Source organism: Cupriavidus oxalaticus (genome assembly GCF_004768545.1).
GTDB classification, from domain to species: Bacteria; Pseudomonadota; Gammaproteobacteria; order Burkholderiales; family Burkholderiaceae; genus Cupriavidus; species Cupriavidus oxalaticus_A.
In genome coordinates this window covers 2491636-2605595 of record NZ_CP038635.1, presented here as the reverse complement: position 1 = coordinate 2605595, position 113960 = coordinate 2491636, and the positions used below count along the sequence as shown (strand labels likewise).

Sequence of the window (113960 nt, the reverse complement as noted above, 5' to 3'; positions counted from 1 at the left end):
GTGGCAACCGGCGGGCTGTCGATCCCCAAGATCGGCGCCACCGACTTCGGCTACCGCATCGCGCGCCAGTTCGGGCTGGGCATCGTCGAAACCCGGCCGGCGCTGGTGCCGCTGACTTTCGACGGCAAGGACTGGACCCCGTTCGCGCCGCTGGCCGGCGTGTCTCTGGAGGTGGATGTCGCCACCGGCAACGGCAAGACGGCGGGCGCGTTCCGCGAAGACCTGCTGTGGACGCACCGCGGGTTGTCCGGGCCGGCGGTGCTGCAGATCTCGAGCTACTGGAAGCCGGGCACGCCGATTGCCATCGACCTGTTCGACGGAGAAGACGCCGCGGCCTGGCTGCTGGAGCAGAAGGGCGGCAGCCGCAAGCACCTCGGCAACCTGCTGGCGCAGCGGCTGCCGGCGCGGCTGGCCGACGCATGGTGCGCCGCCGCTGGCGTAGATGCCGCCATGCCGCTGCACGATGTCACGGACAAGGGACTGCGCAAGCTTGGCGCATCGCTCAACGGCTGGCGCATTGTGCCGTCGGGCACCGAAGGCTATCGCAAGGCTGAGGTGACGATCGGCGGCGTCGATACGCGCGCGCTGTCCTCGGCCACGATGATGGCGCGCGAGGTGCCGGGGCTCTACTTCATCGGCGAGGTGGTCGATGTGACGGGCTGGCTGGGCGGCTACAACTTCCAATGGGCCTGGGCGTCCGCCGTCGCGGCAGGCAAGGCGGTGGCGGAGGCCAGCCGCAGCGCTGCCGCGGGACAGTCAGTGGCCTGACCGCCGATCCTGTTTGTGCTCAGGGCCCGCTTTTTCCGTGCCCGTTGCGCGCCACTTCCGTGCTCGGGGCTTGGTGCTACAATCCAGAACTTCGTAAAGCCGCTATCCCGAAAATCGAAGCTGTTCTGAACCGGGCCTCGCGCTTGCACCAACCCGCTGTGGCGCCACGCTTCGGCGGGTTTTTGCGTTATGGGCCTTGCAGTGGGCGGCTCTCGCCGCCACCTGTGAGTGTCCGCACACTTTCTGGAAGATCACGATGTCCCTCAAAGCCCGTATCAGCGAAGACATGAAGACCGCCATGCGCGCCCGCGAAACCGAGCGCCTCGGCACCATCCGCCTGCTTCTGGCCGCGATCAAGCAGCGCGAGGTCGACGAGCGCACGGAACTTGACGATACCGCCGTGCTGGCCGTGGTCGAGAAGCTGATCAAGCAGCGCAAGGATTCAATCTCCCAGTTCCAGCAGGCTGGCCGCAACGACCTGGCCGACAAGGAACTTGCCGAAGTCGAGGTGCTGAAGGTCTACATGCCCGCCGCGCTGTCCGAGGCCGAAGTCGCCGCCGAAGTCCAGCAGGCGGTCGCCGCCACCGGGGCTGCCGGCCCGCAGGACATGGGCAAGGTCATGGGCGTACTCAAGGGCAAGCTCGCCGGCCGTGCCGACATGACGGCCGTGTCGGCGCTGGTCAAGGCGGCGCTGGCTCAGAAGTAAGTGCTGATTTAATCAGATATAGGCGTGATGCACGCCGGATCGTCGGGATTCGGCGTAAATGCACGGAGTTGATAAACATTGCGGGCGGCCTGAGCGCGCTGCACTACAATATTCCGATAGCAACCGGGCGCCGCACCGGTCACGCATTCCTAGAAATTGCCTCCCGTCGCGGGACGGCCAAGCCTCAGGACGGTCAGTCGGGTGATTCCGCAATCCTTTATTCAGGACCTGCTCAACCGTGTCGACATTGTCGATGTGGTGGGCAAGTATGTGCAGCTGAAGAAGGGCGGCGCGAATTTCATGGGGCTGTGCCCCTTCCATAACGAGAAATCGCCGTCGTTCACGGTTTCGCCGACCAAGCAGTTCTACCACTGCTTCGGCTGCGGCGCCCATGGCTCGGCCATCGGTTTCCTGATGGAGTACTCCGGCCAGTCCTACCCGGAGGCGGTGCGCGAGCTGGCGCAGTCGGTCGGCATGACCGTGCCGGAAGAGCGCGACCGGCTGCCGCCGGGGCAACGCGCCGAACAGCAGGCCCGCTCGGTGGCGCTGTCCGACGCCATGACCCGCGCGACCGACTTCTACCGCCGCCAGCTGCGCACCGCGCCGCAGGCGATCCAGTACCTGAAGGGGCGCGGGCTGACCGGCGAGATCGCCGCGCAGTTCGGCCTGGGCTATGCGCCGGACGACTGGCAGGGGCTGGAAGCGGTGTTCGGCAGCTATCGCGACGACAATATCGCCGCGCCGCTGGCCGAATCGGGCCTGCTGATCGAAAGCGACAAGCGCGACCCCGACGGCAAGCCGCGGCGCTATGACCGCTTTCGCGACCGGATCATGTTCCCCATCCGCAACACCAAGGGAGCCGTGATCGGCTTCGGCGGCCGCGTAATGGGCCAGGGCGAGCCCAAGTACCTGAACTCGCCGGAAACCCCGCTGTTCAGCAAGGGGACCGAACTATACGGCCTGTTCGAGGCGCGCCATGCCATCCGGGAAACCGGATACGTATTGGTGGTCGAAGGGTATATGGACGTCGTGGCACTGGCCCAGCTCGGTTTTGCCAATGCCGTCGCTACCCTCGGCACGGCGTGCACCCCCGTGCACGTGCAGAAGTTGCTGCGCCAGACCGACGCGGTGGTGTTCTCGTTCGACGGCGATGCCGCCGGCCGCCGTGCGGCGCGAAGGGCACTCGAAGCCTGCCTGCCGCATGTGGCCGACAACAAGACCATCCGCTTCCTGTTCCTGCCGGCCGAGCACGATCCCGACAGCTATGTGCGCGAAGAGGGCACCGAAGCCTTTGCCACGCAGGTGCGCAATGCCATGCCGCTGTCGCGCTTCCTGCTGCAGTCGGTGACCGAGGAGCTTGACCTGCGCCAGCCCGAGGGCCGGGCCCGCGCCCAGTACGAGGCCAAGCCGCTGCTACAGGCGATGCCCGCCGGCGGCCTGCGGCTACAGATTGTGCGCGAACTTGCCGATGCCACTGGTACGACACCTGCCGAGATCGAGGCCATCTGCGGCTTGCGCAGCGATCCGGCCCGCGTGGGCCGTTTCGAGAAGCCGCGCCCGCGGGCAAGGCGGCAGGCGCCGACCGGCCTGGAGCAGCGCGTGATCCAGTTGCTGATGTGCTATCCGGCACTGTCCGCCCGGCTCGACGAAGACGCGCGCGCCTTGCTGCTGGATGGCGAGGGCGGCACAGGCGGAGAGAGCGAAGTGCTGACGCACCTGGTGTCGACATGCGATGGCCTGCAGGGCGAGGTGAATTTTGCGGCATTCAGCGAGCGGCTGGCCCAGTCGCCATATGCCGAACTGTACGCGGCTGCGCGCACCGCCGTGCTGAAGGAAGAGATCGAAGAGGCGCCTGCGACGCAGGAGTTCGATGCCGCCATCACCAAGCTGCTGGCAGAGCCGTTGCGGCGCGAACTCGACATGCTGCAGGCCGAAGTCGTGGCAGGGACCGCCGATGAGGCGGCCAAGCAACGCATGCGCTGGCTGGTGGGCGAGATCCACCGGCGGCGTCAACTTGGCTGAAGCGCGGCGGCGCGACGGCTATCAACCGGGAGGCAGGTTCAGGCGTTGGATGAGGGACTAGGCCGGCACCGCCGAGCTTAAGCCTTGATTTTTCAGGTGAAAACCTCACCTGACAGGAAGCTGGCTATCCGTGGCGTGCTACAATAGCCGGTTTGGATTGCGAAATCTTTCTTCCCAGTTCTGGTGAAAGTGAGCGTGCCAATGGCAAAGGCCAAAGCAACCGAAAAGGTTACAACGAAGGCTCCCCAATCAGGGAGCGGCAAGGCGTCTGCGAAAACGACGGCGGCGAAGACATCGACCGCGCCAGTCAGGACACCAGCCCGGTCTGCGCCATCCAAGTCCGTGCGTAGCGCGCAAGCGCCCGCCGTGACCACTCCTGCCAGGACTCGCACATCCAAGGAAACACAGGCCTCGACTTCGGCACGCGAGAGCGCCAGTACGAGCGGCAAGGTTGCCGTGTCTGCACCAGTGAAAGGCAAGAGTATCACCGTGGCGAAACAGCAGAATACCGAAGTCGAGAGCAAGCGAGCGGCAGCAGCCGGCGCCAAGAGCGGGGCCGCCAAGGCGGACAGCACCGCGACGGCATCCAAGGCGCGCACCGCGACCCCTGCATCCGTTGCATCCGAGCGTCCCGCTGCCCCGGCAATCAAGCCGGAGCCGAAAAAGCGCGGCCGCAAGCCCAAGGCCGAGATGCAGCACGACGACAGCACAACAGACGACGTGACTGAAGAGTTTTACGAGAACGACGTGCGCGCCGCGACGCCCGCAGCCGCGCCGAAGACCGAAAAGCAGAAGGCCAAGGACCGCAAGGCCAAGGAAAAGGCGCTGCTCAAGGAGTTCGCCTCGACCCAGCAGGGGACGGAAGAGGAGCTCGAGCTGCGTCGCCAGAAGCTCAAGGCGCTGATCAAGCTGGGCAAGTCGCGCGGCTACCTGACCTACGCGGAGATCAACGATCACCTGCCGGACGACATGGTCGATTCGGAAACGATCGACACGCTGGTCGCAACGCTGAACGACATCGGCATCGCCGTCTACGAACAGGCGCCGGATGCCGAGACGCTGCTGCTCAATGACAACGCGCCGTCCGCCACCAGCGAGGAAGAAGCCGAGGAAGAGGCCGAGGCGGCCCTGTCCACGGTTGACTCCGAGTTCGGCCGCACCACCGACCCGGTGCGCATGTACATGCGTGAAATGGGCACGGTCGAGCTGCTGACCCGCGAGGGCGAAATCGAAATCGCCAAGCGCATCGAAGCCGGCCTGAAGGACATGGTGATGGCGATCTCGGCATGCCCGGTCACCATCTCCGAGATCCTGGCCCACGCCGAGCGCGTGGCCAACGACGAGATCAAGATCGACGAGTTCGTCGACGGCCTGATCGACCCGAACGCCGATGAAGCCCCGGAAGCCCCCTCGGCCCCGGCGGCGGCGTCCGAAGACGAGGAGGAAGGCGACGAGAACGACGACGAGGAAGGCGACGAGGAAGACGACGACGAAGGCGGCGCCGGCGCCGGTGCCTCCGCGCGCCAGCTGGAAGAGCTGAAGCAGAACGCGCTGGAAAAATTCCGCGTGATCGCCGAGCAGTTCGACAAGATGCGCCGTGCCTTCGAGAAGGAGGGCTACAAGTCCAAGCCTTATGTCAAGGCCCAGGAAGCCATCCAGGCCGAACTGATGGGCATCCGCTTCACCGCCCGCAATGTCGAGCGCCTGTGCGACACGCTGCGCGGCCAGGTGGACGAAGTGCGCAAGCTCGAGCGCTCGATCCTGAATATCGTGGTCGACAAGTGCGGCATGCCGCGCTCGGAATTCGTCGCCCGTTTCCCGGGCAACGAGACCAACCTCGAGTGGATCAACACCGTGGTGGCCGACGGCAAGGGCTACAGCGCCATCGTCGAGCGCAACGTGCCGGCCGTGCATGAGCTGCAGCAGAAGCTGATCGACCTGCAGTCGCGCGTGGTGCTGCCGCTGAAGGAACTGAAGGGCGTCAACCGCAAGATGGCCGAGGGCGAGCGTCGTGCCCGCGAAGCCAAGCGCGAGATGACCGAGGCTAACCTGCGCCTGGTGATCTCGATCGCCAAGAAGTACACCAATCGCGGCCTGCAGTTCCTCGACCTGATCCAGGAAGGCAACATCGGCCTGATGAAGGCGGTGGACAAGTTCGAATACCGCCGCGGCTACAAGTTCTCGACGTATGCCACGTGGTGGATCCGCCAGGCCATCACGCGCTCGATCGCCGACCAGGCGCGCACCATCCGTATTCCGGTGCACATGATCGAGACGATCAACAAGATGAACCGCATCTCGCGCCAGATCCTGCAGGAAACCGGCAATGAACCGGATCCGGCAACGCTGGCCGAGAAGATGGAGATGCCGGAAGACAAGATCCGCAAGATCATGAAGATCGCCAAGGAACCGATCTCCATGGAAACGCCGATCGGTGACGACGACGACTCCCATCTGGGGGACTTCATCGAGGACACCAACACGCTGGCCCCGGCCGAAGCGGCGCTGCACGGCTCCATGCGCGACGTCGTCAAGGACGTGCTGGACTCGCTGACGCCGCGCGAAGCCAAGGTGCTGCGCATGCGCTTCGGCATCGAAATGAGCACCGACCACACGCTGGAAGAGGTCGGCAAGCAGTTCGACGTCACGCGCGAACGGATCCGCCAGATCGAGGCCAAGGCCCTGCGCAAGCTGCGCCACCCGAGCCGCTCCGACAAGCTGAAGAGTTTCCTGGAAGGCAACTAAACGCTTCCAAGGGCCTCTAGCTCATGCCTGGTTAGAGCAGCGGACTCATAATCCGTTGGTGCCGTGTTCGACTCACGGGAGGCCCACCAATGCTGTTAAAGAAGGGGTTACGGTGAATGCGCCGTAACCCCTTTTTTGCTTTGTCGCCAGTGACTTCCAGAAGCCCGCATGTGGCAACGCCGCTTCCAATGGCCAGCACACCACACGTTGGGGTGCAGGGCGCGATCCCTGGAGGAACCTCGGCCCGTGTAGCGATGGACTAAGGTAGTCGGATGCAACCCGTTCGCACCCGTTCAACCCGAAGAGGAGTCAAATCCATGTCCTATATCGACGGATTCTTGCTGGCCGTGCCGCAGGCCAATCGCGAAACCTACCGCCAGGTGGCGCAGAAGGCCGCAGCGGTGTTCAAGGAGCACGGCGCGCTGAAGGTGGTGGAATGCTGGGGCGATGACGTGCCGGAGGGAAAGGTGACGTCCTTCACCATGGCGGTCAAGCGCAAGGACGATGAAGCGGTGGTGTTCTCCTGGATCGTGTGGCCGTCAAAGGAGAAGCGCGACACCGGCATGAAGGCGGCGATGGAAGACCCGCGCCTGAAGGAAGGGATGGACCCGATGCCGTTCGACGGTCAGCGGATGATCTACGGCGGCTTCGAGGTGATTGTCGACGAGTAAGGTCGCAGGGCGCCGTCGTAACGAGCACCGCGCCGACGTGGCAGCGCCGGCGCCAGGCATGCCGGTTCAGATCAGGTGGAAGACCATGCCCAGGGCGATCGCGCCGCCCAGGGTTTCCACTGCTGCGAGGGCGAGAAGGTTCTTCAGTACGAATGCGTCTTCTTTTTTCGTCACCATGGTCTGTCTCCCGGTCATTGGAATCGTCTTGGTGCTCCATTGACTGCGGCGATGTGCCGCCTTGGCTGTGCCATATCAATGTGATACCAGTAGACCCCATGCGCGGCGCGACTGGAAGCTGGCGGAAACCCGCTCGGAGAAAACCCCGATTCCTGGCTGGGCGAGTGCGAGTGATGATTGACAGGCTTTACAGGTGACGCCAGGCGCGCGGCGCCCGGCGCTCTGTTGTCGGCCGTACGACCCGCATTTGGGTGATGTGGGCCTTGGCGCGATCGGACAAGATCACCGCGTGGGTAATCGAAAGGTTGCCCCGCTACCACTTGAGCCCCGCTGCCCTCCCCGGCACCGGGGCTTTTTCCTTGCCAGGCGGCCAGCTGGACCCATGGCAGGCCTCATGTGCGGCGGCTACACGAAGTGGGGCAAGATGATCCAGGACAACGGCATCCGCGGCGACCGAGTCACCTGGACGCCGCGCCGGTGGTGGACGGATCTCCCTGTCAGGCCGCCTGCTGTGCAGGCTGGGCCGGCTGACTCGCCGGCCGCGCCGGCAAGGGCAGGACGGTGGCCAGGCCTAGGAACTGGCTCGAAGTGCGCAGGAACTGCTGGCAGGTCTGGCGGAATTGCTCGAAGTCCATATTGGTCTCGGTGGTCGGAAGGTGGCGTCCGCGCGGCCGGTTCTGGCTCGCCTTGTCAACGGTGCCGCCGGCATCATCCATTGCCGATGTGACAGTTTCTTGAAATCGCCCCGGCGGGGGCCGCGCAGTGTCGCGGCGCGCCTGCACACCCGCCCCATGCTGGTCACTCTAGCGGCAGAAATGCTAGAATTTAAGTCTTTGATTCTCTTGGCCAAAAGCTGCAAGCCCTGTGCAAGCGGCATGGCCGCGCCGGCGCCTCCCCGGTGTCAGCCGAGAGCCAGGGCGAGATGAGTTCCAGACGCGTATCCGTTTGTGCCGGGTTCGCCTCCCGCCAGACACCGATACCCATGACCACTACGACCGCACCAGAACCCACCACCGCCGGGCAGACCGCGGTGCAGACCTTCGAAAGCTTTGGCCTGGACGCGCGCATCCTGCGTGCCTTGTCCGACCAGGGCTACACCACGCCCACGCCGATCCAGGCACAGGCCATTCCCGTCGTGCTGCTCGGCAAGGACGTGATGGGCGCCGCGCAGACCGGCACCGGCAAGACCGCCGGCTTCGCGCTGCCGATCATCCAGCGCCTGTTGCCGCTGGCCAATGCCAGCGCCTCGCCGGCGCGCCATCCGGTGCGCGCGCTGATGCTGACGCCCACGCGCGAACTGGCCGACCAGGTCTACGACAACGTCGCCCGCTACGCCAAGCACACCGACCTGCGCAGCACGGTGGTGTTCGGCGGCGTTGACATGAATCCGCAGACCGACGCCCTGCGCCGCGGCGTCGAGATCCTGGTGGCCACGCCGGGCCGCCTGCTCGACCACGTGCAGCAGAAGTCGGTCAACCTGTCGCAGGTGCAGATGCTGGTGCTGGACGAAGCCGACCGCATGCTCGACATGGGCTTCCTGCCGGACCTGCAGCGCATCATCAACCTGCTGCCGGCACAGCGCCAGACGCTGCTGTTCTCGGCCACGTTCTCGCCGGAAATCAAGCGGCTGGCCGCCAGCTACCTGAAGCAGCCGGTCACCATCGAAGTGGCGCGCAGCAACTCGACCAACGAGAACGTGCGCCAGGCGGTGTACCAGGTCGAGGACGGCCACAAGCAGGCCGCGGTGGTGCACCTGCTCAAGCAGCGCGCCGAGCAGTCGCAGTCGCGCCAGTGCATCGTCTTCGTCAACAGCAAGATCGGCTGCTCGCGGCTGGCGCGGCACCTGGAGCGCGAGGGCATCAACGCCGCCGCGATCCATGGTGACAAGACCCAGACCGAGCGCATGCAGACGCTGGACGGCTTCAAGAGCGGCACCATCGATGCGCTGGTCGCCACCGACGTGGCGGCGCGCGGGCTCGATATCCCCGACATGCCATGCGTGATCAACTTCGACCTGCCGTTCAGCGCCGAGGACTACGTGCACCGTATCGGCCGCACCGGCCGTGCCGGCGCCAGCGGCGATGCGCTGTCGATCTACGTGCCGGGCAACGATGAGCGCCTGTTGTCCGATATCGAGAAGCTGATCAAGCGCAGCATTCCGCGCGGCAAGCTGGAGGGCTTTGACCCGACCGGCGAGAAGTCGCGCCAGGACGAGGCAGAGCGCCGCCGCCAGCGCGGCGACCTGCGCCGTGCGCGCGGCAGCGGCGACGAGGAGCGGCCGCGCCGCCACGAGCACAGCGGCAGCCGCCAGGTGTTCCGCCCTTCCGACGATCCGTTCTTCTCGCGCCCGTACGAGCCCAGCGCAAGCAGCTCGCAGGTCAAGCCGTCGGAGGAAATCGCCGCCGCGCTGAGCCGTGGCCGCCAGGCGCCCAAGCGCCCGGTCGCGGCGCTGCTGGGCGGCGTGCCGCGCAAGTCCTGAATCCTAAGTCCTAAGTCCTAAGTCCTGATTGGGCGACCCGCCCGAGGCGGCCTGCGGGTCAGGCCGCCGCCATTCGCTGGCGCCAGTCCTCCGTGGCGCGCGCCAGCCAGTCCCGCACATTGCCTTCGTGGTTCGCCAGTCCCAGGTTCATGCCAGCCTGGCGCAGCGCCTCCAGAGGAGCGCCGGTGTCGATCGCCTGCGCGCCGCTCTGCTTGCTCAGCTTTTCCCCGATCTCGTTGACCACCACCGGCACGTGCAGGTAGCTCGGCGTGGGCAGGTCCAGCAGGTGCTGCAGGTGGATCTGCCGCGGCGTCGAGTCAAGCAGGTCGGCGCCACGCACGATATGCGTGATGCCCTGCAGGCCATCATCCACCACCACCGCCAGCTGGTAGGCCCACAGCCCGTCGGCACGGCGCAGCACGAAGTCCCCCAGCTCGGTCTCGAGGTCCTGGCACTGGCGCCCCTGCCAGCGGTCGTCAAAGCAGATCGTGGCGGCCGGGCCGTCCGGCACGCGCACGCGCCACGCGCGCGGCAGCTTGCCGTTCAGGCCATGACGGCAAGTGCCGGGGTAGCCCAGCGTCTGGTGCCGCTCGCGCACGTGCACCAGCGAATCGGCGATTTCCTTGCGTGAGCAGCCGCAGGGGTAGAGCTGCCCGGCGGCATCGAGCCGGCGCAGCGCCTCGGCGTAGTGCGCCTCGCGCCGGCTCTGCCACACGGGCGGCTCGTCCGGCGTCATGCCCAGGCGCGCCAGCGTCTGCAGGATGTCCTGGTCGGCGCCGCGCACGCAGCGCGGCATGTCGATGTCCTCGATACGCACCAGCCACTGGCCGCCGTGCGCGCGCGCATCCAGCCAGCTGGCCAGCGCGGTGACCAGCGAGCCCATATGCAGCGGGCCGGTCGGCGAGGGGGCAAAGCGGCCGCGGTAGCCGGCCGCCGAGGCAAACATTGCAGCCGTCACTGCCATGCGGACACCCTCAGCCGGCGAGTTCGGGTTGCAGCAGCAGTGCCTGCGCCAAGCGCGGGTCTTCCAGCTTGCCGGCCCACCACTGCAGCGCCTTGCCGCGGTTGCTGGTGCGCCACGCCACCTTGAAGTTGCCCGGGGCGCGCACCTCGACGGTCTCGCGCGCCTGCAGCACGCCGCTCTCGATATGCGGCTGCGCCATCGGCGCCGGCAGCCAGCCGCAGCCCAGGCCCCGGATCTGCGCTTCCAGCTTGTCGCGCATGGTCGGCACCACCAGCACGTCCTGGCCGGCCAGCACGCCATGGGTGCGCGCGGGCAGGTTGCGCGAGGTATCGCCCACCGCGACGATGCGGTGCCTGGCGATCTGGATGGTGGTGAGCGGGCCTTCCTCGGTGGCCAGCGGATGGTGCGCCGCCACCGCGAACACGAACGGCATCGTACCCAGCGGGCGGATCTGGAAGCCCTGCGTGCTGGGCGCGTCGTAGGCGCCGCCGATCACCAGGTCGGCACGGTTGCTGACCAGCGCGTCCCAGGCGCCGCCCAGCACTTCCTTGGCAAAGCGCAGCCGCGTGGCAGTGTTCTCTGCATAGAAGTCGTGGACCACCGGCAGCAGCGCGCGGAAATTGATCAGGTCGTCCACCACGATGGTCAGCGTGGCTTCCCAGCCGGTGGCCAGCCGCTTGACGCGGCGCGCCAGGTCGTCGGCGGCGTGCAGCAGGTGGCGGCCTTCGTCGAGCAGTGCGCGTCCGGCCGGGGTCAGCTCGGCGCGGTGCCGGCGCCGGTCGAACAGCAGCACGTCTAGGTCTTCTTCCAGCTTGCGCACCACATAGGTCAGCGCGGAGGGCACCTTGCCCATCTCGTGGGCGGCGGCGGCGAAGCTGCCCTTGCGCTCGATGGCGTCCAGGACTTCGAGGGATTCGAGTGAGAGTGGCATATTCAGAAAAACTGAATGAGTGCTTCTAAGGCGGTCCCCGTAAATATACGCGTCGGGGCCTAAACTTCCTAGCATCAACAACGCAATACATGCCATCCAGCGGTCCCAGGCAGTTCGGATGCCGGTGGCGACACGGATACAGGCCAAGGAGGGCCATCAAAATGATTGAAATCAGAAAGTCTGCAGAGCGCGGTTATGCGGATCACGGCTGGCTGAAGTCCTATCATTCGTTCTCGTTTGCCGACTACTACGATCCGCAGCATGTGCAGTTCGGGCCGCTGCGCGTGATCAACGAGGACCGCGTCGCGCCGGGCATGGGCTTCGGCACGCACGGCCACCGCGACATGGAGATCATCAGCTACGTGCTCGAAGGCGAACTGGCGCACAAGGACAGCATGGGCAACGGCAGCGTGATCCGTCCGGGCGACGTGCAGCGCATGAGCGCCGGCACCGGTGTGCGGCACTCGGAGTACAACCACGCCGCGCACGATACGACCCACTTCCTGCAGATCTGGATCATGCCTGCGCAGAATGGCATCGAGCCGGGCTACGAGGAAAAGCACTTCGAGGCGGCCGACAAGCGCGGCAAGCTGCGCCTGGTGGCCAGCCAGGACGGCGCCGACGGCTCGGTGGTGGTGCACCAGGACGTGCGCCTGTACGCCGGGCTGCTCGATGGCGAGGAGGCCGCCACGCTGGCCCTCGCGCCGGGTCGCCGCGCCTATGTCCATGTCGCGCGTGGCCGCGTGCTGGTCAACGGCAAGGCGCTGGAAGCGGGCGATGCGGCCAAGCTGGAGTCGGTCGGCGAGGTCGCGCTGTCTGGTGGCGATGACGCCGAGGTGCTGGTGTTCGACCTGCCCTGACCATCACGCGTAGATTCGCTTGAAAATCCTGCCCGCCAACCGGCGGGCTTTTGCTTTTTGTGTCGCAACGGGTAGGGTCAGGTACCGCTGTGCTATCTTCTCGCTATGCATTGCGCCTGCGCCGGCACATCGGGCGGGGCGCCCCCCTTGGAACACCCGTACCAAGATGACCTTTGTTTCTATTCTCCTGGCGCTGATCGCCGAGCAGTTCCGCGCCCTGGGCCGCAACAACCCGATCCACGAGATCGTGCGCGCGCTGGGCGACCGCGCCGAGCATGCCTTCGATACCGGCCGCCCCCGCGATGCGGCGCTGGCGTGGTTCACCGTGGTGCTGCCGCTGACGCTGGCAGTGGTCGTGGTGCACTACCTGCTCGCATCGATCAGCGTGGCGCTGACGCTCGCCTGGAACGTGCTGGTGCTCTACATGACGCTGGGCTTCCGCCAGTTCAGCCACTACTTCACCGATATCCATGAGGCGCTGAACCGCGACGACGTCCATACCGCGCGCACGCTGCTGCATGAGTGGACCGGCATCGACACAGTCGATATGCCTGTCACCGAGATCGTGCGGCACACGCTGGAAGCGGCGATCATCGCCGTGCACCGGCATGTGTTCGGCGTGTTCTTCTGGTTCCTGGTGCCGATCGGACCCGGCGGCGTGGTGCTGTACCGCGTCGCGGAATACCTCGGCCGCCACTGGAACGAGCCGTCGACCGAACGCAGCCCCGCGCTGGGCCGCTTTGCCGCGCGCGCGTTCTACTTGCTCGACTGGATCCCCTCGCGCCTGACCGCAATCGGCTTTGCCATCGTGGGCAATTTCGAGGATGCGGTGTATGCGTGGCGCAACCATGCGCGCAAGTGGAACGATGCGGTCAACGGCATCCTGCTCGCCAGCGGCGGCGGGGCGCTGGGCGTGCGCCTGGGCACGCCGCTGGCCGAGGACGATTCCACCGTGGTGCTGCGTACCAGCGCGGTCGGCCCGGCGGTGGACTATGCGCCGGGCATGGAAGAGGACAACGGTCCTGAGCCGTCGGCGCCGGAGTTCGGCGCCGAGCCAGGCGTGCGCACGCTGCAGTCGGCTGTCGGGCTGGTATGGCGTGCGGTGGTGCTGTGGATGCTGCTGCTCGCCATGGTGTCGCTGGCGCTGTGGGTGGGCTGATACCGGCGTCGTATATGAAAGGGCCGCCCGGCGCTAGTCGCGCGCCGCGCCGCAGCGCCAGCAGGCGCCAAATTGCGCCTCATGCCATTCGTGGCAGTGGCGGCATTGCCAGCTTGGCCCTGGCACCGGGTTCGCGGCGGCATTGAGGGCTGCCCACGCCTGCGCTTCCATGTCGTCATCGAGCAGCCAGACCTGCGGCGCACTTTCCCGGAATGGGATCTCGCCGGTGGCGCCACCCAGCCAGGTGTTGCGTAGTTCCGCCCGGATGCCGGCGGCCCGCAGCACATTCTGGCAATGGGCGGCGTGAACCAGCGAGGTGGCGTACAGCAGCAGTTTCATGGCGACTCACCGGTTACCCAGGCGCATTCACCTTACCACGGCTTCTGCTGGCTGGACTCGTGCAGCAGCTGCGCGTAGAGCTGGTGGCGGCGCTCGGCGATCGCTCCCGACGCCACTGCCGCCAGCACGCCGCAGCCGGGTTCGTTGGTGTGGTGGCAGTTGTAGAAGCGGCACTCCGTCAGCAGCGGACGGAACTCGGGGAAGGCGCGTTCCAGCATGCCTTCGCTCAGGTGGTACAGGCCGAATTCCTGGAAACCGGGCGAGTCGATCAGCGCACCATGGCGCCCGTCGACCATGCCCCAGTCCGCCGGCAGGTGATACAGCCGCGTGAAGGTGGTGGTGTGCTTGCCGGAATCAAGCTTGGCCGAGATCTCGCGCGTCTGCGCATCCACCCCGGGAATCAGCAGGTTCAGCAGCGACGACTTGCCCATGCCCGACTGGCCGATCAGGATGCTGGACAGCCCCGCCAGCCGCGGTTGCAGCGCCGCCAGCGCCTGTTCCGGGTTGGCGCGCACCGACAGTTCCAGCGTGTCATAGCCCAGCTCGCGGTACAGCGCCAGGCGCCGGCGCGCCTCGTCCAGCCGCTCGGGCAGGTCGGTCTTGTTGAGCACGATCAGGGGCCGGATCTCCAGCGCCTCGGCCGATACCAGCGCACGTCCCAGCAAGTCTTCGGAAAAGCCCGGCTCGGTCGCCAGCACGATGATGACCTGGTCGATATTGGCCGCCAGCAGCTTGGACTTGAACTGGTCGGAACGGTGCAGCAGGTTCTTGCGCGCCTGGACCCTGGTGATCACGCACTGGTCCGCCGCGGCGCGCTCGACGCTGACATGGTCGCCGACGGCGCTGTCGCTCTTCTTGCCGCGCGGGAAGGCATGCATGCGCGTGCCGTCGGCCAGCTCGACGACGTAGTGCCGGCCGTGCGCGGCGATGATCAGTGCGGGCTCGGCGCTTGTGCCTGCATTTGTGCCTGCATTTGCGCGTGCATTCGCGCCGGCATTATTGGCGCCGCCGGCGCCGCGGTGTCGGGAGGTACGGCTCATGCGTGCGCCAGCAACCGGTCGATCCGCTGCGCGGCGGGCGGATGCGAGTAGTAGAAGGCGCTGTAGAGCGGATCGGGCGTGAGGGTCGAAGCGTTGTCCTTGTACAGCTTCACCAGTGCCGACACCAGGTGGCCGGCGTTGGTCTGGTCGGCGGCGAAGGCGTCGGCCTCGAATTCATGGCGGCGCGACGACTGGCTCGACAGCGGCCCCAGCAGGAAGGTGAACACCGGCAGCGTCAGGAAGAACAGCACCAGTGCCAGCGCATGGTTGGATACGCCCAGGTTGGGCGCCACGCCGAGGCCCGTGTAGAACCACGTGCGCGTTGCCAGCCAGCCCAACAGCGCCAGGAATACCAGGCTCAGCGCAAAGGTGACGGCGATGCGCTTGGCCACGTGGCGGCGCTTGAAGTGGCCGAGTTCGTGCGCCAGCACCGCCTCGATCTCGTCGCCCGACAGGCGCGCCAGCAGCGTGTCGAAGAAGACGATGCGCTTGGCCGCGCCGAAGCCGGTGAAGTAGGCGTTGCCGTGCGCGCTGCGCTTGCTGCCGTCCATCACGAACAGGCCCTTGCTGGCAAAGCCGCAGCGCTGCATCAGGCCCTCGATGCGCTGGCGCAGCGATTCGTCGGCCAGCGGCTCGAACTTGTTGAACAGCGGCGCGATAAAGGTCGGGAACACCACCAGCAGGAACAGGTTGAAGCCCATCCATACCAGCCACGTCCACAGCCACCACAGCGAGCCGGCGCGTTCCATCAGCCACAGCACCGCCAGCAGCAGCGGCAGGCCCAGCACGCTGGCGACCGCCAGCATCTTGACCATGTCGGCCAGCCACAGGCCGAAGGTCATCTTGTTGAAGCCAAAGCGCTCCTCGATGCCGAACTGGCCATAGAGCGCGAAGGGCAGGTCGACCAGCCCCCCGATCACCGCCACGCTGGCGACCAGCGCCACGCCATACGCATAGCCCGGGCCGAAGGTCTCCAGCCAGAACTGGTTGAGCCACTGCAGCCCGCCCAGCATGGTGAAGCCGATCAGCACCGCGGCGCCTGCCAGCACTTCAAGCATCGACAGCCGGGTGCGGGCGACGGTGTAGTCGGCCGCCTTCTGGTGCGAGGCGAGCGAGATGGTGTCGGCAAACCGCGCCGGCACCGCGTTGCGGTGCTGTGCCACATGGCGCACCTGGCGCGCGGCCAGCCAGAGCTTGGTCAGCACCATCAGCACCAGCGCGGCGAGGAAGACAAAGGTGAACATCGGCAAGAGCCTTGGAACGGATATGCGAGAATTATAAGTTGTTCGCGTCCGCCTCCGCCGCCGACGCTTCCCCAAATCCCTTTCTCAGCAGTCCCGATGACCACCCACGCCACCGCCAAATCCGTCAAGAGCGAACACAACCTGATCTGGCTCGATATGGAAATGACCGGCTTGCAGCCGGATACCGACCGCATTATCGAAGTGGCGATCGTCATTACCGACTCCGAGCTCAATATCCTGGCCGAAGGCCCGGTGCTGGTGATCCACCAGAGCGACGCCGTGCTCGACGGCATGGACAACTGGAACAAGGGCACCCACGGCCGCTCCGGCCTGATCGACAAGGTCAAGGCGTCCACGCTGACCGAGGAGCAGGCCGAGGCCGAGCTGCTGGCCTTCCTCAAGCGCTGGGTGCCGGCCGGCAAGTCGCCGATGTGCGGCAACTCGATCTGCCAGGACCGCCGCTTCATGGCGCGCTACATGCCCAAGCTGGAGGCGTTCTTCCACTACCGCAACCTGGACGTGTCCACGCTCAAGGAGCTGTGCAAGCGCTGGGAGCCGGTCATCCACAAGGGCTTCGTCAAGCGCCAGCTGCACACGGCGCTGGCCGACATCCTGGAATCGGTGGAAGAGCTGCGCTACTACCGCACGCACTTTATCCGTCACACGCCGCCGGGCGCACCGGCCGCCGCTACTCCGGCCGCCGCTACTCCGGCTGCTGATACTCCGGCTGCCGACACCCCGGCGCAATAAGCCGGCGCTAATAAGCCGGCTTCGCGGCCTCCGACAACAACAACCAACCACCACCCGACGGGGCGCGCGCTGCCCTCCCGGGCACCTCCCGTCGAGCCTGCCATGTTCGAGCGCATCGTATCCATCATCACGCCGGTCATCCTGATCATCCTGGTCGGGTGGCTGTACGGGCGCAAGGCCCACCCGGACATGGCCGGGATCAATCGCGCCACCCTCGATGTGATCGCGCCGCTGCTGGTGGTGTCGGCTTTTGTCAGCAAGGACTTCGTGCTGGCAGACCAGCTGGCGCTGCTGGTCTGCGCGGTGGCGGTGGTGTTCGGTTCGGGCGTGCTGGCGTGGGCGGTGGCGCGGCTGCTCAAGGTCGATCCGCGTACCTTCGTGCCGCCGATGATGTTCAACAACTGCGGCAACATGGGCTTGCCGCTGTCGGTCTTTGCCTTCGGCCACGCCGGGCTGGCTCCGGCGGTGGCGCTGTTCGCGGCGTCGAACCTGATGCACTTCACCCTCGGCCTGAAGATCGTCAACCGGCATGCGTCGATGGCACAGATCGCGCGCAACCCGATGGTGCTGGCCACGGTGGCCGGTGTCGGGCTGTCGCTGGCGCGGCCCTGGTTCACCTTGCCGGACCCGGTCTACCAGTCGGTCAAGCTGCTGGGCGATGCCACTGTGCCGCTGATGCTGTTCGCCCTGGGCGTGCGCATGAAGGACGTGAGCCTGCGCAACTGGGGCATGGGCGTGGTGGGCGCGGTGGCGTGCCCGCTGACCGGCGTCGCGGTGGCGCTGCTGCTGGCGCAGTGGGTGCCGCTGACGGAACTGCAGCGCGGGCTGCTGTTCGTTTTCGCGGCGCTGCCGCCGGCGGTGCTGAACTTCCTGATCGCCGACCATTTCCGGCAGGAGCCCGACCAGGTCGCGTCGATCGTGCTGCTCGGCAATATTGCCGCGGTGGTGTTCGTGCCGCTGGGGTTGTACCTGGGATTGCGCTGAGGCGCGGGATGGCTGCCGCCGGCAGGCGCCGGCGGCGCGGTTGGGGTGTGACTTACGCAGCAGGCTTGGCGCGCACCGCGTTCTTCGGCCGCCAGGCCTTGACCACGGCCTCGTCGGTTTCCATGTAAGGCCCGCCGATCAGGTCGATGCAATACGGCACCGCGGCAAAGATGCCTTGCACCACCGGCTTGCCGTCGGCATCGCGCAGGCCTTCCAGCGTCTCGCGGATGGCGCGCGGCTGGCCGGGCAGGTTGATGATCAGCGCGGCGCGGCTGGCGGTCTCGCGGATCACCGCCACCTGGCGCGACAGGATCGCGGTCGGCACGAAGTGCAGGCTTACTTGCCGCATTTGCTCGCCGAAGCCCGGCATTTCCTTGGTCGCCACGGCCAGCGTGGCCTCCGGCGTGACATCGCGCCGCGCCGGGCCGGTGCCGCCGGTGGTCAGCACCAGGTCGCAGCCGGCCACATCCACCAGCTCGATCAGCGTGCGCGAGATCTGCGCCTGCTCGTCCGGAATCAGCCGCTCCACCGCCTGCCACGGCGAGGTCATCGTGCGGCCGAACCACTCGCGCAGCGCCGGGATGCCTTCATCCTGGTAGGTGCCGGCCGAGGCGCGGTCCGAGACCGAGACAAAGCCGACGACGAGTTCGTCGGGATGGTTGCGGGATACCGGCTGCGTCGACTGCGTGGTCTGGGTCATGCCTCGGGCTCCGGTGAAGGGGCTGCGTCGGTGGAGGCAGCGCCGTCCTTGGCGTCGAGCGCTGCCTTGATGGCCTGGAACAGTTCGCGGAAGTAGCGCGGCGGCTTGGCCTGCTCCTTCTCCTTGCGTGCGTTGCGGATGATGTTGCGCAGCGACTGCACGTCGGCGACCGGGTGCTCGCCGAGGAAGCGCGTCAGCGCCGCGTCGTCGGCCAGCAGCAGCTCGCGCCAGCGCTCGATCAGGTGCATGCGGGCGGTCTCGGCCTTGCTGGTGCCCTTGAAGCCTTCCAGCGCGGCGCGGATCGCATCGACCTCGTCGTCGTCCAGGCCGCGCATGACCTTGCCCACGAACTGCATCTGGCGGCGCTTGCCTTCATGGCTGGTGATGCGGCGGGCCTCGTGGATGGCGTCGGCCAGCGACTCGGGCATGGGCACGCGCGCCAGCCGGTCCTTGGGCAGCGCTTCCAGCTCGGCGCCAAGGTCCTGCAGGGCGGTCATGTCGCGCTTGCGCTGCGACTTGCTTTTCGGTTCGTCGTCTTCGGGCTCCGGCGAAAACGCGCCGGGGAAGCGCGAGCCTTGGGAATTACGGGAATTTCGCGTCATGACCGGCATTTTATCTTGCTATGATTCCCGCTTGGACTTTTGATGACCCCCAGGCACGGATCCCCCATGGACCAGATCGCAGAACAGACCGCGCATTTCACCTACACCCAGGCCCAGCTCAGCGAGATGGCCGCCGATGTGCTGCGTGTGGCACGCGAGCTGGGCGCAACGGACGCCGCCACGGAGATCTCCGAAGGCAGCGGCCTGTCCGTATCGGTGCGCAAGGGGCAGGTGGAAACGATCGAGCAGAACCGCGACAAGGTGGTCGGCGTCACGGTCATGATCGGCAAGCGCCGCGGCAATGCCAGCACCTCGGACTTCTCGCCGGCCGCGCTGCGCGCCACTGCCGAGGCAGCCTACAACATCGCCCGCTTCACCGCGGAAGACGAGTGTGCGGGCCTGGCCGAGGAAGAGCTGCTGGAGCGCTCGCCGCAGGACCTGGACCTGTTCCATCCGTGGACCATCGATGCCGAGGCCGCCATCGACATCGCCACCCGCGCCGAGGCCGCCGCCTTCGCGGTGTCGCCGCGTATCCGCAACAGCGACGGCGCCAGCGTGTCGGCGCAGCATTCGCAGTTCGTGCTGGCGACCACGCGCGGTTTCTCGGGCGGCTATCCGTATTCGCGCCATTTCATCTCGTGCGCGCCGATCGCCGGCAGCGGCAGCGGCATGCAGCGCGATGACTGGTACTCGTCCAAGCGCGCGCCGCTGGCACTGGCCAACCCCGAGGACATCGGCCGCTACGCCGCCGAGCGCGCGCTGGCGCGGCTGCAGGCGCGCAAGCTGTCCACGCGCCGCTGCCCGGTGCTGTTCGAGGCGCCGCTGGCCGCCGGCCTGCTGGGCGCCTTCGTGCAGGCGGTGTCGGGCGGGGCGCTGTACCGCAAGTCCACCTTCCTGTGCGATACGCTGGGCAAGGCCGTGTTCGCGCCGCACGTGCAGATCCACGAGCAGCCGCACACCCCGGGCGCGATGGGCAGCGCCCCGTTCGATGAGGAAGGCGTGCGCACGCGCGAGCGCGACGTGGTGCGCGACGGCGTGGTGCAGGGCTACTTCCTGTCGACCTATTCTGCGCGCAAGCTCGGCATGAAGACCACCGGCAACGCCGGCGGCTCGCACAACCTGACGCTGCACAGCAACCTGACCGAGCCTGGCGACGACTTCCCGGCGATGCTGCGCAAGCTCGGCACCGGCCTGCTGGTGACAGAACTGATGGGGCAGGGCGTCAACTACGTCACCGGCGATTATTCGCGCGGCGCGTCGGGCTACTGGGTCGAGAACGGCGTGATCCAGTACCCGGTGGAAGAAATCACCATTGCCGGCAATATGGCCGAGATGTTCCGGCAGATCGTTGCGATCGGAGCCGATTCGCTGATCCGCGGCACCAAGGAAACCGGCTCGATCCTGATCGAGCAGATGACCATCGCCGGCAACTGATCGGCACTGACCGACTGGCGAGCTGCCTGCGGGCGGCTCGCTTGCGTTTACGCGAGGAACATGCGGTACGCCGGGTTGTCGCTGACTTCCTGCCACGGATAGCCCAGCGTGGCCAGCCGCTCGCGGAAAGCCTGCACCTGGCCGTCGGTCACCTCGTCGGTCACCTGAATGCCGGCCAGCACCGATCCCGTATCGCCGCCCTGGTTGCGGTAGTGGAACAGGCTGATGTTCCAGTCCGGCGCCAGCGCCGACAGGAAGGCCATCAATGCCCCCGGCTTCTCGGGGAATTCAAAGCGGAACAGGCGCTCGCCGCGCGCCAGCGGCGAGCGGCCGCCGATCATATGCCGCACGTGCTCCTTGGCCACCTCGTCGGCGGTCAGGTCGATCGCCGGGAAGCCGTCGGCGTGCAGCGTGTCGAGGATCTCCGTCGCCTCGCCGGCCGTGCGCAGTTGCATGCCGACAAAGACGTGCGCGGTCTGCGCATCGGCAATCCGGTAGGTGAACTCGCTGATCTGCCTGTGGCCCACGCGGGCGCACAGGCGCCGGAACGCGCCGCAGGTTTCGGGCAGCGTCACGCCGAACATGGCTTCGCGCGCATTGCCCAGTTCGGCGCGATCCGCGACGAAACGCATGCGCTCGAAGTTGATATTGGCCCCGGAGGTCACCGCCACCAGCGTCTGGTTGCGCAGGCCCTCGCGCATCGCATACTGCTTGGCCGCTGCCACCGCCAGCGCGCCGGCGGGTTCCAGCACGCTGCGGGTGTCCTCGAACACATCCTTGATCGCCGCGCACAGCGCGTCGGTGTCGACGGTGACGATCTCGTCCAGATAGCGCCGGCACAGCCTGAAGGTCTCTTCGCCGACCAGCTTGACCGCGGTGCCGTCCGAGAACAGTCCCACTTCCTCCAGCTCGACGCGCCGCCCTGCGCGCACCGATTGCGCCATCGCGCACGAGTCGTCCGTCTGCACGCCGATGACCCTGATCTCCGGCCGCACCGCCTTGACGTAGGTGGCCACGCCCGCGGCGAGGCTGCCGCCGCCGATCGGCACGAAGATCGCGTGGATCGGGCCGCGGTGCGCGTTGAGGATTTCCGCCGCGACGGTTCCCTGGCCGGCGATGACATCGGGGTCATCGAATGCCGGGATGAAAGTCAGTCCGTGCTCGGCCTGCAGCTGCATCGCATGACGGTAGGCGTCGGTATAGGAGTCGCCGGCCTGCACCACCTCGACGGTGGGCCCGCCGTGCGCGCGCGCTGCGTCGACCTTGACCTGCGGCGCCGTGGTCGGCACTACGATCAGCGCGCGCACGCCGAGCCGCGCCGCGGACAGCGCCACGCCTTGCGCATGGTTGCCGGCCGAGGCGGTGATGACGCCGCGCCGCAGCGCTTCGGGGCTCAGCTGCGCCATCTTGTTGTAGGCGCCGCGCAGCTTGAACGAGAACACCGGCTGGGTGTCTTCGCGCTTGAGGTAGACCTGGTTGTGCAGCCGCGCGGACAGGTGCCTGGCAAAGTCCAGCTCCGTCTCGCGCGCCACATCGTAGACGCGCGCGGTCAGGATGCGCTTCAGGTAGGCGTGATGGTCGGATGCGGCGGAGGTGGCGACTTCGGTGGCGACTTCGGTGGTCGCTTCGGCAGTGGCTTGCATGGAGTGGCTCCGGGATTCGTTGTCGATTGCCCTGGAGCCGGAAAACAAAACACCCGCCTGCAGGGCGGGTGTTTGCGGAAATCTGGTTCTGGACGCGCGCTAACCCACCATTCGGAGAATGGTGCGAATAATTCGCGCGATGGGGAGGTGACGGCGGTCCATGGGGCAGACTTTGGGCGATGCGGCGGGATTTGTCAATGCCGCCGGCATCGGCTCAGGACTCTTCCGAAGGCGGCCGATCGTAGGTGACGAACGCATAGTCGAAGCCGTTGGCCTCGGAATGATGCGTCTCGCGCGCGGTTTCCAGCCATTGCGTGCGGTCGATCGGCGGGAAGAAGGCGTCGCCTTCCACGTCGGCATCGATTTCGGTCACGACCAGCCGGTCGGCGCTCGGCATCGCCTCGGCATACAGCTGCGCGCCGCCGATCAGGAAGATCTGGTCGACGCCCACGCACAGGCGCTGCGCGTCTTCCAGCGACGTTGCCACCTCGGCGCCTTCGATGCGCAGGTCCGGGTTGCGGCTGACCACGATATTGCGCCGGCCCGGCAGCGGGCGGCCGATCGAGTCCCAGGTCTTGCGGCCCATGATCACGGGCGCGCCCATGGTGGTGCGCTTGAAATGCGCCAGGTCTTCGGGCAGGCGCCACGGCAGCGTGTTGTCGCGGCCGATGGTGCCGTTGCGGGCCTTGGCGACTACCAGCGTCAGGATCGTCATACGGCCACCGGTGCCTTGATGGCGGCATGCGACTGGTAGCCGTCCAGTTCGAAGTCTTCGTAGCGGTAGTCGAAGATGCTGTCGGGCTTGCGCACGATCTTCAGTCGCGGCAGCGGCAGTGGCTCACGCGCCAGCTGAGTCTGCACCTGCTCGAAGTGGTTGTTGTAGATGTGGCAGTCGCCGCCGGTCCAGATAAAGTCGCCCACTTCCAGCCCGGCCTGCTGCGCGATCATGTGCGTCAGCAGCGCATAGCTTGCGATATTGAAGGGCACGCCCAGGAAAATATCGGCGCTGCGCTGGTACAGCTGGCACGACAGCTTGCCGTCGGCCACGTAGAACTGGAAGAACGCGTGGCAGGGCGGCAGCTTCATGCGCGGGATATCGGCCACGTTCCAGGCCGACACGATCAGCCGGCGCGAGTCCGGGTTGGCGCGGATCTGCGCCATCAGGTCGGTGATCTGGTCGATATGGCGGCCATCCGGCGCCGGCCACGAGCGCCACTGCGAGCCGTACACCGGGCCCAGTTCGCCGTTCTCGTCGGCCCATTCGTCCCAGATGCTGACGCCGTTTTCCTGCAGCCAGCGCACGTTGGTCGAGCCCTGCAGGAACCACAGCAGTTCCAGGATGATGGACTTCAGGTGCAGCTTCTTGGTGGTCACCACCGGGAAGCCTTCGCGCAGGTCGAAGCGCATCTGGTAGCCGAACACCGAGCGCGTGCCGGTGCCGGTGCGGTCGGCCTTGTCGGTGCCATGCTCGTACACATGGCGCATGAAGTCGAGATACTGTTTCATCGGCGCGGGGCAGGGGATGTGACGCGGGCGCTGGACCCGCAAAGCAGGCATTTTAAAGCAAGAAGGGCCACCCTTCCGGGCGGCCCTTCCGTCAGCGGGCCGGGGCGGCTGCCCCGGCACGGCGGCAAGCCTTAGTGGCTGCCAGCCGGTTCCTGCTGGTCGCGGCGCTTCTGCACCAGGTAGCCGGCACCCAGCACGCCGCCGATGATCAGCACGTACAGGCCCCAGTTGACTACCGGGTTGGCCTCGAAGAAGGCCTTGACCAGCGGCTCGTGCACGATCATCTTGACCGCCGTGAACGCCAGCACGCCCGCGCCCACGTAGATGATGGCCGGGAAGCGCGACATCAGCTTGAGCACCAGGCTCGAGCCCCACACCACGATGGGGATGCTGATCAGCAGGCCCAGCACCACCAGCAGGAAGCTGCCGTGCGCGGCGCCGGCCACGGCCAGCACGTTGTCCACGCCCATCACCGCATCGGCGATGATGATGGTCTTCATCGCGCCCCACAGGGTCGCGGCGCCCGAGCCGTGCCCTTCTTCACCGCCTTCGTCGGAGAGCAGCTTGTAGGCGATCCACACCAGCGCCAGGCCACCGACCAGCAGCAGCCCGGGGATCTTCAGCAGCCAGACCACGCCGATCGTCATGGCCGAACGCACCACCACGGCACCGATGGTGCCCCAGATGATGGCCTTCTTTTGCAGGTGCGGGGGCAGGTTGCGTGCCGCCAGTGCGATCACGATGGCATTGTCGCCGGCCAGCACCAGGTCAATGACGACAATCGACAGCAGCGCCGTCAGGAACTGCATCGTGAACAGATCGGTAAACCACTCCATGAACTCTCCTCAGGGTACAAAACAGCGCAAACGCGCACGCTTAACGTTGGTTCGCCTGGATTCGCGGAGCACGGGGCATGGGGGCGCCTTTGCAAACCATGAAGTCCAGGTTGCAAAGGTCTTGCTCGACCACAAGCGCGGTATGCGCACCGGTGGTCAGCACAACCGGAGACGAAGTCCCGGAATGACGATTGTGCTAAGGGCATCAGCCCCGGAGCTACTCCCCTTTGAGGGTCGCGGGCCACGGAGGCCGCGCTGGGCGGCATTATAAACGAACTGTTGCCGGTGTGGCGCATTAGGGGAGATACCGACTCAAGTTGCGGTGGGTGCTGCATCGTGCCCCTCCCGGCATGCAACGGTGCGCAATCCGCCGGATGCACCTATCCTTGAAGCTCGGTTCCGCCCGATGCGCGCCGGACAGCACAGGAGCGGGTTGCGGAGACCGGCGCGCACGACATGCACAGCGCGACCTTGGGGAATACGCAGTGAAGCAGTGACCATTCGCGACCACACAAGGAAACGTCATGCCGGCTGTCCCGAACCCGCCGAACGCCCCTTCCCAGCACACCCAGCAGACCACTCCCCGCAACCACCACAACGGCCATGCCGTCTCGCCGGCGCCCGGCGCCCAGCCCGCGCTGGTCGCCCTGGCCGACGGCCACGCCCACCGCCCGCCGCCACAGCCCGAGTTCGTGCAGCAGTATTGCGAGGACAGCGGCGCCCTGCGCCGGCAAGTGCTGGCCGGGCTGTGCGCCGAGCCGGCCGCGATCAGTCCCAAGTTCTTCTACGACGTGCTGGGCTCGCGCCTGTTCGAGGCGATCACCGACCTGCCCGAGTACTATCCGACACGCACCGAGGCAGCGATCTTTGCCAGCGCCGCCCCCGCCATCGCGGCACGCGCCGGCAGCGGCTGCGTGCTGGTGGACCTGGGCGCCGGCAATTGCGAGAAGGCCGCGCGCCTGTTCGGCAGCCTGCGTCCGGCACAGTACGTGGCCCTCGATATCTCGGTCGATTTCCTGCGCACGACGCTGTCGGCGCTGCAGCAGCAACATCCCGGCATCCCGATGCTGGGGCTGGGCGCCGACCTGTGCGCGCCGTTCGACCTGCCCCGCAATGTCAGGCGCGGCAGGCGGCTGTTTTTCTACCCGGGCTCGAGCATCGGCAATTTCTCCCCGATGGAAGCGCTGGCGCTATTGCAGCGGCTGCGCGGCGCGGCAGGGCGCGGCGATGGCGTGCTCATCGGCGTCGACCTGCACAAGGATGAGGCGGCGCTGGTGTCCGCCTACGACGATGCGCTGGGCGTCACCGCTGCCTTTAACCGCAATATGCTGCGCAACGTGAACCGGATCGTCGGCACCGACTTCGAGCTGGCAGACTGGCGCCACGTGGCCAGCTTCGACCGCGAGGCGTCGCGCATCCAGATGCACCTGGCGGCATGCCGCGACGTGCGCGTGCAGTGGGAGGGCGGCGCGCGCGAGTTCGGCGCGGGCGAGCGCATCCATACCGAGGATTCGTACAAGTACAAGCCTGACGATTTCGCGCTGCTGCTCGAAGCGGCCGGGTTTGAGGACCCGGTCTGCTGGACCGATCCGCGCGGCTGGTTCGCGGTGTTCCACGCGCGCGGCTGAGCCTGCCGGCCCTGCCCCGGGTTGCCGCCGGGCTGCTCCGGGCAGGGCCGGCAGGTGGTGTCATAATGGCCGCACCGGCGTGCGCTGCAGGCTGCACGCCGGTGCGGCCATTGCCTTCCCACTCCATCTAACTGCGAACTGCGCGGACCTGTCGATGAGCGGCTTTCCCATGCTTCCCGATCTCTATTTCACCGGCGGCAAGGCGGCCTGGTCCGACCCGCGCCGGCTGCCGCGCGAAGGCTTGGCGCAGGCGCTGGTCGAGACGCGCAACCGCACGCTGGCATGGCTGGCACCGTTCGGCCAGACCCGCCGCGCCTGGGACGTGCCGCGCCAGTATGACGCCGACCCGCCGCTATGGACACTGGGCCATGTTGCCTGGCATGCGGAGTGGTGGTGCCTGCGCGGCGTGCGCCAGATAGACCGCGGCGGCGTGCCGGTGCCGGTGGCGTCCGAGCCCTCGCTGCTCGACGGCGCCGACGAATGGTTCGATCCCGACCGTATCGGCCCGGACGAGCGCTGGGAAGTCACGCTACCCGACGTGGCCGTGGTCAAGCGCTATGCCGCCGATGTGCTCGACGGCTTGCTGCGCCGGGTGGCATTGCTGCCCGACGACAGCGACCTGACCCTGTACCCGTACCGCCGCGCGCTGTTCCATGAGGATGGGCAGGGCGAGGGGCTGGCCGCGCTGCTGCAGGCGCTGGGCATGGCGCCCGCGGAATCGGCGCCCGCCACGGGCCTTGCCCGGCCAGCCGGGCAGGGCGGCACGCTGCAGTTCCCGGGCGGGCGCTTCACGCTGGGCTGGAGCGAGGCGGACGGCTTTGCGTGGCCCGACGAACTGCCGCCGCAACCGACCTATGTGCCGGCCTTCGAGATGGATGTCGCGCCGGTCAGCAACGCGCAGTTCCTGGAATTCATCGAAGACGGCGGCTACGAGCGGCCCGCGTGGTGGTCGGCGTCGGGCCGCCAGTGGCTGATGACGCAGGAGCGCTCGTCCCCGCGCTACTGGTCACGCCATCCGGACTCGCGCCAATGGATGGTGGAGCGCTTCGGCACGCTGCGCACGCTCAATCCCGACGAAGCGGTGCGCCACGTGACGCTGTTCGAAGCACAGGCGTGGTGTGTGTGGGCCGGCCGGCGCCTGCCGGCGGAATCGGAATGGGAGCTGGCAGCCACGCAGAACCGCGGGCTGCAATGGGGCGCGTTGCGCGAGTGGACGGCGACGCCGTACGAGCCTTACGCGGGCTTCAACGCGGCGCCGTCGGACGGCGAGTTTGTCGGCCGCTTCAGCACGCACCAGGCGGTGCGCGGCGTATCGTTCGCCAGCCCGTCGCGGCTGCGCCATGCGCGGGCGCGCTGGGCGCTGCTGCCGGAGGATGACCTGGCGTTCGTCGGCTTCCGGACCTGCGCGCTGTAGCGTCTTTCGCGCGCATGCAAAAAGGGCACCCTCGGGTGCCCTTTTTGCTGCCGGTGGCAAGGTGCGCTCAGCGCACCGGCCCATCAACGCTCGTAGCGCGAGCGGCTGTTGCGGTTGCCGCCATTGCCACCGTTGCCACCATAACCGCCGCCAAAGCCGCGGTTGCCGTCACGGTTGCCGAAGCTGCGGCCTTCGCCGTTGCCGCGGTAGCCGCCGCCGTTGCGGTTGTCGTCGCCGAAGCTGCGGGCGCCATCGCGGTTACCGAAGCCGCCGCGGTTGTCGTCGCCGAAGCTGCGGCCGCCTTCACGGTTGCCGAAGCCGCGAGCGCCGTCGTTGGCGCCACGATAGCCACCATTGCCGGCGGTGCCGCCCTGGCCACGGTAGCCACCCTCACGGTTGCCGAAGCCGCCGCGGTTGTCGTCGCCGAACGGGCGCGCGCCTTCCGTGCGGTTGCCGAAGCCGCGGCTTTCGCCGCCGAACTTGCGGTCGCCAAAGCTGCGCTCGCCGCCGTTGCCGCCGAACTTGCGGTCACCGAAGCTGCGTTCGCCGCCACGGTAGCCGCCGCCATTGCCACGGAAATCACCACGGCCGCCCGGCTTGCCGCCGAAGTTCGAGCGCGGCTTGGGCTGGCGGCGCGGTTCCAGGCCTTCGATCACCGAAGCGTCGACGCGCTGGTTGGTAAAGCGCTCGATGCGGCGCCACTGGAACACGTCGCCGTGGTTGACCAGGTTGATGGCGATGCCCGAGCGGCCCGCGCGGCCGGTGCGGCCGATGCGGTGCACGTAGTCCTCGGCCTGCTTGGGCAGGTCGAAGTTCACCACGTGGGTGATGTCGGGCACGTCGATGCCACGTGCGGCCACGTCGGTGGCCACCAGGATGCGCAGGTTGCCGCGGCGCAGGGCCGTCAGCGTGCGGTTGCGCGCGCCCTGGGTCATGTCGCCGTGCAGCGCGCCGGCGGCAAAGCCGGTGTCGGACAGGCGCTCGGCCAGCGAGTCGGCATCGCGCTTGGTCGCGGTGAAGACGATGGCCTGCTTCAGGCCGACGTCGCGCAGCAGGTGGTCCAGCAGGCGCTCCTTGTGCGACATGTCGTCGGTGTAGTGCAGGCGCTGCTCGATATGGCTCTGGTCGGCGCGGGCCGCGGCGATCTCGATGCGTTGCGGATCCTTCAGCTGGCGCGAGGCGAGCTGGGCGATGCGCGCATCCAGCGTGGCCGAGAACATCAGCGTCTGGCGAGAAGCCGGCGTGGCGTTGACGATGGCGTCGATGTCGTCGGCAAAGCCCATGTCGAGCATGCGGTCGGCCTCGTCGAACACCAGCATCTGCAGTGCCGACAGGTCGATGCGGCCGGCGTCGATATGGTCGAGCAGGCGGCCCGGCGTCGCCACCAGGATGTCAGGCATCTTGGACAGCGCGGCCAGCTGCTTGGGGTAGGGCATGCCGCCCAGGATGCTGGCGCAGACGATGCGGCGCAGGTTGCGGCCGTACTTGGCGGCGGCTTCGGTCACCTGCAGCGCCAGTTCGCGCGTCGGGGTCAGCACCAGCAGTGCGGGCTGGGCCGGCGACGGGCGGGGGCGCTTGCCCTTCATGCGCTTGGCGGGTTCAGTCGAGCGCTGCGGCGCCGGCATTTCACTGATGCGCTGGATCGCGGGCAGCATGAATGCGGCGGTCTTGCCCGAGCCGGTCTGGCTCGACACCAGCAGGTCGCGGCCGGCCAGGAAGGCGGGAATGGCCTGGGCCTGCACCGGAGTCGGCGTGTTGTAGTTCAGTTCGGAAAGCGCGCGCAGGATGGCCGCGTCGAGGCCAAGCCTGGCAAAGCCGCTTTCGGTCGCAGCGGTTTCAGTGGCGGCCTGGGCTTCGGCTGCCGGGCTGCCGTTGAGCATGGCGTCGAGCTTGTCGAGCGGGCTCTCGATAATCTGGGCAGCGTCGGAAGTGATCGAAGCGTCGGTCGCGGAGGCAATAGCTTGCTCCGCACGAATGTCGTGCTGGGTCATGTCGTAATGATCAAATAAATGCATGGCACCCCGAACGCAGAATGGGGTGGGCGCAGTGCAAAGTCTTAAAAAGGCTTCGGCGCCAATCGGTGAGGCCGTTACGACAGACACAGCTGGCAGTACGGCGGCAGGCAGGGCGTTGGCTGGTTCCGCTGGGCGGTCCGGCCATGTCCCTGGCAGGCAAACAGCTCAGGTTTCAGGCTGTTCAACAGGATCGGAGACGAGGCGACGTCAGGTGAGCGGTGCGTTCTGCTGGGCGGCTGGCGCAAACAACAACTAGGCGTCCGGCAGCGAGGAAACAGAGCTTGGGAGGGCAGCGGATTCGCCGCGGCATTGAGGTGAAGCCGGTGCCGGGCGGTTGGCGGATCTCACAGTTGCGAAACTCACGGCGCGGATTATAGCAGAGTGAGAAAATTTTGTTGCACTGCGAAAACGTAACCAGATATGTCAGCCTGGCGTCACCTGCATGCGCCGCTGGCGACACCCTGGCGCGCCGCAGGCGCCGGCCGGGTTGAAAGGCCGCGGCCCCTGCCTATACTGGAGGCGCGAGCACACAGGATGCCCGCACGGGGCGGACGAAAAACGTTCCCGCTTTGACCTCCTCCAGCGGCATTGCGCCACTGCTAGCGGCAAGCATTGCGGTCATTGCCCCAAGCGCCAGTCTTCCTGCGACTCTCCGGGTGGTCCGGATGGGCGTCCGCTTCATGGGCGGAATCATGGGAAGCCTGCCTGGCAAAGAATGACCGAACTGTTGACCGCGTGACCGAGAAGGTCCGGGCCCGTCCGCAACCAAGCCCGCCAGTGACTGGCGGGCTTTTCATTTGATCGACCGCTTCTCTCTACCCGTTGCCGCCCGCGCTTAGCCGCCCGTCCCCTTGTCTGCAGGTTTTCGGGGCAACCGGCCCAGCGGGACTTCCCGCGGCATCACGTGGCGATTGCCGGGCAGGCCGCCCGGGTAATCGACGATGCGCGCCGGTCCGCTGCGCCGCAGCCCATGCCATCCCTGGCCGCCGGCGGTGCGCCCGCCGCCCAGGATGGCGGTCATGGCCTGCCGGTCGAGATCCACGCTGTCGGACAAATCCTTGATGACGATTACTGCCATGGCTGTCTCCGGTAATGCGGCGCCACGGCCATGCGGCCGCGGGACCGCTTCAGTATAGGCGGCGGCCCGCGGTGCACTCGCGGGCCGGCCGCCGCTCCCCGTATTACCCAGGCGCTCAGACCGCGGCGAAGTTGCCGGCCCATTGCGACGGGTTGACATCGACGCTCACAGGGCCTGCGCCGTGGCCGACGAAGCTGTTGTTGAGCGTGTTGACATTGATGCTCTGCAGCTGGGCGATGTTCTGGTTGACGTTGACGGTCACGTTGGCCAGCGGGCCGACGTTGCCGACACCGCGGGTGAGCCAGGAATTGCCGCCGCGCACGGCGCGCAGCGAGGCACGGTCGAGGTCTTTGCTGACGGCGAGGTCGCGAACGATGATGGATGACATGATGGCGCTCCTTCAGGTGATTCGATGAGGGTTCCGGAGCGGCTGGCGCGGGGCTTGCATATGGCCACCGCGCGCCGCGGCCGTGGCTGGATCAGCCGTAGATGTTGTTGGTGGCGTTCTGGTTGGTGTGCACGTTCGACTTGACGTGATCCAGGAAGGCCGAGCCGTTGCCGTTCAGGTTGGTAACGGTCTGCATCTGTGCGATCGACTGCTTGGCGTCGATGCTGCCGTCGAACGCCAGCTTGATCGGCGCGTAGACGGCGGCGAAGGGCAGGTAGGCGAGGCCGCCGCGCACGGCGTGCATGCGCTTGCTGTCGAGGGTTTCGGCGGCGGACAGGTCTTTGATGGTCAGCGTGGTCATGATGGTCTCCGGGTCTCGGTATGTGTGAGTGGGCAGCTATGGCGCGGGGCTCAGCCGTAGATGTTGTTGGTGGCGTTCTGGTTGGTGTGCACGTTCGACTTGACGTGGTCCAGGAACGCGGAGCCGTTGCCGTTCAGGTTGGTGACAGACTGCATTTGCGCGATTTCCTGCGTGGCGGTGATGCTCTTGTCGATCGACAGCTTCAGCGGCATGTACACCGCGGCGAACGGCATGTAGGTCATGCCGCCGCGCACGGCTTGCATGCCCTTGCGGTCCAGGGTTTCGGCGGAGGACAGGTCCTTGATGGTCAGCGTGGTCATGATGGTCTCCAGTGGCGGAAGGTATTGCGTTTGGGTTTGGATTCGAGCATCGGGTTGGTGTCGCGCTCGGTTGGGATATCGCAGGGAGCGTGCCAGCGCCGCAGCCGGCTGCGCGCGCCGCGCGCAAATGCCTGAAAACAAGGGGTTTTTGACGGGCATGTCGGCTTTCCGGCACCGGTCGTGTGCGCCATTGCGGGCCACTGGATGGCGGTGCCCGGCCAACATGTGTGGCGCCGGTGTTGGCCCCGCAGTGACAGTCGGCGCCGATCGCGGCCGACGAATGCCGGCGCCGCACGCGCACGGCGTTGCGTGCCGGCAGCGCAGCGCAAGCGCACGGATTGCGCATGCCATGGGTGCGCACTAGTATCCATCGAAGACAGGGCAATTTCGCACTGCACACAGCGCGGGCAACCCTGCCCGAAAACCATGTCAGGGCGAGCCGTGGCCAGTCTTAAAGACCTGATCCGAAAGTTCCAGAGCGGCGGACTGTCCGACGACGAATTCGTTGCGTCGTTCGAGACTGCGCTGGCCCAGGACCCCACTTCGCCCAGCCAGGCGGCGCGCGTGGTCATCGAGGAAAACACCCGATTCCCGTTCCCGCCCGCGGTCTATGCCGAAGTGATGCGGCGCATCGAGCGCCGCAGTGCGACCCAGTACGAGGGCGTTACCGAAGCCACGCGCATGGCCACCGGGCCGCAGACAGGTTCGCTCTACGCGACCTCACCCGAGGCCGGCACCTTGCCGCCGGCGGCACATGCCAAGGGCGTGGGCGATACGCTGAACGGCCGCTTCGTGCTGGAAGAGTGCCTGGGCGTGGGCGGCATGGGCACGGTGTACAAGGCGCTCGACCTGCGCAAGCTGGAGGCGTCCGACCGCAAGCCCTATATCGCCATCAAGGTGCTGAACCTGCAGTTCAGCGGCCATCCCAAGTCGCTGATCGCGCTGCAGCGCGAGGCGCGCAAGGCGCAGACGCTGGCGCACCGGAATATCGTTACCGTTTACGACTTCGACCGCGACGGGCCGGTGGTCTTCCTGACCATGGAATACCTGTCGGGCAATTCGCTCAACCACGTGCTGAAGGCGCCCGGCTTCAGCGGCATGCCGATGGCGCGCGCCATGCCCATCATCAACGGCATGGGCAATGCACTGGCCTATGCGCACGAGCGCGGCTTCGTGCACTGCGACTTCAAGCCTGCCAACGTGTTCCTGACCGACAGCGGCGAGGTCAAGGTGATCGACTTCGGCATCGCGCGCGGCTTCCTGCCGCCGGCTGACGAGTCCGACCGCACCGTGTTCGATCCCGGCTCGCTGGGCGGCATGACGCCGGCGTATGCGAGCCCGGAGATGTTCGAGCACCGCGAGCCAGACCCGCGCGACGATATCTACGCGCTGGCCTGCGTGACCTACGAACTGATCACAGGCAAGCACCCGTACCAGCGCATGTCGGCCAACCAGGCGCGCGAGGCGGGCGTCAAGCCGCCGCAGCCGCCGCAGCTCAGCCGCACGCAGTGGAAAACGATGCGCGAGGCACTGTCGCTGAATCGCGCCACGCGCACGCCAACCGTCGCGCGTTTCCTGCATGGCATGAGCGCGGTGCCGATGACCACGCCGTCGCAGCGTTCGCCGATGATGATCGGCGGTGTCGCCGCCGTGCTCGCCGGGGTGTCGGCGATCGGCTACTACGCCTGGCATGCGCAGCGGCAGCCCGCCACGGCGCCGGCCGAGACGCGTGCGGAGGCGCCCCCCACGCAGCCTGTCACGCCTCCCGCGCCGCCAGAAGCGCCAGCGCCGGCGCGCCCAGCGGTGTTTTCCATGGCCGAGGTTACCAAGGCGCTCGCCGCCGTGCCGTGTTCGCTGCTCAACGCCAGCGAAAAGGCCCATACGCTGCGCGTGCGCGGCTTCCTGGCCGAAAGCGTGGGGCCGGCGCGCCTGCGCGAGCAGTTGGCGAAGTTGCCCGGCGTGAAGGGCGTGACCGTCGAGACGCAGCCGCTTGCGGATGATAAGTGCGAGGTGGCGAAACTGGTCGCGCCGTACTGGTCAGGCAATCGCGAAGGCGGCACCGCCTCGTCGTTGCGGTTGCGTGGCAAGAGCTCGCAGCTGACCGATGGCTCGCCGCTGGTGCTGGAGCTGCGTACGCCGGCGCAGGAGTCCTATGTCTACGTCGATTACTTCGCGGCCGACGGCAAGGTCGCGCACATGGTGCCCAGCTCGCGGGTGTCCGCCCACCAGGCTCCGGCAGGGCACCAGGCGACGATCGGCGAAGGTGGCGCCTGGGTTGTGTCGGCCCCCTTCGGCACCGAGCTGGTGGTGCTGCTGACGACGCCGGTGCCGCTGTTCGAAGGGCGCCGCACGGAGGTGGAAGGGCAGCAGGATTACCTGCGCGCGCTGGAAAAGCCGCTGGCGCAGATGGCGCGCACTTATGGCAACGACCGCATCAGCGCGGACGTAGTGCAGATCTCGACGCGTGCGCGCTGACGGGCGCACGCGTTGGCTTGCGCTTCACCGACGGGCTTCGTGCGCGCACGCTATTTCATGTCGCGCGCCACGCGGAAGCCGTTCTGCGACTGCCGCACGCTCGGGCTGTACTTGAAGCGCGTGGAAGACACCATGTAGCCGGCCCCTTCGCGCCACGAGCCGCCGCGGATCACGCGCGAGCCGCACGCGTTCTCGTTCCAGGCGCGCCCGTCCGCGGGAGCGCCCTTGTACGAGCTGTGCCAGCAGTCGGCCACCCATTCCCACACGCTGCCGTTGACGTCATGCAGGCCCCACGGGTTGGCGGCGAACGAGCCCACCGGCGCCGGCGCATCGTTGCTCCACGGATCGCCGCAGTCCTTGCAGTTGGCGTTGCCCTTGCGCATCTGGTCGCCCCACCAGAACGCGCTGGCGGTGCCGCCGCGCGCCGCGTATTCCCATTCCGCTTCCGTCGGCAGGCGGTAGGCCTTGCCGGTGGTCTTGCTCAGCCACTCCACGTACTGTTGCGCATCGTCCCAGCTGACATCGCGGACCGGTGAGTTCTTCGCGCTTTCAGCAATGGTCGGCACGCGCTGGCAGCCGCCGGCGTCGACGCAGGCATTCCACTGCTCGACCGTGACTTCGAAGCGGCCGATCGCGAACGGCTGGCCGATGGTGACGTGATGCGGCGGCTTCTCCGCCGGGTCGCTGGCACTGCTGCCCATGGTGAAGCTGCCCGCGGGCAGCGGGATCAGCACCGGGCATGTCGGGCAATCGCGAATTTCGCCGGCGCGGGCTGGCGGTGGCGCAACGCTGATCGAGCCACCGGCCGCGGCGCCGGCCTTGGGTGCTGCCGCTGAGGGCGGAGCAGGGGCCGGCTCGGAACGGGCAGCGGCAGGTGCCGACGCGGCCGGCGCTCGCGAAACCTGCCCGCCCGAGGAAGTGCCGGACCGGGGCGGCGGCGCGGCCTGCTTCTGTGCCTTAGGCGCGGGCGCAGGTGCCGGCGCCGATGCCGAAGCACGCAGCCGCTCGAGCCGTGACTTGGCCAGCACCGCGAAGCGCCCGTTGGGATATTGCTTCAGGTACGCCTCGTAGTCGGCGGCATAGTTGCTGTTCTTGATCGATTCCCAGAAGCTGAGCTCATACTGCTCGTCGGTGTTCTTGGGCAGGATGCCGGCCAGCAGCAGCGTGTCCGTGGACGCAGCGGACGCCGCACCCATGGAAAGTGCGGTGGAGGCGAGAATCCCGGCCATCGCGGCCAGATGCACGACTGGTAGATTGCGCCACATCTTCACACCTCGTCGGACGGCAGCGAACCCGATTGCATGCCGGCACATGCGTTGCGGACGCTTTGTGGTGTTGCCGAGACCTAGACCGGCTTGCTTCAAGATAGCACAGCGCCTGTGTCCCGGGCCAAGCATTGCAAAGCCGCCCCGCTTCGCCGGGGTCGCATTTTCCGGGCTTGCGTCCTAACCTGAATGACGAATCGCCGAGCGCTGGCCAACAAGCAACAAGAATGGGCTGACGGGACAACGTGATCGGGTTTCGGGCAGATCTCCGGGGAGGGCGTATGTCCAGACGATTCCTGTTCCGCCTGGCGGCGGCCGCCGTGTTCGCGGCCGCGCCATCGCTGTCGCTGTCGACAGCCGCGCCACCCAACGCCGAGGCCTACATCATCTGGCCGCACGACGGCACGGTGATCACCGGCGGCAAGTTCTGGGTGCGCATGGGGCTGCGCAACATGGGTGTGTGCCCCAAAGGCATCGAGCTGCCACGCTGCGGCCACCACCACCTGTTGATCGACGTCGAGCTGCCGCCGCTGGATAAGGAGATCCCGAACGACCGGAACCACCTGCACTTCGGCGCGGGCGAGACCGATGCGCGCATCGAACTGCCGCCGGGCAAGCACACTTTGCAACTGCTGATGGGCGACGCCAAGCACATACCGTTCGAGCCGCCGATCTATTCGAAGAAGATCACGATCACCGTGCGCTAGCGTTGCGTGCGGCGTGGCATCGCACGGCCACCACGGGAGAGGGTTATGTCCAGATCCAGACTACTTGCTGCCGCTGCGCTCGCTGCCAGCGTGCTGGTGTCGTTCGCAGCCCAGGGCGGATCCACGCCGGCGCCGCCGAATGCCTATCTCTATATCGGCTGGCCCAATGACGGGCAGGTGATGCCTGCCGGCAAGCCGTTCAAGGTATGGTTTGGATTGCGCAACATGGGGGTGGCGCCAAAGGATGTGAAGTATGCCAACACCGGGCACCACCACTTGCTGATCGACGTCGAGCTGCCGCCAATGGACAAGGAAATCCCGAACGACCGGAACCACCTGCATTTCGGCGCGGGAGAGACTGAAACCATGCTGGAACTGCCGCCCGGCAAGCATACGCTGCAGCTGATCATGGGGGATGACAAGCACATCCCCACAAATCCGCCCGTGTATTCAAAGCGAATCACAATCTACGTAAAGTAAAACGCCCCCCATGTGACCGGCGCGCAGCGCAGCCGAAGGCGTTCCTGCGTTGCCGTCAGCAGCAGGGTACCGGCCCTGCTGTCACAGCACACCCAACACACACCCTCAACGTGTTGGGTCGAACCCACCAGCCAGTGCCCTTCAAAAGCAGCGGCAACCTGAGCCTGAAGGGCAAGGTCGAATAAAAAATCCCTTATTTTCAGGCGTTTACAAAACGCCAACCCCCAGCCGCACCCTCCTGGCACGCTCCCTGCGATATCCCAACCGAGCGCGACACCAACCCGATGCTCGAACCCCAACCCAGGCAACACCATCCTCACCAGGAGCCCATCATGACCACGCTGACCATCAACGACCTGACCACCATCGACACCCTGGACCAGAAGCGCATGCACGCCGTCCGCGGCGGCTTCGCCTATGTCCCGTTCGTCGCCGCCTACATGCCGCTGAAGCTGTCGATCGACAAGAGCATCACCGCCACGCAGGAAATCGCGCAACTGCAGAACGTCACCAACATGAACGGCAACGGTTCGGCGTTCCTGGACCACGTCAAGTCGAACGTGCACACCAACCAGAACGCCACCAACAACATCTACGGCTGAGCCCCGCGCCATAGCTGCCCACGCACCCACGCACACATCGATACCCGGAGAACGATCATGCTGACCATCAAAGACCTGGCCGCCACCGAAACCCTCGACAGCAAGCGCATGCAAGCCGTGCGCGGCGGTCTCGCCTACATGCCCTTCGCGGCGGTCTACGCCCCGATCAAGTTCAAGCTAGACAGCAGCATCACCGCCACGCAGGAAATCGCGCAGATGCAGACCGTCACCAACCTGAATGGCAACGGCTCGGCCTTCCTTGACCATGTCCGTTCGCATGTGGATACCAACCAGAACGCCAGCAACAATATCTATCGTTGAGAAGCTTGTTGAGATGGCGCCGCGCCGCGAGGGTGTCCTCGCGGCGCGCCTCATGTGCCCATCCATGGCCGACTGCATCGGATTTCGCCTGATGCGGATCGGGGTTGGAGCGCGCGCCCGCGCGCACCACAATACAGACAGACCTCCGCGGCCACGGCACGCCAGTGCGTTCCCCGCCGCGCACGCACGCAGGATCGCACCGTGCCCGTATCCCTTACTGCCGCTCCCCGGGTCATGCCGACCCAAGCCTCGCGCCGCCTGGCCTGGCTCGCTTCCGCCGCATGCGCCGCGCTGCTGGCCGGCTGCGCCGATTTCCGGCCGCCGGTGTACCAGCGTCCGGAAACGCCGGCCAAGGCCGAATGGTCGCGCCAGGATTCGATCACGGTGTCGCCAAAGGACGCGGTGCAGCCCAACTGGTGGCACAACTTTAACGACCCGTACCTCGACGGCCTGATCGACCAGGCGCTGGCCGGCAACTACGACATCAAGGTGCTGGCCGCGCGCATCCGCGTGGCGAATGCGCAGATCGGCGAAGCACGTGCCGGCGGGCTGCCGGTGATCGATATCGGCGCCGGTGCGAGCTTCGAGAAAAGCACCGGGCAGAAATCCACCTGGACCTACAACGCGGGCGCGCAGCTGAACTGGGATATCGATATCTGGGGCAAGGTCGAGAAGGGCGTGCAGGCGCAGACCGCCGAGTTCCGCGCCACCGAGGCCGACTGGCGCGCCGGCTACCTGACGCTGGTGTCCAATGTATCGACCACTTACTTCACGATCCTGCAGTTCGACGAGCAGATCGAGCAGCAGACGCGCACCGTCGCCAAGAACGGGCAGATCCTCACCACTTACCAGGCCATGTACCAGAATGGCCTGGCGCCCAAGATCCGCGTCATGCAGCAGCAGGCTGAAATCAACCGGCTCAACAAGGATTTGCTGGAGCTGCGCCGTTCGCGCGATGTGGCGGAAAACGCGCTGGCCACGCTGGTGGGCGTGCCCGCGGGCAACCTCAAGGTACCGGCGGGACGCCTGCAGGACCGCGTGCAGCCGCCCAGCGTGCCGGCCGGCCTGCCGTCGCAGTTGCTGGCGCGCCGGCCCGACATCGTCGCGGCCGAATATCGCGTGCTGGCGGCCTACAACATCGTCGGCCAGGCGCGGCTGGCGCAGCTGCCCAGCATCAGCCTGACCGCGCGCGGCGGCACCGCCAGCTTTGCGCTGAGCGACCTGCTCAAGTCCTTCACCTTCGGCTTTATGCCGAGCATCAACCTGCCCATGCTCGATCCCAGCGTGCGTGCGCGCGTGAAGACCACCGAAGCGCAGGTGGGCGTGGCGGAAAACGAATATGGCCGCGCCGTGATGACGGCGTTCGAAGAGGTGGAGAGTGCACTGGTCAACGTCGATGCGCACAAGAAGCAGCGCGTAGAGCTGCAGCAGCAGGTGGAGCAGCTGCGCGTGGTGTCGGCGCAGATCGAGGCGCAGCTCAGGGAAGGCGTGGTCTCGCAGCTCGAAGTGTTCGAGACCGAGCGCTCGCTGCTGAACGCACAGCTGCAATTGTTGGCGGTCCACCAACAGATTCTGGCCGACACTGTCACGCTGTACAAGGCGCTTGGCGGCGGCTGGCCCGACACCGAAGTGCGCAACACGGCGGCCAGCCAGCCGCAATAGTGCGCTCGCTGCCGCGCGGCGCGGGCCGGTGCCTGCGGTACCTGCCACGACCTTCACGCGCGGCGTGACGCATGCGTACGCAACGCGTTGCGCAATGCCTTGCGCCACGCGTGCAGCCCTTGCCTCTTTCCCTGCCCGACTCAGTGAAAACACGCGCCTGCACGCGTGCCGCAGCCGATTGACTAGCCTAAGCCGTCGCCTACTATGTTCTTAGTCGCTTCACCCCCCTTGGCCGGCCGCCGCGGCAGCCGCGCTGTTGGCTCCCTGGAAACATGGCTCCTGACGAAGCACTGATCATGGAAATGCCGGTGAAAATGGCCCAGGGGATCGCTCGGGAGTCGAGCCAGGAACTGGCAAGGGAATTCGATGTGTTCCTGACGCCGGTCTCGCGGCCGGACCTGGGCGAGATCCGCATCGACGAAGACCTGTTCCCGGTCGGCCGCACCGAGCTGCCATTCGCCGCCTATCCCGAAGACCTCGCGGCGCCGCTGTCGCGGCGCCATGCGCGCATCTTTGCCGAGCAAGGCGCGGTCTATGTTGCCGACCTGGGCAGCAAGAACGGCACGCGCGTGAACGGCGCGGCGGTGGCGCGGCAGCCGGCGCAACTGCGCGATGGCGACGAGCTGGCATTCGGCCCGGCGCTGTCGTTCCGCGTGCGGCTGTCGCCGCGGGCACCGCAGCCGGAGCCGCCGCGGGTCGCGCTGACGCTGCTGCCGGAACGCGACGATGTCGGGCTGCAGCCGATTCATGTCGACGGCTTCCCGTACCTGATCAGCAAGGCCGACGATGCCTTTGCGCGCTATCGCGACAACTATCCGCAGCAGGTCAACTACCTGTCGCGCCGGCACGCGCACGTGTACCTGAAGGGCGGCGTGCCGTTCCTGGAAGACCTGGGCAGCACCAACGGCACCTTCGTCAACGGCAGGCGCCTGGCGGACCACGGCGTGCCGCTGGACAACGGCGACCGCATTGCGTTCGGCGGCAGCCATTTCGTCTACAAGGCCGAGGTCCGCCGCGCCGGCGACGACGATGCCACCGCGACGCGGACCACGCTGGAGCCCGCCGTACCGGCGCAGGTGCCGGCTGAACCGGCCGCACACGACGCCGCACACGACGAAGATGACCGCACCACCTTTGTCGGCGCCGCCGATTCCTTCCTGGACATCTTCTGCGTCGACTACGCCTCGCACCAGGAAGACGAAGTCAACGCCGACGCCGAAGCCCAGGCCGCTGCCGCGACCGCCGCGCCAGACCGCGCGCATCCGCCGCGCAAGCGCGGACGCATTGCGCTGCTGCTGGCGGAGGCGGCGCGCAGCTTCGGCCTCGACGACGGCGCACGCCTGCGGCGCGCCGCGCGCTGGGGCGGCGCGCTGTTGCTGCTGGCCGTGCTGGCCGGCGCGGCGCTTTACTGGCGCGGCGCCGACGAGCGCGCGGTGCAGACCCTGCATGCGGCGGGCGACTACGCCGGCGCGGCGAAGGCGGCCGACCGCTATCTCGCACGCCATCCCGGCGATGCAGAGGTGCAGGCGCTCGGCACCGAAGCGCTGCTGCGCGCCTACGTGCCCGGCTGGGTCGCGAAGCTCAAGGCCGGCGACTTCGGCGGTGCCGATGCCGCGCTCGCGCAGATGCGGCAGCTCGGCGCGAATAACGCCGACGCCCGGCCGCTGGTGGCCGAACTCGAATGGATCGGCCGGCTCGAACGCTATGCCGCGCAGCGGGGTGCCGATGCGCCGATCCGCCTCTACGCCGATGAGGCGCCGATCCGCGAGCTGCTGGCGCACTGGAACCAGGACACCATCGCGCACCAGCGCGCGCTGGGCCGCATTGCCGCCGACGTGCCGGCATTCCGCGACCTCTATGCCGATGCGCTCAGCGACGTGCGCCGGCTGCAGAACGATGCGTCGGTCTACCTGGCGGCGATCGGGCGGCTCGACACCAGCATCGCCACCGAACTCGGCCGCGATCGGCCGGAAGCGCTGCAGCCGGTGATCGCCGACTATCGCGAGAAATACCCGCGGCTGGCGGGCCTGGACCAGGTGCAGGCGGACCTGGACCGCTACACCGCGCTGCTGCAGGCCTTGCGCGCGCGCCGCCCCGGCACGCTGGTGGCGCGGCTGGCGGACAGCCGCTTCGCCACGCCGCCGTTCCAGGCGCAGTTCGCGCAACTGTCGCCGCGGCTGCCGCCGCCGGAGATGGCAACGCAGTACGCCAGTGCGGCCAGCGCGTGGCAGCAGGGCGACAGCAACACCGCGCTAGCGGGATTCAGGCGCATCCAGGGCGGCGCATGGAGCGACGATCTCGCGCGCGACCTCGCGCACAAGCAGAAGGTGGCGGCGCAGTTTGCCGAGCTGCAGGCCGCGCGCGGCAGCAAGGGCTATGAAGACCGCCTGCTCGGCTTCTACGCCATGCTCGACGCCGACGAAGACAAGTTCTTCGCCAGCGCGGTGGAAGCCGATGTCAACGGCGTGCGCGACAGCGCGCTGCGGCGCGCGCGCGAACTGATGGGCAGCGCCGTGGCCGCGTGGAAGCAATACCGCAGCAACGGCGTGATCGGCAGCGAGCAGCGGCTCGAACCCGGCATCTCGCCCAGGTTCCGCGCGCAGGCCCGGCTGCTGTCGCAGGCGCAGGACGATGCGCGCCAGGGCATGCGCATCTTTACGCAGCTGCGCGCCGGCGAAAGTGCGGACCTGGCGCAGCTGGCCAAGGTCGAGGAAGAGATCCGCGCCGAGGCCGACCAGCAGCGCCATGCGCTGCGTGAATTGCGCACCGTGCTCGATCCCGCCGTCCTCAAGACCAAGCTCGAGCTGATCGGCGGCGAGGACAGCGGCAAGGTGCCCGCGGATGCCGCCCCGAGTGACGCGGCCAACGCGGCCAACGCGGCGAACCCCGCGCCGCAGCAGCCAGCGAGGCAGCCATGAAAGACGATTCCCGCCAGGCCGGCCTGAAGCCGCTGTCCGAAGCGCTCGAAGACCACAGCGCCGAGGGTATCGGCCTGCTTACCGCCGAACCGTCGCGGCTGGGCATGCTGACCATCGTCACCACGTTTGCGCTGGTGGTATGCGGGCTGGTGTGGTCCTTCGTCGGCCATGCCGATGTCATCGTCACCGCGCAAGGCACGCTGGCACCCGAATCGGAAGTGCGGCGCTTCTATGCCCCTGTCGACGGCGAGCTGGCCGACCTGTACGTCGCCGAAGGCCAGCCGGTGTCCAAGGATGACGTGCTGGCGCGGCTGAACGCGCGCGGCGCGATCGAGGCCGCCGCCAATGCGCTGGAAGCGCAGCTCAAGCTGGAGGATTCCGAGCGCGAATGGAAGCAGTTCCCGGAGAAAAAGGCGCTGATGGAACGCCGCGCCAACGCGCTCAAGCAGCAGATCGACGTGGCCACGCGCCAGCACGAGAACCGCCTTGCCCAGGGCACCACGCGGCTGGCCGAGGAACAGCGCGCGCAGCTGCAGGAGGCGCGCAGCAACCTGGAAAACGCCCGGCGCGCGCGCGAGTTTGCGCGCCAGGAGCAGGACCGCTATGCGCGCCTGCTGGCGCTGCCCGGCGGCGGCGGCGTGTCGCAGTCGCAGCTCGATGCCAAGCGCGCCGCGGCGCAGGACGCCGAGAACAACCTGCGCGTGGCGCAGTCGCGGCTGAGCGAGCTTGATGCCCGGCTGTCCCGCGAGATGACCCAGGCCAGCGCGCTGCTCGAAAGCAGCGGGCAGGACCTGGCCGGGCTGCGCGTGCAGTACGACGCGGCGCTGCGCGAGATCGCCAGCACCGAAGACAAGCTGCGGCTGCAGGTACAGACCGCGCGGCTGGTGGCGGACGCCGCCGCGCGCATCCGCTTCGAGAATATCGACAAGGACAATTTCCTGCTGATCCTGGCGCCGGTGTCGGGCGTGATCACCGATGTCACCTCCACCCAGCGCGGCGACAAGGTGCAGGCCAACACGCCGCTGGGCGGGATCGCGCCCAAGGATGCGCGCCCGGTGGTCAAGATCGTCATTGCAGAGCGCGACCGCGCCTTCCTGCGCGAGGGGCTGCTGGTCAAGCTCAAATTCAGCGCCTTCCCGTACCAGCGCTACGGGATCATCGAAGGCACGCTGGAATTCATTTCGCCCGCGACCAAGCCGGGCCCCGACAAGCAGCCGGTCTACGAGGGCAGGGTGCGCCTGGCGCGCGACTACTACACCGTGGCCGACAACAAGTATCCGTTGCGCTATGGCATGACCGCCACGGCGGAGATCGTGGTGCGCGAGCGCCGCCTGATCGACCTGGGGCTCGACCCCTTCCGCGAGGTGGCGGGGTAACCGCCGGCAGCACCGGCAGCAGCCGGGGGAATACAGGAACAGCCAATCCGGATGCCCGTGCTAACGCATAGGGCCGTCAAAAGGAGCCTAGACATGACTGGCATTGTCCGTATCGACGACGAGGTGCTCGGCGTCGAGGAATTCGTTCGGCTGCTCAAGCTGACCGGGCAGTTCGAAGGTCTGGTCGAGCAGATGGTGCGCGACAAGCTGACGGTGCACGCCGCGAAGCGTCAGGGCATGGTGGTCACGCCCGAAGAAATCCAGGAGCGCGCCGACCAGTTCCGCCGCGTGCAGGGGCTGCACCGCGCCGCCGACATGAACCACTACCTCGATGCGCTCAATGTCAGCCTCGACGAGTTCGAGGCGTTCATCACCGACAACCTGTACCAGGAGCGGATGATGGAGCAGGTCTGCAGCGACGCCGCGGTGCAGGAGTACTTTGCGCTGAACTCGCCGCGCTTCGACAGCATCGAGGTCAGCCATATCGTGGTCGACAGCGAAGGCAAGGCCAAGGAGCTGATCTCTTACCTGCAGGACGATCCGGACGCGTTCGCCGACATGGCGCGCGAGCATTCGATCGCCGACACGCGCGAGCACGGCGGCGCGATCGGCAAGGTGCTGCGCGGCTCGCTCAAGACCGATATCGAGGCCAAGGTATTCAACGCGGAGCCGGGCGACCTGCTGGGGCCGTTCCCAGCGCCGGACCGCTCTTTCTTCGAAGTCTTCCTGGTGCGCGCCAAGCATCCCGCCACGCTCGACACCGAGGTTGCGGTGGAAGTGCGGCGCCTGCTGCGCGAAGACTGGCTGATGGGCAGGGCGCAGGAACATGTCATCGAAGCCCGCTAGCGAGTCTGGCGAAGGCGCCGCCGCTGCCGCTGCGCCGGCCGCACCGACAGCGCCGACAGCACCGGAACGGCCCGAGGGCGGATCCGCGCTGGCCACGTTCCTGGCCGGCGTCGAAATCCTGTCGGTGCTGACGCCGGAGGAAGTGTCGCGCCTGGCCGAGGCCGCGCAGGTGCTGACCTTCGGCTTTGGCGATACCGTCTGCAATGCCGGCGATGCGGCGCCCGGCCTGTTTATCGTCAAGTCGGGATCCGTGCGCGTGTTCAACGAGGAACACGGCAAGGAAATCAGCATGGGCGTGCGCAAGGTTGGCGAGGTCTTTGCCGATATCGCGCTGCTGCGCGAGTACCGGCACGAGTCGTCGGTGCGCGCCTCGGGAAAGACCGAGCTGCTGATGATCCCGCGCAGCGTGGCCGAGCCGGTGGTCGCCGGCAACCCGGCCGCGCTGGCCTTTGTCACCAGCTATGTCGCGATCAGTTCCGCCGGCGGCTTTGTCGCGCGGCTGTTCGACCTGCGCGGCAAGCTCGACAAGCAGGAACTGGCCGACGCCGTGCGCAGCGTGGGCGTCAAGCGCGTCAGCGCCGGCAAGGAAATCCTGAAGCAGGACGGGCGCGAGGACCGGCGCCTGTACGTGGTGCGCCAGGGCACCGTGCGCGTGGTGCGCAGCGAAGAAGGCAGCGAGTTCCCCCTGGCGACACTTGGGCAGGGCGACATCTTCGGCGAGCGCGCCTGCGTGATGCGGCAGGAGCAGCTGGCAGCGGCCGTCGCCGAGACCGACGTGCGCCTGCTGGTCATTCCCGAGAAGACCGTGCAGCTGATCCTGGAGCGCAACCCGCGCCTGCGCGAGGTGCTGGAGGAGCGCATCCGCGCGCTCGACCGCGAGCTGCATCGGCAGAAGAAGCTGGCCGAGCGGCGCAAGCGTCCCGTGCTGCTGGACCTGCATTCCAGGCCCGAACTGGGCGAGAAGCTGATCCGCCGCTTCGGCCTGGTCGAGCAGGCCGAGGAAATGGACTGCGGCGCGGCCTGCCTGGCAATGATCTGCCGGCACTACGGCATCCCGATGACGCTGGGCAAGCTGCGCGAACTGGCCAACGTGACCACGCAGGGCGCCACGCTCGACAGCCTGGCGCGCGCCGGTGAATCGCTCGGCTTCACCACGCGCGGCGTGCAATGCACGCGCGACTCGCTGATGGGCTTCGAGCTGCCGTTCATCGTGCACTGGGAGGGCTACCACTACGTGGTGGTGTACGGCATCTCGTCGCGCTGGGTGTGGGTGGCCGATCCCGCCATCGGCTTCCGCAAGATGAGCGCGGAGGAGTTCGAGCGCGGCTGGAGCGGCACCTGCCTGCTGTTCTCGCCGGGCGAGAGCATGACGCAGCTGTCGGTGCAGCGCTCGCCGTGGCTGCGCTTCATCGGCTACCTGGCGCCGTACAAGAAGATCCTGGCGCACCTGTTCCTGGCGACCTTCGTGATCCAGATGCTGGGCGTGGTGCCGCCGCTGATCATCCAGAACATCCTCGACGGCGTGGTGGTGCACCAGAACGTGGGGCTGCTGCACCTGCTGATCGTGGGGCTGATCATCTCCAACGTGTTCTCGCAGCTGATGTCGACGATCCGCGCGTACCTGGCCAACTTCATGGTGCGCAACATGGACTTCGCCATGATGTCGCACTTCTTCAAGCACACGCTGTCGCTGCCGCTGTCGTTCTTCGCCAAGCGCAAGACCGGCGACATCTTCGCGCGCTTCCAGGAGAACCAGACCATCCGCGCCTTCCTGACCGAGTCGACGGTGACCACGGCGCTGAACCTGCTGATGGTGTTTATCTACTTCACCATCATGTTCCTCTACAACGTCAAGCTGACGCTGCTGCTGATCGCCTTCGTGATCCCGATCGCGGCGCTGACGGTGGTGGTGACGCCCAGGGTCAAGACCTATGCGCGCGAGGTCTTTGCCGCGTCGACCGATGCCAAGGCCTACCTGATGGAAACGCTGGGCGGCGCGGAGACCGTCAAGGGCATGGGCATCGAACGGCCGGTGCGGCTGCGCTGGGAGCGCAAGTACACCAAGGCGCTGGAAGCGCAATACAAGGCGCAGGCTTTCCATATCCTGGTGGGGCTGGCGAGCCAGCTGCTCAATGCCGCGACCACCATCGCGGTGCTGTGGGTGGGGGCGACGCTGGTGCTCGAGCGCGAGCTGACCATCGGCCAGCTGATCGCCTTCAACGCCTTCATGGGCAGCGTGCTGGCGCCGCTGATGGGACTGGTGGCGCTGTGGGGCCAGCTCAACGATGCCGGCGTGGCGATGGAGCGGCTCGGCGACGTGCTCGACCTGGAGCCGGAGCAGAAGCCGCAGGACGTGCTGTCGCGCGTGATGCTGCCCGACCTGCAGGGCGAGATCGTGATGAAGGATCTGTACTTCCGCTATGGCGGCGAGGACACGCCCTACGTGCTGGAGAACATCAGCTTTACCATCCGGCCGGGCGAGATGGTCGCCATCGTCGGGCGCAGCGGCTCGGGCAAGACCACGCTGGCCAAGCTGCTGGTGGGCTTCTACAAGCCGACCGAGGGCTCGATGTCGGTGGACGGCTACGACCTCAACGTGATCGACGCGGCGTTCTACCGCGCGCAGGTCGGCTATGTGATGCAGTCCAACCTGCTGTTCTCGGGCACCATCGCCGAGAACATCGCCTGCGGCGACGACAGCCCGGACCGGCGCCGCATCGAGGAAGTGGCGCGCATGGCCGATGCCCACGCCTTTATCAGCAAGCTGCCGCTCGGCTACGAGCAGGTGGTGGGCGAGCGCGGCATGGGGTTGTCGGGCGGGCAGATCCAGCGGCTGTGCATCGCGCGCGCGCTGTACCACGACCCGCGGCTGCTGGTGTTCGACGAAGCGACCTCGGCGCTCGACACGCAGTCCGAGAGCAACATCCTGGCGAACATGCAGGAGATCCTGCGCGGGCGCACCGCGGTCATCATCGCGCACCGCCTCAGCACCATCATGCAGGCCGACAAGATCCTGGTGCTGTATGAAGGCGCGATCGTCGAGCAGGGCCGGCATGAAGAGCTGCTGGAACGCAAGGGCATGTATTACCAACTGGTGCAGAAGCAACTGAGCGCAGCATGAAGCTATACAACCAGGGTGCCACCCCCGCCTCGGTCACCTCGCCGGTGTCGTTCGCCGGCCTGATCGAGAAGATCGAGATCCTGCGCTCGACGCTGCGCTGGGCGTCGCGCCTCGACCGGCCCGAGATCGAGAAGCTGCTCAAGCAGGCCACCACGCTGCGCGACGAGGTCATGGGGCTGTCGCACAAGGAACGCTTCGTGCAGGCAGCGTCTTCTGCCGAAACCGGGGCCGACAGCGCGGCCAAGAACGCGCCGCCGCAGCAGGAGGTCGAACGCATGCCGCGCGAGCGGCGCCAGGCGCTGATGGAGCGCAGCTTTATCTTCGGGGGTACCTTCGGCGACAACCCCAAGCTGCTCGAAGCGCTGGAAATCGCCGAGAAAGCCGCGCCGACCGACCTGCCGGTGCTGATCGACGGCGAGAGCGGCACCGGCAAGGAACTGATGGCCAAGGTGATCCACGCCAACGGTTCGCGCACCGACAAGCCGTTCATCTCGGTCAACTGCGGCGCGATCCCCGACAGCCTGCTCGAGTCCGAGCTGTTCGGCCACAAGAAGGGCGCGTTCACCGGCGCCAGCAACGACCGGCGCGGCAAGTTCGAAAGCGCGCATACGGGCACCATCTTCCTCGACGAGATTGGCGAGCTGCCGCTGACGGGGCAGGTCAAGCTGCTGCGCGTGCTGGAAGCGCACGAGATCCAGCGCGTGGGCTCGGACGAGATTATCTCGGTCGATGCGCGCATCGTCGCCGCCACCAACAAGGACCTGCGCAAGATGAGCGAGGCCGGCACCTTCCGCGAAGACCTGTTCTACCGCCTGAGCGTAATCCATGTCAGCCTGCCCGCGCTGCGCGAGCGGCACGACGAGATCCCGCTGCTGGTGTCCTACTTCAGCGACGAGGCCGCCAGCATGCTCAAGCGCGCGCCGGTCAGGCTGACGCCGCGGCTGCGCGACTTCCTGCTGCACTATGACTACCCGGGCAATATCCGCGAGCTGCGCAACCTGATGTACCGGCTTTCCTGCCTGGCTGGCGACACCGCCGACCTGGCGCAGCTGCCGCAGGACATCCGGCCCAGGCCGGCGGCGCTGGCGGTGGTGGGGACGGCAACAGCAGGGGGAGCGGGGGCCGACATCGCCATGCCCACCTCGCTCAGCGAGGCCAAGCGCGCGGCCAGCGACGAAGCCGAGCGCGCCTTCCTGGAGCGCGGGCTGCAGGAAGTCGGCGGCACCGTCGCCGAGCTGGCGCGGCGCTTCGACATGAACCGCTCGCACGTGCAGATGCTGCTGAAGAAGCACGGCATCCATTCCAAGGATTTCCGCGCCAGCCGGCAGGCTGACGGGAGCAAGGGTTAGCAAGGGGTAGTAAGGAGTAGGGGCGCTGCTCAGGTGTCCAGCTCGGGATTGACCAGCGTCTTGTCCGAGCCGTACGGATCGGCAGCGCGGATCACCACCACCGAGATGTTGTCGCGCCCGCCGGCATCGAGCGCCATCTGCAGCAGCGTCTGCGCGGCTTGCGGCGGATCCTGTTGCGCCAGCACCGCGGCGATGTCGGGGTCGTCGACCTCATTGCTCAGGCCGTCGCTGCACAGCAGGAAGACGTCGCCATCGGCAACTTCGGTCAGCAGCTGCTCCGGCGCCAGCGTCGCCGCGGCGCCGACGGCGCGCGTGATGGTGTTCTGCGCGGGATGGTGGCGCGCCTGCTCGGGCGTGATCAGTCCGCGCGCCAGCAGGCGCTCGACCTGGTTGTGGTCGCGCGTCAGCCGCACCAGCTCGCCGCCGCGCAGCCGGTACAGCCGGCTGTCGCCCGCCCACAGGCAGCCGCAGCGCCGGTCGCCGGCCAGCAGCACCACCACCGTGCTGCCGATGCAGCGCACCCCCAGCCGCGCGGCTTCGTCGACCAGCGCCAGGTTAACCCCCTGCATCGCCGCGCGCGTGGCTTCCATCCGGTCTTCCAGCAGCGGCTGCGGCGGCAGCGCGGCCAGCGCCTTGACCACGGCCTGGCTGGCGAAGTCGCCGACGGCGTGACCTCCCATGCCGTCGGCGACCGCCCACAGCTGCTGCGCGGGCAGGTCCAGGCACGCATCCTCGTTGCGTTCGCGTACGCGGCCGACGTCGGTACAGGCCGCCGAGGTCCACTGGAAGTGCGAATCGAAACCCAAATCTAGCCTCCGCTCCGCATCGCGCGCCCCTTTATTGCCCCATTCTTGCCCCGTCGCGCCGGGGCGTGCCACGACGCTCGCTCAGACCAGGCGGCCGTCGTTCCTTGCGCCCTGGTCGCCCTGGACGCTGATATTGGAGTTGGGCGCGTTGTTGCGGATATCGATGTTCTGGAACTGGTTGTTCATCTGATCAGCATAGAAGCTGTAATTGATCTCGTAAAAGTTGAACACCGCGCCGGCCGGCAATGGCGATGAAGGCACGAACGGGCGGATCCACCCGAACACCCACTGCCCGCCGGCACCGCGCACGCGGGCCATGGTGTCGGAAGCAAGTTCGCGGCAGCTGGCAAGATCGTGGATAGCGAGGGTGGCCATATTTCTGTCTCCGGTTAGTGGCGGCTTGGTGCCGGCGCGGTACCGGAATACAGCAAGGCGCGTGCCAGCGCTCGCGGCCGTTGCCCGGGTCGGCGCCAGGGCGCCGTGCGGCGCGGGTTGGCGGCTGGCGGCACGGCGACGCGCCATCAGCGGATCGTCGCTATGCGTTGGGCTGGCACCGACACCGGCGCGACCAGCTGTCGGAAATTCCCCGGCACTGTTCTGCACCCCGGCATAACCCCGCTGCAGCCGTAATTTTCCTCCTCTGTCCTCTGATATGTGCCGCGGACCACCGATGCAGCATCTGCGCCGCAGCGGTGTCGGCTGACTCCCGGCAAGAGGATTTTGATATACTCCCCTCCTGCTTCAGGGTCCCCTCGCCGTAGTTCAATGGATAGAACGAGCGCCTCCTAAGCGCTAGATACAGGTTCGATTCCTGTCGGCGGGACCATCGACGCTTCAGCTTTCTTCCCATCCCCAAACAAGCAGGCGGGCGGCCGGAGTCCCAGGGCCCTGGCAGGGCAGGGTCAGCGCCGTCTCGGGCCCGAACAGCCTGGTACGGCGATTGCGCCGTTAGCGGTGGTGCGAGGTGGAGCAGTTCTATTTGGCTTGGCGGTTTTGGCCGCAATGTCATTTATGACATTGCCACGTTTCTGCCCCGCGGCACGCGGGTTGCGCGGAAGCGCACTGACATCGTCGGGGTTGACCAGGTCTGGAACCGTCCAGCCGGTCAGGTCGTAGTCATCCATTGCCGAACGGGCGAAAGCCTTCATCTGGTCCAGGTTGCCCGTGTTCTGCGCCGCCGACAGGTTGGTCAACCGCGTGGCGTCGTTGCCGCCGATGTAATTGATCTCGTAAAGTTCATGACGTGCGCCGAACTCGGTGCCGATGGCATCCCACAGCAGCTTCATGACCTTGACGCGTTCCTCGGCCGGCGCGCCGCCGGAACCGCGCAGGTACTTGTCGAGATAGGCTCGTATCTCGGGCACGCTGAAGTCGATCGCATGTGAGTTCAGGTAAATCAGGCCGCTGGCTACGACCTGCTCGATGATATTGCGCACGCGCGGCAATGCCTCCTGGTTCAGTACGCGGTAGGCGCCGGCAAAGTGCGGATCGGGATGGACGTGGCCATGCCAGGGCACTTCGCTCTTGGCCATCGCATCAGACAAGGCCCAGAAAGCGTTGCGCCATGCGATCACCTCGCCGAGGTGCACCTGAACGCCATACAGGCCGCGGGTGCCGGTGATCTCCAGCGCGCGGGTCAATAGTCCGATGATAAAGTCGAGCTTGACCGCGACACGCGTACAGCCGTGGAGCGATGCGCGCTCCAGGTATCCGGAGCCGGATTGTATGGCGTCCGCCTGCGGGACCTCTCCGTGCATGAAGACGTTCTCCCACGGCACGAAAACATTGTCCATCACGAGAATGGCGTCGTTCTCGTCCAGGCGCGATGACAGGGGATAGTCGAACGGGCTGCCGAGTACCGCGGCCCGATATTCGTTCGAGACCCGGCACAGAAGCTTCAATCCCGGGGCGTTGGTGGGTACGATGAACTTGGGCCCTCGCGCTGGCGTGGCGTCGACATTGGCAACATAGGTGTAGTGAGTCAGCGCCGCGCCGGTGGCAACGACCTTGGCCCCGCTCACGTAGATGCCGCCATCGTCTTCATGGACCACACGCACAAATACGTCCGATGTGGCCGACGGCGGCAGATCGCGATCCACCGGGGGATTGACTATGGCGTGGCCCAGGTACCAGGTCCGCTCCTGAGCCTTGCGATACCAATGTCGGGCGTTTTCCTCGTAGCCCTTGTAGAACGCCGGGTTGGCCCCCAGCGTCGCCAGGAACGAGCCCTTGTAGTCCGGAGACCGTCCCATCCAGCCCCATGCGCACTTCTGCCAGCCAGCAATCGCATCGCGCTGCGCCACCTGCTCGGCCGCATCGCGCGGGGCGCGAAAAAAGCGCTGGGTAAAGCCGCCCCATTCGGTCGGAACGCAGAGTTCGGTGTGGCGTTCCGGATCGTGCAGCGCCTGGTACATCCGGGCAATCATGCGCGCCATGTTGCGAAAGGCCGGATGCTCGGCGACATTGCGTACACGCTCTCCGTAGATCCACACTTCGCGCCCATCGTCCAGGCTTTGCAGGAATTCCTTGCCGGTGAACGGCACATAGACGCGGTCGTAGGTATTGCGCAGGTCGTCGAACATATCGCTTGGCTTCTCGCGGAAAGAGTATGTGCCGTACCGCAAGGCGGGCACGCCAGAGCTTCGGTGCGCAAACGCGCAGGCCGAAGCTGCATTGACGATACATTGTTATGCCATGGCAATGACGCGGCGTTTGTGTCCGGGGCCGCTTTCGCTATGTCTGAATGTGAATCCGGCCAGATGCAGATTCGATTCTTGGCGACAGCCTCAGGCAAATTCCCCCATCCCGATTCGATCACCAGGGGGCCAATTGCGCCTTGCTTGCCTATACTTCCGCAAAGGCAAAGGTTGCGTTCCCGACACCTGCCGGCAGCGGCCTTGCCCTACAGGGAGATCGCCATGGTACGCGTCGGACTTCTCGTACGTTCACTAGTGTTGTTGCCGCTTCTCGGGCTCGCCAGTTGCATCTCGGTGCAACGCACCGTTTCCGATCCGCCGCCGAGCGGCCGTACCATCATCGTGCCGCCGGGTTCCACCGTGACATGTACGCCCGGGCCGTGCGAGGTGCGGTAAATCGTTCGGCTGCCAGCAGGCCAAGCGGCGTTGCATCCTGCAGTCTGGGCATGGCGTTGTTCAGTGCGCGCTGGACTTGGAAAAAAGCTGAATCACCGCGACGCCGGCAATGATCAGGCCGATCCCCAGGCAAGCGGCCAGATCCGGGATCTGCCGGTACAGCACCACCGCGATCAGCGTCACCAGCACGATCCCGGCCCCGCTCCAGATTGCATACGCAATCCCTACCGGCACGGTCCGCATCACCATCATCAGCAGCCAGAACGCCGCCACGTAGCCGCCCACCACCAGCACGCTGGGCACCAGCCGCGTGAATCCTTGCGAGGCCTTCAGGCTGCTGGTGGCGATGACTTCGGCGACGATGGCGAGGGCGAGGAGCAGGTATCCGTTCATGGTTGGGGCTGGAAAGAGGGGCGGCAACGCAGCCAGACCGGCATCTTAGCGCCGCCGCCATGTTGCGCCAAAGCCGCGTCCCTCCGTCGTGGTGGTTGTGCGAAGCGGCATTGCGGTTTTCAATGAAACAAAATACAGAACTAGGCACGCCCCGCGGGCGTGCATTACCAGGCAGTCGCGGTATTGCGGCCTGACCAAGCCGGCACGAACCTTACGATGCCGGCGGCTGGCTTTTGGGTAAGGGGAGCGGTATGAATCACACCGGCATCGAAGACGCGGCCGTCTGGCCAACGACGCAGTCCGGGGAGAAGGCGCTGGAGGCGGACACGACGCCATGGCAGGACACCATCGCCGCGGCGGACCATGCGTTGGAAGAAGCCACGCGCATCCAGCGGGGCGTGCAGCACAACCTCAAGCTGATGCAGGAGGTCCGGTCGCTGCGCGAAGAACTGCGCAAGGCCCATGCGGAAATCGACCGCTACCGGGGCATGCACGCGCGGGTGGTGGTCGGTATGCGCCAGCTGGAAGACGACCACACGGGGACGATGAGCCGGTTCAAGGCAGAAAACGAAATGCTGCTGGTGCGCCACCGGGTCTACAAGCTGATGGCCGAGCACTACGCCCGCATGGCGTTGCGGCTGGACCCGCAGACCTTCGCCACGCACCGCGACCGCGTGCTGCAGCACATCCTGTTCCAGCGCCGCAAGGGCGTGCCGCCGGATGCGGTCAGCGCCGCCGACGTTGCCTTCATGATGCTGTAGCGGCGCCTGGGGGGGACGCTCAGGGTCGTTCAGGGCGCGCGCGGGCGCCTCAGCTTGTCGAACCTCCGGTCATGCCGGTGGCCGCCATCGCCAGCGCGGCCATCAGGAAGGTCCATGCGGCGCGCCTTCCCCTGGCCTGGCTACGTCAGTCCGACACCTTGTCGCTCGGGAACTTGAACGAGTCGCGCAGCAGGTAGCTCATCGGGATATCGAGCCGGATGCCGTGCGGCGGAATCGGCGCCTGGAACCACTTGCGGTACAGCCGCTGCGTGTCCTGGTCATAGATCGACGCCACCAGCGTCTTGTCGACCAGCTGCTTGAAGGCCGCGTCGTGGCGCGACAGCATGATGGCGTAGGGCTCGATGGTGAGCAGGTCGCCGGTGACGCGGTAGTCGTCCGGGCGCGCCGCGTTGGCGCGCAGGCCATAGAGCAGCACGTCATCCATCACGAAGGCATCGGCCTTGCCGGCCTCGACCATGGCAAAGGCCTGGGCGTGGTCCCTGGCCTCGACCAGCCGCAGCTGCAGCGCGCCGGACTCATCCATCTTGCGCAGCGTGGCCAGCGGCGTCGTGCCGGTGGTCGAGACTACGGTCTTGCCGCGCAGGTCCGGCCACCGGTTGATGCCCGACGCCGCCTTGACCAGCATGCGGCTGCCGGCGATGTAATGCGGGATGGTGAAGGCGACCTGCTCGCGCCGCTCGCGGTTGTTGGTGGTGGAGCCGCATTCCAGGTCGGCCTTGCCCTCGACGATGGCCGGGATGCGGCTGGCCGGCGTGACCGGCACCCAGTCCACGCGCAGCGACGGCAGCTTCAGCGCGCCGCGCACGGCGTCGGCAACCTTCAGGCACAGGTCGACGGCATAGCCGACCGGCTTGCCGTCGGCGACGAAGGAGAACGGCACCGAGCTTTCGCGGTGGGCGATGCGGATGGCGCCGGTCTGCCTGATCCGGCGCAGCACCGGCGCGACGTCGGACGGCGCCGCGGCGGCAGGGTCGGTGGCAGTGGTGGATGCGCTGGCGGCGGCGGATGGTGCCGGCATGGCCGCAGCCAGCAGCGCCACTGCCAGCGCGGCCAGGGCAGGGCATGACAAGACGGGCGCGCGCTTCCCGCAGGAAGGCAGGCGCCCCGGACCCGGATCGAACATGTAACCCCCGTACAAAAATGACTGGAACCGGCGCGGGCAGCGGCCGGAGGCCAACCACCCGTTCCGTCTTCTGGCCGGCTGTGGCGCCGGCTCTGCGTTGTCTTGCCTGTCGTCTTGCGTGTCGTCTTGCCTGTCGTGCCGGCACCCCGGGTGTGCAGGACAAGCCATTGTTCCACGCGGCACCGGGTCCGGACAACTGGCGGCGCGGCAAGCGTGCCCGGCGAGCAACGCCGGGTTGACGGGACTTTCCCTTACGGATTTGTCCGACTGGAGCGGGACCGGGCCCATTGATACTCTGTTTGCGTGCCTTGCGAGCAGGGCACCGAGGAGAGACTCTTGGGCCCGCAGTGCGCGGGCCCTTCTTTTTTGGGCCGCCTGCCCGGGGGCCGCGTGTCTGGGGCCGCCTGCGGCCGGGGTCATCTACAATGCGGGCTGCCGCGCCATGCCCGGCAACCATCCCCGTCCGATCCGGCTCCGTCTTTCCATTCGTCGTCTTTTCCCATGGCCCTGTTTTCCATTACCGACGCCCAGCTCGCCTTCGGGCACGTGGCTTTGCTCGACCACGCCGATTTTTCGCTGGAGTCCGGCGAACGCGTGGGCCTGATCGGGCGCAACGGCTCGGGCAAGTCCTCGCTGCTGAAGATCGTGGCCGGGCTGTCGGCGCCTGACGATGGCCTGATCGCACGCCAGAGCGGTGTGACCAGTGCCTACGTGCCGCAGGAGCCGCAGTTCGAGCCGGGCATCACCGTGTTCGACGCGGTGTCGCAGGGCATGGGCGATGCGCATGACCTGCTGGTGCGCTACGAGGCCGCGGCCGATCGCGTTGCCGAGCACCACGACGACGAAGCCGCGCTGGCCGAACTGCACCGGCTGCAGTCCGAGCTGGACGCCGCCGGCGCCTGGCAGCTGCGCACCCGCGTGGAAACCACGCTGGCCCGGCTGGGGCTCGATTCGCACACCCGCGTCGACGCGCTCTCCGGCGGCCTGCAAAAGCGCGTGGCGCTGGCGCAGGCGCTGGTCGCCGAACCCGACATCCTGCTGCTGGACGAGCCGACCAACCACCTCGACGTGGAGGCGATCCGCTGGCTGGAAGACCTGCTGCTCGCCTTCCGCGGCAGCGTGCTGCTGATTACCCATGACCGCGCCTTCCTGGACCGCGTGGCCACTCGCATCGTCGAGCTGGACCGCGGCCGGCTGGTGTCCTTCCCCGGCAACTTTGCCGCCTACCAGGCGCGCAAGGAAGAAATGCTGGCCGCCGAGCAGGTCGAGCAGGCCAAGTTCGACAAGCTGCTGGCGCAGGAAGAAGTGTGGATCCGCAAGGGCGTGGAGGCGCGCCGCACGCGCAGCGTATCTCGCATCCAGCGCCTGGTGGCGATGCGCACCGAGCGCGCCGCGCGCCGCGAGGTGCAGGGCAACGTCAAGCTGGAGGTATCGCAGGCGGACCGCTCCGGCAAGATCGTGTCCGAGCTGACCGACGTGAACAAGGCCTATGGCGACAAGGTGGTGGTGCGCGATTTCACCGCCACCATCATGCGCGGCGACAAGGTTGGCCTGATCGGCCCCAATGGCGCCGGCAAGACCACGCTGCTGCGGCTGATCCTGGGCGAGCTGGCGCCGGACAGCGGCACGGTGCGCAACGGCAGCAACCTGCAGGTGGCGTACTTCGACCAGATGCGCACCGCGCTTGACCTGGAAAAATCGCTGGCCGACACCATCAGCCCGGGCAGCGACTGGGTCGAGGTCAACGGGCAGCGCAAGCACGTGATGAGCTACCTGGGCGATTTCCTGTTCGCGCCGGAGCGCGCGCGTTCGCCGGTCAAGTCGCTGTCGGGCGGCGAGCGCAACCGCTTGCTGCTGGCGCGGCTGTTCGCGCGGCCGGCCAACGTGCTGGTGCTGGACGAGCCGACCAACGACCTCGATATCGATACGCTGGAGCTGCTGGAAGAACTGCTGCAGGACTACAGCGGCACTGTGTTCCTGGTCTCTCACGACCGCGCGTTCCTGGACAACGTGGTGACCTCCACCATCGCCGCCGAGGGTGAAGGCGTGTGGCGCGAGTCGGTGGGCGGCTATTCCGACTGGGTCGAGCAATCGGCCCGCGCCGCCGGGATCCAGGCTGCGCGCAAGCCGGAGCAGAAGGCGGCCGAGCCGGCCAGGGGCAAGGAGTCGCGCGAGGCGCGCGGCGCCAATCGTTCGGTCAAGCTGTCATACAAGGAGCAGCGCGAGCTGGATGGCCTGCCGGAGCGCATCGCCGCGCTGGAGACCGAGCAGAAGACGATTTCGGCGCAGCTGGAGGATGGCTCGCTCTATGTCAGCGACGCGGCCAAGGCGGCGCAGCTCGCAACGCGGCATGATGAGATCGAGATGGAATTGCTGGAGGCGTTGGAGCGGTGGGAGGTGTTGGAGGGGAAGGTGAAGGGGGAGGGGATATAAGGAGCGACAGGCTCTCGGCTTGTTCAAGCGCCGGTGTCGCTGTTGGTGACATGCTGTCGGCTGTTTATGCGTCCGCTGTCGCTGCTTATGACATGCTGTCGGCCGTTGAGCCGCCTGGTTCCGCCCTCCTGGGCGGGTCACTTTTTGTCCGAGCGACAAAAAGTAACCAAAAAGCGCGTTTACTGCCCTGCGGGCGGTCACTCTTATCGTAGTGGGCTTGGGCTTTCGTACGGGGCTTTGCTTCGTTGCAGAGCAGGACTGCCTGACGCCTTGGTGCGCCAAGGTGGCCTGCGATTAAAGCGATGTTTGAACGAGCCCAGAGCTGTGGCGGGCCCCTGCTGCCGACCGCAACGTAGGAACGCCTACGGCTGCTGCGCTGCGCGCCGGCCCTAAGGTGGCAGGGCTGCGCCCACGTCCTGATCCGGCTTCGGGCCCGGCGTCCTTCACGACCGCGCTGTGCGAGCGCAGCGATGCACTCCGTGCCCAAGCCCCCGACCTACGATACTGAGCGCGCGCAGCGCAGCCGTAGGCGTCCCCGCGTTGACGCCGGCAGCAGGCGGCCTGCGCCCGGCATGGGGATCGTCCAATAGTGGGTCGACGCAGCCACTATCCCAAACTCACCTGGCGTAGCAGGTTTGAGCCACCAGCCACATCGAACGGAAATCACCACCGCCCGACCCACCCACGCCGCCAAATTGATAGCCAGCCGCTCAGGCGACGCGTTTTTTGGTTACTTTTTGTCGCTCGGACAAAAAGTGACCCGCCCAGCAGGGCGGAACCAGGCGGTTCAACGGCCGACAGCATGTCATAAGCAGCGACAGCAACGCTTCAACGGCCGACAGCATGTCATAAGCAGCGACAGCAACGCTTCAACGGCCGACAGCTTGTCACAAACAGCGAAAGCGGCGATTCCACGGGCCTGCCCAACCTCACCCGCACCAAGCCAGCACCATATTCGTCAGATCAACCACAAACGAAGGCCGCAGATACCCCACGAAGCCAAGCGCCAGCACCCCGCCCAGCACCGCCAGCCCGGCTGCCTTCGCCATGCGCGCGCGGCCCGCAACCATCACGCCGCCACCGGCTGACCACGCACCAGCGCCTGCTCGCGAATCGGCAGGTTAACCAGCGCCGCCAGCACTCCCAGCCCGATCGAAATCAGCCACACCGTGTTGTACCCACCGGTACGGTCATAGAGATAGCCCCCCAGCCACGCCCCCAGGAAGCTGCCGATCTGGTGCGAGAAAAACACCACCCCCGACAGCATCGACAGGTACTTCACCCCGAACACCTGCGCGATGATGCCGTTGGTCAGCGGCACCGTCGACAGCCACAGGAACCCCATCAGCGCTGCGAATACCCAGGTGCTCGCCACCGTCAGCGGCAACAGCAGGTAGCCGGCGATCACCACGGCGCGCGCCAGGTAGATAAATGCGAGCAGGTAGCGCTTGGGCAGCCGCTGGCCCATGGCGCCGGCGGTATAGGTGCCGAACACATTGAACAGACCGATCAGCGCCAGCGCCACCACGGCCACCTTCGGGTCGGTCAGGCCCTGGTCCTTCAGGTACGGCGCAAGGTGCACGCCGATAAACACCACCTGGAAGCCGCACACGAAGTAGCCCAGCGTCAGCAGCTGGTAGTTGCGGTTGCCGAAGGCCTCGCGGATCGCCTGGCCGATGGTCTGGTGCTGGCCGGCGCCGTGCGCCATCTCGCTCGGTTCGCGCAGGGTCAGCGCCAGCGGCAGCATCACGCAGGCCATCAGCGCCATCACATAGAGCGCGTTCTGCCAGCCCAGGCCGGAAATCAGCCCCTGCTCCACCGGGATCATCAGGAACTGCCCGAACGATCCCGCCGCGGCGGCGATGCCCATCGCCCACACGCGCTTCTCGGGGCTGGCCACGCGGCCGATCACGCCGTAGACGATGCTGTAGGTGGTGCCGGACTGGGCGATACCGATCATCACCCCGGCGCCGGTGGCAAAGGCCGTGCCGCTGGTCGCCAGCGCCATCACCACCAGGCCCGCCACATACAGCGCCACGCCGACCAGCATGATGCGCAGCGCGCCGAACTTGTCGGCCAGCGCGCCGGCGAAGGGCTGGCTGGCGCCCCACATCAGGTTCTGCAGTGCCAGCGCGAAGGCGAAGGTCTCGCGGTTCCAGCCGTGCGCCTGCGTGATCGGCAGGTTGAACAGGCCGAAGGCGTGGCGGATGCCCATCGATAGCGTGACGAGCAGGCCCCCGCACACCAGCACGGTGGTCAGGGAAAGTTGTCGGTTTTGCATGTCTTGGCTCGGTGTGCGGCTGGCCGCGCGGTGGCGCGGCGCCGGCATGGATTGTCTGTGCTTGTTGTGAACCGTGCCGGGACGGCAATCTGGCTTGCCGTGGGCGGGGTGGTGGCGAGTTTACCCCGGACGCGGAAAACGCGTACGCCACCCGCTTGATGCCGGTGGCGCGGCAGAAAGTGGCGGCGCCGCGGCAAATGCGGCGCGGGCCCCGGCGGCAGCCGCAAGCGTTTTTCAGCGGGAATACCGCCCCGCGCATCCATTACAATGCAGTGCCCGGTGCCCCGGCGCGTGCACAGTTGTACGCCCGCGGCAGCCGGGACATCCACTTTCGTAGCGACTCCATGGCGAGCAAAACCAGTCAGTACAGCGAATCTTCCATCCGGGTCCTGAAGGGCCTGGAGCCGGTCAAGCAGCGCCCCGGCATGTACACCCGGACCGACAACCCCCTGCATATCGTGCAGGAGGTGATCGACAACGCCTCGGACGAGGCCCTTGGCGGCCACGGCTCCGAGATCCTGGTGACCCTGCACCGCGACGGCAGCGTCAGCGTGGAGGACGACGGCCGCGGCATCCCGGTGGGCATCCACCCGGAAGAAGGCGTGCCGGTGGTCGAGATCGTCTTTACCCGGCTGCACGCCGGCGGCAAGTTCGACAAGGGCAAGGGCGGCGCCTATGCCTTCTCGGGCGGCCTGCACGGCGTGGGCGTGTCGGTGACCAACGCGCTGTCGACGCAGCTGGACGTGACCGTCTGGCGCGACGGCATGAACTCGACGCTGACGTTCTCCGGCGGCGACGTGACCTCGCCGCTGGCCTCGCGCAAGCTCGAGCGCGGCGAGAAGAAGAACGGCACGCGCGTGCAGGTGTGGCCCGACGCCAGGTATTTCGATTCGGCCGCGATCCCGCAGGCCGAGCTGCAGCGGCTGCTGCGCAGCAAGGCCGTGCTGCTGCCGGGCGTCAAGGTGACGCTGGTGCTCGAGAAGAGCGGCGAAACCCAGACCTGGCAGTACGACCAGGGCCTGAAGGGCTACCTGGTCGAAGCGCTGGCGCAAGGCAGCGGCTCGGAGCTGGTGATACCGATGTTCGAGGGCGAGCATTTCGCCGATCCCGACGCCAACCCCGGCGAGGAAGGCTTTGCCGACGGCGAAGGCGCCTCGTGGGTGGTGGCCTGGACCGAGGACGGCGCGCCGGTGCGCGAGTCCTACGTCAACCTGATCCCCACGCCGGCCGGCGGCACGCACGAGTCCGGCCTGCGCGAAGGCCTGTTCCAGGCGGTCAAGAGCTTTATCGAGATGCACGCGCTGCAGCCCAAGGGCGTCAAGCTGATGAGCGAAGACGTGTTCGCGCGCGCCTCGTTCGTGCTCTCGGCCAAGGTGCTCGACCCGCAGTTCCAGGGCCAGATCAAGGAACGCCTGAACAGCCGCGACGCGGTGCGGCTGGTCTCCACCTTCAGCCGCCCGGCGCTGGAGCTGTGGCTGAACCACCATGTCGAGTACGGCAAGAAGCTGGCCGAACTGGTGATCCGCCAGGCGCAGGCGCGCACGCGCGCGGCGCAGAAGGTCGAGAAGAAGAAGGGCTCCGGCGTGGCCGTGCTGCCCGGCAAGCTGACCGACTGCGAATCCACCGACGTGACCCGCAACGAGCTGTTCCTGGTCGAGGGCGATTCCGCCGGCGGCTCGGCCAAGATGGGCCGCGACAAGGAATTCCAGGCCATCCTGCCGCTGCGCGGCAAGGTGCTCAACACCTGGGAGACCGAGCGCGACCGGCTGTTCGCCAACAACGAGGTGCACGACATCGCGGTGGCGATCGGCGTGGATCCGCACGGCGCCAACGACGAGCCCGACCTGTCCAACCTGCGCTACGGCAAGATCAGCATCCTGTCGGACGCGGACGTGGACGGCGCGCATATCCAGGTGCTGCTGCTGACGCTGTTCTTCCGCCACTTCCCCAAGCTCATCGAGGCCGGCAACGTCTATGTGGCGCGCCCGCCGCTGTTCCGCGTCGATGCTCCCGCGCGCGGCAAGAAGCCGGCGCAGAAGCTGTACGCGCTGGATGAGGGCGAGCTGGTGGCCATCCAGGACAAGCTGGTCAAGGACGGCGTCAAGGATGGCAGCTGGCAGATCTCGCGCTTCAAGGGCCTGGGCGAAATGAGCGCCGAGCAGCTGTGGGAAACCACCATGAACCCCGACACGCGCCGCTTGCTGCCCGTGACGCTGGGCGAATACGACCTGCCGCAGACCGTGGAGATGATGAACATGCTCATGGGCAAGGGCGAGGCCGCGCAGCGCCGCAGCTGGCTGGAAGAGAAGGGCAACGAGGTCGAGGCCGATATCTGACCACTGGAGCGCCGGCCCGCGATTGGGGGGATAATCCCCCAGTCCGCAGACCAGCAGGAACGCACGATGACGACGAGACCCCCCGGCAATCCATGGCGCAGGACGGCAGCCGCCGTGCTGGCGCTGGCCGGGCTCGCCTGCGCGCCGGCGGCCCATGCCGAGCTGTGGGGCTATATCGATGCCGACGGCATCGCGCACTTTGCCGACCAGAAGCTCGACTCGCGCTACAAGCTGTTCATGAAGGACGGCGGCAAGCTCGACAGCGCGCGGCTGGCAGCGATACAGCGCGGCAGGGCGCCAGCCGGCGCGGACGGCGCTGACGATATCGACCTCGAACAGCACAAGCTCTACCGGTACGTCGTCAACCATCCCAATATCAAGACCGTCGAGCCGCTGATCCACCAGATCGCCAGCAGGCAGGACGTCGATCCCGCGCTGGTCAAGGCGGTGATGGCGGTCGAGTCGGGTTTCAACCCGGGTGCGGTCTCGCCAAAGGGTGCGATCGGGCTGATGCAGGTGATTCCCGACACCGGCGCGCGCTTCGGCGTCAGCGCCGACCAGCGCCGCACGGTCGAACAGAAGCTGGCCGACCCGCGCACCAACATCACGGCTGGCGTGCGCTACCTGCGCTGGCTGATGCAGCTGTTCCCGAACAACCTGGAACTGGTGCTGGCGGCGTATAACGCGGGCGAAGGTGCGGTGCAGCGTTACAACAACCGGATTCCGCCGTACCCCGAGACGCGGCAGTATGTCAGCACGGTCCTGCAGTTCTACCGGTTCTACCAGCCCGCCCAGGGCGCGGGGCCCATGCGCGCCAGTGCCATTGCCGACGGGCCGCGCGTAAAGATGGTGATCGGCGGGCGGCGCAATATGCCCTGACCGGCATGACCGAACCACAAGCAACCCGGCGCGCTGCTGCAATATGGCGCGCCGAATTCTTGCCTATCCATGGAACAACAAGACATCACGTTTCAACCTGAAGAGCCGGCCGATTCGCTGACGCTGGCCCGCTACGCCGAGCGCGCCTACCTTGACTACGCCGTCAGCGTGGTCAAGGGCCGCGCGCTGCCGGAAGTGGCCGACGGCCAGAAGCCGGTGCAGCGCCGCATCCTGTTCGCGATGCACGAGATGGGCCTGCGCGCCGATGCCAAGCCGGTCAAGTCCGCGCGCGTGGTCGGCGACGTGCTGGGCAAGTTCCACCCGCACGGCGACCAGTCCGCCTATGACGCGCTGGTGCGCCTGGCGCAGGACTTCTCGCTGCGCTACCCGCTGATCGACGGCCAGGGCAACTTCGGCTCGCGCGACGGCGACGGCGCCGCGGCGATGCGGTACACCGAAGCGCGCCTGACGCCGATCTCGCGGCTGCTGCTCGACGAGATCGACCAGGGCACGGTCGACTTCGTCCCCAACTACGACGGCTCGATGCAGGAGCCGAAGCTGCTGCCGGCGCGGCTGCCGTTCGTGCTGCTCAACGGCGCCTCCGGCATCGCGGTGGGCATGGCCACCGAGATCCCGCCGCACAACCTGCGCGAGGTCGCCGCGGCCACCGTGGCGATGATCCGCAACCCGAATATCTCGCTGGCCGAGCTGCTGGCGCTGATGCCGGGCCCGGACTATCCCGGCGGCGGCCAGATCATTTCGCCGGCGGCGGACATTGCCCAGATCTACGAGAACGGCCGCGGCAGCCTGAAGGTGCGCGCGCGCTGGACCATCGAGGAAATGGCGCGAGGCCAGTGGCAGATGGTGGTGAACGAACTGCCGCCGAATACTTCCGCGCAGAAGGTGCTGGAAGAAATCGAGGAAATCACCAATCCCAAGATCAAGGCCGGCAAGAAGGCGCTGACGCCGGACCAGCAGCAGCTCAAGGCCACCGTGCTGGCGGTGCTGGACGCGGTGCGCGACGAATCCGGCAAGGACGCGCCGGTGCGGCTGGTGTTCGAGCCCAAGAGCAAGAACATCGACCAGCAAGAGTTCATCCAGGCGCTGCTGGCGCATACCAGCCTGGAGTCGGGCGCGCCGATCAACCTGGTGATGATCGGCACCGATGGCCGCCCGCGCCAGAAGGGCCTGCGCGAGATCCTGGGCGAGTGGATCGCGTTCCGCTTCGACACGGTCACGCGCCGCACGCGCCATCGCCTGGGCAAGGTCGAGGACCGCATCCACATTCTCGAAGGCCGGATGCTGGTGCTGCTCAATATCGACGAGGTGATCCGCATCATCCGCGAGAGCGACGAGCCCAAGCCCGCGCTGATCGAAGCCTTCGAGCTGACCGACCGCCAGGCCGAGGACATCCTGGAAATCCGCCTGCGCCAGCTGGCGCGGCTGGAAGCGATCAAGATTGAGAAGGAACTGAAGGACCTGCGCGAAGAGCAGGCCGACCTGGACGTGCTGCTCAAGTCCGAGACCATGATGCGCCGCCGCATCATCAAGGAGATCGAGACCGACGCCAGGCAGTACAGCCCGGAAGACAAGGATCCGCGCCGCACGCTGATCCAGGAAGAACGCCGCGCCGCGGCCGAAGTGCGCGTGATCGACGAGCCGGTGACGGTGATCATGTCGCAGAAGGGCTGGGTGCGCACGCGCCAGGGCCATGGCCACGATCCGCAGCAGTTCACCTTCAAGGCGGGCGATGCGCTCTACAACACCTTTGACTGCCGCACCGTCGACGTGCTGCTGGTGTTCGGCACCAATGGCCGGGTCTATTCCGTGCCGGTCTCCAGCCTGCCGGGCGGGCGCGGCGACGGGGTGCCCATCACCACGCTGATCGAGTTGCAGTCCGGCAGCCAGGTGGCACACACCTTTGCCGGCAGCGCCAGCCAGCGCATGCTGATCGCCACCGCCGGCGGCAACGGCTTCCTGACCACGGTGGCCGACATGACCGGCCGGCAGAAGGGCGGCAAGTCGTTCCTGACGCTGGACGACGGCGATGCCCCGCTGCCGCCGGCGCCGATCGGCGACGAGGCCACGCATGCGGCCTGCCTGTCCGGCAATGGCCGCCTGCTGCTGGTGGCGCTGGATGAGGTCAAGGTGCTGTCGGCCGGCGGCCGCGGCGTGATCCTGATGGAGCTGGAGCCCAGGGAGAAGCTGCTGCAGGCGGTGGCCGTGGGCGCGCCGGGGCTGATGCTGTCGGGCGCGGGCCGGGGCGGCAAGCCGTCGTCGCAGAAGCTGGCCGGGCAATCGCTGCTGCCGTATGTCGGCAAGCGCGCGCGCAAGGGCAAGCAGATCGAGGCGAAGCTGAAGGAGCCGAGGATCGATCCGGTGCGGGTGGAGGCGCCGGGCAACGGCAACTGAGTTTCGCCGGAGCCAGTGTTTGCTCCCCTCTCCCATTCATGGGAGAGGGGAGCAAACAGCGGGATCAATCCACCCCCACAAATCCCCCCGTCTGATGCGCCCACAACCGCGCATACAGCCCCCCATGCGCGAGCAATTCCGCATGCGTGCCGCTCTCCACGATATGCCCGTTGTCCAGCACCACCAGCCGGTCCATGCGCGCGATCGTCGACAGCCGGTGCGCGATGGCAATTACCGTCTTGCCTTGCATCAGCGTTTCCAGGCTGTCCTGGATCGCCGCTTCCACTTCCGAATCCAGCGCCGAGGTCGCTTCATCGAGGATCAGGACCGGCGCGTTCTTCAGCAGCACCCGCGCGATCGCGATGCGCTGGCGCTGTCCGCCTGACAGCTTCACGCCGCGTTCGCCCACCTGCGCCTCCAGTCCGGTATTGCCGTGGGCATCGACCAGGCCGGGAATGAACTCGTCCGCGCGCGCGCCGTGCAGCGCATTGGCCAGGTCGGCCTCGGTGCTGGAGGGTTTGCCGTACAGCAGGTTCTCGCGGATCGAGCGGTGCAGCAGCGAGGTGTCCTGCGTCACCATGCCGATCTGCGCGCGCAGGCTTTCCTGCGTGACATCGGCGATGTCCTGCCCGTCGATCAGGATGCGGCCGCTTTCCACGTCATAGAGCCGCAGCAGCAGGTTGACCAGCGTCGACTTGCCCGCGCCGGACGGGCCGACCAGGCCGATCTTCTCGCCCGGCCGCACCGTCAGGTTGACGCCCTCGATCACGCCCGAGCCCTTGCCGTAGTGGAATCCCACCTGCTCGAAGCGGACTTCGCCCTGCGTCACGCGCAGCGGCTGCGCATTGGCGCGGTCATTGACCTTGCGCGGCACGGCGATGGTCTTCATGCCGTCCTGCACCTGCCCGACGTTCTCGAAGATGCCGTTGACCACCCACATGATCCAGCCGGACATATTGTTGATGCGGATCACCAGGCCCGTGGTCAGCGCGATCGCGCCAGTGGTGACATGCCCGGTGCTCCACAGCCACACCGCCAGCCCGGTGGTGCCGGCGATCAGCGCGCCGTTCATGGCGGTGATGGTGACGTCCATGCCGCTGACCATGCGTCCGGCCAGCCGGGTCTTTTCGGTCTGCTCGGCCATGGCGTCGCGCGCGTAGTCCTCTTCCTGCCGGGTATGGGCGAACAGCTTGAGCGTGGTGATGTTGGTATAGCCGTCGACGATGCGCCCCATCAGCCGCGAGCGCGATTCGGTGGCGATCACCGAGCGCTCCTTCACGCGCGGCACGAAGTACAGCAGCGCGGCCACGTAGCAGGCGATCCACAGCAGCAGCGGGATCATCAGCCGCCAGTCCGCCTGCGCGAACAGCACCAGCGAACTGACGGCGTAGATCACCACGTGCCACAGCGCGTCGACCGCCTGCACGGCGGAGTCGCGCAGCGAGAAGCCGGTCTGCATGATGCGCTGGGCGATGCGCCCGGCAAAGTCGCTCTGGAAGAACGACAGGCTCTGCTTGAGCACGTAGCGGTGGTTCTGCCAGCGGATCAGGTTGGACAGGCTGGGGTTGATGACCTGGTGCACCAGCACGTCGTGCAGGCCGAAGAAGATGGGCCGCAGCAGCACCGCCACCACCAGCATCCACACCAGCTCGTTGCGATGCCGGCTGAAGAATTCCGCGCCGGGCGTGGTCTGCGCCATGTCGACCAGCCGGCCGAGGAAGCTGAACAGCGCCACCTCGATCAGCGCGCCGACCAGGCCCACCAGCAACAGCAGCACGAACACGCCCCAGACTTCGCGCAGGTACCAGGTGTAGAAGCGCAGGACCTGGCCTGGCGGCTCGCGGTCGGGCATGGGACGGAAGGGGTCGATCAGTCTTTCCAGGCGACGCAACATGGCAGGGTTCCCGTTGTGTGCCACGGCGCGCCCAGTCGTCCGTGTTGTCCTTGCAGGATCCGGGGGGCGCTTGCGGCGGATCAGACGCAACATGATACGCGCGTTGCCCAATGGAAAAGCCCCGCCAGGGGCGGGGCCTTGTCCGAAACGCCTTGCCGAAATTGCCGCGGCGGCAGGGCACTCAGGGGTGGTGGATCACCATATGCGTGAACGGCGGCACGTAGGCCTGCAGCGTCACGAACAGGCCCACCAGGATCGCCAGTACGATCGAGTGGAAGAACACGTAGCGCAGGATGTCGCCTTCGTGGCCGTACCACTTGGTGGCCGTGGAGGCCACCACGATGGACTGCGCGTCGATCATCTTGCCCATCACGCCGCCCGAGCTGTTGGCCGACGCCATCAGCACCGGCGACAGGCCCAGCTGCTCGGCGGTGGTCTTCTGCAGGCCGCCGAACAGCACGTTCGAGGCCGTGTCCGAGCCGGTCAGCGCCACGCCCAGCCAGCCCAGCATGGTGCCGAACAGCGGGTAGAGCACGCCGGTGTGGGCGAAGGCCAGGCCCAGCGTGGCATCAAGGCCCGAGTAGCGGGTCAGGTAGCCGACGCCGAACATCGCGCAGATGGTCAGCAGCGAGTAGCGCACCAGCTTGATGGTTTCCCAGTACTCCTTGAACAGGCGCGGCACCGAGTAGCCCATCAGCAGGCCGCCGGCGATCGCCGAGACAAAGATGCCGGTGCCGGCCATCGACAGCACGTTGAAGTTGAACACGGCGCCTTCGATGACTTCCTTGGGCACCACCGGCGGCACCTTGACGATGGCCTTGTCGAGACCCGGGATCGGGAATTTCCAGGCCCACACGCTATCCATCAGCTTCTTGAACTCGGGGATGCCCCAGACGAACACGAACACCGTCAGGATCACCCACGGCATCCAGGCCTTGGCCACCGAGATGCCGGCCGAGGCGGCGCTGGCGGCGGCATCGGCTTCCAGCGCTTCGGGATGGTCAACCTTGGATTCGTCGTGGCGGCCCAGGATCTTGGTCGAAGTCCAGATTTCCTTCGGATGCCAGACCTTCAGGAACAGCGTCAGCGCGCCCATCGACACCAGCGCCGCGATCACGTCCACCAGCCACGGGCCGTGGAAGTTCGACACCAGGAACTGCGGGATGGCAAAGCTCACGCCCGCGACCAGGATCGCCGGCCAGATCGCCAGCATGCCGCGGAAGCCGGCAAAGGCCCAGATCAGCCAGAACGGCACGATCACCGAGAAAAACGGCAGCTGGCGGCCGATCATGGCCGACAGGTCGAGCAGGTCCAGCCCCGTCACCGAGGCCAGGCCGATGATCGGCGCGCCCAGCGCGCCGTAGGCCACCGGCGCGGTATTGGCGATCAGCGCCAGCCCCGAGGCGGCCAGCGGCGAGAAGCCCAGGCCGATCAGGATGGCGCCGGTCACGGCCACCGGCGTGCCGAAGCCGGCCGCACCCTCGAAGAAGGCGCCGAAGCTGAACGCCACCAGCAGCAGTTGCAGGCGGCGGTCCTCGGTAATGCCGGAGATCGAGTTCTGCAGCACCTTGAACGATCCGTTCAGGGTGGTGAGCCGGTGCAGGAAGATGATGTTCAGCACGATCCAGCCGATCGGGAACAGCCCGGAGACGATGCCGAGCCCCGCCGCCTTGCCGGCCATCGCCGCCGGCATGCCGAACACCGTGGATGCGACCACGATGCCGATCAGCAGCGCCAGCCCCGCGGCCAGGTGTGCCTGCATATGAAAGAACGCCAGCGCTGCCAGCAGCACGGCGACGGGAATGCCCGCGGCAATGGTCGACAGCGCCATATTGCCCAGCGGGTCATAGACTTGACTCCACACGATCGAAATCCTCCTCAGGTTGGCTCGGGAGCCCGGGCGATCTGCGTGCCCTGGGGCGACCCGCTTGCGCTTTGCACCGGCGCGCGGCATCCGCCGCGCGCGGGAAAGAACCAGCGATTGTAGGAACGGGTTCCGTGTTCGCTTCCGTACATTGCGTCATGCCAGGCATGAGCCACATTCAGGGATTAGGGAATCCCCCAAGAGCACTGCAGCGCATGTGGGAAGTACCCGCCACACCGGCCAGAGTACTCTAAACGGCGCCTGTTGCAAAAGTCTGCTTGCCTGCGCGTCGCCCGGATGACTGGCCATGGCAGCCATGGCAGGGACTGGCGCGAGCGCGGTGTAGCGGCGCATACTGGCGTTCGCCATGACGCGGGCGCTGCCCGCATCGCAACATCGAACGAGGCTGCCCATGACCGAATTCCTGCCCGCGTGGCCGCTGCTGACCGCCTTCGTGCTGGCCAGCCTGGCGCTGGCCATCACGCCCGGCCCGGCCGTGGTCTATATTGTGACGCGCACGCTGGCGCAAGGGCGGCAGGCCGGGCTGGCGTCGATCGGCGCGGTGGCGCTGGGCAACCTGGGCAACGCCATCGGCGCGTCGCTGGGGCTGGCGGTGCTGTTCTCGGTGTCGGCGCTGGCGTTCTCGGTGGTCAAGTACGCAGGTGCGGCCTACCTGATCTGGCTCGGCATCCGCGCGCTGCGTGGCGGCGCTGCGGCGGCGGGCGGCGGTACGCCGGAGGTGGCGCAGCGCAGCCTGCGCCAGGTGATGCGCGACGGCTTCGTGGTGGCGCTGCTCAACCCCAAGACCGCGATCTTCTTCGCCGCCTTCCTGCCGCAGTTCATGAACCCGGCCGGCTCGGCGCTGGCGCAGAGCCTCGCGCTGGGCGTGGCCTTCGTGCTGATCGCCGCCACCACCGACGCCTGCTACGTCATGGCCGCGGCCGCGGTGATGCCGGCGCTGCGCCGCGCCGGGCGGGCACGCGCATTCGGCCGCTACCTGACGGGGGCGGCGTTTATCGGGCTGGGGATCTTTACGGCGACTTCGGGCTCGCGTGCCGCGAAATAGGCAGCTAGAAGCAGAGGAAGGAAAAACTGCCGCCGCTCAGCGCAGCGGCAGTTCCAGGATGCCGCCGGCGGCAGGGCGGGCACGCATTGCCGCCAGCCAACGCTGCAGGTCGGGCCGCGGCTGGTGCTGGATCGGCAGGCCCATCCAGCGGTGCGCGGCGCAAGCCAGCGAGATATCCGCCATGGTGAAGCGGTCGCCGCCGATGAACTCCCGGCCCGCCAGCGCCTTGTCCAGCAGCGCCGCCAGCCGCTCGGTGCGGGCGCACGAGGCCTGGATGGCGGCTTCGTCGCGCTCGCCGTCGGGCGTGCGCACCAGGTTCAGGAACGCCGTCACCATGGCCGGGCTGAAGGCCGTGGTCTGCCAGTCCATCCAGCGGTCGGCCGAGGCGCGCGCCTTGACGTCTTCGGGCCACAGCGTGCCCTCGCCGTAGCGCGCGCACAGGTAGCGCACGATCGCGTTCGATTCCCACAGCACGAAGGGCTCGCCGCCCACGTCCGTGCCGCGGAAATCCTCGATCACCGGGATCTGGCGGTTCGGGTTCAGGCGGACGTAGGCCTCGGTGTCGAGGTCGCCCTTGTTGACGCCGATATCGACGCGCTCATGGTCCAGGTGCAGCTCGCGCGCGCACCAGACCACTTTCTGCACGTTGATGGAGGAGAGTCGGCCCCAGATACGCAGCATGTCGGCTCCTGGATTGCGCGCCCGTGCGGCGTCAGGCCGCGCGCGCTTGCCTGGCGGCAGCGGCGGCGATGGACTCGCGGAACAGCTCGCCCAGGATCGCCACGCCCTGCTCGATGCGCTCGGGCGGCACCGTGACGAACGCCAGGCGCAGCGCATTGCGCTTCGGGTTGCTGGCGTAGAACGGCGCGCCCGGCACATAGGCCACGTTGCGCTTCACCGCTTCTTCCAGGATAGCCATGCTGTCCAGCCCTTCGGGCAGCTCCATCCAGATAAACATGCCGCCTTCGGGCGTGTTCCAGGTCACGCCTTCCGGCATATGGCGCTTGAGCGCGTCCAGCATGGTCTGGCACTGCTTGCTGTAGAGCTCGCGGATGGTCGGGATATGGCGGTCGAGCAGGCCGTCGCGCACGGTCTCGTAGGCCACGCGCTGCGTGAAGGTCGGCGTATGCAGGTCCGATGCCTGCTTGGCCTGGCACAGCTTGAAATGCAGCTCGGGCGGGGCGATCACGTAGCCCAGGCGCATGCCGGGAGCCAGGATCTTCGAGAACGAGCCCATGTAGATCACGCCGTCCGGATTCATCGACAGCAGCGTCGGCAGCTGGTCGCCGGTATAGCTGAGCGCGCCGTACGGATCGTCTTCCACCACCAGCACGCCCAGTTCCTGCGCGCGCGCCACCAGTGCCTGGCGGCGCTCCAGCGGCAGGCGGCGGCCGGTTGGGTTCTGGAAGTTGGGCAGGGCGTACAGGAAGCGCGCGCCGGCGGTCAGCTCGGGCGTCAGCGCCTCGGGCACCAGGCCCTTGTCGTCGGTCGGGATCGAGACGAACTCGGGTTCGAACAGCGAGAACGCCTGCAGCGCGCCGAGGTAGCTGGGGGTTTCCACCATCACCTTGCTGCCCGGGTCGATCATCACCTTGGCGATCAGGTCCAGCGCCTGCTGCGAGCCGGTCACGATCAGCACGCGCTCGACGCCCACGCCGTGGCGCTTGGCGATGAATTCACGCAGCGGCAGGTAGCCTTCGGTGGCGGCGTATTGCAGCGCCGCCTGCGGGTTGTCGGCGAATACGCGGGCCGTCGCTGCCTCCATGGCCGCTACCGGGAACGATGCCGGCGAGGGCAGGCCGCCGGCGAAGGAAATGACTTCCGGACGCTCGGTGACCTTGAGGATTTCGCGGATGGCCGAGCTGGTCAGTTGCTGCGCCCGGCGGGAGATGGCCCATTTCATGATGTGTCTCTTGTGGTCTGGGAGGGTGTTTCTGTGTGGCAAGGCCGGCCGGTGGCGGTCGCCCGGGCCGCCGGCCGGCGGAAATTACTGCACCTCGACGATCATCTCGATCTCGACGCAGGCGCCCAGCGGGACCTGCGCCACGCCGAAGGCGCTGCGCGCGTGCTTGCCCTTGTCGCCAAAGACTTCGGCCAGGAACTCGGAAGCGCCGTTGGTGACCAGGTGCTGCTCGGTGAACTCGGTGGTGGAGTTGACCAGGCTCATCACCTTGACGATGCGGGTGACGCGGTTCAGGTCGCCCACGTGCGCGTGCAGCGTGGCCAGCAGGTCGATGGCGATGGCGCGCGCGGCGGCCTTGCCCGATTCGGTGTCGATGTCCTGGCCCAGCTTGCCGGTCCATACCTTGCCGTCCTTGCGGGCGATATGGCCCGACAGGAATACGGTATTGCCGGTCTGCGCGGCCATCACGTAGGCGGCGGCAGGGGCGTTGGCGGTCGGCAGTTCGACGCCGAGGCGGGCAAGGGTGTCGTAGACGGACATGCGTTGGACTCCTGGTCAGTGAATGCGTCCTGGAAGGACAGGGGACGTTTCCGGGGCGGCGGCAGGTGCGCTCTGGCGCACGGCGGCGTTGCGGCCGAGGGCCACGACAGCGATCACCGCCACCGCGAAGGCGATGGTGGGGGCGTCAAGCGGCTCGGCCAGGATCAGCGCGCCGCCCGCCAGCGTCAGGAACGGCTGCAGCAATTGTATCTGCCCGACGCGGGCCACGCCGCCTTTTGCGAGGCCGGCGTACCAGAAAAGGAAGCCGACAAACATCGAGAACACCGAGACATAGGCCATGCCGGCCCAGGCACGCGGCGAGGCCGCGGCGATCGCCGGCAGGTCGCGCAGCGCCAGCCAGGCCACCACCGGCACCAGCACCGGCAGCGACGCCACCAGCGCCCAGCTGATCGTCTCCAGCCCGCCCAGCTCGCGCGACAGCTTGCCCCCCTCGGCATAGCCCAGTGCGCCCAGCACCACCGCGGCAAACAGGTACCAGTCGGCGTGCTGCAGGCCGCCGGCGCCTTGCCAGGCGGCAAAGCCGACCACCAGCGCGCTGCCGGCCACGGCCGACAGCCAGAACGCCGGCGACGGCCGCTCGCGCCCGAACCAGGCCGCGAACACGGCCGTGACCAGCGGCAGCAGGCCGACCACGATGGCGCCGTGGCTGGCCGGCACCTCGCGCATCGCCAGCGACGAGAACACCGGGAAGCCGGCCACCACGCCCAGCGCAGTCACCGCCAGCCGTTGCCACTGGCCGCCGCGCGGGCGGCGTGCCGCGGCCAGCGCGCCGCGCATGGCCAGCAGCGCCAGCGCCAGCAGCGCGGCCAGGACGGCGCGCGCCAGCGCGACGAAGATCGGGTCCAGCTCGGCCACTGCCATGCGCGTGAACGGCAGGGTCTGGCTGAAGATGGCCACGCCGATGAAGCCGAGCAGCATGCCGCCTGAATGGGGCGCGGCCGGTATGGAAGCAGGCGAGGGAGTTTGCGAGGGAGTTTGCGAGGGAGCGGACATGGTTGGCGTCTTGTGTTCTTGTCGTTCGGTTCAATGCACGCCGGGCCGGGCGCTGACAGCGATCCACAGCGCGGTCAGCGCCAGAGCCGCGCCCATGGCACGGTTAAACCAGCGCACGCGCTCGCCCTCGCGCAGCCATTGCCGCAGCGCCGCACCCAGCACGCCGTACACGCCGTTGCTGACGAAGCCCAGCAGTGCGAATACGCCGCACACCAGCAGCAGGCGCTGCAGCGGCGCGGTGGCGCCGGCCATATAGGACGCCGCCACCGCCAGCGCCAGCATCCACGCCTTGATGTTGGCGTACTGCAGCACCGCCGATTGCCACACGTTCAGCGGCCGCAGCACCTGCCTTTCGGCCAGTGTCGTGCCGCGCGCGATCTTCCACGCCAGCCACAGCAGGTAGGCCACGCCGGTTAGATGCACCGCCGATGCCAGCGCCGGCTGGCCGAGGACCAGCGCGCCCACGCCGACCGCGCACAGCGCCAGGATGCTGGCAAAGCCGAACGCTACGCCGACGCAGTGCGGCAGCGTCGCGCGCAGGCCGAAGTTGGCGCCGGTCACCGCGGCAATGGCGGTGTTGGGGCCGGGCGTGAACAGGCCGACCGTCAGCAGCGTCAGCAGGGCCAGGAACTGCGCCGCGGTCAGGCCGGTGAGCAGGCCGGAGGTCACGGCCGTCATGCGAACGCCACCACGACGCGGCGGTTGGTGCGGCTCTTCTTCTCGATTTTGGTTACCGCCACGGTGCCGATCTCGCTGGTATTGCCCACATGCGTGCCGCCGCAGGGCTGGCGGTCGACGCCGGGGATCTCGACGATGCGGATGCTCGAGGTCCCCGCCGGCGGCGCCGCGCCGATGGTGCGCACCAGTTCCGGCTGCGCGGCCAGCTCCTGCGGCGTGATCAGCGTGATCCGCACCGGCGTTTCCGCGCGGATCAGCGCGTTCAGGCGCTCGGTCAGGCCGGCCTTGTCCAGCGTCGACTCCGGCAGGTCGAAGTCGATCCGCGCCGAGTCCGGCGAGATGCCGCAGCCGGTCACCGGCACCGGGATCAGCGAGCCCAGCAAATGCAGGCAGGTATGCAGGCGCATCAGCCGGTGGCGGCGCGCCCAGTCGATGGTGACCGTGACGCGCTCGCCCACGCGCGGCAGCGCGGCGTCCGGCGCAGGCATATGCAAGATGCGGCTGCGGTCTTCGGCATAGATCGTGTCGACGATGGTCACGGTGCGGCCGTCGGGCAGCGCCAGCGTGGCGGTGTCGCCGGCCTGGCCGCCGCTGCGCGCGTAGCAGACGGTCTCGTCCAGTTCGATGCCTTCTGCGCTGGCCGCCAGCACGGTGGCGGTGCAGTGAACGAGATAGGGATCGTCGTCGAAACGCTTGCGGGTCGCGGACATCGGTGTCTCCTTGGGATTCTTGTTGCTTGTCTGGTCTGGCTAGCGCAGCGTGCGGATGCCCTGCGGGGTTTCGATCTCGGCCGACAGTTCCGGCTGGCCCTCGCCCTGTTCGATCGCGATCAGGTGGTCCGCGCCCAGCCAGGCCAGGCCCTGCCGCAGCAGTTCGGCGCGCGGATGGCGCCCGGATAGCTTGCGCAGCGCCAGGTCCTGCCGCGGCAGGCTGATGCCAGGGTAGGCGGCCACGTCCCACTGGATCAGGCTGGGGAGCAAGCCGTCGCCGGCGGCATCGGCCTCGCCTTGCCAGCCGGGCAGGGCGCCGTCTTCGGGCACCGTGATGCGCCAGCGCAGGTCGCCGCGCGTCATCGGGATCACCGGCGCGATCCGGGCCGGGTATTGCGACTGCCACAGCGTCAGGTCGGCGGGGCGCTCGACGCGGGCGGCCCAGTGCAACAGGAACGGACCGTTCTCCAGCCGTTGCCGTACCGCCTCGGTGTCGAGGCCGAACCAGCGCGGCCGCGCTGGCGCGGCGGCGGCCGGGTCGATCGCGATCACTTCCAGGTAGATGCCGCCGAACATGCCGAGCACGCGGTTGTGCGTGCCCATGGCGGCATGCGCACCGCCACCCTGGGGAGCAATCCCCAGCAGGTCGGCGACATGGGCGGTGCCGGCGTCCAGGTCGGGCGCGGCGATGACGAGGTGGTCGAGGGCGAGCTTCATCTTGGCTTGATGGTAGACAAGGTAGTCGGTACAGTACCGGTACAGTTCTGCGTATCGTCTTCAGTACAGTTGCAGGAGCAGCACATGGATGCGAACACCAGGGACGCGGATACCACCGCCGCGAATCCCCAGCAGCATAGCGGAAGCGGCGCGCGCGGCACCTCCGCCCAGGCCGGCGGACGCCCGCTGCGCCTGGTGCTGCCGCCCACCGAGCGCCTGCCCGACCCGATCCCGTCGGCCCAGATGACGCTGGTCGAGCAACTGACCGAATGGGCCCGCATGCGCATAGACGAACGCGTGTTCCGCGCCGGCATGCGCATGCCGTCGATCCGCCAGCTGGCGCAGGAAAAGGGCATCTCGCGCTTTACTGTGGTGGAGGCTTATGAGCGGCTGGTGGCGCTGGGCTACCTGGAATCGCGCCGCGGCTCGGGCTTCTACGTGCGCGAGCGTGCGCCGGCCGCGCCCGCGGCGCCGGTGTCGTCCAACGCGGCCGAGGCGCGCAATATCGACGTCACCTGGCTGCTGCGCAGCATGTTCCATACCGCCGAGGCGCACAAGGCGCCGGGGCTGGGCTTCCTGCCCAACGAATGGCTCGATGGCGAGCTGATCGCCAGCGCGCTGCGCGGCCTGGGACGCCAGCCGGGCAACCATTTCCTGGCCAGCGGCACGCCGCAAGGCTTCCTGCCGCTGCGCCAGCAGCTGCGCACCCGGCTGGAGGAACTGGAGATCCGCGCCGGCGCCGAGCAGATCGTGCTGACCTCCGGCATCACCCAGGCGCTCGACCTGATCGCCCGGCTCTACCTGCAGCCCGGCGACGCTGTGCTGGTCGGCGACCCGGCGTGGTTCGTGATGTTCGCGCGCTTTGCCGCGCAGGGCGCGCAGGTGATCGGCGTGCCGTACACCGCCGAGGGGCCGGACCTGGAGGCGCTGGAGCGCATCGTGCAGGCGCGGCGGCCCAAGCTGTTCGTGATCAACTCGGTGCTGCACAACCCGACCGGCACCTCGCTGTCCGCCGCCAAGGCCTTCCAGCTGCTGAAGCTGGCCGAGCAGTACGACTTCCTGATCGTCGAGGACGATATCTACTGCGACCTGTGCCCGCCCGGCCACGCCGCCACGCGGCTGGCCAGCCTGGACCAGCTGCGCCGGGTGATCTACCTGGGCAGCTTTTCCAAGACGCTGGCGGCCAACCTGCGCGTGGGCTTTATCGCCGCGCACCCGGAGATGGCATCGGCACTGACCGACAGCAAGCTGCTGGCGGGCCTGGCTTCGCCCGAGATCAACGAGAGGGTGCTGTACAAGGTGCTGACCGAGGGGCACTACCGCAAGCATGTCGAGCGTGTGCGCACCCGGCTGGACCGCGCCCGCGACGAAACCCGGCGCGAGCTGGAGCGGCTGGGCCTGCGCCTGTTCCCGGGCCAGCATGCCGGCATGTACCTGTGGGCCGATACCGGGCGCGATACCAACGCGATCGCCACCGCGGGGCATGAAGAGGGCTACCTGTTCGCCCCCGGCAGCCTGTTCTCGCCGTCGCAGATGCCGTCGGGGTGGATGCGCTTCAATGTCGCCAGCAGCGGCGACCCGGACATGCTGCGCTTTCTCGGGCGCCAGCTGGAACGGCTCTGAGCCCTCGTTGCCCTGCACGCGTTACATTCCCCGGGCCTTGAAAAATGGCCCGGGCGGCCCTATTTCTGGCGTCACTGGCCCCCGACGGCCACCCGACCATCCCAGATTCGCCTGTTTTCGAGATTCAAAAGGAGAACCATGACCGCACCGCACGAGACGATGAGCTTCCAGGCGGAAGTGAAGCAACTGCTGCACCTGATGATCCACTCGCTGTACAGCAACAAGGAAATCTTCCTGCGCGAGCTGGTCTCGAATGCTTCGGACGCCACTGACAAGCTGCGCTTCGAGGCGATCGCGAATCCGTCCCTGCTGGAAAACGACGCCGACCTGGCCATCCGCATCGAGGCCGATGCCCAGGCACGCACGCTGAAGATCACCGACAACGGCATCGGCATGAGCCGCGACGAGGCCATCCGCAACCTCGGCACCATCGCCCGTTCGGGCACCAGGGAATTCTTCCAGCAGCTGTCCGGCGACCAGCAGAAGGACGCCGCGCTGATCGGCCAGTTCGGCGTGGGCTTCTATTCGGCCTTTATCGTCGCCGACAAGGTCACGGTGGAAACCCGCCGCGCCGGCGTGGGTGCCGAGGAAGCCGTGCGCTGGGAAAGCACCGGCGACGGCGAGTTCAGCGTCGACGCGATCGCGCGCGCCGAGCGCGGCACCACCATCACGCTGCACCTGCGCGAGGGCGAGGACGATTTCCTGTCGGCCTGGCGCCTGAAGAGCATCATCCAGAAATACTCGGACCATATCTCGCTGCCGATCCGCATGCCCAAGGAAGTGTGGGACGCCGAGGCCAGCAGCTACAAGCGCACCGACGAGTGGGAAAGCGTCAACCAGGCCAGCGCGCTGTGGACCCGCAACAAGTCCGACATCACCGACGAGCAGTACACCGCGTTCTACCAGCACATCGCGCACGACAACGAAACGCCGCTGGCCTGGACCCATAACCGCGTCGAAGGCCGCAGCGAATACACCCAGCTGCTGTACATCCCGGCGCGCGCGCCGTTCGACCTGTGGGACCGCAACCACAAGGCCGGCCTGAAGCTGTACGTCAAGCGCGTCTTCATCATGGACGACGCCGAGCAGCTGCTGCCGGGCTACCTGCGCTGGGTCAAGGGCGTGGTCGATTCCGCAGACCTGCCGCTGAACGTATCGCGCGAACTGCTGCAGGAAAGCCGCGACGTCAAGGCGATCCGCGAAGGCTGCACCAAGCGCGTGCTGTCGATGCTCGAAGCGCTGGCCGACAGCGAGGACCAAGCCGAACGCGCCAAGTACGACACCTTCTGGCAACAGTTCGGCCAGGCGCTGAAGGAAGGCACCGGCGAGGACCAGGCCAACCAGGAGCGCGTGGCGAAACTGCTGCGCTTTGCCTCGACCCACAACGACACCGCCGAGCAGAACGTGTCGCTGGCCGCCTATGTCGGCCGCATGAAGGAAGGCCAGGACAAGATCTACTACGTCACGGCCGATACCTGGTCCGCCGGCAAGAACAGCCCGCACCTGGAAGTGTTCCGCAAGAAGGGCATTGAAGTCCTGCTGCTGACGGACCGCGTCGATGAATGGATGCTGTCGTTCCTGCGCGAATTCGACGGCAAGGAACTGGTGTCGGTGGCGCGCGGCGACCTCGACCTGGGCAAGCTGGCCGATGAAGCCGAGAAGGCCGAGCAGGAGAAGGCCGAGGCCGACTGGAAGGACGTGGTCGAGCGCGCCAAGACCGTGCTGGCCGGCAAGGCCAAGGACGTGCGCGTGACGCTGCGCCTGACCGAGTCGGCATCGTGCCTGGTGTCGGACGAGGGCGACATGAGCGGCTACCTGCAGCGCCTGCTCAAGCAGGCCGGCCAGAAGGCGCCGGACGCCCAGCCGATCCTGGAGCTGAACCCGGAGCATGCGCTGGTCAAGAAGCTGCGAGATCTTCCGGAGGGCGATGCCTTCAGCGACCGCCTGCAGGTGCTGTTCGACCAGGCGCTGCTGGCAGAAGGCGGCATGCTGGAAGACCCGGCCGCCTACGTGCAGCGCGTCAACAAGCTGCTGGCCTGACGGCCGGCGACCGACGCAGCGGCCCCGAAGCAGGTAGTCGGGGCCGCTGCGTTTCTGCCATGCCAGACCCCATCCCGCCCCAGGCCGACCTGCACCAGGGCCTGCCGCCTGTCATCGACCGCAACACCCGCGTGCTGGTGCTGGGCAGCTTCCCCGGCGCCGCCTCGTTGGCCGCGCGCGAGTATTACGCCCATCCCCGCAACCAGTTCTGGCCGCTGATGGCCGCGCTGACCGGCGAACCGATGCCGGCGCTGCCGTATGCCGAACGGCTGGTGCGGCTGCTGGCGCATCGCATCGGCGTCTGGGACGTGCTTGGGGCGTGCATGCGCGAAGGCAGCCTGGACAGCAATATCCGCTACCCGCAGGCCAACGATTTCACGCGGCTGCGCCAGCTGGCGCCGGCGCTCGAGCGCATCGGCTTCAACGGTGGCACATCGGGACGGTTCGCGCCGCAGTTTGCCGCGCAGGGGTATCAGACGGTGGTGCTGCCTTCGTCCAGCCCGGCGCACGCGGCGCGCAATTTCGAGCAGAAGCTGGCGCTGTGGCGCGCGCTGATGGCGTAGCGCCGCGGCCCTGCGCGCGGCCGGCGTGCCCGGGAACATGGCTGCGCCGGCGTTTCGAATGCGGGCGAGGCAATGTGACGCCCGCCGGATTGCCGTGTGCCATCGCGCACCTATACTGGATCAGGGTGACAGATGATTCGAAACCGAGGGTATCGGTCGCTCCTTGTTGTGCGCCTTGCGGCTCCCACTTTCGGACGCAAGGCGATGTCGCATCGGAAGTGAGCGCAATGCGCAGGCGAGGAGGCAATCATGTTCAAGCATCTCCTGCTGGCGGTCGATGGCTCCGACCTGTCCGAATCCGCATTCCGCAAGGCACTTGTGCTGGCGCGGGAGATGGGCGCCCGTGCCACCGTGGTGCGCGTCTGTCCGAACTACCATGTGTTGACCTACCAGGTCGAAATGCTGGAGGACACCCGCGAGACCTACGTCAAGCAGGCCTGGGAAGACGCAACCCGCTACTTGCGCGGCCTGGCCGACGAGGCCGGTGCAGCGGGCGTGGCCTGTGACACGACCTACGCGGTCAATGACCATCCGTACGAGGCCATCATCAAGGCGGCCGAGGACAAGGAATGCGACCTGATCGTGATGGCGTCCCACGGGCGGCGCGGGGTCAAAGGGTTGGTGATCGGCAGCGAGACCCTCAAGGTGCTGACCCACAGCAAGATCCCGGTGCTGGTCTACCGGTAGGCGCGCGGCCGCCGGCCCGCGCCGTGGGCTAGCGCCGCCGCATCCGCGCCGCCAGGCGCGGCAGCGGACCCGTGCGCCAGACGCGGCGGCGCAGGTCGGCCGATATCCGGCCCGTCAGCCCGGATGCGCAGCGGCGTGCCGGGCGGCACGCGCAGCCGCATCACGGCCATGACGTCGCGCGCGTTGGCCGAGCCCGAGGCGGTCGCCAGCATGATGCTGCTGGCAAAGCGGCTGGCGGCCAGGCTCAGGTGTGCGGAACTGCGGCCCTGGAAGATCAGGCCGGCGAGCCCGTCGATCGTTGCTTCTGCCACAGACAGTCACATCCACACGGCGGCCGGGGCTGTGGCGCGAAGAGCGCATTGCAGTGCCTGCCGATCGTCGCGCCGGATCCGGGAAACTGGATTTGGGCAGCACGCTTCTGGCATCCTGAGGGCCTGATCCAATGCCCCGGCCGCCGCGCCCGCAAGCCACCCATGCCACTTTCCGCCTGGACCCACGAAGCGATCCGCAAGATCGAAGCCGACTTCAACCGCTCCGCCGATACCCACCTGATCCCGCTGGACCTGCCGGGCTACCCCGACATCCGTGTCTACTTCAAGGACGAATCCAGCCACCCGACCGGCAGCCTGAAGCACCGGCTGGCGCGCTCGCTGTTCCTGTATGCGCTGTGCAATGGCTGGCTGCGTGAGGGCAGCACGGTGGTGGAAGCGTCCAGCGGCTCGACCGCGATTTCAGAGGCGTATTTCGCCAGGCTGCTAGGGCTGCCGTTCGTGGCGGTGATCCCGGCCGGCACGTCGCGCGCCAAGGTCGAGGCGATCGAGTTCTATGGCGGGCGCTGCCACCTTGTCGACAGCCCGTCGGAGATCTATGCCGCGTCGCACCGCATCGCGCAGGAAACCGGCGGCCATTTCATGGACCAGTTCACCTACGCCGAGCGTGCCACCGACTGGCGCGCCAACAACAATATCGCCGAATCCATCTTCAAGCAGATGGCGGAGGAGGAGCACCCGGTACCGGCCTGGCTGGTGTCCAGCGGCGGCACCGGCGGCACCATCGCCACGCTCGGCCGCTACGTCGCCTATCGCCGCCACAAGACGCGCGTGCTGTGTGCCGATCCGGAGAACTCGGTGTTCTTCGATTATTTCCGCAGCGCCCTGGCGGGCAAGCCTGAACCGGACCTGTCGCTGCCGACCGGCTCGCGAATCGAGGGTATCGGCCGGCCGCGCGTGGAGCGCTCGTTTATCCCCAGCTGCATCGACGCCATGCTGAAGGTGCCCGATGCGCTGTCGTTCGCCGCCATGCGCTACCTGGCCAGGCGCTTCGGCCGCCGCGTCGGCGGCTCGACCGGCACCAACTTCGTCGGCGTGCTGTACCTGGCGCAGCAGATGCGGGCGGCAGGGCAGGCGGGGGCCATCGTCGCGCTGCTGTGCGACAGCGGCGACCGCTATGGCAATACCTACTACGACGAAGACTGGTATGCCGAGCAGCGCATCGCCATCGACGCCGCCGATGCGCTGGTGGCGCGCGCGGTGAAGGGTGAGGCGGTGCTTACGCCGCAGGCGGTGGCCGGGCTGCAGCCGGCCGGCGCCGGCATTCCGGGCTGAATGCAAGGGAATCGCGCCGCCGTCTTTCTGTCAAAATGCCGGCGGCCAGCGCTTCGGCGCCGACCCTTTGCCCACTGATGACCTCATACGATCCCATAGGTTGACTTATCCATGCGTATCTTCGGTATCAGCATCCATATCATCGTTGCGCTGTTCTTCGCCGTGCATGCGGTGCGCACGCACCAGAACATGTACTGGCTGCTGATCCTGTTCCTGTTCCCGGGGCTGGGCAGCCTGGTCTACTTCTTTGCCATCTTCCTGCCCGAGCTGCGCCAGTCGCGCGGCGCGCGCGCGGCCACGCGCGCCATCTCGCAACTGGTGGACCCCAACCGCGCGGTGCGCGAGGCCCGCACCGACTTTGACCGGGCGCCGACCGTGGCGCACCGCATGCGCCTGGGCGCCGTGCTGCTCGAAGCCGGCGAGCCGTCCGAGGCGCTGCAGCACTACCAGGCCGCGGCCAACGGCCCGTTCGCGTCCGATCCGGCGCTGCTGCAGGGCCTGGCCCAGGCGCAGTTCGCCACCGGCGACGCGGCCGCCGCGCTGGCGACGCTGGAAAAACTGTTCGGCGCCAGCCCGCATGCGCGCCAGCAGCCCGACCCCGCCTTGCTGTATGCTCGCGCGCTGGCTGCCACCGGCGCGCCCGGCACGCGCGCCGCGTTCGAGCAGGCACTGACCAGCGCCAGCGACGCCGCGCCGCGCTGCCTGCTCGCCGACTGGCTGGCGGCGCAGCCCGATGCCGCCGACCGCGAACGCGCGCGCGAACTCTACGCCGAAATCGTCCACGACGCCCGCCACTGGCCGCGCCATGCCCGCGAGCACAACCGCGAGTGGCTGCAGCGCGCGCAGGCGGCGCTGGGCAAGTAAGGCGCGTGCCGGCCCGTTGCATGGCCACCGTGTATTTCTCGACAATATGACCCTACTGAAACGCAAATCGATTGAAGCCGTGGCCTCGCGCCGTCCGGCACGTGGCACACGCAACCGTGGCCAGGCGCCGGACTCGCGCGCGGCCCGCGAAGAAAAACGCATGACGCCGCGCTTTGCGCCGGTGACCTTCTCGGAGCTGGACGGCGTGCGCTACCTGCATTTCGGCACGGAGTGGGTGCAGGGCGCGATGCGCCTGCGCAAGCCGGATGCGATCGAGCTGGAATACGCGCAGCAGATGATGGCCTGGCTGCTGTTCCTGTCGCCTTCTGTGGATGAATTCCACGTGGTCCAGCTCGGCCTCGGGGCGGCGGCACTGACCAAGTTCTGCCACCGCCAGTTCAGCCGCGCGCGAGTGACCGCGGTCGAGCTGAATCCGGCGGTGATCATCGCCGGGCGCAGCATGTTCGGCCTGCGCCAGGATGACGCGCGCCTGACCGTGCGCGAGCAGGACGCGTGGGACTACGTGATGGACGGCACCCACGCAGATGCCATCGACGTGCTGCAGGTGGACCTGTACGACGCCACCGCGCGCGGCCCGGTGCTCGACACCACCGCGTTCTACCGCGCCTGCCGCCGCACGCTGAAGGAGCCGGGCGTGATGACCATCAACCTGTTCGGCGACCACGACAGCTTCCCGAAGAATATCGAGCGCATCTGCGAAGCCTTCGATAACCGCGTGCTGGTGTTCCCTGAGGTCCATGACGGCAACATCATCGCACTGGCGTTCAACGGCCCGGAGATCGATGTGGCGTGGGAAGTGCTGGAAGCGCGCGCCGACGTGGTCGAGAAGACCACGGGGCTGCCGGCGCGGGACTGGGTGCAGAAGCTGCGCGCGGCGAACGCGCGGCAGGAAGAGCGGTTGAGGATCTGATCCAAACGCGCCCAAAGAGGAGGTTTGGGTGCTCCAAAGCCGCCTGAACTAGCCCAAGCAAGGTGTTCTCCCTCTCCCGCAAGCGGGCGAGGGAGAACACCGCGAGCCGATGACCAGCCGCCGCCCTCACTCCTTGTGGAAAAACTGCGCCAGCGACCACTCGTCCGTCCGCGCCTCATACTTCAGTCCCTTCTTCATCGCCCACATCGCCAGCTGGCTGTGCGACGGAATGATCGCGTGGTCGGCCAGCGCGAACCTGGCCGCCGTGCGCGCGTTCTCCTCGCGCGCTTTCTCGCTGGAAACGGTGGTCAGCGATTTTTCGATCAGCTGGTCCAGTTGCGGGTTGCTGTACTTGCCCCAGTTCCAAGTGCCATACCCGGTCTTGGGATTGGGCGTGCCCGTGATCGAGCGCAGCGCCACATCCGCGGCTGCCGAACCCCACCCCAGCATCTGGAAGGCAAAGTCGCCCTGGCGCGCGCGCGTGAAGTAGGCCGCTACCGGCATGGTCTCGACCCTGGTCTGGATGCCGATGCGCGTCAGCATGCTGGCGGTGGCCTGCGCCACCGCGGCGTCGTTCAGGTAGCGGTTGTTGGTGGCATGCAGCGTCAGCCCGAAGCCGTCCGGGTAGCCTGCCTCGGCCAGCAGCTTTTTGGCGCCTTCGGGATCATAGGCGTCGGGTTTGGTGCCCGGATGCCCGAAGATCTGCGGCGACACGATCGACGATGCCGGCACCGCCAGCCCCTCCATGATGCGGTTGACGATGGCGTCGCGGTTCAACGACTTGCTGATCGCGGCACGCACGCGCGCATCCTTGAACGGGTTCTTGCCCAGCGGCTTGCCGGCCTTGTCGGTGACGAAGGGCGGGTTGTCGCGCGAGTGGTCCATTTGCCAGAAGATGGTGCGCCACGAAACCTGCTGCTCGATCTTGAACTTCGGGTTCTGCCTGAGCTTGGCCACGTCGGCCGACGGCACGCTCTCGATCACGTCGACATCGCCCGCCAGCAGCGCGGCGCTGCGCGCGCCGTTGTCGGTGATGATGCGGAACACGGCGCGGTCCCACTCCGGCTTGGGCCCCCAGTAGTTGGGATTGCGCTCCATCACGATTTCCTGCCCGCGCGCGAAGCGCACGAACTTGAACGGCCCGGTACCGATCATGGCCTTGCCCGAGTCGAAATCGGCCTGCGTCAGCGTCGCGGCGACCTTTTTCGGCATGATCGGCACGCTGTTCAGGTCGTTGGCCAGGTTGGCGTAGTTGGGCACGCTCATGGTCAGGCGCACCGTCAGCGGATCGGGCGTGTCGATGCGGGCGATCGGCTTGGTGTAGCTGGTGAACGAGCCGGGGCTGTTGGTCAGCTTGTCCGGGCGCTCCAGCGACGCCTTGACGTCTTCGCTGGTGAAGGGCGAGCCGTCGTGCCACTTCATGTTGGGGCGCAGCTTGATTTCCCAGGTGATGGCATTGACCGGCTTCCACGACAGCGCCAGGCCGGGGATATAGCGGGCGTTCTTGTCCATGAACACCAGCGACTCGAAGACATGCAGCGCGATCGCGTTGTTGGGGCCGGAGTTGTTCCAGTGCGGGTCCATCGAGGTGACGTCGGCGGCCAGCCCGATGCGCAGGTCCTCGGCATGGGCGGCGCCGGCCGGCACCAGCGCCAGGGCGGCACAGGCGGCACTGCCCAGCACCAGCGCGGCGGTGGCGTGGAGCAAGGTGCGGCGGGCGGGCTGGCTGGGCGTGGCGGTTGTCGATGGCATGGGACTGGCTCCTCGTACAGGTCCGGCGCTTGCGGACGGGTTCTCAGGCGGTTTGTCCCGCATTGTGCCGCTAAAGTGGCATGGTTGCAGCGTCCGATGCAAGGCTGCCGGGTCCGGCCCCGGTAAAATGGGGCCATGTTTGCCAATTCCCGCACCATCGTCTCGGCGCAGTCCGATGTCCACGAACACCTTGCCGCGCGTGTCGCGCGCCACCTGGCCGAGCCGTTCCGCAAGCCCATCGGCGAAGCCAGCCGCCGCGCGCTGAGCGCGGCGCTCGACAATTGGCAGCAGGCCGGCGGCGCGCCGCTGATCCTGGATGCCGGCTGCGGCGTGGGCGAAAGCACGCTGCGCCTGGCGACATCATTCCCGGACCACTATGTGATCGGCGTCGACCAGTCCGAAAAGCGCCTGGCCGCTGGCAAGGACTGGTGGGGCGAGGCGCCGATGCCGGCCAATTTCTGCTGGGCGCGGGCCGACCTGGTCGATGTCTGGCGCATGCTGCAGGCCGACGCGGTGCCGGTGGCGCGCCACTACGTGCTGTACCCGAACCCATGGCCAAAGATCGGCCACCTGGGGCGGCGCTGGCAGGGCCATGCGGTGTTCCCGGCGCTGGCGGCGTGCGGCGATTACCTGGAATGCCGCAGCAACTGGCAGGTCTACATCGACGAGTTCGCGCAGGCGCTGGCGCTGGTTGGGCGTCCGGCGCAGGTGGTCGAGCCCTGGCAGCCGGCGCAGGCGATGACGCCGTTCGAGCGCAAGTACGCGGCATCGGGGCATGGGCTCTGGCGCTGCGTCAGCGAGCGGGGTGCCTGAAGCCAGCCAGGAAAACAAAAACGGCCCACGATGTGGGCCGTTTGCTTGCGTGGGCGCGGGAACTCAGTGGAACAGCGGCTGCTGCGTGGGCGCGTCTTCCGGCAGCTCCGCATGCACGATCTCGCCATTGCGGTCGGCATACAGCGGCGTGCCGCAATCCTCGCAATATTCCGGATCGAACAGCGCCGCATGGCGGAAGATATCCTCCACGCCGGCGTTGCGCAGCTCTTCGCAGATCTGTTCGAGCGGGTTGCCCTTCTCGTCGGCATCGACTTCGCCGGCTTCGCGGCCGTAGACCGGCCAGACGATGCCGTAGATCACGTCCTTTTCACCGCGCATGGTGAAGCCGACGCGGTATTCCTCGACCACTTCCTCGCCGAACGCGGCCACCACCGCGGCCAGCTGGCCGGCGGAGATATCGAGCGTGCCGGCCAGATAGTTGACGGCGGCGCGCACGGTCAGAGGACGGATGCTCTTGTCGGACTCACGGCACGACAGGAAGAAGGCGTCGGGGAGCAGCAGCTCGAACTCGCAGCCGGGCAGCAGCAGCGCCACCGACGGCTGGACCTGGGTGCGCCATTGTTCCAGGCACACCGAGCGCTCGGCGTGGTGCTCCTTGGCATCTTCTTGCCAGCGGAACAGCGCCTGCTCGTGCGGGGCTACCACCACGGCCAGCAGGTAGCGCGGGTCGGCCAGGATCGGCGCGGTCTCGGGCAGGTCGCGCAGGTCGACCTTGGGTACCGAGCCGGCCAGCGCGGCCGCGGCCAGCTTGTGCGTCAGCGCAAAGGTGTCGCTGTGGGTGCGCGGCAACTGGTCGATGCTGTACAGGTACGGCGACAGCGCCACCTTGGTGTCGGAAGCCAGTACATGTGCCTGCAAGTGCACGGCGAGCGTCTGGGCCAGCTCCGGCTTGAGCGCGCCCGAGGGGATGGCGTAGCGCGTGTGCGCCAGGATTGGCGCGGCGATCAGCAGCGCGTCGTAGCGCTGGCCATCGACCTCGATGGTGGCCGATTCGGCCAGTGTCTCGGCCTGCTCGGCCAGCACGTCGGAGGCATCGGCGTTGTGCTTGAACAGGTGCTCCAGCGCCGCGTCCAGCGCGGTCTGGCTACCGTTCTTCAACAGGCGGCCCAGGCGCTGCGAGAGCCGCCGTTCCCAGTAGCCATCCTCCATGCGGCTGCCCGATGCGTCGAGGGCGAGCGCATCGGCCACCAACCGCTCGGCGTCGGGGGAAAGACGTGGGGAAGCCTTGGGGCGAAAACCTGCCATAGAAAGAAACCGTTCGTTTATGCGTAAAACGGTATTCTACTCGTTGCGTTGACAAGGCGGCCGCGCGATGCGGCGCGACTTGCCACCGGCGAGGCCGAAGACTTCTTTTTATTTCTGTCCGCCGGCTGCCGGCGCCGTCGGTACGTGGGTCTCGACGCCGTGCTGCTCGCCGGAAATCGACACGTCGCTGCCGCCCTTGGTCAGCAGGTAGAGGGCTGCGCCGGCAACGACGACGAATGCGATGATGATCTTTGCCATGTTGTCTCCAGTGTATGTCTGAAGCGGGGTGGCCCCGCCTCCGGGCCATTGCGGCCCATGTTGTTTGGGACACAGTGTGGCAGCACTGCCTTGCGTGGAACTTACACGCGCGGGATAGGCGCCGAGTGATGCCGGGGCCGCATCATGCGCACCATGACAAACGCCGCCCGGGAAGGCGGCGCTTGCATGGACCATCCGCGGGCGTCAGGCCGCCAGCAGCTGGCGCAGCACGAACGGCAGGATGCCGCCGTGGTTGTAGTAGTCGACCTCGATCGGCGTGTCGATGCGCAGCAGCACCGGCACGCGCTGCACGTCGCCGTTGGCGCGCTTGATCACCAGCACCAGGTCCTGCTGCGGCTTGAGGTCGCCCGGGTTGTCCAGGCCCGTGCCTTCGATGTCGAAGGTCTCGTTGCCGGTGATACCCAGTGCCTGCGCGCTGTCGCTGCCCTTGAACTGCAGCGGCAGCACGCCCATGCCGACCAGGTTGGAGCGGTGGATGCGCTCGAAGCTGCGCGCCACCACGGCCTTCACGCCCAGCAGCTGCGTGCCCTTGGCCGCCCAGTCGCGCGACGAGCCGGTGCCGTACTCCTCGCCGCCGAACACCACCGTGGGCGTGCCCTCGGCGATGTACTTCATGGCCGCGTCGTAGATCGACATCTGCTCGCCGGTGGGCTGGTGGATGGTGATGCCGCCTTCCACGCGCGCGCCGTCCGGCTTGGGCGGGATCATCAGGTTCTTGATGCGCACGTTGGCGAAGGTGCCGCGCATCATCACCTCATGGTTGCCGCGGCGCGAGCCGTAGCTGTTGAAGTCGGCCTTGAGCACGCCATGCGCCTGCAGGTACTTGCCCGCGGGCGAGGTGTCCTTGATCGAGCCGGCCGGCGAGATATGGTCGGTGGTCACCGAGTCGCCGAAGATGCCCAGCGCGCGCGCGTCGCGCACGCTGGCCGAGGCGCCCGACGGCTCCAGGCTGAAGTCCTGGAAGAAGGGCGGCTCGGCGATGTAGGTCGACTTGGGCCAGTCGTACACCTGGCCCTTGGTGCCCTGGATCGCGCCCCACAGCTTGCTCGGCTTCTTGACCTGCTCGTAGTTGCCCTTGAAGGTCTTGGCGTCCATCGCGAACTTCATCAGCGCGTGGATTTCCTCAGAAGTCGGCCAGATATCGCCCAGCCAGACGTCACGCCCGCCCTTGCCCTTGCCGACCGGCTCGGTCATCAGGTCGCGCGTGACATTGCCGGCGATGGCATAGGCCACCACCAGCGGCGGCGAAGCCAGGAAGTTGGCGCGGATGTTCGGGTGGATGCGGGCCTCGAAATTGCGGTTGCCCGACAGCACCGCGGCCGCGACCAGGTCGTTCTTGACGATGGCCTCGTTCAGCTCGGGCGTCAGGTCGCCGGCATTGCCGATGCAGGTGGTGCAGCCGTAGGCGGTCACGCCGAAGCCCAGCTGCTCCAGGTACGGCAGCAGGCCGGCGGCCTTCAGGTATTCGGTGACCACGCGGCTGCCCGGCGCCAGCGAGGTCTTGATGTGCGGCGCCACTTCCAGTCCGGCTTCCACCGCCTTCCTGGCCAGCAGGCCAGCCGCCAGCAGCACGCTGGGGTTGGAGGTGTTGGTGCACGAGGTGATCGCGGCGATCAGCACGTCGCCGTTCTTCACTTCAATGCCGTTGCTGGTGCGGTAGGGCCGATCCAGCTCGGCCGCATCCTTGTTGAAGCCGTTCTCGGCCACCGGCTTGCTGAACAGCGACGCGAACGTGCTCTTGACGTTGCCGATCTCGATGCGGTCCTGCGGGCGCTTCGGCCCGGCCAGCGACGGCGCGACCGTGGACAGGTCCAGCTTCAGCGTCTTGCTGAAGTCGATGTCGCCTGCCTGCGGAATGCCGAACATCTGCTGGGCGCGGAAATAGCCTTCGAACGCGTCGATCTCCGCGTCGGTGCGGCCGGTGCCGCGGAAGTAATCGATGGTCTTTTCGTCGACCGGGAAGAAGCCCATGGTGGCACCGTACTCCGGCGCCATGTTGCCGATGGTGGCGCGATCCGGCACTGACAGGCTGGCCGTGCCTTCGCCGAAGAACTCGACGAACTTGCCGACCACCTTCTCCTTGCGCAGCATCTCGGTGATGGTCAGCACCAGGTCTGTGGCGGTGACGCCTTCGCGCAGGCGGCCGGTCAGCTCCACGCCGACCACGTCCGGCGTCAGGAAGTACACCGGCTGGCCCAGCATGCCGGCCTCGGCCTCGATGCCGCCGACGCCCCAGCCGACCACGCCGATGCCGTTGATCATGGTGGTGTGCGAATCGGTGCCGACCAGCGTGTCAGGGTAGTAGACCCCATCCTTCTTATGAACGCCGCGCGCCAGGTATTCCAGGTTGACCTGGTGCACGATGCCGAAGCCCGGCTGCACCACGCCAAAGGTGTCGAACGCCTGCATGCCCCACTTCATGAACTGGTAGCGCTCGTTGTTGCGCTGGAATTCCAGCTGCATGTTCAGGTCCAGCGCCTTCTTTTCGCGGAAATGGTCAACCTGCACCGAGTGGTCGACCACCAGGTCGACCGGCACCAGCGGCTCGATCTTCTTGGGGTCCTGGCCCATCTTCTCGGCCACGTTGCGCATTGCGGCCAGGTCGGCCAGCAGCGGCACGCCGGTGAAGTCCTGCAGCACCACGCGGGCCACGACGAACGGGATCTCGTCCACACGCTCGGCATTCGGCTTCCAGCCGGCGAGTTGCCTGACGTGTTCTTCGGTAACTTTCTTGCCGTCGCAGTTGCGCAGCACGGCTTCCAGCACGACGCGGATCGATACCGGCAGGCGCCCGAGATCGAGGTCCAGTTCCTGCGCGAGTTGCGGCAGGGAATAGAACTGGCCCTTGCCGGAAGCGCCGATCTTGAATTCTTTTAGCGTGTTCTTGAGGTTATGGGGCATTGCCGTACTCCGATCGAAGGATGATGCGATGGCATTTGGCTCGGACCTCTGAAACCGGATTCAGACCCCGGTGCGCTGCCGCGGCGTATGGCCGCGGTCCGAGGTCGGCAGCGCACTGCAACTGCATACTCTAACCGCCGCGCGGCCTTGCCGCCACCCGGTCTCGATCGGCCGGGCCCCGGCCATGCCTTCCCGCGGCGCGACAGCGTGCCCGCGGCGGGTTGGCCCGCCCGCAAGGCAAAAGGGTGCCGGCGGCCGGAATTCAGGCGGCCGCCGGCACCCTGTACGGATTTACTGCTTCGGTGCCGCGCTTTGCTGGGTCGCGTCAGGCTGCTGCGCCTGCTGCGGCTGGACCGTCGGGCCGCCCGGGGGCGTGGCCAGCAGCGGGGCGCTGACCGGGGCGCGCAGGCCGCCGGCCTGGGTCGGCGCCGCGGCGCCTGCCTGCATGGCGGCGCTCTGGCAGTCGTCAGCCAGGCGCTGGCCCAGGTTCTTGTTGAACAGCATGGCCTTGCTCGGGATCACCACCAGGTCCAGGCCGGTGCGGGCGTCGTAGTAGCGGTCGGCGCCGGTCACGGTGGACTGACGCGGCAGCTTGTAGTCACGGCCTTGCCAGTGCACGGTCAGCACTTCGTCACGCAGCATGTCGCCGGAGATATAGATGCTGTTGCCCAGTTCGCACTGCCACTTTTCACCGGTCGGGGTGACTGCGGCGGCGGCGCCGGCAGCGGCGGCGGTGCCGGCTGCGGCCTTCTTCTTGGTCGAGGACTTCTTCTTGGTGGTCTGCTTGGCCGGCTCTTGCGCCATCACGGCGGTGGCGGTGGTCAGGCTGAACGCGCCGATGCAGGCGGCAAGTACGAGATGTTTCATTTTGTGAGTGCCTCTCGGATTTTGAAATCTGGTCTGTTTGTCGTTCGCCGCCGTCACATCAGGCGGCGCCTGGAAGGAAAGTCCGCCGCTATTCTCTACGATTTGCCGGAGCCCGCGAAGTGCGCTGGCCTTTGGTTACATAATCGGGGTGTCCGGTTAGTCCGGGTTCACTTACGCTTGCCGATCGGCACGAATTTGAGGTTTTCGGGGCCCACGTAGTTGGCGCTGGGGCGGATGATCTTGTTATCGATGCGTTGCTCGATGATGTGCGCGGCCCAGCCGGAAGTGCGTGCGATCACGAACAGCGGCGTGAACATTGCCGTCGGCACGCCCATCATGTGGTAGCTCACCGCGCTGAACCAGTCCAGGTTCGGGAACATCTTCTTGACGTCCCACATGACCGTTTCCAGGCGCTCGGCAATGTCGAACATCTTCGTCGAACCGGCGTCCTTCGATAGCGTCTTCGCCACTTCCTTGATCACCTGGTTGCGCGGGTCGCCCGTGGTGTACACCGGGTGGCCGAAGCCGATCACGACTTCCTTGTTCCCGACGCGGCGGGTGATGTCGGCCTGCGCCTCATCCGGGTTGTCGTAGCGCTTCTGGATCTCGAACGCGACTTCGTTGGCGCCGCCGTGCTTGGGGCCGCGCAGCGCGCCGATCGCGCCGGCGATCGACGAATACATGTCCGAACCCGTGCCGGCGATCACGCGCGCGGTGAAGGTCGAGGCGTTGAACTCGTGTTCCGCGTACAGGATCAGCGAGGTATGCATGGCACGCTCCCACAGCGCCGACGGCTGCTCGCCGTGCAGCAGGTGCAGGAAGTGGGCGCCGATGGAGTCATCGTCGGTCTCCACCTCGATGCGGCGACCGTTGTGGCTGTAGTGGTACCAGTACAGCAGCATCGAACCCAGGCTGGCCATCAGGCGGTCGGCAATGTCGCGCGCGCCCGGGCCGCTGTGGTCGTCCTTTTCCGGCAGCACGGTGCCAAGCACCGACACGCCGGTGCGCATCACGTCCATCGGGTGCGCGCTGGCCGGGACCCATTCCAGCGCCAGCTTGACGTTGGCCGGCAGGCCGCGCAGTGACTTCAGCCTGGCCTTGTAGGCGGCCAGTTCGGATCTGGTCGGCAGCTTGCCGTGCACCAGCAGATGGGCGATTTCCTCGAACTCGCAGGTGTCGGCGATATCGAGGATGTCATAGCCGCGGTAGTGCAGGTCGTTGCCGGTACGGCCAACGGTGCACAGCGCGGTATTGCCGGCGGCAACGCCGGACAGCGCGACGGATTTCTTGGCTTTCGGCGCCGCGGGCTCTGCCGCGGCGGCCGGTGCTGCGGTCTTCGAAGCGGACATCCGGGTCTCCTTCGGTCGCGTCCGTGCTTTGTTGTTGTGGCCGGTCAGGCGAAGAACAGCGCTTCCACGTTGTCCGGCAGCGGCGTGCCGGTGGCCTGGGCGCGCTGCAGCAGCGACCAGTAATAGCGGTAGCTGGCGCGGTCGTGCAGCTGGCCGTCGTGGCGGATCGGTGCCCAGTTGTTCTCGTGGGCCGCCAGCAGGATCTGGCTGGCGGCGCCGATTTCATCCGCGCCCGGGCGGAAGGCGGCGACGATCGGCGCTATCTGGCCCGGATGGATGCTCCACTTGCGCAGGTAGCCGAACTCGGCGCGCGCGCGCAGCGCGTCATCGCCCGCCCGCTGGGGTGCCTGCACATCGGTGCTGACGTTGTGCGACGGAACCTTGCCATGGCGGTGGCAGGCGGCGGAGATTTCCAGCATGGCGCGGCGGATCAGCGGGTGCTCGAACTGCTGCGGCGAGCGCATGGCCTCGCCGGGAATCGCGCCGTGGTGCGCCGAGACGAAGTCCATCAGGCCGAAGCTCAGGCACTCCACCTGCACCAGCGCGGCGATGTCGAAAGCTTGTTCGAGCGCGGCGTGTGTCTCGATCAGCACATGGATCGGGATATGGCGGGCGATGCCGGCATTGCGCGCCACCTGGTTGACATGGTCGGTCACGCGCGCGACCTCGACCACGTCGGTCACCTTGGGCACGACGACGTAGGCCAGCCGCGCGCCGGCGGTGCGCACCAGCACGTCGACATCCTGGCGCCAGCTCGGGTGGGCAGGGTCATGAATGCGCACGCCGACGCGGTTGTGCGCGTTCAGCGGGCTGTTGACCAGTTGCGCGCACAGCTCGGCGTGCTCGCGCTCGTGGCCGACGGCGGCGCCGTCCTCGCAATCGAAGGTGATGTCGAAGACCGGCCCAAGCTCTTGCTGCAGGGCAAGCGACTTGCGCATCAGCTTTTCGCTGCCCGCATAGTGGTCACACACCGGCAACTGGACCGGGATGGCTTCGCCCTGGAACAAGACCTCGGATGGATGCACGGGAATTCAGTTGGGTTGGGGTTGGACGGGAGGGCACATCATAGCGCCCCAATATGAAAAAACCGGGGTCCGCGCCGATTCTTGAATCGTTGCGGAACCCCGGTCTTTCCTGTAGCGCGCTGAAGATCAGCCCAGCAGGTGCTGCACGCCGGCCTTCTCTTCTTCCAGTTCGTTCAGGGTGATGTTGATCTTTTCCTGGCTGTAGGCGTCGATCTCGAGACCCTTGACGATCTCGTACTTGCCGTTGGCGCAGGTCACCGGATAGCCGAACATGGTGTCGGCGGGGATGCCGTACTCGCCGTTCGACGGGATGCCCATGGTGACGACCTTGCCGTTGGTGCCCAGCACCCAGTCATGCACGTGGTCGATGGCGGCGTTGGCGGCCGAGGCAGCCGACGACAGGCCACGGGCCTCGATGATGGCGGCGCCGCGCTTGCCGACGGTCGGCAGGAACACGTCGTTGTTCCACACCGGGTCGTTGATCATGTCCTTGACGCTCTTGCCGTCGACGGTGGCGTAGCGGTAGTCGGCGTACATGGTCGGGCTGTGGTTGCCCCACACGAACATCTTCTCGATCGACGACACCGGCTTGCCGGTCTTGGCGGCGATCTGCGACAGGGCACGGTTGTGGTCCAGGCGCAGCATGGCGGTGAAGTTCTCGCGCGGCAGGTTCGGTGCCGACTTCATGGCGATGTAGGCATTGGTGTTGGCCGGGTTGCCGACCACCAGCACCTTGACATTGCGGCTGGCGACTTCGTCCAGCGCCTTGCCCTGCACCGTGAAGATCTGGGCGTTGGCCTCGAGCAGGTCCTTGCGCTCCATGCCCTTGCTGCGCGGACGGGCGCCAACCAGCAGGGCCACGTCGGCATCCTTGAAGGCGACCTTGGGGTCATCGGTGATGACCACGCCGGCCAGCAGCGGGAACGCGCAATCTTCCAGTTCCATCACGACGCCCTTGACGGCGGCCTGGGCTTGCGGGAGGTCGAGCAGTTGGAGGATGACCGGCTGGTCTTTGCCCAGCATGTCGCCGTTGGCGATGCGGAACAGCAGGGAATAGCCGATCTGGCCAGCGGCGCCGGTCACTGCGACGCGCATTGGGGCTTTAGCCATGAGTAAATCTCCAAACGATAGAAGGGGGTAACCGGTCGGCGGCACGCAGTCGCCAACTCAAGGCGGCGTGCACGCCGGATGCTGGTTGTCGCCACAGCGGGGAGCGGCCGTCCGCCGGAACCAGGTGGCGGGGCCACGGGGCGGAACCGGTGAGGATGAGCCACAACGGGTCATGGTGATGCAACGAAGCGTAAGTCTACTGCGAAGCGAGCCGCCATTTCCAGACCGATTTCCAGTCCGGGCCGCGGGAGAGGGTGCCGGGGACGGCATCCGCCGGCGGCACGAGCACGGCATTCACGACATTCGCGGGCGTGGACCAGCGCGAGTGTAGGCCCGGCCTCACTGGCTGTCAATTCATATGTCTTATATAAGACATAAGACAATTAACGTCAGGCTGGCGCCCGCCGCCCTTTTATGGTGAAATCCCGCCTATGTCCTCCCTGTCTACGTCCCTCTCCGGCGCTGCCGCCCACGGTGCGCAGGACTCCGGCGCGGCCACGCCTGGCGCCGGGACGCAGGCGCCTTCGTCGACCCCGCCTTCGTCGACCCCGTCTTCGTCGGCCTCGTCATCGACTCCGTCGTCGACCCCGCCGTCGAACTCTCCCGCGCCGTCGTCATCTCCTGCGCCCCAGGCCGCCGCCCAGCAGCCGGGCCCGCAGACCGCCCCGTCGCCCACCTTCAGCCCGCTGTACCAGCAGATCAAGGCGCTCATCATGCGCAGCCTGCAGTCCGGCGAGTGGAAGCCGGGCGAGATGATCCCCAGCGAAATGGAGCTGGCGGCGCGCTACAAGGTAAGCCAGGGCACGGTGCGCAAGGCCATCGACGAACTCGCCGCCGAGAACCTGGTGGCGCGGCGGCAGGGCAAGGGCACCTTCGTGACCACGCACCATGAGGACGTGGTCAAGTTCCGTTTCCTGCGCCTCGTCCCCGACGAAGGCGAGCCCCACTACGGCGCCAGCCACGTGCTGGAGTGCAAGCGCCTGCGCGCGCCCGCCGAAATCGCGCGGCTGCTCGATATCCGCACCGGCGACAGCGTGGTGCAGATCCGCCGCGTGCTGAATTTCTCCGGCGAGTCGACCGTGCTCGACGAGATCTGGCTGCTGGGCGCCAACTTCAAAGGCCTCACCGCGGAAAAGCTGACCGAGTGGAAGGGGCCCATGTATGCCTTGTTCGAGGCCGAGTTCGGTACGCGCATGATCCGCGCCTCGGAAAAGATCCGCGCCGTGGCCGCCGACGAGACGGCGGCCGAGCTGCTGTCCGTGCCGGTGGGCTCGCCGCTGTTGTCGGTCGAGCGCGTTTCATATACCTACGGGGATCGCCCTGTCGAGGTGCGCCGCGGGTTGTATGTGACGACGAAACACTATTATCAGAACGACCTGAGCTGAGTCATGGGGCCGGCGCGGTCCCTGCGTCGGCTGCGATTATTGCGGGTCTTGTGATGGTGGTGCGGGTTGTTGCGCAGCGCCGGTGAATATTGCTTGGCAATCGCCGTGTCATGTGTATGGTGTGCGATTGTCGGGCGGCGCCTGTTGGGCGCGATAGCTGAAAATTATTGGTGCAGCGCGCAACAAAGGCGCTAAAATCTCGTGGATTTGCCTCAATGCATCCCGTTGCATGCAGGCAATGGCAGTCTCGTTTCTTTGTTTACCGCTAATTGGGGTCTCGCATGGCTGAAGCCGTCAAACAAGCCAGGCCGGAGTTCCGGAATATCGGTATCTCGCAGATCGCGAAATACCGGTTGCCCTGGGCCGGCAAGGTATCCATCCTGCATCGCGTGAGCGGTGCCTTGATGTTCCTCCTCCTTCCCTTCGTCCTGTACCTGTTCGAGCAGAGCATTACCTCCGAACTGAGCTTCGCAAAGTTCTCGGCCCTGTTGTCCGGCGGCTTTGTCAAGCTGGTTGTGCTGGCCCTGATCTGGGGTTATCTGCATCATTTCTGCGCCGGTATCCGCTTTCTGCTGCTGGATGTGCACGTTGGTGTTTCCAAGCCCGCCTCGGCCAAGTCTGCCATCAGCGTGCTGGTTGTCAGCCTGCTGCTTACCCTGATTTTCGGCCTGAAGCTGTTCGGCCTGTTCTGAGGAGAATCACGGTGGCAAACAACAATATCGGTCCCAAGCGCCTGGTCGTCGGCGCCCATTACGGCCTGAAAGACTGGCTCGCGCAACGCGTCACGGCCGTGATCATGGTGGTGTTCACCGTGGTGCTGGCCATTGCCTTCCTGCTGTCGAACGGCGCTTCGTACGAAGCGTGGGCAGGGTTCTTCGCCAACCAGTGGATGAAGATCATCACGTTCCTGACCATCCTGTCGCTGCTGTATCACGCCTGGATCGGCGTGCGCGACATCTGGATGGACTATGTCAAGCCGATGGCGGTGCGCCTGGTGCTGCAAGTTCTTACGATTCTGTGGCTCGTCGGTTGCGCGGGCTACGCTGCTCAGATTCTCTGGAGGGTGTAATAAATGGTCGCAGTCAAGACTGGATTGCCGCGTCGCCGCTTTGACGTGGTCATCGTCGGTGCTGGCGGCGCCGGGATGCGCGCATCCCTCCAGCTCGCGGAAGCCGGCCTGAACGTGGCCGTGCTGTCCAAGGTGTTCCCGACCCGCTCGCACACCGTGGCGGCGCAGGGTGGCATCGGTGCTTCGCTGGGCAACATGAGCGAAGACAACTGGCACTATCACTTCTACGACACCATCAAGGGCTCGGACTGGCTGGGCGACCAGGACGCGATCGAGTTCATGTGCCGGGAAGCGCCGAAGGTCGTGTACGAACTCGAGCACTTCGGCATGCCGTTCGACCGCAATCCGGACGGCACGATTTACCAGCGCCCGTTCGGCGGCCATACCGCCAACTACGGCGAGAAGCCGGTGCAGCGCGCCTGCGCCGCGGCGGACCGTACCGGCCACGCGCTGCTGCATACGCTGTACCAGCGCAACGTGCGCGCCAAGACCCACTTCTTCGTCGAGTGGATGGCGCTGGACCTGATCCGCGACCAGGACGGCGACGTGCTGGGCGTGACCGCGCTGGAAATGGAAACCGGCGAGGTCTACATCCTCGAGGCCAAGACCACGCTGTTCGCGACCGGCGGTGCCGGCCGTATCTACGCCGCGTCGACCAACGCCTTCATCAACACCGGTGACGGCCTGGGCATGGCCGCACGCGCGGGCGTGCCGCTGGAAGACATGGAGTTCTGGCAGTTCCACCCGACCGGCGTGGCCGGCGCGGGCGTGCTGATCACCGAAGGCGTGCGTGGCGAAGGCGGGATCCTGCGCAACAAGGATGGCGAGCGTTTCATGGAACGCTATGCGCCGACGCTGAAGGACCTGGCGCCGCGCGACTTCGTCTCGCGCTCGATGGACCAGGAAATCAAGGAAGGCCGCGGCTGCGGCCCGAACGGCGACTACGTGCTGCTCGACCTGACCCACGTCGGCGCCGAGACCATCATGAAGCGCCTGCCGTCGATCCGCGAAATCGGCATGAAGTTCGCCAACGTCGACGCGATCAAGGAACCGATCCCGGTGGTCCCGACCATCCACTACCAGATGGGCGGCATCCCGACGAACTACCACGGCCAGGTCGTGGTGCCGAAGAACGGCAGCCCGAACGAAGTGCTGAATGGTTTCTACGCGATCGGCGAATGCTCGTGCGTGTCGGTGCACGGCGCCAACCGCCTGGGCACCAACTCGCTGCTCGACCTGGTGGTGTTCGGCCGTGCCGCCGGCAACCACATCATCGCGCAGAACCTGAAGCAGAAGGAACACAAGCCGCTGCCGGCCGACGCCGCTGACCTCGCGATGTCGCGCCTGGCCAAGCTGCAGGCCACGTCGTCGGGTGAATACACGCAGGACGTCGCCAACGACATCCGCAAGAACATGCAGTCGCATGCCGGCGTGTTCCGCACCCAGAAGCTGATGGACGAAGGTGTCGACCGCATCCTGGAAGTGGCCGAGCGCGCCGACAACATCCACCTGAAGGACAAGTCCAAGGTCTTCAACACCGCGCTGGTGGAAGCCCTGGAAGTGGCCAACCTGGTGGAAGTGGCCAAGGCCACCATGATCTCGGCGGCCGCCCGCAAGGAATCGCGCGGTGCGCACGCGCACAGCGACTTCCCCAACCGCGACGACCAGAACTGGCTCAAGCACACGCTGTTCTACAGCGAAGGCAACCGCCTCGACTACAAGCCGGTGAAGATGGAACCGCTGACGGTGGAAAGCGTGCCGCCGAAGGCCCGTACCTTCTGAGCACCGCATCGTAGAGAAAACAGGACCCACAGAAATGAAGCGTATTTTCGAAGTCTACCGCTACGATCCGGACAAGGATGCGGCGCCGCGCATGCAGACCTACGAGGTCGAGCTCGACGGCCACGAGCGCATGCTGCTGGACGCGCTGGTCAAGCTCAAGAAGCTGGACGAGACCATCTCGTTCCGCCGTTCGTGCCGCGAAGGCGTGTGCGGCTCGGACGCGATGAACATCAACGGCAAGAACGGCCTGGCCTGCCTGACCAACATGCGCGAGCTGCCGGACCGCATCGTGCTGCGTCCGCTGCCCGGGCTGCCGGTGGTGCGCGACCTGATCGTCGACATGACGCAGTTCTTCAAGCAGTACAACTCGATCAAGCCGTTCCTGATCAACGACGAGCCGCCGCCCGAGAAAGAGCGCCTGCAGTCGCCGGAAGAGCGCGACGAGCTGGATGGCCTGTACGAGTGCATCCTGTGCGCCAGCTGCTCGACGTCGTGCCCGTCGTTCTGGTGGAACCCGGACAAGTTCGTCGGCCCGGCCGGCCTGCTGCAGGCTTACCGCTTCATCGCGGACAGCCGCGACCAGGCCACCAATGAGCGCCTGGACAACCTGAACGACCCGTACCGCCTGTTCCGCTGCCACAGCATCATGAACTGCGTCGACGTGTGCCCGAAGGGTCTGAACCCGACCAAGGCCATCGGCAAGATCAAGGAACTGATGGTTCGCCGCGCGGTGTGATCCTGCGGCTGTCTAAGTAGTAAGCGGTGCGTCAGCCAGAGCGGCTATATCTGGCGGGCGCACCGAAAGTAGGAAGCCATGACCGAGAGTCCTGCCACCACCTTCTCCCATCAGGCCGATCCGCACAAGCGCGCACGGTTGCGCTGGCGCGCCCGCCGCGGCCTCCTGGAGAACGACATCATCGTCGAACGTTTTTTCAACCGTTACGAGGAGAGCCTGTCCGACGAGGATGTGGCTGCGCTGAGCCAGCTGTTCGAGCTCAGCGACAACGAGTTGATGGACCTGCTCCTTGCCCGCAAGGAACTGGACGGTGAGCTCGACACGCCCCCGATGCAGCGCGTAGTGAACCTGCTGCGTTCGGTCTGAGTTTTGGTCAACATTATTATTCACAGCATTTGAAGGATCCGACATGACGCCGTCCGATGTGAAAGCCACGCTATCGTTCTCCGATGGTTCCCCCAGCGTTGAGCTGCCGATTTATACGGGCACCGTTGGCCCGGACGTGATCGACATTCGCAAGCTGTACGGACAAACCGGTAAGTTCACCTACGACCCCGGTTTCATGTCGACGGCTTCGTGTAATTCCAAGATCACCTATATCGACGGTGACAAGGGCGAGCTGCTGTATCGCGGCTACCCGATCGAGCAGCTGGCGCAGAAGTGCGACCACCTCGAGACCAGCTACCTGCTGCTCAAGGGTGAACTGCCCAACGCCAAGCAGAAGGAAGAATTCGTCGGCCACGTGATGAACCACACGATGGTCCACGAGCAGCTGCAGTTCTTCATGCGCGGTTTCCGCCGCGATGCCCACCCGATGGCAGTCCTGACCGGCCTGGTGGGTGCCATGAGCGCGTTCTACCACGACGCGATGGACATCGATGATCCGCACCAGCGCGAGATCTCGGCCATCCGCCTGATCGCCAAGATGCCGACCATGGTCGCCATGGCGTACAAGTACAACATCGGCCAGCCGTACATCTATCCGCAGAACGACCTGTCCTACTCGGGCAACTTCCTGCGCATGCTGTTCGCCACGCCGTGCGCCCCGTACACCGTGAACCCGGTGCTGGAGCGCGCGCTGGACCGCATCTTCATCCTGCACGCCGACCACGAGCAGAACGCGTCGACCTCGACCGTGCGCCTGGCCGGCTCGTCGGGCACCAACCCGTTTGCAGCTATCGCCGCGGGCGTGGCCTGCCTGTGGGGCCCGGCCCACGGCGGCGCCAACGAAGCCGCGCTGAAGATGCTGGAAGAGATCGGCAGCGTCGACAACATCCCCGAGTTCATCAAGCAGGTCAAGGACAAGAACTCGGGCGTGCGCCTGATGGGCTTTGGCCACCGCGTGTACAAGAACTACGATCCGCGCGCCAAGCTGATGCGCGAAACCTGCCATGAGGTGCTGAACGAGCTGGGCCTGCACAACGACCCGCTGTTCAAGCTGGCCATGGAGCTGGAAAAGATCGCGCTGGAAGACGAGTACTTCGTCAGCCGCAAGCTGTACCCGAACGTCGACTTCTACTCGGGCATCGTCCAGCGCGCGCTGGGCATCCCGACCTCGCTGTTCACCTGCATCTTCGCGCTGGCCCGCACCCCGGGCTGGATCTCGCAGTGGGAAGAGATGATCACCGATCCGGAATACAAGATCGGCCGTCCGCGCCAGCTGTTTGTCGGCGCCGCCACCCGCGACGTGCCGGACGTGTCCAAGCGCTGAGCGCAAGCTCATCCGATTCGCTGCGCAGTGCAGCAATTGCAAACGCCCCGGCCCGCCGGGGCGTTTGTCTTTTCTGGGGCGGCTCGCGTTGTGCGGTGCAGCGCGGGAAAGGGCAGGAAATCGCACCTCGAATGGTCCGGAGCGCAATTCGTGGAAAATTGTGTCGCGTTTTCCCACTGTGGTTCCGCATTTATTGTGCGATTGTCGCGTAGCGCAGGAAATTTGACCCTATAATGCGGGCTGCTTTGCCGACGGCAGCCGGGCCATCCCTCCGGCATGCGGTGCGGCTAGCGGGGCAGGCGAATCGCTTGCGCAATAGAGAACGCATCAAACGTTGTCTTTCCGAACCTTGGTCCCACACCACAGCGGGACTGACACATGCCGGGCCCCGCATCTCTTGAGCTTTTCCGCAGGCCCGTCTTCCGCGTCTCGGGCCGCTTTTCTGCCGTTCCGATCTCTGTAGTCCGCGGGTGTTGTTCGATTGCGCAGGTCATTCCGCTTCTGCCCGGATGACCCAAACATAAATCGAGGAGCTCCTGATGACGCTGTCCCGTCTTACCACCATTTCGCTGGCTGCCATGCTGGCCACCTTTGGCGCCGCCGCCAACGCCGAAACCGTGAAGATCGCCATTGCCGGCCCGATGAGCGGCTCGGTGGCGCAGTACGGTGACATGGTCAAGGCCGGTGCGCTGACCGCCGTCGAACAGATCAACGCAGCCGGCGGCGCCGGCGGCAACAAGTTGGAAGTGGTGATGATGGACGACGCCTGCGAACCGAAGCAGGCCGTCGCGGTGGCTAACAAGGTCGTCAGCCAGAACATCAAGTACGTGATCGGCCACGTGTGCTCGGGCTCGACCATCCCGGCCTCGGACATCTACGAGAACGAAGGCATCGTGATGGTCACGCCGTCGGCCACCGCGCCGCAGCTGACCGAGACCAGGAAGCGCAAGTTCATCTTCCGCACCATCGGCCGCGACGACCAGCAGGGCCCGGCCGCCGCCCAGTACATCATCGGCAAGGTCAAGCCGAAGAAGGTCGCCGTGCTGCACGACAAGCAGTCGTATGGCCAGGGCATCGCCAGCTCGGTGAAGAAGGACCTGGAAGCGGCCAAGATCCCGGTCGCCGTGTTCGAGGGCATCAACGCCGGCGATTCGGACTACTCCGCCGTCATCACCAAGCTGAAGTCGCAGGGCGTGGACTTCGTCTACTTCGGCGGCTACCACCCGGAAATGGGCCTGCTGCTGCGCCAGGCGCGCGAGCAGGGCGTGAAGGCCACCTTCATGGGCCCCGAGGGCGTGGGCAACAAGGACGTGACCGCGATCGCCGGCCCGTCGTCGGAAGGCATGCTGGTGACGCTGCCGGCCGACTTCTCGGCCGACCCGGCCAACGCGGGCCTGGTGAAGGCATTCGCCGACAAGAAGCGTGACGCCAACGGTCCGTTCCAGATGCCGTCCTACGCCGCCGTCAAGATCATCGGCGACGCCATCGCCGGCGCCAAGAGCACCGATCCGGCCAAGGTCGCGGCGTACATGCACAAGAACGCCTTCACCACCCCGATCGGCAAGGTCGAGTACGACGACAAGGGCGACCTGAAGTCCTTCAAGTTCGTGGTCTACACCTGGCACAAGGACGCCAGCAAGACCGCCGCAAACTAAGCAGGCGCTCCTTCCCGCACACGCCCCGCCCGGCCTCCGGGCGGGGCGTTCTGGTATCGGGCTTCAAGTTCCTGAGGCTTCCCCTATGAATGAATTCCTTCCACAGTTCACCCAGCAGCTGGTCAACGGCCTGACGCTGGGTGCGATCTATGCGCTGATCGCCATCGGCTACACAATGGTCTACGGCATCATCGGCATGATCAATTTCGCGCACGGCGAGATTTACATGATCGGTGCCTACGTCGGCCTGGTCACGCTCACCGCGATCGGCGCCCAGGCAGGCTACCCCCTGCCGCTGGTGCTGGGCGCCGCCCTGCTGGTCTCGGTGCTGGTCACCGGCGTCTACGGCTTTGCGGTCGAGCGGGTGGCATACCGGCCCCTGCGCGGCGGTCCGCGGCTGGTGCCGCTGATCTCCGCCATCGGCATGTCGATCTTCCTGCAGAACTATGTCCAGATCGGGCAGGGCGCGCGCGACGTGTCCGTGCCGGTGCTGATCTCGGGCGCCATCGAGTTCCAGATGGGCGGCGATTTCACCGTGACCGTGCCGTATTCGCGCCTGCTGATCGTCGGCGTAACGCTGGTGATGATGATCGCGCTGACGCTGTTCATCGGCCGCTCGCGCATGGGCCGTGCCTGCCGCGCCTGCGCCGAAGACATGCGCATGGCCAATCTGCTCGGCATCGACACCAACAAGGTAATCTCGTTCACCTTCGTGCTGGGCGCGATGCTGGCCGCCGTCGGCGGCGTGCTGATCGGGCTGAGCATCGGCAAGCTCAATCCCTTTATCGGCTTTATCGCCGGCATCAAGGCCTTTACCGCGGCGGTGCTGGGCGGCATCGGCAGCATCCCGGGCGCGATGCTCGGCGGCGTGCTGCTGGGCCTGGCGGAAACCTTCGCCTCGGGCTACATGCCGGCGGAATACAAGGACGTGGTCGCATTCAGCCTGCTGGTGCTGGTGCTGCTGTTCCGTCCGACCGGGCTGCTGGGCAAGCCTGATGTCGAGAAGGTGTGAGGGAGGGCGAGACAATGACTAACCAAACTTTCGCAATGTCCGCCGGGCAGGTAGCGCGCGGCGGCGCCACGCCGGGCCAGTCGCTCAAGAACGCGATCACGGCGGCCGTGATGACGGCAATCCTGACCATTCCCATCCTGGGCCTGCAGCTCAGGCTGGAAGGCTACAAGGTGGTGCTCGAGCCGCACTGGCGTCCGGTATGGATTGCCGTGGCGGCAGTGTTCCTGTTCCAGCTGTTCAAGCCGTTGCTGTCGCGTGCCGGCAGTGCCGTGCGCCTGCCGTCGGTGCCGCAGCTCGGCGCGCGCCAGCAGCGCGTGGCGATATGGGTGCTGCTGGCGGTCGGGCTGGTGTGGCCGTTCTTCGGCTCGCGCGGCGCGGTCGACGTGGCCACGCTGGCGCTGATCTACGTGATCCTGGGGCTGGGCCTGAATATCGTGGTGGGCTATGCCGGCCTGCTCGACCTGGGCTACGTCGGCTTCTATGCGATCGGCGGCTATACCTATGCGCTGCTGAACCAGCACTTCGGGCTAGGCTTCTGGGAATGCCTGCCGATCGCCGCGGCGATGTCGGCAACCTTCGGCTTCCTGCTCGGCTTCCCGGTGCTGCGGCTGCGCGGCGACTACCTCGCCATCGTGACGCTGGGCTTCGGCGAGATCATCCGCCTGCTGGCCAACAACCTGACCAGCCTGACCGGCGGCCCGGATGGTGTCTCGGGCATTCCCAAGCCGTCCGTATTCGGCATCGAAATGGCGCGCAGCGCCAGCGTGGAGGGCACGAAGACCTTCCATGACCTGATCGGCCTGGACTACAGCGGCCAGCACATGGTGATCTTCCTGTACCTGCTGGCGCTGCTGCTGGTGGGCTTCACGCTGTTCGTCACCAGCCGCCTGATCCGCATGCCGATGGGCCGTGCCTGGGAAGCGCTGCGCGACGACGAGATCGCGTGCCGCTCGCTGGGCCTGAACCCGACCCGCATCAAGCTGTCGGCGTTCACGCTGGGCGCATCGTTCGCCGGCATCGGCGGCGCGTTCTTCGCGGCGCGCCAGGGGCTGGTCAATCCGGAATCGTTCACCTTCATCGAGTCGGCGCTGATCCTTGCCGTGGTGGTGCTGGGCGGCATGGGTTCGCAGCTGGGCGTGATCCTGGCGGCGATCCTGTTGACGGTGCTGCCTGAAGTGGCGCGCGGCTTTGCCGAATATCGCATGCTGATCTTCGGCCTGGTGATGGTGCTGATGATGATGTGGCGTCCGCAGGGCCTGCTGCCCGCGAGCCGTCCGCACGTGGAGCTTCCCCGATGAACGCGCCGATGACTAGTTTGCAACAAGCCGAATTGTTGAAAGTATCCGGCCTGCAGATGCGCTTCGGCGGCCTGCTCGCCGTGGACGGCATCGATTTCGATGTCCGCAAGGATGAGGTCTTCGCCATCATCGGCCCCAACGGCGCCGGCAAGACCACGGTGTTCAACTGCGTCGGCGGCTTCTACAAGCCGACCGCGGGCGATGTCACGCTGGATGGCCACGACATCGCCGGCCTGCCCAGCCACGAGGTGGCGCGCCAGGGCCTGGTGCGGACCTTCCAGAACATCCGCCTGTTCAAGTCGCTGACGGTGGTGGAAAACCTGCTGGTGGCGCAACACCTGCAGGTGCAGTCCGGCATCCTGCGCGGCCTGTTTGCCACCCCGGCCTATCGCCGTGCCGAGCGCGAGGCGCTGGAACGCGCCGCGGTCTGGCTGGAGCGGATGGGCCTGACCAAGGTGGCCAACCGCGAGGCCGGCACGCTGTCGTACGGCCACCAGCGCCGGCTGGAGATCGCACGCTGCATGATCACCAAGCCGCGCCTGCTGATGCTGGACGAGCCCGCCGCAGGCCTGAACCCGCAGGAGAAGGTCGAGCTGCAGCAGCTGATCGACCAACTGCGCCGCGAATTCGGCATTGCCGTGCTGCTGATCGAGCACGACATGAGCCTGGTGATGGGCGTGTCCGACCGCATCCTGGTGATGGAGCACGGCAAGCCTATCGTGATCGGCAAGCCCGACGAAGTGCGCAATGACCCGCGCGTGATCAAGGCCTACCTGGGAGAGGACTGATGCTGAAGCTGGAACAGGTCCATACCCACTACGGCGCCGTCGAGGCGCTGTCGGGCGTATCGATCGAAGTCAACAAGGGGGAGATCGTCACCCTGATCGGCAGCAACGGTGCCGGCAAGACGACGCTGATGATGACCGTGTGCGGCACGCCGCGTGCGTCCAGAGGGCGCGTGCTGTTCGAGGGCGAGGACATCACCAACCGCTCGACGCACGAGATCATGCGGTTGGGGCTCGCGATCTCGCCCGAGGGCCGGCGCGTGTTCCCGAGCCTGACCGTGCTGGAAAACCTGAAGATGGGCGGCTTCTTTGCCAGGCGCGACGAGATCGAGGCCGGCATCGAGCACGTGTTCAAGCTGTTCCCGCGGCTGAACCAGCGCGCCAGCCAGCGTGCCGGCACCATGTCGGGCGGCGAGCAGCAGATGCTGGCGATCGGCCGCGCGCTGATGAGCCGGCCCCGGCTGCTGCTGCTGGACGAGCCCACGCTCGGCCTCGCGCCGCTGATCATCGCGCAGATCTTCGACATCATCCGGACCATTCGTGACGAGGGCGTCACCGTGTTCCTGGTCGAGCAGAACGCCAACAAGGCGCTGCAGGTCGCGGATCGGGGCTATGTGCTGGAGACCGGCAAGGTGGTGCTGGCCGATACCGGTGCTAACCTGCTGGCCAATGACCGGATCAAGGCTGCCTACCTGGGCGGCTGATGCCGGCGGCCGTCGCCCTGCAACGGGGCGACGGCTCTTTACCGATTCGTTTTCGTGATCGGCGAAAGCCCCCTTTCGCCAATCACATTACATTCCAGGCGCCGTCCCGGCCGGGCAGGGCGCTGATCCCCATATCCCCTGTGGCATAATCGATTGCCAAGTCAAGCATTGCAGCAACGCTTGAAATAACGCTCGCTTCAGGCGGCTTCCGGCGCGATCATCGCAATCACGCTATCGACGCCCGTGTTCGCCACCGCGACCGAAGCGAACAAAAACCCCTGCAAACTACTGCGCGGTCACCGCGGCCTCTCCTGCAAGGGAGCGGTCATTCGGTCCGCCATCGCATCATGGCCAAGACGCTCTACGACAAACTCTGGGATGACCACACCGTCCACGTCGAGGAAGACGGCACCACGCTGCTCTACATCGACCGCCACCTGCTGCATGAAGTGACCAGCCCGCAGGCGTTCGAAGGCCTGAAGATGGCGGAGCGTCCGGTATGGCGCATCAGCGCGAACCTGGCCGTCTCGGACCATAACGTGCCGACCACCGACCGCAGCCAGGGGATCGCCGACCCGGTGTCGAAGCTGCAGGTCGATACGCTGGATGCCAACTGCGACAGCTTCGGCATCACCCAGTTCAAGATGACCGACCACCGCCAGGGCATCGTGCACGTGATCGGGCCGGAGCAGGGCGCGACGCTGCCGGGCATGACGGTGGTGTGCGGCGACTCGCATACCAGCACGCACGGCGCCTTCGGCGCGCTGGCGCACGGCATCGGCACCTCTGAAGTCGAGCACGTGCTGGCCACGCAGACGCTGCTGGGCAAGAAGGCAAAGAACATGCTGGTCAGGGTGGAAGGCAAGCTGCCGCGCGGCTGCACCGCCAAGGACATCGTGCTCGCCATCATCGGCAAGATCGGTACCGCCGGCGGCACCGGCTACACCATCGAGTTTGCCGGCTCGGCCATCCGCGACCTGACCATGGAAGGCCGCATGACGGTCTGCAACATGGCCATCGAAGCGGGCGCGCGCGCCGGCCTGGTGGCGGTGGACGACGTCACGCTGGAATACGTCAAGGGCCGCCCGTACGCGCCGCAGGGTGTGGAGTGGGAGCAGGCCGTGGCCTACTGGCGCACGCTGCATTCGGATGCGGGCGCCAAATTCGACCAGGTGGTCGAGCTGCGTGCCGAAGAGATCCGCCCGCAGGTGACCTGGGGCACCTCGCCGGAAATGGTCATCAGCATCGAAGACCGCGTGCCGGATCCCGAGAAGGAAAAGGACTCGACCAAGCGCAACGCCATGGAGCGCGCGCTGGAATACATGGGCCTGCAGCCCAACGTGCCGGTGGAGAGCATCAGTATCGACAAGGTCTTCATCGGCTCGTGCACCAACAGCCGTATCGAAGACATGCGCGCCGCCGCGTGGGTGGTGCAGAAGCTGGGCCGCAAGATCGCATCCAACGTCAAGCTGGCGCTGGTGGTGCCGGGTTCGGGCCTGGTCAAGGAACAGGCCGAGCGCGAAGGCCTGGACAAGATCTTCAAGGCCGCCGGCTTTGAATGGCGCGAGCCGGGCTGCTCGATGTGCCTGGCCATGAACGCCGACCGCCTCGATCCGGGCGAGCGCTGCGCGTCGACCTCGAACCGCAACTTCGAAGGCCGTCAGGGCGCCGGTGGCCGTACCCACCTGGTGAGCCCGGCGATGGCAGCGGCTGCCGCCATCGAAGGCCATTTCGTCGACATCCGCAAGCTGGGCTGAGCGGAGCGCGGCAGATGAAAAGGACCCTGATCGCATGGCTGGCATGCCTGGGCATGCTGCAGCTGGCTGGCTGCAACACCATGGCCGGCCTGGGCAAGGACACGCAGGCCGCCGGCAGCTCGCTCGAGCGCGCGGCCAAGAAGTAAGGAAAGAGACATGGACAAGTTCACTGTACACAGCGGCCTCGTGGCTCCGCTCGACCGCGAGAACGTCGACACCGACGCCATCATCCCGAAGCAGTTCCTGAAGTCGATCAAGCGCACCGGCTTTGGCCCCAACCTGTTCGACGAGTGGCGCTACAAGGATGTCGGCGAGCCCGGCATGGACAACAGCAAGCGTCCGCTGAACCCGGATTTCGTGCTGAACCAGCAGCGCTACCAGGGGGCATCGATCCTGCTGGCGCGCCGCAACTTCGGCTGCGGCAGTTCGCGCGAGCACGCGCCGTGGGCGCTGACGCAATACGGCTTCCGCGCCGTGATCGCGCCCAGCTTTGCCGATATCTTCTTCAACAACTGCTACAAGAACGGCTTGCTGCCGGTGGTGTTGAGCGAGCAGCAGGTCGACCACCTGTTCAACGAGACCAACGCGTTCAACGGCTACCAGCTGACCATCGACCTGGACAAGCAGGCCGTGATCACACCGTCGGGCCAGGGCTATGAATTCGACATTGCCCCGTTCCGCAAGTACTGCATGCTGAATGGCTTCGACGATATCGGCCTGACCCTGCGCCATGCCGACAAGATCAAGGCCTACGAGGCCGAGCGCGTGGCGAAGATGCCGTGGCTGAACAACCGCCTGGTCGGATAAGACTCAACCGAGGAAGACAACAATGAAGATCGCAGTCCTGCCGGGTGACGGCATCGGTCCCGAAATCGTTGCAGAGGCCGTCAAGGTCCTGAACGCGCTCGACGAGAAGTTCGAACTCGAAACCGCGCCCGTGGGCGGCGCCGGCTACGAGGCCGAAGGCCATCCGCTGCCGGAGAACACGCTGAAGCTGGCCAAGGAGGCCGACGCCATCCTGTTCGGCGCCGTCGGCGACTGGAAGTACGACAGCCTGGAGCGCCCGCTGCGCCCCGAGCAGGCCATCCTGGGCCTGCGCAAGCACCTGCAGCTGTTCGCCAACTTCCGTCCGGCGATCTGCTACCCGGAACTGACCGGTGCCTCGAGCCTGAAGCCCGAGCTGGTGGCCGGCCTGGACATCCTGATCGTCCGTGAGCTGAACGGCGACATCTACTTCGGCCAGCCGCGCGGCCTGCGCGAAGCGCCGGACGGCCTGTTCAAGGGCGCGCGCGAAGCCTTCGACACCATGCGCTACAGCGAGCCGGAAATCCGCCGCATCGCGCATGTGGCGTTCCAGGCCGCGGCCAAGCGCGGCAAGAAGCTGTGCAGCGTCGACAAGGCCAACGTGCTCGAGACCTTCCAGTTCTGGAAGGACATCGTGATCGATGTCAGCAAGGAATATCCGGAAGTCGAGCTGTCGCACATGTATGTCGACAACGCGGCCATGCAGCTGGTCAAGGCGCCCAAGAGCTTCGACGTGATCGTCACCGGCAACATGTTCGGCGACATCCTGTCGGACGAGGCCGCCATGCTGACCGGCTCGATCGGCATGCTGCCGTCGGCGTCGCTGGATGCGAACAACAAAGGCCTGTATGAGCCTTCGCACGGCTCGGCGCCGGACATCGCCGGCAAGGGCGTGGCCAATCCGCTGGCCACCATCCTGTCGGCGGCGATGATGCTGCGGTACTCGCTGAACCGCGCCGAGCAGGCCGACCGCATCGAGAACGCCGTCAAGAAGGTGCTGGCTCAGGGCTATCGCACCGGCGACATCCTGACGCCGGGCTGCAAGCAGGTCGGCACCCGCGAGATGGGAGAGGCCGTTCTGGCCGCACTGTAAGTCACACGCAAAAGGGCACCGCCGGCGCGGTGCCCTTTGTTTTATTTGTCCCTAATTTGCACGCTGCGGCGGCGCCGCAAAATCGTGTAGACTCTGCGAATGGCCCGATTTTCCCAGTCCACCCTGACTGCTGTTGTCGCCCTGACCGCCACCCGCGGCCCGGTCGGCACGATTTCGCTCGGCCAGACCGCAACGACGATTAAAACCATCATTAAAACCGCGATCGCCTAGATCCGTTCGTCGTGCCTGCCCGTCTTCCCCGCGCAGCCACGCCGGGCGAGGAAAATGGCGGGGAAGTAAAAATCACATCCGAGGTAAATCATGATTGTAGGTCTCGTCGGTTGGCGGGGTATGGTCGGCAGCGTCCTGATGCAGCGCATGCAGGAAGAGCGTGATTTCGACCACATCGAGCCCGTCTTCTTCAGCACGTCCAACGCCGGCGGCAAGGCGCCCGCCATGGCCAAGAACGAAACCACGCTCAAGGATGCCAACGACATCGAGGCACTGAAGAAGTGCGACGTGGTGCTGACCGCCCAGGGCGGCGACTACACCAACGAGGTCTTCCCCAAGCTGCGCGCGGCTGGCTGGAAGGGCTACTGGATCGACGCGGCCTCGTCGCTGCGCATGAAGGACGATGCCATCATCGTGCTGGATCCGGTCAACCAGGGTGTGATCAAGGACGCGCTGTCCAAGGGCGTCAAGAATTTCATCGGCGGCAACTGCACGGTCAGCTGCATGCTGATTGGCCTGGGCGGCCTGTTCCAGGCCGACATGGTCGAATGGATGACCTCGATGACCTACCAGGCCGCTTCGGGCGGCGGCGCCCAGCACATGCGCGAGCTGCTGACGCAGTTCGGCACGCTGAACGCGTCGGTCAAGCCGCTGCTGGATGACCCGGCGTCGGCCATCCTGGAAATCGACCGCCAGATCCTGGCGACCCAGCATGGCCTGTCCGCCGAGGAAACCAAGCAGTTCGGCGTGCCGCTGGCCGGCAACCTGATCCCCTGGATCGACAAGGACCTGGGCAACGGCCAGTCCAAGGAAGAATGGAAGGGCGGCGCCGAGACCAACAAGATCCTGGGCCGTGGCGAGGGCTTCCTGGGTGCGACCGGCGCCACGCCGATCGCCGTCGACGGCCTGTGCGTCCGCATCGGCGCGATGCGCTGCCACTCGCAGGCGCTGACCATCAAGCTGCGCCGCGACGTGCCGCTGGACGAGATCGAAGGCATGCTGGCGGCCCACAACCAGTGGGCCAAGGTGGTGCCAAACACGCGTGAAGCCAGCATGACCGACCTGACCCCGGCGGCCGTGACCGGCACGCTGACGATCCCGGTCGGCCGCCTGCGCAAGATGCAGATGGGCGGCGAGTACCTGTCGGCCTTCACGGTCGGCGACCAGCTGCTGTGGGGCGCGGCCGAGCCGCTGCGCCGCATGCTGCGTATCCTGATCGAATCGTGATGGGTGGCTGATAGCTGCGTGCCTGGTTGCGTCCGTTGCAGCCAGGCAACAGAAAAGACCACTTTGCCGACAACGCCGCGCCCACGCGCGGCGTTGTTGTATCCGGACGCCTATTTTCCCGGGCGATGCGTCACAATACGGCGGCATGCGCCCCGGCCCGCAGGGGTCGGCGCCTGTTGGTCAAGGGGTGCAATCAGAATGCCCCGCCAGCTTGACGGACCTGTCTATGGGGTCGGTTTGTCGATGTATATCGCTACTAAAACATAACGGAGCATAAGGTGAGTGTGAGCCAACATCGCCGGAAAGATGCGCCTACTGCCCGTCAGCGCTGGTCAACGCTGGCCGTCACGGCACTGGGTCTGCTGCTTGCGCAGCCGGCCGCATATGCCGCGGGGTTCGGGCAATTGCGGGTTCAGTCGAATCTGGGGCAGCCGCTGCAGGCTGAGATCGACATCAGCGGGGTCACACCCGATGAGGCCGCCGCGCTGAACGTCAAGCTGGCGTCGCCTGGGGCGTACGCCGCGGCCGGGCTGATCTACCAGCCCGCGGTCAGCACGCTGCGGCTGGAGATCGAGCGCCGCCCGAACGGCAGCTATGTCGCCAAGGTCCGTTCGACGCAGCCGATCAGCGAGCCGTTCGTCGATATCCTGGTCGACATGAGCTGGGCCAGCGGCAAGGTTTCGCGCGCCTACACATTCCTGCTTGATCCCGCCGGGGTCAAGCCTTCCAACGAGAGCTATTCGCCTTCGACGGTGGTGCAGGCTGCAACGCCCGACGCTTCGCCCGCCACCGCGCAACAGCCCGCGGCTGCGGCGGCGCCGCAGGCGGCCGCACCGGGAGCCGCACAGGGGGCCGCGCCCGCCGCAGAATCCGCCCGTCCGGCAGCGCCGGTGCGTCCCGCACGGCAGGCCAGGCGCGCGCCGTCCGCGCCCGCCGCCAGCGCCGACACGGCGCCGGGCAGTGGCTATACCGTCAAGCGCGGCGATACGCTGTACGGGATTGCCGGCGAAGCCGTACAGGGCGCCGAATCGGTGTCGCTGGACCAGATGCTGGTCGCGCTCTACCGCAACAATCCCAACGCCTTTATCGGCGGCAACATGAACCGGCTGCGCAGCGGCGCGGTGCTGCAGGTGCCGACCCAGCAACAGGCGCAGTCCGTCACGCCGAAGGAGGCGCGCCGCGAGGTGGTGGCGCGCACGCAGGGCTTCGACGCCTATCGCAGCCGCCT

At 66.8% G+C, this 113960-nt stretch carries 100 protein-coding genes and 2 tRNA genes (2 of these 102 only partly in view); 59 read left to right on the top strand and 43 right to left on the bottom strand.

Annotated features, from left to right (window positions below):
- The 3 genes from E0W60_RS22900 to dnaG all read left to right on the top strand — a co-directional run.
- On the top strand, positions 1-768 hold the 3' portion of the coding sequence (locus E0W60_RS22900; RefSeq protein WP_135705631.1) for an NAD(P)/FAD-dependent oxidoreductase. 492 nt of this gene lie to the left of the window's left edge; only the last 768 of its 1260 coding nucleotides appear in the window; its start codon lies off the left edge, out of view; it ends in the stop codon at positions 766-768.
- A 256-nt stretch (positions 769-1024) separates the two neighbouring features.
- The gene (locus E0W60_RS22895; protein ID WP_135705629.1) at positions 1025-1474 is read left to right on the top strand and encodes a GatB/YqeY domain-containing protein; all 450 of its coding nucleotides are present in this window, start codon (positions 1025-1027) and stop codon (positions 1472-1474) included.
- Positions 1475-1675: 201 nt separating this feature from the next.
- Positions 1676-3496 (top strand): DNA primase, encoded by a 1821-nt coding sequence (gene dnaG / locus E0W60_RS22890; protein ID WP_135705627.1) that lies wholly within the window; start codon positions 1676-1678, stop codon positions 3494-3496.
- Positions 3497-3588: 92 nt separating this feature from the next.
- Here dnaG and E0W60_RS37370 read toward each other — a convergent pair whose 3' ends face one another.
- Positions 3589-3975, bottom strand: coding sequence for a hypothetical protein (locus E0W60_RS37370; RefSeq protein ID WP_240745891.1), 387 nt, complete (start codon positions 3973-3975; stop codon positions 3589-3591).
- On the opposite strand from E0W60_RS37370, the gene rpoD reads away from it, so the two are divergent.
- The 3 genes from rpoD to E0W60_RS22875 all read left to right on the top strand — a co-directional run bounded on the left by rpoD (position 3965) and on the right by E0W60_RS22875 (position 6912).
- Positions 3965-6241, top strand: coding sequence for an RNA polymerase sigma factor RpoD (gene rpoD, locus E0W60_RS22885; RefSeq protein ID WP_195427360.1), 2277 nt, complete (start codon positions 3965-3967; stop codon positions 6239-6241). The two genes, E0W60_RS37370 and rpoD, sit on opposite strands and share 11 nt — an antisense overlap.
- Positions 6242-6251: 10 nt before the next feature.
- Positions 6252-6330 (top strand) — tRNA-Ile (locus tag E0W60_RS22880).
- 228 nt (positions 6331-6558) lie between these two features.
- A complete protein-coding gene (locus E0W60_RS22875; RefSeq protein ID WP_029045558.1) occupies positions 6559-6912 on the top strand; it encodes a DUF1428 domain-containing protein in 354 nt (117 codons plus the stop codon).
- Between the two features lie 674 nt (positions 6913-7586).
- On the opposite strand, the gene E0W60_RS22870 is transcribed toward E0W60_RS22875, so the two are convergent.
- Entirely contained in the window at positions 7587-7805 is a 219-nt protein-coding gene (locus E0W60_RS22870; RefSeq protein ID WP_133093081.1) for a hypothetical protein, read from the bottom strand.
- 266 nt (positions 7806-8071) lie between these two features.
- Here E0W60_RS22870 and E0W60_RS22865 point away from each other — a divergent pair, with 266 nt between their 5' ends.
- A complete protein-coding gene (locus E0W60_RS22865; protein ID WP_205751634.1) occupies positions 8072-9568 on the top strand; it encodes a DEAD/DEAH box helicase in 1497 nt (498 codons plus the stop codon).
- Positions 9569-9626: 58 nt separating this feature from the next.
- On the opposite strand, the gene gluQRS is transcribed toward E0W60_RS22865, so the two are convergent.
- Together gluQRS and E0W60_RS22855 are read right to left on the bottom strand one after the other, a co-directional pair.
- Complete coding sequence (gluQRS, locus tag E0W60_RS22860) at positions 9627-10532, bottom strand: tRNA glutamyl-Q(34) synthetase GluQRS (protein WP_135705620.1); 906 nt, start codon at positions 10530-10532, stop codon at positions 9627-9629.
- Between the two features lie 10 nt (positions 10533-10542).
- Positions 10543-11463, bottom strand: a complete 921-nt coding sequence (locus tag E0W60_RS22855; protein ID WP_133093078.1) for a LysR family transcriptional regulator — start codon at positions 11461-11463, stop codon at positions 10543-10545.
- A gap of 161 nt (positions 11464-11624) precedes the next feature.
- On the opposite strand from E0W60_RS22855, the gene E0W60_RS22850 reads away from it, so the two are divergent.
- Together E0W60_RS22850 and E0W60_RS22845 are read left to right on the top strand one after the other, a co-directional pair.
- On the top strand, positions 11625-12323 hold the full coding sequence (locus tag E0W60_RS22850) for a pirin family protein (RefSeq protein WP_133093077.1): 699 nt from the start codon (positions 11625-11627) through the stop codon (positions 12321-12323).
- Positions 12324-12489: 166 nt separating this feature from the next.
- Positions 12490-13482 (top strand): CobD/CbiB family protein, encoded by a 993-nt coding sequence (locus tag E0W60_RS22845; protein ID WP_133093076.1) that lies wholly within the window; start codon positions 12490-12492, stop codon positions 13480-13482.
- Between the two features lie 33 nt (positions 13483-13515).
- On the opposite strand, the gene E0W60_RS22840 is transcribed toward E0W60_RS22845, so the two are convergent.
- Genes E0W60_RS22840 through E0W60_RS22830 form a run of 3 tightly spaced genes read right to left on the bottom strand, consistent with a single transcriptional unit; the run spans position 13516 to position 16105 of the window.
- Positions 13516-13821, bottom strand: a complete 306-nt coding sequence (locus tag E0W60_RS22840) for a putative signal transducing protein (protein WP_133093075.1) — start codon at positions 13819-13821, stop codon at positions 13516-13518.
- Between the two features lie 32 nt (positions 13822-13853).
- Complete coding sequence (rsgA, locus tag E0W60_RS22835; RefSeq protein WP_135705619.1) at positions 13854-14861, bottom strand: ribosome small subunit-dependent GTPase A; 1008 nt, start codon at positions 14859-14861, stop codon at positions 13854-13856.
- Positions 14858-16105: a M48 family metallopeptidase gene (locus E0W60_RS22830; protein WP_135705618.1), complete on the bottom strand. Its 1248-nt coding sequence runs from the start codon at positions 16103-16105 to the stop codon at positions 14858-14860. The genes rsgA and E0W60_RS22830 overlap by 4 nt, the downstream gene beginning before the upstream one ends.
- 96 nt (positions 16106-16201) lie before the next feature.
- Here E0W60_RS22830 and orn point away from each other — a divergent pair, with 96 nt between their 5' ends.
- Positions 16202-16855, top strand: a complete 654-nt coding sequence (gene orn / locus E0W60_RS22825; RefSeq protein WP_135705617.1) for an oligoribonuclease — start codon at positions 16202-16204, stop codon at positions 16853-16855.
- 102 nt (positions 16856-16957) lie between these two features.
- Positions 16958-17839, top strand: a complete 882-nt coding sequence (locus E0W60_RS22820; protein WP_135705616.1) for an AEC family transporter — start codon at positions 16958-16960, stop codon at positions 17837-17839.
- Positions 17840-17891: 52 nt separating this feature from the next.
- Here the strand turns inward: E0W60_RS22820 and mog are convergent, their stop codons facing one another.
- Both mog and yjgA read right to left on the bottom strand, forming a co-directional pair.
- A complete protein-coding gene (gene mog, locus E0W60_RS22815) occupies positions 17892-18539 on the bottom strand; it encodes a molybdopterin adenylyltransferase (protein ID WP_135705615.1) in 648 nt (215 codons plus the stop codon).
- Complete coding sequence (gene yjgA / locus E0W60_RS22810; RefSeq protein WP_276609583.1) at positions 18536-19141, bottom strand: ribosome biogenesis factor YjgA; 606 nt, start codon at positions 19139-19141, stop codon at positions 18536-18538. Before yjgA ends, mog begins: the two co-directional genes overlap by 4 nt.
- 66 nt (positions 19142-19207) lie before the next feature.
- On the opposite strand from yjgA, the gene pmbA reads away from it, so the two are divergent.
- Positions 19208-20575 (top strand): metalloprotease PmbA, encoded by a 1368-nt coding sequence (gene pmbA, locus E0W60_RS22805; protein ID WP_135705614.1) that lies wholly within the window; start codon positions 19208-19210, stop codon positions 20573-20575.
- A gap of 47 nt (positions 20576-20622) precedes the next feature.
- On the opposite strand, the gene ilvA is transcribed toward pmbA, so the two are convergent.
- The 4 genes from ilvA to E0W60_RS22785 form a co-directional block, all read right to left on the bottom strand.
- Positions 20623-22218 (bottom strand): threonine ammonia-lyase, biosynthetic, encoded by a 1596-nt coding sequence (ilvA, locus tag E0W60_RS22800; RefSeq protein ID WP_135705613.1) that lies wholly within the window; start codon positions 22216-22218, stop codon positions 20623-20625.
- 214 nt (positions 22219-22432) lie between these two features.
- A complete protein-coding gene (locus tag E0W60_RS22795; protein WP_133093066.1) occupies positions 22433-22933 on the bottom strand; it encodes a dihydrofolate reductase in 501 nt (166 codons plus the stop codon).
- Complete coding sequence (locus E0W60_RS22790; protein ID WP_133093065.1) at positions 22930-23724, bottom strand: thymidylate synthase; 795 nt, start codon at positions 23722-23724, stop codon at positions 22930-22932. Before E0W60_RS22790 ends, E0W60_RS22795 begins: the two co-directional genes overlap by 4 nt.
- 131 nt (positions 23725-23855) lie before the next feature.
- On the bottom strand, positions 23856-24560 hold the full coding sequence (locus tag E0W60_RS22785; protein WP_133093064.1) for a TerC family protein: 705 nt from the start codon (positions 24558-24560) through the stop codon (positions 23856-23858).
- Between the two features lie 524 nt (positions 24561-25084).
- On the opposite strand from E0W60_RS22785, the gene egtD reads away from it, so the two are divergent.
- Positions 25085-26188 carry an L-histidine N(alpha)-methyltransferase gene (egtD, locus tag E0W60_RS22780; RefSeq protein WP_135705612.1) on the top strand — a complete coding sequence of 368 codons (1104 nt, stop codon included), beginning with the start codon at positions 25085-25087 and terminating at the stop codon, positions 26186-26188.
- A 154-nt stretch (positions 26189-26342) separates the two neighbouring features.
- Entirely contained in the window at positions 26343-27602 is a 1260-nt protein-coding gene (locus tag E0W60_RS22775) for an SUMF1/EgtB/PvdO family nonheme iron enzyme (protein WP_135705611.1), read from the top strand.
- A gap of 83 nt (positions 27603-27685) precedes the next feature.
- Here the strand turns inward: E0W60_RS22775 and E0W60_RS22770 are convergent, their stop codons facing one another.
- The 5 genes from E0W60_RS22770 to E0W60_RS22750 form a co-directional block, all read right to left on the bottom strand.
- Positions 27686-29593: a DEAD/DEAH box helicase gene (locus E0W60_RS22770; RefSeq protein ID WP_135705610.1), complete on the bottom strand. Its 1908-nt coding sequence runs from the start codon at positions 29591-29593 to the stop codon at positions 27686-27688.
- 859 nt (positions 29594-30452) lie between these two features.
- Positions 30453-30695 carry a hypothetical protein gene (locus tag E0W60_RS22765; RefSeq protein WP_133093060.1) on the bottom strand — a complete coding sequence of 81 codons (243 nt, stop codon included), beginning with the start codon at positions 30693-30695 and terminating at the stop codon, positions 30453-30455.
- 115 nt (positions 30696-30810) lie between these two features.
- Positions 30811-31083 (bottom strand): hypothetical protein, encoded by a 273-nt coding sequence (locus tag E0W60_RS22760; RefSeq protein ID WP_133093059.1) that lies wholly within the window; start codon positions 31081-31083, stop codon positions 30811-30813.
- Between the two features lie 91 nt (positions 31084-31174).
- Positions 31175-31444, bottom strand: a complete 270-nt coding sequence (locus E0W60_RS22755; RefSeq protein WP_133093058.1) for a hypothetical protein — start codon at positions 31442-31444, stop codon at positions 31175-31177.
- 50 nt (positions 31445-31494) lie between these two features.
- The gene (locus tag E0W60_RS22750) at positions 31495-31764 is read right to left on the bottom strand and encodes a hypothetical protein (protein ID WP_116320898.1); all 270 of its coding nucleotides are present in this window, start codon (positions 31762-31764) and stop codon (positions 31495-31497) included.
- Between the two features lie 426 nt (positions 31765-32190).
- On the opposite strand from E0W60_RS22750, the gene E0W60_RS22745 reads away from it, so the two are divergent.
- A complete protein-coding gene (locus E0W60_RS22745; protein WP_135705609.1) occupies positions 32191-34239 on the top strand; it encodes a protein kinase domain-containing protein in 2049 nt (682 codons plus the stop codon).
- 50 nt (positions 34240-34289) lie between these two features.
- On the opposite strand, the gene E0W60_RS22740 is transcribed toward E0W60_RS22745, so the two are convergent.
- Entirely contained in the window at positions 34290-35435 is a 1146-nt protein-coding gene (locus E0W60_RS22740) for a formylglycine-generating enzyme family protein (protein ID WP_431189913.1), read from the bottom strand.
- Positions 35436-35785: 350 nt separating this feature from the next.
- On the opposite strand from E0W60_RS22740, the gene E0W60_RS22735 reads away from it, so the two are divergent.
- The 10 genes from E0W60_RS22735 to E0W60_RS22690 all read left to right on the top strand — a co-directional run bounded on the left by E0W60_RS22735 (position 35786) and on the right by E0W60_RS22690 (position 48886).
- A complete protein-coding gene (locus tag E0W60_RS22735; protein ID WP_133093055.1) occupies positions 35786-36211 on the top strand; it encodes a DUF4399 domain-containing protein in 426 nt (141 codons plus the stop codon).
- Between the two features lie 45 nt (positions 36212-36256).
- Positions 36257-36691 (top strand): DUF4399 domain-containing protein, encoded by a 435-nt coding sequence (locus tag E0W60_RS22730; protein ID WP_133093054.1) that lies wholly within the window; start codon positions 36257-36259, stop codon positions 36689-36691.
- Between the two features lie 332 nt (positions 36692-37023).
- Positions 37024-37293: a hypothetical protein gene (locus E0W60_RS22725; protein WP_133093053.1), complete on the top strand. Its 270-nt coding sequence runs from the start codon at positions 37024-37026 to the stop codon at positions 37291-37293.
- Positions 37294-37350: 57 nt separating this feature from the next.
- Positions 37351-37614 carry a hypothetical protein gene (locus E0W60_RS22720; RefSeq protein WP_133093052.1) on the top strand — a complete coding sequence of 88 codons (264 nt, stop codon included), beginning with the start codon at positions 37351-37353 and terminating at the stop codon, positions 37612-37614.
- 234 nt (positions 37615-37848) lie between these two features.
- Positions 37849-39276, top strand: a complete 1428-nt coding sequence (locus E0W60_RS22715; RefSeq protein ID WP_165971429.1) for an efflux transporter outer membrane subunit — start codon at positions 37849-37851, stop codon at positions 39274-39276.
- Positions 39277-39548: 272 nt separating this feature from the next.
- Positions 39549-42194 carry an FHA domain-containing protein gene (locus E0W60_RS22710; RefSeq protein WP_135705607.1) on the top strand — a complete coding sequence of 882 codons (2646 nt, stop codon included), beginning with the start codon at positions 39549-39551 and terminating at the stop codon, positions 42192-42194.
- On the top strand, positions 42191-43570 hold the full coding sequence (locus E0W60_RS22705; RefSeq protein WP_133093049.1) for an HlyD family efflux transporter periplasmic adaptor subunit: 1380 nt from the start codon (positions 42191-42193) through the stop codon (positions 43568-43570). Before E0W60_RS22710 ends, E0W60_RS22705 begins: the two co-directional genes overlap by 4 nt.
- Before the next feature lie 93 nt (positions 43571-43663).
- Positions 43664-44416 carry a peptidylprolyl isomerase gene (locus E0W60_RS22700; RefSeq protein ID WP_133093048.1) on the top strand — a complete coding sequence of 251 codons (753 nt, stop codon included), beginning with the start codon at positions 43664-43666 and terminating at the stop codon, positions 44414-44416.
- On the top strand, positions 44397-47537 hold the full coding sequence (locus E0W60_RS22695; RefSeq protein WP_240745890.1) for a peptidase domain-containing ABC transporter: 3141 nt from the start codon (positions 44397-44399) through the stop codon (positions 47535-47537). Before E0W60_RS22700 ends, E0W60_RS22695 begins: the two co-directional genes overlap by 20 nt.
- Positions 47534-48886, top strand: a complete 1353-nt coding sequence (locus E0W60_RS22690) for a sigma-54 interaction domain-containing protein (RefSeq protein WP_135705606.1) — start codon at positions 47534-47536, stop codon at positions 48884-48886. The genes E0W60_RS22695 and E0W60_RS22690 overlap by 4 nt, the downstream gene beginning before the upstream one ends.
- A 29-nt stretch (positions 48887-48915) precedes the next feature.
- On the opposite strand, the gene E0W60_RS22685 is transcribed toward E0W60_RS22690, so the two are convergent.
- Positions 48916-49692 (bottom strand): PP2C family protein-serine/threonine phosphatase, encoded by a 777-nt coding sequence (locus tag E0W60_RS22685; protein WP_133093046.1) that lies wholly within the window; start codon positions 49690-49692, stop codon positions 48916-48918.
- Between the two features lie 81 nt (positions 49693-49773).
- Complete coding sequence (locus E0W60_RS22680; protein WP_240745889.1) at positions 49774-50214, bottom strand: hypothetical protein; 441 nt, start codon at positions 50212-50214, stop codon at positions 49774-49776.
- A gap of 229 nt (positions 50215-50443) precedes the next feature.
- On the opposite strand from E0W60_RS22680, the gene E0W60_RS22675 reads away from it, so the two are divergent.
- Positions 50444-50518, top strand: a tRNA-Arg gene (locus E0W60_RS22675).
- A gap of 76 nt (positions 50519-50594) precedes the next feature.
- Here E0W60_RS22675 and E0W60_RS22670 read toward each other — a convergent pair.
- Together E0W60_RS22670 and E0W60_RS22665 are read right to left on the bottom strand one after the other, a co-directional pair.
- On the bottom strand, positions 50595-52274 hold the full coding sequence (locus tag E0W60_RS22670; RefSeq protein ID WP_135705605.1) for a 4-hydroxyphenylacetate 3-hydroxylase N-terminal domain-containing protein: 1680 nt from the start codon (positions 52272-52274) through the stop codon (positions 50595-50597).
- A 570-nt stretch (positions 52275-52844) separates the two neighbouring features.
- Positions 52845-53177 (bottom strand): DMT family transporter, encoded by a 333-nt coding sequence (locus E0W60_RS22665; protein ID WP_133093043.1) that lies wholly within the window; start codon positions 53175-53177, stop codon positions 52845-52847.
- Positions 53178-53428: 251 nt separating this feature from the next.
- Between E0W60_RS22665 and E0W60_RS22660 the strand changes: the two genes are divergently transcribed.
- Positions 53429-53938 (top strand): hypothetical protein, encoded by a 510-nt coding sequence (locus E0W60_RS22660; protein WP_135705604.1) that lies wholly within the window; start codon positions 53429-53431, stop codon positions 53936-53938.
- 145 nt (positions 53939-54083) lie between these two features.
- Here the strand turns inward: E0W60_RS22660 and E0W60_RS22655 are convergent, their stop codons facing one another.
- The gene (locus E0W60_RS22655) at positions 54084-54977 is read right to left on the bottom strand and encodes an amino acid ABC transporter substrate-binding protein (RefSeq protein ID WP_135706296.1); all 894 of its coding nucleotides are present in this window, start codon (positions 54975-54977) and stop codon (positions 54084-54086) included.
- A gap of 606 nt (positions 54978-55583) precedes the next feature.
- Between E0W60_RS22655 and E0W60_RS22650 the strand changes: the two genes are divergently transcribed.
- The gene (locus tag E0W60_RS22650) at positions 55584-57515 is read left to right on the top strand and encodes an ATP-binding cassette domain-containing protein (protein WP_135705603.1); all 1932 of its coding nucleotides are present in this window, start codon (positions 55584-55586) and stop codon (positions 57513-57515) included.
- Positions 57516-58584: 1069 nt separating this feature from the next.
- Here E0W60_RS22650 and E0W60_RS22645 read toward each other — a convergent pair.
- Positions 58585-59796 (bottom strand): MFS transporter, encoded by a 1212-nt coding sequence (locus tag E0W60_RS22645; RefSeq protein WP_135705602.1) that lies wholly within the window; start codon positions 59794-59796, stop codon positions 58585-58587.
- A 344-nt stretch (positions 59797-60140) separates the two neighbouring features.
- Between E0W60_RS22645 and E0W60_RS22640 the strand changes: the two genes are divergently transcribed.
- From E0W60_RS22640 to parC, 3 genes are all read left to right on the top strand, one after another.
- Entirely contained in the window at positions 60141-62132 is a 1992-nt protein-coding gene (locus E0W60_RS22640) for a DNA topoisomerase IV subunit B (protein ID WP_133093039.1), read from the top strand.
- Between the two features lie 66 nt (positions 62133-62198).
- Positions 62199-63011, top strand: coding sequence for a lytic transglycosylase domain-containing protein (locus E0W60_RS22635; RefSeq protein ID WP_133093038.1), 813 nt, complete (start codon positions 62199-62201; stop codon positions 63009-63011).
- A gap of 69 nt (positions 63012-63080) precedes the next feature.
- Positions 63081-65423, top strand: coding sequence for a DNA topoisomerase IV subunit A (parC, locus tag E0W60_RS22630; protein ID WP_135705601.1), 2343 nt, complete (start codon positions 63081-63083; stop codon positions 65421-65423).
- 64 nt (positions 65424-65487) lie between these two features.
- Here parC and E0W60_RS22625 read toward each other — a convergent pair whose 3' ends face one another.
- Both E0W60_RS22625 and E0W60_RS22620 read right to left on the bottom strand, forming a co-directional pair.
- Positions 65488-67317 carry an ABC transporter ATP-binding protein gene (locus tag E0W60_RS22625; RefSeq protein WP_135705600.1) on the bottom strand — a complete coding sequence of 610 codons (1830 nt, stop codon included), beginning with the start codon at positions 67315-67317 and terminating at the stop codon, positions 65488-65490.
- Positions 67318-67498: 181 nt separating this feature from the next.
- On the bottom strand, positions 67499-69181 hold the full coding sequence (locus tag E0W60_RS22620; protein ID WP_135705599.1) for an L-lactate permease: 1683 nt from the start codon (positions 69179-69181) through the stop codon (positions 67499-67501).
- 412 nt (positions 69182-69593) lie between these two features.
- On the opposite strand from E0W60_RS22620, the gene E0W60_RS22615 reads away from it, so the two are divergent.
- Positions 69594-70247, top strand: a complete 654-nt coding sequence (locus tag E0W60_RS22615) for a LysE family translocator (RefSeq protein ID WP_135705598.1) — start codon at positions 69594-69596, stop codon at positions 70245-70247.
- 36 nt (positions 70248-70283) lie between these two features.
- On the opposite strand, the gene E0W60_RS22610 is transcribed toward E0W60_RS22615, so the two are convergent.
- The 7 genes from E0W60_RS22610 to E0W60_RS22580 all read right to left on the bottom strand — a co-directional run bounded on the left by E0W60_RS22610 (position 70284) and on the right by E0W60_RS22580 (position 75809).
- On the bottom strand, positions 70284-70928 hold the full coding sequence (locus E0W60_RS22610; protein ID WP_133093033.1) for a glutathione S-transferase family protein: 645 nt from the start codon (positions 70926-70928) through the stop codon (positions 70284-70286).
- A 31-nt stretch (positions 70929-70959) separates the two neighbouring features.
- Entirely contained in the window at positions 70960-72150 is a 1191-nt protein-coding gene (locus E0W60_RS22605; RefSeq protein WP_133093032.1) for a PLP-dependent aminotransferase family protein, read from the bottom strand.
- A gap of 84 nt (positions 72151-72234) precedes the next feature.
- The gene (locus E0W60_RS22600; RefSeq protein ID WP_133093031.1) at positions 72235-72690 is read right to left on the bottom strand and encodes a RidA family protein; all 456 of its coding nucleotides are present in this window, start codon (positions 72688-72690) and stop codon (positions 72235-72237) included.
- Between the two features lie 15 nt (positions 72691-72705).
- Positions 72706-73629: a DMT family transporter gene (locus E0W60_RS22595; RefSeq protein ID WP_135705597.1), complete on the bottom strand. Its 924-nt coding sequence runs from the start codon at positions 73627-73629 to the stop codon at positions 72706-72708.
- A gap of 105 nt (positions 73630-73734) precedes the next feature.
- Positions 73735-74382, bottom strand: coding sequence for a LysE family translocator (locus E0W60_RS22590; RefSeq protein ID WP_135705596.1), 648 nt, complete (start codon positions 74380-74382; stop codon positions 73735-73737).
- Positions 74379-75092: an alanyl-tRNA editing protein gene (locus E0W60_RS22585; protein WP_133093028.1), complete on the bottom strand. Its 714-nt coding sequence runs from the start codon at positions 75090-75092 to the stop codon at positions 74379-74381. The genes E0W60_RS22590 and E0W60_RS22585 overlap by 4 nt, the downstream gene beginning before the upstream one ends.
- 39 nt (positions 75093-75131) lie before the next feature.
- The gene (locus tag E0W60_RS22580) at positions 75132-75809 is read right to left on the bottom strand and encodes a VOC family protein (RefSeq protein ID WP_135705595.1); all 678 of its coding nucleotides are present in this window, start codon (positions 75807-75809) and stop codon (positions 75132-75134) included.
- An 84-nt stretch (positions 75810-75893) separates the two neighbouring features.
- On the opposite strand from E0W60_RS22580, the gene E0W60_RS22575 reads away from it, so the two are divergent.
- From E0W60_RS22575 to E0W60_RS22560, 4 genes are all read left to right on the top strand, one after another.
- Entirely contained in the window at positions 75894-77432 is a 1539-nt protein-coding gene (locus tag E0W60_RS22575; protein WP_135705594.1) for a PLP-dependent aminotransferase family protein, read from the top strand.
- A 138-nt stretch (positions 77433-77570) separates the two neighbouring features.
- Positions 77571-79472: a molecular chaperone HtpG gene (gene htpG, locus E0W60_RS22570; protein WP_133093025.1), complete on the top strand. Its 1902-nt coding sequence runs from the start codon at positions 77571-77573 to the stop codon at positions 79470-79472.
- A gap of 59 nt (positions 79473-79531) precedes the next feature.
- A complete protein-coding gene (locus E0W60_RS22565) occupies positions 79532-80035 on the top strand; it encodes a DNA-deoxyinosine glycosylase (RefSeq protein WP_135705593.1) in 504 nt (167 codons plus the stop codon).
- Positions 80036-80284: 249 nt separating this feature from the next.
- Positions 80285-80722 carry a universal stress protein gene (locus E0W60_RS22560; protein ID WP_133093023.1) on the top strand — a complete coding sequence of 146 codons (438 nt, stop codon included), beginning with the start codon at positions 80285-80287 and terminating at the stop codon, positions 80720-80722.
- On the opposite strand, the gene E0W60_RS22555 is transcribed toward E0W60_RS22560, so the two are convergent.
- A complete protein-coding gene (locus E0W60_RS22555; RefSeq protein WP_240745888.1) occupies positions 80713-81033 on the bottom strand; it encodes an HPr family phosphocarrier protein in 321 nt (106 codons plus the stop codon). The genes E0W60_RS22560 and E0W60_RS22555 overlap by 10 nt on opposite strands.
- A gap of 162 nt (positions 81034-81195) precedes the next feature.
- Between E0W60_RS22555 and E0W60_RS22550 the strand changes: the two genes are divergently transcribed.
- The 3 genes from E0W60_RS22550 to E0W60_RS22540 all read left to right on the top strand — a co-directional run bounded on the left by E0W60_RS22550 (position 81196) and on the right by E0W60_RS22540 (position 84121).
- Entirely contained in the window at positions 81196-82326 is a 1131-nt protein-coding gene (locus E0W60_RS22550; protein ID WP_133093021.1) for a PLP-dependent cysteine synthase family protein, read from the top strand.
- Between the two features lie 111 nt (positions 82327-82437).
- The gene (locus tag E0W60_RS22545; RefSeq protein ID WP_135705591.1) at positions 82438-83190 is read left to right on the top strand and encodes a tetratricopeptide repeat protein; all 753 of its coding nucleotides are present in this window, start codon (positions 82438-82440) and stop codon (positions 83188-83190) included.
- Positions 83191-83236: 46 nt separating this feature from the next.
- Positions 83237-84121, top strand: coding sequence for a spermidine synthase (locus E0W60_RS22540; protein WP_133093020.1), 885 nt, complete (start codon positions 83237-83239; stop codon positions 84119-84121).
- Between the two features lie 126 nt (positions 84122-84247).
- Here E0W60_RS22540 and E0W60_RS22535 read toward each other — a convergent pair whose 3' ends face one another.
- The gene (locus E0W60_RS22535; RefSeq protein ID WP_135705590.1) at positions 84248-85873 is read right to left on the bottom strand and encodes an ABC transporter substrate-binding protein; all 1626 of its coding nucleotides are present in this window, start codon (positions 85871-85873) and stop codon (positions 84248-84250) included.
- A 135-nt stretch (positions 85874-86008) separates the two neighbouring features.
- Between E0W60_RS22535 and trmB the strand changes: the two genes are divergently transcribed.
- The gene (gene trmB, locus E0W60_RS22530; protein ID WP_135705589.1) at positions 86009-86686 is read left to right on the top strand and encodes a tRNA (guanine(46)-N(7))-methyltransferase TrmB; all 678 of its coding nucleotides are present in this window, start codon (positions 86009-86011) and stop codon (positions 86684-86686) included.
- A gap of 63 nt (positions 86687-86749) precedes the next feature.
- Here the strand turns inward: trmB and E0W60_RS22525 are convergent, their stop codons facing one another.
- From E0W60_RS22525 to E0W60_RS22500, 7 genes are all read right to left on the bottom strand, one after another.
- Complete coding sequence (locus E0W60_RS22525; protein WP_133093017.1) at positions 86750-87952, bottom strand: DUF2863 family protein; 1203 nt, start codon at positions 87950-87952, stop codon at positions 86750-86752.
- A 108-nt stretch (positions 87953-88060) separates the two neighbouring features.
- Complete coding sequence (locus E0W60_RS37075; protein WP_167884595.1) at positions 88061-88210, bottom strand: hypothetical protein; 150 nt, start codon at positions 88208-88210, stop codon at positions 88061-88063.
- Positions 88211-88414: 204 nt separating this feature from the next.
- A complete protein-coding gene (acnA, locus tag E0W60_RS22520; RefSeq protein ID WP_135705588.1) occupies positions 88415-91132 on the bottom strand; it encodes an aconitate hydratase AcnA in 2718 nt (905 codons plus the stop codon).
- Between the two features lie 291 nt (positions 91133-91423).
- Positions 91424-91999, bottom strand: a complete 576-nt coding sequence (locus tag E0W60_RS22515) for a hypothetical protein (RefSeq protein WP_133093015.1) — start codon at positions 91997-91999, stop codon at positions 91424-91426.
- A gap of 167 nt (positions 92000-92166) precedes the next feature.
- Entirely contained in the window at positions 92167-93348 is a 1182-nt protein-coding gene (gene prpC, locus E0W60_RS22510) for a bifunctional 2-methylcitrate synthase/citrate synthase (protein ID WP_135705587.1), read from the bottom strand.
- 44 nt (positions 93349-93392) lie between these two features.
- Entirely contained in the window at positions 93393-94373 is a 981-nt protein-coding gene (locus E0W60_RS22505) for an HpcH/HpaI aldolase/citrate lyase family protein (RefSeq protein WP_133093013.1), read from the bottom strand.
- Positions 94374-94499: 126 nt separating this feature from the next.
- Entirely contained in the window at positions 94500-95483 is a 984-nt protein-coding gene (locus E0W60_RS22500) for a malate dehydrogenase (RefSeq protein WP_133093012.1), read from the bottom strand.
- A 431-nt stretch (positions 95484-95914) separates the two neighbouring features.
- Here E0W60_RS22500 and E0W60_RS22495 point away from each other — a divergent pair, with 431 nt between their 5' ends.
- The 19 genes from E0W60_RS22495 to E0W60_RS22410 form a co-directional block, all read left to right on the top strand.
- Entirely contained in the window at positions 95915-96868 is a 954-nt protein-coding gene (locus tag E0W60_RS22495; protein WP_135705586.1) for a GntR family transcriptional regulator, read from the top strand.
- A 281-nt stretch (positions 96869-97149) separates the two neighbouring features.
- Complete coding sequence (sdhC, locus tag E0W60_RS22490) at positions 97150-97560, top strand: succinate dehydrogenase, cytochrome b556 subunit (protein WP_012353373.1); 411 nt, start codon at positions 97150-97152, stop codon at positions 97558-97560.
- A gap of 11 nt (positions 97561-97571) precedes the next feature.
- Positions 97572-97937: a succinate dehydrogenase, hydrophobic membrane anchor protein gene (sdhD, locus tag E0W60_RS22485; RefSeq protein ID WP_135705585.1), complete on the top strand. Its 366-nt coding sequence runs from the start codon at positions 97572-97574 to the stop codon at positions 97935-97937.
- Positions 97938-97940: 3 nt separating this feature from the next.
- Positions 97941-99719, top strand: a complete 1779-nt coding sequence (gene sdhA / locus E0W60_RS22480; protein WP_135705163.1) for a succinate dehydrogenase flavoprotein subunit — start codon at positions 97941-97943, stop codon at positions 99717-99719.
- A gap of 34 nt (positions 99720-99753) precedes the next feature.
- Positions 99754-100455 (top strand): succinate dehydrogenase iron-sulfur subunit, encoded by a 702-nt coding sequence (locus E0W60_RS22475; protein ID WP_133098578.1) that lies wholly within the window; start codon positions 99754-99756, stop codon positions 100453-100455.
- Positions 100456-100533: 78 nt separating this feature from the next.
- Positions 100534-100821, top strand: coding sequence for a succinate dehydrogenase assembly factor 2 (locus E0W60_RS22470; RefSeq protein ID WP_116322295.1), 288 nt, complete (start codon positions 100534-100536; stop codon positions 100819-100821).
- A gap of 43 nt (positions 100822-100864) precedes the next feature.
- A complete protein-coding gene (gene gltA, locus E0W60_RS22465; RefSeq protein WP_133098523.1) occupies positions 100865-102166 on the top strand; it encodes a citrate synthase in 1302 nt (433 codons plus the stop codon).
- Between the two features lie 539 nt (positions 102167-102705).
- Positions 102706-103821 carry a branched-chain amino acid ABC transporter substrate-binding protein gene (locus E0W60_RS22460; RefSeq protein ID WP_133098522.1) on the top strand — a complete coding sequence of 372 codons (1116 nt, stop codon included), beginning with the start codon at positions 102706-102708 and terminating at the stop codon, positions 103819-103821.
- A gap of 85 nt (positions 103822-103906) precedes the next feature.
- Complete coding sequence (gene livH / locus E0W60_RS22455) at positions 103907-104833, top strand: high-affinity branched-chain amino acid ABC transporter permease LivH (RefSeq protein WP_133098521.1); 927 nt, start codon at positions 103907-103909, stop codon at positions 104831-104833.
- A gap of 14 nt (positions 104834-104847) precedes the next feature.
- On the top strand, positions 104848-106131 hold the full coding sequence (locus E0W60_RS22450) for a high-affinity branched-chain amino acid ABC transporter permease LivM (RefSeq protein WP_431189884.1): 1284 nt from the start codon (positions 104848-104850) through the stop codon (positions 106129-106131).
- 8 nt (positions 106132-106139) lie between these two features.
- Complete coding sequence (gene livG / locus E0W60_RS22445; protein WP_135705584.1) at positions 106140-106919, top strand: high-affinity branched-chain amino acid ABC transporter ATP-binding protein LivG; 780 nt, start codon at positions 106140-106142, stop codon at positions 106917-106919.
- Positions 106919-107620, top strand: coding sequence for an ABC transporter ATP-binding protein (locus E0W60_RS22440; protein ID WP_133098519.1), 702 nt, complete (start codon positions 106919-106921; stop codon positions 107618-107620). Before livG ends, E0W60_RS22440 begins: the two co-directional genes overlap by 1 nt.
- 347 nt (positions 107621-107967) lie before the next feature.
- Entirely contained in the window at positions 107968-109377 is a 1410-nt protein-coding gene (gene leuC / locus E0W60_RS22435) for a 3-isopropylmalate dehydratase large subunit (protein ID WP_133098518.1), read from the top strand.
- Positions 109378-109391: 14 nt separating this feature from the next.
- Positions 109392-109523 carry an entericidin A/B family lipoprotein gene (locus tag E0W60_RS22430; protein ID WP_116322288.1) on the top strand — a complete coding sequence of 44 codons (132 nt, stop codon included), beginning with the start codon at positions 109392-109394 and terminating at the stop codon, positions 109521-109523.
- 10 nt (positions 109524-109533) lie between these two features.
- Positions 109534-110184: a 3-isopropylmalate dehydratase small subunit gene (gene leuD / locus E0W60_RS22425; RefSeq protein WP_133098517.1), complete on the top strand. Its 651-nt coding sequence runs from the start codon at positions 109534-109536 to the stop codon at positions 110182-110184.
- Positions 110185-110206: 22 nt separating this feature from the next.
- Positions 110207-111274 (top strand): 3-isopropylmalate dehydrogenase, encoded by a 1068-nt coding sequence (leuB, locus tag E0W60_RS22420; RefSeq protein WP_133098516.1) that lies wholly within the window; start codon positions 110207-110209, stop codon positions 111272-111274.
- 99 nt (positions 111275-111373) lie between these two features.
- Positions 111374-111505 (top strand): hypothetical protein, encoded by a 132-nt coding sequence (locus E0W60_RS38105; protein WP_012353360.1) that lies wholly within the window; start codon positions 111374-111376, stop codon positions 111503-111505.
- Positions 111506-111595: 90 nt separating this feature from the next.
- Positions 111596-112732, top strand: coding sequence for an aspartate-semialdehyde dehydrogenase (gene asd, locus E0W60_RS22415; RefSeq protein ID WP_133098515.1), 1137 nt, complete (start codon positions 111596-111598; stop codon positions 112730-112732).
- 278 nt (positions 112733-113010) lie between these two features.
- A protein-coding gene (locus tag E0W60_RS22410; protein ID WP_135705583.1) for a FimV/HubP family polar landmark protein crosses the window boundary here: on the top strand, positions 113011-113960 show its 5' end (the start). 1903 nt of this gene lie beyond the right edge of the window; only the first 950 of its 2853 coding nucleotides appear in the window; the start codon lies at positions 113011-113013; its stop codon lies beyond the right edge, outside the window.

Bases quoted from the DNA above. Each gene is read 5' to 3' on its own strand.
- E0W60_RS22640 (WP_133093039.1), top strand. From the start codon at position 60,141: ATGGCGAGCAAAACCAGTCAGTACAGCGAATCTTCCATCCGGGTCCTG.
- E0W60_RS22840 (WP_133093075.1), bottom strand. From the start codon at position 13,821: ATGAAACTGCTGCTGTACGCCACCTCGCTGGTTCACGCCGCCCATTGC.
- E0W60_RS22540 (WP_133093020.1), top strand. From the start codon at position 83,237: ATGACCCTACTGAAACGCAAATCGATTGAAGCCGTGGCCTCGCGCCGT.
- E0W60_RS22695 (WP_240745890.1), top strand. From the start codon at position 44,397: ATGTCATCGAAGCCCGCTAGCGAGTCTGGCGAAGGCGCCGCCGCTGCC.
- mog (WP_135705615.1), bottom strand. From the start codon at position 18,539: ATGACCCAGACCACGCAGTCGACGCAGCCGGTATCCCGCAACCATCCC.
- rsgA (WP_135705619.1), bottom strand. From the start codon at position 14,861: ATGAGCCGTACCTCCCGACACCGCGGCGCCGGCGGCGCCAATAATGCC.
- E0W60_RS22725 (WP_133093053.1), top strand. From the start codon at position 37,024: ATGACCACGCTGACCATCAACGACCTGACCACCATCGACACCCTGGAC.
- E0W60_RS22460 (WP_133098522.1), top strand. From the start codon at position 102,706: ATGACGCTGTCCCGTCTTACCACCATTTCGCTGGCTGCCATGCTGGCC.
- E0W60_RS22535 (WP_135705590.1), bottom strand. From the start codon at position 85,873: ATGCCATCGACAACCGCCACGCCCAGCCAGCCCGCCCGCCGCACCTTG.
- leuD (WP_133098517.1), top strand. From the start codon at position 109,534: ATGGACAAGTTCACTGTACACAGCGGCCTCGTGGCTCCGCTCGACCGC.
- egtD (WP_135705612.1), top strand. From the start codon at position 25,085: ATGCCGGCTGTCCCGAACCCGCCGAACGCCCCTTCCCAGCACACCCAG.
- E0W60_RS22605 (WP_133093032.1), bottom strand. From the start codon at position 72,150: ATGAAATGGGCCATCTCCCGCCGGGCGCAGCAACTGACCAGCTCGGCC.
- E0W60_RS22550 (WP_133093021.1), top strand. From the start codon at position 81,196: ATGCCACTTTCCGCCTGGACCCACGAAGCGATCCGCAAGATCGAAGCC.
- livH (WP_133098521.1), top strand. From the start codon at position 103,907: ATGAATGAATTCCTTCCACAGTTCACCCAGCAGCTGGTCAACGGCCTG.
- E0W60_RS22740 (WP_431189913.1), bottom strand. From the start codon at position 35,435: ATGGGTGCGGCGTCCGCTGCGTCCACGGACACGCTGCTGCTGGCCGGC.
- E0W60_RS22645 (WP_135705602.1), bottom strand. From the start codon at position 59,796: ATGCAAAACCGACAACTTTCCCTGACCACCGTGCTGGTGTGCGGGGGC.
- E0W60_RS38105 (WP_012353360.1), top strand. From the start codon at position 111,374: ATGGCCCGATTTTCCCAGTCCACCCTGACTGCTGTTGTCGCCCTGACC.
- E0W60_RS22500 (WP_133093012.1), bottom strand. From the start codon at position 95,483: ATGGCTAAAGCCCCAATGCGCGTCGCAGTGACCGGCGCCGCTGGCCAG.
- E0W60_RS22430 (WP_116322288.1), top strand. From the start codon at position 109,392: ATGAAAAGGACCCTGATCGCATGGCTGGCATGCCTGGGCATGCTGCAG.
- E0W60_RS22515 (WP_133093015.1), bottom strand. From the start codon at position 91,999: ATGAAACATCTCGTACTTGCCGCCTGCATCGGCGCGTTCAGCCTGACC.
- asd (WP_133098515.1), top strand. From the start codon at position 111,596: ATGATTGTAGGTCTCGTCGGTTGGCGGGGTATGGTCGGCAGCGTCCTG.
- yjgA (WP_276609583.1), bottom strand. From the start codon at position 19,141: ATGACGCGAAATTCCCGTAATTCCCAAGGCTCGCGCTTCCCCGGCGCG.
- E0W60_RS22765 (WP_133093060.1), bottom strand. From the start codon at position 30,695: ATGGCAGTAATCGTCATCAAGGATTTGTCCGACAGCGTGGATCTCGAC.
- E0W60_RS22585 (WP_133093028.1), bottom strand. From the start codon at position 75,092: ATGTCCGCGACCCGCAAGCGTTTCGACGACGATCCCTATCTCGTTCAC.
- leuC (WP_133098518.1), top strand. From the start codon at position 107,968: ATGGCCAAGACGCTCTACGACAAACTCTGGGATGACCACACCGTCCAC.
- E0W60_RS22495 (WP_135705586.1), top strand. From the start codon at position 95,915: ATGTCCTCCCTGTCTACGTCCCTCTCCGGCGCTGCCGCCCACGGTGCG.
- E0W60_RS22595 (WP_135705597.1), bottom strand. From the start codon at position 73,629: ATGCTGCTCGGCTTCATCGGCGTGGCCATCTTCAGCCAGACCCTGCCG.
- E0W60_RS22615 (WP_135705598.1), top strand. From the start codon at position 69,594: ATGACCGAATTCCTGCCCGCGTGGCCGCTGCTGACCGCCTTCGTGCTG.
- E0W60_RS22600 (WP_133093031.1), bottom strand. From the start codon at position 72,690: ATGTCCGTCTACGACACCCTTGCCCGCCTCGGCGTCGAACTGCCGACC.
- E0W60_RS22850 (WP_133093077.1), top strand. From the start codon at position 11,625: ATGATTGAAATCAGAAAGTCTGCAGAGCGCGGTTATGCGGATCACGGC.
- E0W60_RS22745 (WP_135705609.1), top strand. From the start codon at position 32,191: ATGTCAGGGCGAGCCGTGGCCAGTCTTAAAGACCTGATCCGAAAGTTC.
- E0W60_RS22785 (WP_133093064.1), bottom strand. From the start codon at position 24,560: ATGGAGTGGTTTACCGATCTGTTCACGATGCAGTTCCTGACGGCGCTG.
- E0W60_RS22610 (WP_133093033.1), bottom strand. From the start codon at position 70,928: ATGCTGCGTATCTGGGGCCGACTCTCCTCCATCAACGTGCAGAAAGTG.
- E0W60_RS22790 (WP_133093065.1), bottom strand. From the start codon at position 23,724: ATGAAACAGTATCTCGACTTCATGCGCCATGTGTACGAGCATGGCACC.
- E0W60_RS22720 (WP_133093052.1), top strand. From the start codon at position 37,351: ATGCTGACCATCAAAGACCTGGCCGCCACCGAAACCCTCGACAGCAAG.
- E0W60_RS22715 (WP_165971429.1), top strand. From the start codon at position 37,849: ATGCCGACCCAAGCCTCGCGCCGCCTGGCCTGGCTCGCTTCCGCCGCA.
- E0W60_RS22870 (WP_133093081.1), bottom strand. From the start codon at position 7,805: ATGGATGATGCCGGCGGCACCGTTGACAAGGCGAGCCAGAACCGGCCG.
- prpC (WP_135705587.1), bottom strand. From the start codon at position 93,348: ATGTCCGCTTCGAAGACCGCAGCACCGGCCGCCGCGGCAGAGCCCGCG.
- E0W60_RS22470 (WP_116322295.1), top strand. From the start codon at position 100,534: ATGACCGAGAGTCCTGCCACCACCTTCTCCCATCAGGCCGATCCGCAC.
- E0W60_RS22650 (WP_135705603.1), top strand. From the start codon at position 55,584: ATGGCCCTGTTTTCCATTACCGACGCCCAGCTCGCCTTCGGGCACGTG.
- E0W60_RS22855 (WP_133093078.1), bottom strand. From the start codon at position 11,463: ATGCCACTCTCACTCGAATCCCTCGAAGTCCTGGACGCCATCGAGCGC.
- E0W60_RS22895 (WP_135705629.1), top strand. From the start codon at position 1,025: ATGTCCCTCAAAGCCCGTATCAGCGAAGACATGAAGACCGCCATGCGC.
- E0W60_RS22700 (WP_133093048.1), top strand. From the start codon at position 43,664: ATGACTGGCATTGTCCGTATCGACGACGAGGTGCTCGGCGTCGAGGAA.
- E0W60_RS22670 (WP_135705605.1), bottom strand. From the start codon at position 52,274: ATGTTCGACGACCTGCGCAATACCTACGACCGCGTCTATGTGCCGTTC.
- E0W60_RS22735 (WP_133093055.1), top strand. From the start codon at position 35,786: ATGTCCAGACGATTCCTGTTCCGCCTGGCGGCGGCCGCCGTGTTCGCG.
- E0W60_RS22665 (WP_133093043.1), bottom strand. From the start codon at position 53,177: ATGAACGGATACCTGCTCCTCGCCCTCGCCATCGTCGCCGAAGTCATC.
- E0W60_RS22635 (WP_133093038.1), top strand. From the start codon at position 62,199: ATGACGACGAGACCCCCCGGCAATCCATGGCGCAGGACGGCAGCCGCC.
- E0W60_RS22545 (WP_135705591.1), top strand. From the start codon at position 82,438: ATGCGTATCTTCGGTATCAGCATCCATATCATCGTTGCGCTGTTCTTC.
- sdhA (WP_135705163.1), top strand. From the start codon at position 97,941: ATGGTCGCAGTCAAGACTGGATTGCCGCGTCGCCGCTTTGACGTGGTC.
- sdhC (WP_012353373.1), top strand. From the start codon at position 97,150: ATGGCTGAAGCCGTCAAACAAGCCAGGCCGGAGTTCCGGAATATCGGT.
- E0W60_RS22525 (WP_133093017.1), bottom strand. From the start codon at position 87,952: ATGGCAGGTTTTCGCCCCAAGGCTTCCCCACGTCTTTCCCCCGACGCC.
- E0W60_RS22660 (WP_135705604.1), top strand. From the start codon at position 53,429: ATGAATCACACCGGCATCGAAGACGCGGCCGTCTGGCCAACGACGCAG.
- E0W60_RS22710 (WP_135705607.1), top strand. From the start codon at position 39,549: ATGGCTCCTGACGAAGCACTGATCATGGAAATGCCGGTGAAAATGGCC.
- E0W60_RS22830 (WP_135705618.1), bottom strand. From the start codon at position 16,105: ATGTTCACCTTTGTCTTCCTCGCCGCGCTGGTGCTGATGGTGCTGACC.
- E0W60_RS22755 (WP_133093058.1), bottom strand. From the start codon at position 31,444: ATGACCACGCTGACCATCAAAGACCTGTCCGCCGCCGAAACCCTCGAC.
- E0W60_RS22575 (WP_135705594.1), top strand. From the start codon at position 75,894: ATGGATGCGAACACCAGGGACGCGGATACCACCGCCGCGAATCCCCAG.
- orn (WP_135705617.1), top strand. From the start codon at position 16,202: ATGACCACCCACGCCACCGCCAAATCCGTCAAGAGCGAACACAACCTG.
- ilvA (WP_135705613.1), bottom strand. From the start codon at position 22,218: ATGCAAGCCACTGCCGAAGCGACCACCGAAGTCGCCACCGAAGTCGCC.
- htpG (WP_133093025.1), top strand. From the start codon at position 77,571: ATGACCGCACCGCACGAGACGATGAGCTTCCAGGCGGAAGTGAAGCAA.
- E0W60_RS22655 (WP_135706296.1), bottom strand. From the start codon at position 54,977: ATGCCGGCACCATCCGCCGCCGCCAGCGCATCCACCACTGCCACCGAC.
- E0W60_RS22475 (WP_133098578.1), top strand. From the start codon at position 99,754: ATGAAGCGTATTTTCGAAGTCTACCGCTACGATCCGGACAAGGATGCG.
- livG (WP_135705584.1), top strand. From the start codon at position 106,140: ATGACTAGTTTGCAACAAGCCGAATTGTTGAAAGTATCCGGCCTGCAG.
- E0W60_RS22450 (WP_431189884.1), top strand. From the start codon at position 104,848: ATGACTAACCAAACTTTCGCAATGTCCGCCGGGCAGGTAGCGCGCGGC.
- E0W60_RS22760 (WP_133093059.1), bottom strand. From the start codon at position 31,083: ATGTCATCCATCATCGTTCGCGACCTCGCCGTCAGCAAAGACCTCGAC.
- trmB (WP_135705589.1), top strand. From the start codon at position 86,009: ATGTTTGCCAATTCCCGCACCATCGTCTCGGCGCAGTCCGATGTCCAC.
- gluQRS (WP_135705620.1), bottom strand. From the start codon at position 10,532: ATGGCAGTGACGGCTGCAATGTTTGCCTCGGCGGCCGGCTACCGCGGC.
- E0W60_RS22770 (WP_135705610.1), bottom strand. From the start codon at position 29,593: ATGACCCAGCACGACATTCGTGCGGAGCAAGCTATTGCCTCCGCGACC.
- E0W60_RS22820 (WP_135705616.1), top strand. From the start codon at position 16,958: ATGTTCGAGCGCATCGTATCCATCATCACGCCGGTCATCCTGATCATC.
- E0W60_RS22690 (WP_135705606.1), top strand. From the start codon at position 47,534: ATGAAGCTATACAACCAGGGTGCCACCCCCGCCTCGGTCACCTCGCCG.
- E0W60_RS22865 (WP_205751634.1), top strand. From the start codon at position 8,072: ATGACCACTACGACCGCACCAGAACCCACCACCGCCGGGCAGACCGCG.
- E0W60_RS22795 (WP_133093066.1), bottom strand. From the start codon at position 22,933: ATGACGATCCTGACGCTGGTAGTCGCCAAGGCCCGCAACGGCACCATC.
- gltA (WP_133098523.1), top strand. From the start codon at position 100,865: ATGACGCCGTCCGATGTGAAAGCCACGCTATCGTTCTCCGATGGTTCC.
- E0W60_RS22560 (WP_133093023.1), top strand. From the start codon at position 80,285: ATGTTCAAGCATCTCCTGCTGGCGGTCGATGGCTCCGACCTGTCCGAA.
- leuB (WP_133098516.1), top strand. From the start codon at position 110,207: ATGAAGATCGCAGTCCTGCCGGGTGACGGCATCGGTCCCGAAATCGTT.
- E0W60_RS22440 (WP_133098519.1), top strand. From the start codon at position 106,919: ATGCTGAAGCTGGAACAGGTCCATACCCACTACGGCGCCGTCGAGGCG.
- E0W60_RS22730 (WP_133093054.1), top strand. From the start codon at position 36,257: ATGTCCAGATCCAGACTACTTGCTGCCGCTGCGCTCGCTGCCAGCGTG.
- E0W60_RS22580 (WP_135705595.1), bottom strand. From the start codon at position 75,809: ATGAAGCTCGCCCTCGACCACCTCGTCATCGCCGCGCCCGACCTGGAC.
- acnA (WP_135705588.1), bottom strand. From the start codon at position 91,132: ATGCCCCATAACCTCAAGAACACGCTAAAAGAATTCAAGATCGGCGCT.
- parC (WP_135705601.1), top strand. From the start codon at position 63,081: ATGGAACAACAAGACATCACGTTTCAACCTGAAGAGCCGGCCGATTCG.
- E0W60_RS22845 (WP_133093076.1), top strand. From the start codon at position 12,490: ATGACCTTTGTTTCTATTCTCCTGGCGCTGATCGCCGAGCAGTTCCGC.
- pmbA (WP_135705614.1), top strand. From the start codon at position 19,208: ATGGACCAGATCGCAGAACAGACCGCGCATTTCACCTACACCCAGGCC.
- E0W60_RS37075 (WP_167884595.1), bottom strand. From the start codon at position 88,210: ATGGCAAAGATCATCATCGCATTCGTCGTCGTTGCCGGCGCAGCCCTC.
- E0W60_RS22590 (WP_135705596.1), bottom strand. From the start codon at position 74,382: ATGACGGCCGTGACCTCCGGCCTGCTCACCGGCCTGACCGCGGCGCAG.
- E0W60_RS22705 (WP_133093049.1), top strand. From the start codon at position 42,191: ATGAAAGACGATTCCCGCCAGGCCGGCCTGAAGCCGCTGTCCGAAGCG.
- E0W60_RS22775 (WP_135705611.1), top strand. From the start codon at position 26,343: ATGAGCGGCTTTCCCATGCTTCCCGATCTCTATTTCACCGGCGGCAAG.
- E0W60_RS22875 (WP_029045558.1), top strand. From the start codon at position 6,559: ATGTCCTATATCGACGGATTCTTGCTGGCCGTGCCGCAGGCCAATCGC.
- E0W60_RS22680 (WP_240745889.1), bottom strand. From the start codon at position 50,214: ATGGCGCGTCGCCGTGCCGCCAGCCGCCAACCCGCGCCGCACGGCGCC.
- E0W60_RS22565 (WP_135705593.1), top strand. From the start codon at position 79,532: ATGCCAGACCCCATCCCGCCCCAGGCCGACCTGCACCAGGGCCTGCCG.
- E0W60_RS22625 (WP_135705600.1), bottom strand. From the start codon at position 67,317: ATGTTGCGTCGCCTGGAAAGACTGATCGACCCCTTCCGTCCCATGCCC.
- E0W60_RS22750 (WP_116320898.1), bottom strand. From the start codon at position 31,764: ATGACCACGCTGACCATCAAGGACCTGTCCTCCGCCGAAACCCTGGAC.